This window comes from Streptomyces griseiscabiei (genome assembly GCF_020010925.1).
Lineage (GTDB): Bacteria > Actinomycetota > Actinomycetes > Streptomycetales > Streptomycetaceae > Streptomyces > Streptomyces griseiscabiei.
Genome location: NZ_JAGJBZ010000002.1, coordinates 689,400 through 804,742 on the forward strand (window position 1 = coordinate 689,400; position 115,343 = coordinate 804,742).

General features: G+C 71.2%; 101 protein-coding genes, 5 tRNA genes and 3 pseudogenes (2 of these 109 cut by a window edge). 80 read left to right on the forward strand and 29 right to left on the reverse strand.

Features of this window, described 5'->3' with window-relative positions:
- Positions 1–1,812: pseudogene (locus tag J8M51_RS20570) on the reverse strand (nitrate- and nitrite sensing domain-containing protein) (it extends 2,068 nt beyond the left edge of the window).
- Between the two features lie 521 nt (positions 1,813–2,333).
- Between J8M51_RS20570 and J8M51_RS20575 the strand changes: the two are divergent.
- From J8M51_RS20575 to J8M51_RS20615, 9 genes are all read left to right on the forward strand, one after another.
- Positions 2,334–2,594, forward strand: coding sequence for a hypothetical protein (locus tag J8M51_RS20575; RefSeq protein ID WP_267299721.1), 261 nt, complete (start codon positions 2,334–2,336; stop codon positions 2,592–2,594).
- Positions 2,595–2,810: 216 nt separating this feature from the next.
- Entirely contained in the window at positions 2,811–3,587 is a 777-nt protein-coding gene (locus J8M51_RS20580; RefSeq protein ID WP_086754755.1) for a fumarylacetoacetate hydrolase family protein, read from the forward strand.
- A complete protein-coding gene (gene gltX / locus J8M51_RS20585; RefSeq protein ID WP_086754754.1) occupies positions 3,580–5,055 on the forward strand; it encodes a glutamate--tRNA ligase in 1,476 nt (491 codons plus the stop codon). The genes J8M51_RS20580 and gltX overlap by 8 nt, the downstream gene beginning before the upstream one ends.
- Positions 5,056–5,190: 135 nt before the next feature.
- Positions 5,191–5,922 (forward strand): HAD family hydrolase, encoded by a 732-nt coding sequence (locus J8M51_RS20590; protein WP_086754753.1) that lies wholly within the window; start codon positions 5,191–5,193, stop codon positions 5,920–5,922.
- 90 nt (positions 5,923–6,012) lie between these two features.
- A tRNA-Gln gene (locus J8M51_RS20595) sits at positions 6,013–6,084 on the forward strand.
- 42 nt (positions 6,085–6,126) lie between these two features.
- Positions 6,127–6,199 (forward strand) — tRNA-Glu (locus J8M51_RS20600).
- A 63-nt stretch (positions 6,200–6,262) separates the two neighbouring features.
- Positions 6,263–6,335, forward strand: a tRNA-Glu gene (locus J8M51_RS20605).
- A 20-nt stretch (positions 6,336–6,355) separates the two neighbouring features.
- A tRNA-Gln gene (locus J8M51_RS20610) sits at positions 6,356–6,427 on the forward strand.
- A 46-nt stretch (positions 6,428–6,473) separates the two neighbouring features.
- Positions 6,474–6,546, forward strand: a tRNA-Glu gene (locus J8M51_RS20615).
- Positions 6,547–6,597: 51 nt separating this feature from the next.
- Here the strand turns inward: J8M51_RS20615 and J8M51_RS20620 are convergent.
- Positions 6,598–7,242, reverse strand: a complete 645-nt coding sequence (locus tag J8M51_RS20620) for a MerR family transcriptional regulator (protein ID WP_086754752.1) — start codon at positions 7,240–7,242, stop codon at positions 6,598–6,600.
- Positions 7,243–7,321: 79 nt separating this feature from the next.
- On the opposite strand from J8M51_RS20620, the gene J8M51_RS20625 reads away from it, so the two are divergent.
- The gene (locus J8M51_RS20625; RefSeq protein WP_086754751.1) at positions 7,322–7,831 is read left to right on the forward strand and encodes a DUF4188 domain-containing protein; all 510 of its coding nucleotides are present in this window, start codon (positions 7,322–7,324) and stop codon (positions 7,829–7,831) included.
- Positions 7,832–7,907: 76 nt separating this feature from the next.
- Here J8M51_RS20625 and ndgR read toward each other — a convergent pair whose 3' ends face one another.
- The gene (gene ndgR / locus J8M51_RS20630; protein ID WP_003993203.1) at positions 7,908–8,624 is read right to left on the reverse strand and encodes an IclR family transcriptional regulator NdgR; all 717 of its coding nucleotides are present in this window, start codon (positions 8,622–8,624) and stop codon (positions 7,908–7,910) included.
- A gap of 236 nt (positions 8,625–8,860) precedes the next feature.
- Here ndgR and leuC point away from each other — a divergent pair, with 236 nt between their 5' ends.
- From leuC to J8M51_RS20650, 4 genes are all read left to right on the forward strand, one after another.
- A complete protein-coding gene (gene leuC / locus J8M51_RS20635) occupies positions 8,861–10,291 on the forward strand; it encodes a 3-isopropylmalate dehydratase large subunit (RefSeq protein ID WP_086754750.1) in 1,431 nt (476 codons plus the stop codon).
- Between the two features lie 6 nt (positions 10,292–10,297).
- On the forward strand, positions 10,298–10,891 hold the full coding sequence (leuD, locus tag J8M51_RS20640) for a 3-isopropylmalate dehydratase small subunit (RefSeq protein ID WP_086754749.1): 594 nt from the start codon (positions 10,298–10,300) through the stop codon (positions 10,889–10,891).
- A 288-nt stretch (positions 10,892–11,179) separates the two neighbouring features.
- Entirely contained in the window at positions 11,180–11,410 is a 231-nt protein-coding gene (locus J8M51_RS20645; RefSeq protein WP_086754748.1) for an SCO5555 family protein, read from the forward strand.
- Between the two features lie 137 nt (positions 11,411–11,547).
- Positions 11,548–12,201: an HU family DNA-binding protein gene (locus J8M51_RS20650; protein ID WP_086754747.1), complete on the forward strand. Its 654-nt coding sequence runs from the start codon at positions 11,548–11,550 to the stop codon at positions 12,199–12,201.
- A 129-nt stretch (positions 12,202–12,330) separates the two neighbouring features.
- Here J8M51_RS20650 and J8M51_RS20655 read toward each other — a convergent pair whose 3' ends face one another.
- On the reverse strand, positions 12,331–12,534 hold the full coding sequence (locus tag J8M51_RS20655) for a hypothetical protein (protein WP_086754746.1): 204 nt from the start codon (positions 12,532–12,534) through the stop codon (positions 12,331–12,333).
- Positions 12,535–12,543: 9 nt separating this feature from the next.
- Positions 12,544–13,194 (reverse strand): 2-phospho-L-lactate guanylyltransferase, encoded by a 651-nt coding sequence (cofC, locus tag J8M51_RS20660; RefSeq protein WP_086754745.1) that lies wholly within the window; start codon positions 13,192–13,194, stop codon positions 12,544–12,546.
- 164 nt (positions 13,195–13,358) lie between these two features.
- On the opposite strand from cofC, the gene J8M51_RS20665 reads away from it, so the two are divergent.
- The 3 genes from J8M51_RS20665 to J8M51_RS20675 are packed head-to-tail and all read left to right on the forward strand — an operon-like array spanning position 13,359 to position 16,404.
- Positions 13,359–14,180 (forward strand): lysophospholipid acyltransferase family protein, encoded by an 822-nt coding sequence (locus tag J8M51_RS20665; protein WP_086754744.1) that lies wholly within the window; start codon positions 13,359–13,361, stop codon positions 14,178–14,180.
- Positions 14,177–15,187, forward strand: a complete 1,011-nt coding sequence (locus J8M51_RS20670) for an NAD(P)H-dependent glycerol-3-phosphate dehydrogenase (RefSeq protein ID WP_086754743.1) — start codon at positions 14,177–14,179, stop codon at positions 15,185–15,187. The genes J8M51_RS20665 and J8M51_RS20670 overlap by 4 nt, the downstream gene beginning before the upstream one ends.
- Positions 15,188–15,246: 59 nt before the next feature.
- Positions 15,247–16,404: a D-alanine--D-alanine ligase family protein gene (locus J8M51_RS20675; protein ID WP_086754742.1), complete on the forward strand. Its 1,158-nt coding sequence runs from the start codon at positions 15,247–15,249 to the stop codon at positions 16,402–16,404.
- Between the two features lie 102 nt (positions 16,405–16,506).
- Here the strand turns inward: J8M51_RS20675 and J8M51_RS20680 are convergent, their stop codons facing one another.
- Positions 16,507–17,028 carry a DUF3515 family protein gene (locus tag J8M51_RS20680; RefSeq protein ID WP_216589376.1) on the reverse strand — a complete coding sequence of 174 codons (522 nt, stop codon included), beginning with the start codon at positions 17,026–17,028 and terminating at the stop codon, positions 16,507–16,509.
- Between the two features lie 20 nt (positions 17,029–17,048).
- Positions 17,049–17,282 (reverse strand): Lrp/AsnC family transcriptional regulator, encoded by a 234-nt coding sequence (locus J8M51_RS20685; RefSeq protein ID WP_086761925.1) that lies wholly within the window; start codon positions 17,280–17,282, stop codon positions 17,049–17,051.
- A 227-nt stretch (positions 17,283–17,509) separates the two neighbouring features.
- Between J8M51_RS20685 and J8M51_RS20690 the strand changes: the two genes are divergently transcribed.
- Both J8M51_RS20690 and thiD read left to right on the forward strand, forming a co-directional pair.
- On the forward strand, positions 17,510–18,475 hold the full coding sequence (locus J8M51_RS20690) for a thiamine-phosphate kinase (RefSeq protein WP_086761927.1): 966 nt from the start codon (positions 17,510–17,512) through the stop codon (positions 18,473–18,475).
- A complete protein-coding gene (thiD, locus tag J8M51_RS20695; protein WP_086761929.1) occupies positions 18,472–19,281 on the forward strand; it encodes a bifunctional hydroxymethylpyrimidine kinase/phosphomethylpyrimidine kinase in 810 nt (269 codons plus the stop codon). The genes J8M51_RS20690 and thiD overlap by 4 nt, the downstream gene beginning before the upstream one ends.
- On the opposite strand, the gene J8M51_RS20700 is transcribed toward thiD, so the two are convergent.
- The 3 genes from J8M51_RS20700 to rpmB all read right to left on the reverse strand — a co-directional run bounded on the left by J8M51_RS20700 (position 19,256) and on the right by rpmB (position 24,033).
- Positions 19,256–20,572: an FAD-dependent monooxygenase gene (locus J8M51_RS20700; RefSeq protein ID WP_086761931.1), complete on the reverse strand. Its 1,317-nt coding sequence runs from the start codon at positions 20,570–20,572 to the stop codon at positions 19,256–19,258. The genes thiD and J8M51_RS20700 overlap by 26 nt on opposite strands.
- A gap of 35 nt (positions 20,573–20,607) precedes the next feature.
- Positions 20,608–23,736 (reverse strand): BTAD domain-containing putative transcriptional regulator, encoded by a 3,129-nt coding sequence (locus J8M51_RS20705; protein ID WP_086761933.1) that lies wholly within the window; start codon positions 23,734–23,736, stop codon positions 20,608–20,610.
- A 111-nt stretch (positions 23,737–23,847) separates the two neighbouring features.
- On the reverse strand, positions 23,848–24,033 hold the full coding sequence (gene rpmB, locus J8M51_RS20710) for a 50S ribosomal protein L28 (protein WP_003993230.1): 186 nt from the start codon (positions 24,031–24,033) through the stop codon (positions 23,848–23,850).
- Between the two features lie 326 nt (positions 24,034–24,359).
- Between rpmB and J8M51_RS20715 the strand changes: the two genes are divergently transcribed.
- The gene (locus J8M51_RS20715; protein WP_086761935.1) at positions 24,360–26,066 is read left to right on the forward strand and encodes a DAK2 domain-containing protein; all 1,707 of its coding nucleotides are present in this window, start codon (positions 24,360–24,362) and stop codon (positions 26,064–26,066) included.
- A 280-nt stretch (positions 26,067–26,346) separates the two neighbouring features.
- On the opposite strand, the gene J8M51_RS20720 is transcribed toward J8M51_RS20715, so the two are convergent.
- Entirely contained in the window at positions 26,347–29,304 is a 2,958-nt protein-coding gene (locus J8M51_RS20720; RefSeq protein WP_086763929.1) for a hypothetical protein, read from the reverse strand.
- Between the two features lie 35 nt (positions 29,305–29,339).
- Positions 29,340–31,193 (reverse strand): HSP90 family protein, encoded by a 1,854-nt coding sequence (locus tag J8M51_RS20725; protein ID WP_179203513.1) that lies wholly within the window; start codon positions 31,191–31,193, stop codon positions 29,340–29,342.
- Positions 31,194–31,389: 196 nt separating this feature from the next.
- On the opposite strand from J8M51_RS20725, the gene J8M51_RS20730 reads away from it, so the two are divergent.
- From J8M51_RS20730 to mutM, 8 genes are all read left to right on the forward strand, one after another.
- Positions 31,390–34,620, forward strand: a complete 3,231-nt coding sequence (locus tag J8M51_RS20730) for a helicase-related protein (RefSeq protein ID WP_216591182.1) — start codon at positions 31,390–31,392, stop codon at positions 34,618–34,620.
- 173 nt (positions 34,621–34,793) lie between these two features.
- Positions 34,794–35,381 carry a 16S rRNA (guanine(966)-N(2))-methyltransferase RsmD gene (gene rsmD, locus J8M51_RS20735; protein ID WP_086756043.1) on the forward strand — a complete coding sequence of 196 codons (588 nt, stop codon included), beginning with the start codon at positions 34,794–34,796 and terminating at the stop codon, positions 35,379–35,381.
- 26 nt (positions 35,382–35,407) lie between these two features.
- Entirely contained in the window at positions 35,408–35,887 is a 480-nt protein-coding gene (coaD, locus tag J8M51_RS20740) for a pantetheine-phosphate adenylyltransferase (protein ID WP_179203116.1), read from the forward strand.
- A gap of 122 nt (positions 35,888–36,009) precedes the next feature.
- The gene (locus J8M51_RS20745) at positions 36,010–37,095 is read left to right on the forward strand and encodes a cell division initiation protein (protein WP_179203115.1); all 1,086 of its coding nucleotides are present in this window, start codon (positions 36,010–36,012) and stop codon (positions 37,093–37,095) included.
- A 126-nt stretch (positions 37,096–37,221) separates the two neighbouring features.
- Positions 37,222–37,866, forward strand: coding sequence for a YceD family protein (locus J8M51_RS20750; RefSeq protein ID WP_086756037.1), 645 nt, complete (start codon positions 37,222–37,224; stop codon positions 37,864–37,866).
- A 2-nt stretch (positions 37,867–37,868) separates the two neighbouring features.
- A complete protein-coding gene (gene rpmF / locus J8M51_RS20755) occupies positions 37,869–38,042 on the forward strand; it encodes a 50S ribosomal protein L32 (RefSeq protein ID WP_007493396.1) in 174 nt (57 codons plus the stop codon).
- A gap of 19 nt (positions 38,043–38,061) precedes the next feature.
- Complete coding sequence (gene rnc / locus J8M51_RS20760) at positions 38,062–38,877, forward strand: ribonuclease III (protein WP_086756035.1); 816 nt, start codon at positions 38,062–38,064, stop codon at positions 38,875–38,877.
- Between the two features lie 265 nt (positions 38,878–39,142).
- Positions 39,143–40,003, forward strand: coding sequence for a bifunctional DNA-formamidopyrimidine glycosylase/DNA-(apurinic or apyrimidinic site) lyase (mutM, locus tag J8M51_RS20765; protein WP_216587804.1), 861 nt, complete (start codon positions 39,143–39,145; stop codon positions 40,001–40,003).
- Here mutM and J8M51_RS20770 read toward each other — a convergent pair.
- Together J8M51_RS20770 and J8M51_RS20775 are read right to left on the reverse strand one after the other, a co-directional pair.
- Positions 39,976–40,416, reverse strand: coding sequence for a winged helix-turn-helix transcriptional regulator (locus tag J8M51_RS20770; protein ID WP_236067455.1), 441 nt, complete (start codon positions 40,414–40,416; stop codon positions 39,976–39,978). The genes mutM and J8M51_RS20770 overlap by 28 nt on opposite strands.
- A gap of 114 nt (positions 40,417–40,530) precedes the next feature.
- On the reverse strand, positions 40,531–41,508 hold the full coding sequence (locus J8M51_RS20775; RefSeq protein ID WP_086758988.1) for a CAP domain-containing protein: 978 nt from the start codon (positions 41,506–41,508) through the stop codon (positions 40,531–40,533).
- A gap of 195 nt (positions 41,509–41,703) precedes the next feature.
- On the opposite strand from J8M51_RS20775, the gene J8M51_RS20780 reads away from it, so the two are divergent.
- The 4 genes from J8M51_RS20780 (at position 41,704) to J8M51_RS20795 (ending at position 47,981) form a co-directional block, all read left to right on the forward strand.
- The gene (locus tag J8M51_RS20780; RefSeq protein ID WP_086758985.1) at positions 41,704–41,985 is read left to right on the forward strand and encodes an acylphosphatase; all 282 of its coding nucleotides are present in this window, start codon (positions 41,704–41,706) and stop codon (positions 41,983–41,985) included.
- A gap of 401 nt (positions 41,986–42,386) precedes the next feature.
- Complete coding sequence (locus J8M51_RS20785) at positions 42,387–42,587, forward strand: hypothetical protein (RefSeq protein ID WP_005479841.1); 201 nt, start codon at positions 42,387–42,389, stop codon at positions 42,585–42,587.
- A gap of 265 nt (positions 42,588–42,852) precedes the next feature.
- Positions 42,853–46,473, forward strand: coding sequence for a chromosome segregation protein SMC (gene smc / locus J8M51_RS20790; protein ID WP_086758983.1), 3,621 nt, complete (start codon positions 42,853–42,855; stop codon positions 46,471–46,473).
- Positions 46,474–46,565: 92 nt separating this feature from the next.
- Entirely contained in the window at positions 46,566–47,981 is a 1,416-nt protein-coding gene (locus tag J8M51_RS20795; protein ID WP_086758982.1) for a sugar porter family MFS transporter, read from the forward strand.
- A 32-nt stretch (positions 47,982–48,013) separates the two neighbouring features.
- Here the strand turns inward: J8M51_RS20795 and J8M51_RS20800 are convergent, their stop codons facing one another.
- Positions 48,014–48,985 carry an LLM class flavin-dependent oxidoreductase gene (locus tag J8M51_RS20800; protein WP_086758980.1) on the reverse strand — a complete coding sequence of 324 codons (972 nt, stop codon included), beginning with the start codon at positions 48,983–48,985 and terminating at the stop codon, positions 48,014–48,016.
- A gap of 136 nt (positions 48,986–49,121) precedes the next feature.
- Here J8M51_RS20800 and ftsY point away from each other — a divergent pair, with 136 nt between their 5' ends.
- Positions 49,122–50,321 (forward strand): signal recognition particle-docking protein FtsY, encoded by a 1,200-nt coding sequence (gene ftsY / locus J8M51_RS20805; RefSeq protein WP_086758979.1) that lies wholly within the window; start codon positions 49,122–49,124, stop codon positions 50,319–50,321.
- A 101-nt stretch (positions 50,322–50,422) separates the two neighbouring features.
- Here ftsY and J8M51_RS20810 read toward each other — a convergent pair whose 3' ends face one another.
- A complete protein-coding gene (locus tag J8M51_RS20810) occupies positions 50,423–51,079 on the reverse strand; it encodes a bifunctional DNA primase/polymerase (RefSeq protein ID WP_267299372.1) in 657 nt (218 codons plus the stop codon).
- 426 nt (positions 51,080–51,505) lie between these two features.
- On the opposite strand from J8M51_RS20810, the gene nsdA reads away from it, so the two are divergent.
- From nsdA to ffh, 5 genes are all read left to right on the forward strand, one after another.
- Positions 51,506–52,981: a transcriptional repressor NsdA gene (nsdA, locus tag J8M51_RS20815; protein WP_086754502.1), complete on the forward strand. Its 1,476-nt coding sequence runs from the start codon at positions 51,506–51,508 to the stop codon at positions 52,979–52,981.
- A 421-nt stretch (positions 52,982–53,402) separates the two neighbouring features.
- A complete protein-coding gene (locus J8M51_RS20820; protein WP_086754504.1) occupies positions 53,403–54,698 on the forward strand; it encodes an ammonium transporter in 1,296 nt (431 codons plus the stop codon).
- Entirely contained in the window at positions 54,695–55,033 is a 339-nt protein-coding gene (locus J8M51_RS20825) for a P-II family nitrogen regulator (protein ID WP_003997576.1), read from the forward strand. The genes J8M51_RS20820 and J8M51_RS20825 overlap by 4 nt, the downstream gene beginning before the upstream one ends.
- A gap of 26 nt (positions 55,034–55,059) precedes the next feature.
- A complete protein-coding gene (locus J8M51_RS20830) occupies positions 55,060–57,510 on the forward strand; it encodes a [protein-PII] uridylyltransferase (RefSeq protein ID WP_086754506.1) in 2,451 nt (816 codons plus the stop codon).
- A 220-nt stretch (positions 57,511–57,730) separates the two neighbouring features.
- A complete protein-coding gene (gene ffh / locus J8M51_RS20835) occupies positions 57,731–59,281 on the forward strand; it encodes a signal recognition particle protein (protein ID WP_086754508.1) in 1,551 nt (516 codons plus the stop codon).
- Between the two features lie 308 nt (positions 59,282–59,589).
- On the opposite strand, the gene J8M51_RS20840 is transcribed toward ffh, so the two are convergent.
- Positions 59,590–60,357: an SAM-dependent methyltransferase gene (locus J8M51_RS20840; protein WP_086754511.1), complete on the reverse strand. Its 768-nt coding sequence runs from the start codon at positions 60,355–60,357 to the stop codon at positions 59,590–59,592.
- A 304-nt stretch (positions 60,358–60,661) separates the two neighbouring features.
- On the opposite strand from J8M51_RS20840, the gene proS reads away from it, so the two are divergent.
- The 18 genes from proS to J8M51_RS20930 all read left to right on the forward strand — a co-directional run bounded on the left by proS (position 60,662) and on the right by J8M51_RS20930 (position 75,732).
- Positions 60,662–62,077, forward strand: coding sequence for a proline--tRNA ligase (gene proS / locus J8M51_RS20845; protein WP_086754523.1), 1,416 nt, complete (start codon positions 60,662–60,664; stop codon positions 62,075–62,077).
- A 260-nt stretch (positions 62,078–62,337) separates the two neighbouring features.
- Positions 62,338–62,934, forward strand: coding sequence for a hypothetical protein (locus J8M51_RS20850; RefSeq protein ID WP_033526923.1), 597 nt, complete (start codon positions 62,338–62,340; stop codon positions 62,932–62,934).
- 333 nt (positions 62,935–63,267) lie between these two features.
- A complete protein-coding gene (gene rpsP / locus J8M51_RS20855; RefSeq protein ID WP_086754513.1) occupies positions 63,268–63,687 on the forward strand; it encodes a 30S ribosomal protein S16 in 420 nt (139 codons plus the stop codon).
- A 2-nt stretch (positions 63,688–63,689) separates the two neighbouring features.
- Positions 63,690–63,929 (forward strand): RNA-binding protein, encoded by a 240-nt coding sequence (locus J8M51_RS20860; protein WP_003973401.1) that lies wholly within the window; start codon positions 63,690–63,692, stop codon positions 63,927–63,929.
- A gap of 146 nt (positions 63,930–64,075) precedes the next feature.
- Complete coding sequence (rimM, locus tag J8M51_RS20865; protein ID WP_086754515.1) at positions 64,076–64,645, forward strand: ribosome maturation factor RimM; 570 nt, start codon at positions 64,076–64,078, stop codon at positions 64,643–64,645.
- Positions 64,645–65,478 (forward strand): tRNA (guanosine(37)-N1)-methyltransferase TrmD, encoded by an 834-nt coding sequence (gene trmD / locus J8M51_RS20870; protein ID WP_086754517.1) that lies wholly within the window; start codon positions 64,645–64,647, stop codon positions 65,476–65,478. Before rimM ends, trmD begins: the two co-directional genes overlap by 1 nt.
- A 133-nt stretch (positions 65,479–65,611) precedes the next feature.
- The gene (gene rplS, locus J8M51_RS20875) at positions 65,612–65,962 is read left to right on the forward strand and encodes a 50S ribosomal protein L19 (RefSeq protein WP_013000407.1); all 351 of its coding nucleotides are present in this window, start codon (positions 65,612–65,614) and stop codon (positions 65,960–65,962) included.
- 79 nt (positions 65,963–66,041) lie between these two features.
- Positions 66,042–66,770 carry a signal peptidase I gene (gene lepB / locus J8M51_RS20880; RefSeq protein WP_086754519.1) on the forward strand — a complete coding sequence of 243 codons (729 nt, stop codon included), beginning with the start codon at positions 66,042–66,044 and terminating at the stop codon, positions 66,768–66,770.
- Complete coding sequence (gene lepB, locus J8M51_RS20885) at positions 66,763–67,902, forward strand: signal peptidase I (RefSeq protein WP_179202981.1); 1,140 nt, start codon at positions 66,763–66,765, stop codon at positions 67,900–67,902. The genes lepB (J8M51_RS20880) and lepB (J8M51_RS20885) overlap by 8 nt, the downstream gene beginning before the upstream one ends.
- A complete protein-coding gene (gene lepB, locus J8M51_RS20890) occupies positions 67,847–68,767 on the forward strand; it encodes a signal peptidase I (protein WP_398856561.1) in 921 nt (306 codons plus the stop codon). The genes lepB (J8M51_RS20885) and lepB (J8M51_RS20890) overlap by 56 nt, the downstream gene beginning before the upstream one ends.
- 80 nt (positions 68,768–68,847) lie before the next feature.
- Positions 68,848–69,591: a signal peptidase I gene (gene lepB / locus J8M51_RS20895; protein ID WP_216587792.1), complete on the forward strand. Its 744-nt coding sequence runs from the start codon at positions 68,848–68,850 to the stop codon at positions 69,589–69,591.
- Between the two features lie 79 nt (positions 69,592–69,670).
- A complete protein-coding gene (locus J8M51_RS20900; protein ID WP_086755820.1) occupies positions 69,671–70,156 on the forward strand; it encodes an NUDIX hydrolase in 486 nt (161 codons plus the stop codon).
- Between the two features lie 56 nt (positions 70,157–70,212).
- Positions 70,213–70,521: a DUF2469 domain-containing protein gene (locus J8M51_RS20905; RefSeq protein ID WP_005311352.1), complete on the forward strand. Its 309-nt coding sequence runs from the start codon at positions 70,213–70,215 to the stop codon at positions 70,519–70,521.
- Between the two features lie 129 nt (positions 70,522–70,650).
- A complete protein-coding gene (locus tag J8M51_RS20910) occupies positions 70,651–71,016 on the forward strand; it encodes a YraN family protein (protein WP_086755818.1) in 366 nt (121 codons plus the stop codon).
- Entirely contained in the window at positions 71,016–72,638 is a 1,623-nt protein-coding gene (locus J8M51_RS20915) for a YifB family Mg chelatase-like AAA ATPase (RefSeq protein WP_086755819.1), read from the forward strand. Before J8M51_RS20910 ends, J8M51_RS20915 begins: the two co-directional genes overlap by 1 nt.
- Positions 72,639–72,672: 34 nt before the next feature.
- Entirely contained in the window at positions 72,673–73,833 is a 1,161-nt protein-coding gene (gene dprA, locus J8M51_RS20920) for a DNA-processing protein DprA (RefSeq protein WP_267299373.1), read from the forward strand.
- 272 nt (positions 73,834–74,105) lie between these two features.
- Positions 74,106–74,942, forward strand: a complete 837-nt coding sequence (gene whiG / locus J8M51_RS20925; RefSeq protein ID WP_086754953.1) for an RNA polymerase sigma factor WhiG — start codon at positions 74,106–74,108, stop codon at positions 74,940–74,942.
- 223 nt (positions 74,943–75,165) lie between these two features.
- The gene (locus J8M51_RS20930; protein ID WP_086754954.1) at positions 75,166–75,732 is read left to right on the forward strand and encodes a TetR/AcrR family transcriptional regulator; all 567 of its coding nucleotides are present in this window, start codon (positions 75,166–75,168) and stop codon (positions 75,730–75,732) included.
- Positions 75,733–76,139: 407 nt separating this feature from the next.
- Here J8M51_RS20930 and J8M51_RS20935 read toward each other — a convergent pair whose 3' ends face one another.
- Positions 76,140–76,817 carry a M23 family metallopeptidase gene (locus tag J8M51_RS20935; protein ID WP_267299374.1) on the reverse strand — a complete coding sequence of 226 codons (678 nt, stop codon included), beginning with the start codon at positions 76,815–76,817 and terminating at the stop codon, positions 76,140–76,142.
- Between the two features lie 272 nt (positions 76,818–77,089).
- On the opposite strand from J8M51_RS20935, the gene rpsB reads away from it, so the two are divergent.
- The 10 genes from rpsB (at position 77,090) to J8M51_RS20985 (ending at position 87,960) form a co-directional block, all read left to right on the forward strand.
- Positions 77,090–78,004, forward strand: a complete 915-nt coding sequence (rpsB, locus tag J8M51_RS20940; RefSeq protein WP_086763762.1) for a 30S ribosomal protein S2 — start codon at positions 77,090–77,092, stop codon at positions 78,002–78,004.
- A 160-nt stretch (positions 78,005–78,164) separates the two neighbouring features.
- On the forward strand, positions 78,165–79,001 hold the full coding sequence (gene tsf / locus J8M51_RS20945; protein ID WP_086763760.1) for a translation elongation factor Ts: 837 nt from the start codon (positions 78,165–78,167) through the stop codon (positions 78,999–79,001).
- Between the two features lie 195 nt (positions 79,002–79,196).
- Positions 79,197–79,958, forward strand: coding sequence for a UMP kinase (gene pyrH, locus J8M51_RS20950; protein ID WP_086763758.1), 762 nt, complete (start codon positions 79,197–79,199; stop codon positions 79,956–79,958).
- A gap of 155 nt (positions 79,959–80,113) precedes the next feature.
- Positions 80,114–80,671, forward strand: a complete 558-nt coding sequence (gene frr, locus J8M51_RS20955) for a ribosome recycling factor (RefSeq protein ID WP_045561444.1) — start codon at positions 80,114–80,116, stop codon at positions 80,669–80,671.
- Positions 80,671–81,789, forward strand: coding sequence for a phosphatidate cytidylyltransferase (locus tag J8M51_RS20960; RefSeq protein ID WP_086763756.1), 1,119 nt, complete (start codon positions 80,671–80,673; stop codon positions 81,787–81,789). The genes frr and J8M51_RS20960 overlap by 1 nt, the downstream gene beginning before the upstream one ends.
- A gap of 110 nt (positions 81,790–81,899) precedes the next feature.
- Complete coding sequence (gene rlmN / locus J8M51_RS20965; protein ID WP_086763754.1) at positions 81,900–83,006, forward strand: 23S rRNA (adenine(2503)-C(2))-methyltransferase RlmN; 1,107 nt, start codon at positions 81,900–81,902, stop codon at positions 83,004–83,006.
- 253 nt (positions 83,007–83,259) lie between these two features.
- Complete coding sequence (locus J8M51_RS20970; protein WP_086763752.1) at positions 83,260–84,360, forward strand: thiamine ABC transporter substrate-binding protein; 1,101 nt, start codon at positions 83,260–83,262, stop codon at positions 84,358–84,360.
- Positions 84,336–86,096 carry an ABC transporter permease gene (locus J8M51_RS20975; protein ID WP_398856566.1) on the forward strand — a complete coding sequence of 587 codons (1,761 nt, stop codon included), beginning with the start codon at positions 84,336–84,338 and terminating at the stop codon, positions 86,094–86,096. Before J8M51_RS20970 ends, J8M51_RS20975 begins: the two co-directional genes overlap by 25 nt.
- Complete coding sequence (locus J8M51_RS20980) at positions 86,096–87,133, forward strand: ABC transporter ATP-binding protein (protein WP_086763748.1); 1,038 nt, start codon at positions 86,096–86,098, stop codon at positions 87,131–87,133. Before J8M51_RS20975 ends, J8M51_RS20980 begins: the two co-directional genes overlap by 1 nt.
- Before the next feature lie 11 nt (positions 87,134–87,144).
- Positions 87,145–87,960, forward strand: coding sequence for a maleylpyruvate isomerase family mycothiol-dependent enzyme (locus J8M51_RS20985; RefSeq protein WP_256966302.1), 816 nt, complete (start codon positions 87,145–87,147; stop codon positions 87,958–87,960).
- An 85-nt stretch (positions 87,961–88,045) separates the two neighbouring features.
- Here the strand turns inward: J8M51_RS20985 and J8M51_RS20990 are convergent, their stop codons facing one another.
- The 7 genes and pseudogenes from J8M51_RS20990 to J8M51_RS21020 form a co-directional block, all read right to left on the reverse strand.
- The gene (locus J8M51_RS20990) at positions 88,046–88,786 is read right to left on the reverse strand and encodes an LAETG motif-containing sortase-dependent surface protein (protein ID WP_086763746.1); all 741 of its coding nucleotides are present in this window, start codon (positions 88,784–88,786) and stop codon (positions 88,046–88,048) included.
- A 106-nt stretch (positions 88,787–88,892) separates the two neighbouring features.
- The gene (locus J8M51_RS20995; protein WP_086763764.1) at positions 88,893–90,041 is read right to left on the reverse strand and encodes an LOG family protein; all 1,149 of its coding nucleotides are present in this window, start codon (positions 90,039–90,041) and stop codon (positions 88,893–88,895) included.
- 156 nt (positions 90,042–90,197) lie between these two features.
- Positions 90,198–90,605: a VOC family protein gene (locus tag J8M51_RS21000; protein WP_086763744.1), complete on the reverse strand. Its 408-nt coding sequence runs from the start codon at positions 90,603–90,605 to the stop codon at positions 90,198–90,200.
- Between the two features lie 110 nt (positions 90,606–90,715).
- Entirely contained in the window at positions 90,716–92,002 is a 1,287-nt protein-coding gene (locus tag J8M51_RS21005) for a hypothetical protein (RefSeq protein WP_216589191.1), read from the reverse strand.
- A 425-nt stretch (positions 92,003–92,427) separates the two neighbouring features.
- Positions 92,428–93,147: pseudogene (locus tag J8M51_RS21010) on the reverse strand (ABC transporter ATP-binding protein); the annotation flags it as partial.
- A 205-nt stretch (positions 93,148–93,352) separates the two neighbouring features.
- The gene (locus J8M51_RS21015; protein WP_086753608.1) at positions 93,353–94,717 is read right to left on the reverse strand and encodes an aspartate aminotransferase family protein; all 1,365 of its coding nucleotides are present in this window, start codon (positions 94,715–94,717) and stop codon (positions 93,353–93,355) included.
- Between the two features lie 19 nt (positions 94,718–94,736).
- Positions 94,737–95,252 carry an Lrp/AsnC family transcriptional regulator gene (locus J8M51_RS21020; RefSeq protein WP_086753610.1) on the reverse strand — a complete coding sequence of 172 codons (516 nt, stop codon included), beginning with the start codon at positions 95,250–95,252 and terminating at the stop codon, positions 94,737–94,739.
- Positions 95,253–95,416: 164 nt separating this feature from the next.
- Between J8M51_RS21020 and J8M51_RS21025 the strand changes: the two genes are divergently transcribed.
- On the forward strand, positions 95,417–96,853 hold the full coding sequence (locus tag J8M51_RS21025; protein ID WP_086753612.1) for a gamma-aminobutyraldehyde dehydrogenase: 1,437 nt from the start codon (positions 95,417–95,419) through the stop codon (positions 96,851–96,853).
- Positions 96,854–96,921: 68 nt separating this feature from the next.
- Here the strand turns inward: J8M51_RS21025 and J8M51_RS21030 are convergent, their stop codons facing one another.
- Entirely contained in the window at positions 96,922–97,884 is a 963-nt protein-coding gene (locus J8M51_RS21030; RefSeq protein WP_086753614.1) for a 5'-nucleotidase, read from the reverse strand.
- Positions 97,885–98,219: 335 nt separating this feature from the next.
- Here J8M51_RS21030 and J8M51_RS21035 point away from each other — a divergent pair, with 335 nt between their 5' ends.
- The 11 genes from J8M51_RS21035 to J8M51_RS21085 all read left to right on the forward strand — a co-directional run bounded on the left by J8M51_RS21035 (position 98,220) and on the right by J8M51_RS21085 (position 110,274).
- Positions 98,220–99,299, forward strand: coding sequence for an ABC transporter substrate-binding protein (locus J8M51_RS21035; protein WP_086753616.1), 1,080 nt, complete (start codon positions 98,220–98,222; stop codon positions 99,297–99,299).
- Between the two features lie 4 nt (positions 99,300–99,303).
- A complete protein-coding gene (locus tag J8M51_RS21040) occupies positions 99,304–100,926 on the forward strand; it encodes a sugar ABC transporter ATP-binding protein (RefSeq protein WP_179202936.1) in 1,623 nt (540 codons plus the stop codon).
- The gene (locus tag J8M51_RS21045; RefSeq protein WP_086753620.1) at positions 100,919–101,872 is read left to right on the forward strand and encodes an ABC transporter permease; all 954 of its coding nucleotides are present in this window, start codon (positions 100,919–100,921) and stop codon (positions 101,870–101,872) included. The genes J8M51_RS21040 and J8M51_RS21045 overlap by 8 nt, the downstream gene beginning before the upstream one ends.
- Positions 101,869–102,801: an ABC transporter permease gene (locus J8M51_RS21050; protein ID WP_086753622.1), complete on the forward strand. Its 933-nt coding sequence runs from the start codon at positions 101,869–101,871 to the stop codon at positions 102,799–102,801. Before J8M51_RS21045 ends, J8M51_RS21050 begins: the two co-directional genes overlap by 4 nt.
- Entirely contained in the window at positions 102,798–103,985 is a 1,188-nt protein-coding gene (locus J8M51_RS21055; RefSeq protein ID WP_086753624.1) for a M20/M25/M40 family metallo-hydrolase, read from the forward strand. The genes J8M51_RS21050 and J8M51_RS21055 overlap by 4 nt, the downstream gene beginning before the upstream one ends.
- A 130-nt stretch (positions 103,986–104,115) precedes the next feature.
- Positions 104,116–104,853 carry an MBL fold metallo-hydrolase gene (locus J8M51_RS21060; RefSeq protein WP_267299375.1) on the forward strand — a complete coding sequence of 246 codons (738 nt, stop codon included), beginning with the start codon at positions 104,116–104,118 and terminating at the stop codon, positions 104,851–104,853.
- The gene (locus J8M51_RS21065; RefSeq protein WP_216589196.1) at positions 104,850–105,662 is read left to right on the forward strand and encodes an IclR family transcriptional regulator; all 813 of its coding nucleotides are present in this window, start codon (positions 104,850–104,852) and stop codon (positions 105,660–105,662) included. Before J8M51_RS21060 ends, J8M51_RS21065 begins: the two co-directional genes overlap by 4 nt.
- A gap of 74 nt (positions 105,663–105,736) precedes the next feature.
- On the forward strand, positions 105,737–106,987 hold the full coding sequence (locus J8M51_RS21070) for a hypothetical protein (RefSeq protein WP_086763571.1): 1,251 nt from the start codon (positions 105,737–105,739) through the stop codon (positions 106,985–106,987).
- 186 nt (positions 106,988–107,173) lie between these two features.
- Positions 107,174–107,833, forward strand: coding sequence for a YceI family protein (locus tag J8M51_RS21075; RefSeq protein WP_086763569.1), 660 nt, complete (start codon positions 107,174–107,176; stop codon positions 107,831–107,833).
- A gap of 86 nt (positions 107,834–107,919) precedes the next feature.
- On the forward strand, positions 107,920–108,465 hold the full coding sequence (locus J8M51_RS21080; RefSeq protein ID WP_086763567.1) for a hypothetical protein: 546 nt from the start codon (positions 107,920–107,922) through the stop codon (positions 108,463–108,465).
- An 81-nt stretch (positions 108,466–108,546) separates the two neighbouring features.
- Positions 108,547–110,274, forward strand: coding sequence for a sigma-70 family RNA polymerase sigma factor (locus J8M51_RS21085; RefSeq protein ID WP_398856575.1), 1,728 nt, complete (start codon positions 108,547–108,549; stop codon positions 110,272–110,274).
- Positions 110,275–110,333: 59 nt separating this feature from the next.
- Here the strand turns inward: J8M51_RS21085 and J8M51_RS21090 are convergent, their stop codons facing one another.
- Both J8M51_RS21090 and J8M51_RS21095 read right to left on the reverse strand, forming a co-directional pair.
- Positions 110,334–111,020 (reverse strand): glycerophosphodiester phosphodiesterase, encoded by a 687-nt coding sequence (locus J8M51_RS21090; RefSeq protein WP_086763563.1) that lies wholly within the window; start codon positions 111,018–111,020, stop codon positions 110,334–110,336.
- Positions 111,021–111,063: 43 nt separating this feature from the next.
- Positions 111,064–112,276, reverse strand: a pseudogene (locus tag J8M51_RS21095) (adenosine deaminase).
- A 135-nt stretch (positions 112,277–112,411) separates the two neighbouring features.
- On the opposite strand from J8M51_RS21095, the gene J8M51_RS21100 reads away from it, so the two are divergent.
- A complete protein-coding gene (locus J8M51_RS21100) occupies positions 112,412–113,677 on the forward strand; it encodes a DUF4190 domain-containing protein (RefSeq protein WP_267299376.1) in 1,266 nt (421 codons plus the stop codon).
- Positions 113,678–113,795: 118 nt separating this feature from the next.
- Here J8M51_RS21100 and J8M51_RS21105 read toward each other — a convergent pair whose 3' ends face one another.
- Positions 113,796–114,398, reverse strand: a complete 603-nt coding sequence (locus J8M51_RS21105) for an NADAR family protein (protein ID WP_086760668.1) — start codon at positions 114,396–114,398, stop codon at positions 113,796–113,798.
- A 182-nt stretch (positions 114,399–114,580) separates the two neighbouring features.
- Between J8M51_RS21105 and J8M51_RS21110 the strand changes: the two genes are divergently transcribed.
- On the forward strand, positions 114,581–115,343 hold the 5' end (the start) of the coding sequence (locus J8M51_RS21110) for a gamma-aminobutyraldehyde dehydrogenase (RefSeq protein WP_086760670.1). It continues 773 nt past the right edge of the window; only the first 763 of its 1,536 coding nucleotides appear in the window; its start codon is at positions 114,581–114,583; its stop codon lies off the right edge, out of view.

Consider the following 115,343-nt stretch of genomic DNA (forward strand, 5'->3'; position numbering starts at 1 on the left):
GGTCGTTGACCACGCGGCCGGCGACCTCGGTCGTCGGCACGGAGGCCAGCTCGATGCGCTCGTACTGCTCCACCTCGGACGCGGCGGCGCGGAGCACGTCGACCAGCGGGACCGGACGGGTCCAGCGACGGCCGGGCTCCTCACCGGCGAGAACGAGGAGGTTCTCACCGTTACGGCGCATGCGGGTGGCGAGGTGGTCGAGCTTGAAGAGGGAGGACAGCTGGTCCGGGTCGGCCTCGCGGGACTCCAGTTCGGAGATGAGCGACAGCTGACGCTGGATGAGGCCCTGGGAGCGGCGCGAGAGGTTGGTGAACATCGCGTTGACGTTGCCCCGGAGGAGGGCCTGCTCGGCGGCGAGGCGGACGGCCTCGCGGTGCACGTCGTCGAAGGCCGCGCCACCTGGCCGATCTCGTCCCGGGAGTGCACACCGACCGACTCGACGGAGGTGTCGACGTCCTGCGGGTCCGACTCCGAGAGCTGCTTGACCAGCTCGGGCAGCCGGTCCTGGGCGACCTTGGTCGCGGTGTCCTGCAGGCGCCGCAGCGAGCGGATCATGGACCGGGCCACGACGAACGCGCCGACCAGCGAGACACCGAGGACGAGCAGGATGAGCGCACCGGAGATGATCGCCTCTTTGCTCCGCGTCGGCGCGGAGATTACGAGCGGTCTGCTCCATCTCCTCGAGGAGCGAGCCCTCGATCTTCTTCATGCGCTCGATCTTGGCCCCGGAGTCGTCGATCCAGTCCTTGTACGAGCGCTTGTCCTGCCCGCCCAGACCGCTCGAGCTGGCGAGGACACGGTCCGCGTAGACATCGGAGGCCTCGACGGTGGGGCTCGCGTCGTCGATCGGCTTGGTGACGTCCTCGGCACCGGCACCGTAGATGTCGGAGAAGGTGCTGCGGTCGGACTCCTCGTTGCCCAGCGCCGCGTTGGCGTACAGCCGGTCGTTCTCGGAGAGCTTGCCGGCCTTCTCGTTGGTCTCGGGCAGGGCCGCCGCGATGACCGCGCGCTGGACGGAGGCGTACTCCTTGGCGGAGGAGAACGCCGCCAGGGCACGGGTCCGCTTGATCATGTCCGGGTTGCTGGTGGCCTCGGCCATGTCCGTGGACAGTTCCAGCAGCCCCTCGATCAGGCGGTGGTAGGCCTCGACCGTCTGTGTGGAGTTCTGTTCGTCCACGTAGGCGTTCTTGCGGATGCTGCTCAGGCTGTAGAGGTCGCGCACGACCCGGACGAGGCTGTCGCGGACACCGGGCATCTTCGAGGTGGTGTTCGCGGTCTCGGCGGCCTGGGTCGCGTCGGTGAACTGGGTACGGGCCAGGTCCGTCTTCTCGCGGGCGCCCTTGATCGTGTAGTCGCTCGCGTTGACGCCGTGGGCGAGAGGACCGGCGGACTCGTCCCGCTCGTTCTGGAGAGCGGTGGCGAGTTCGGTCGCCTGCTTGGTCATGTCGGTGAGCAGCCGCATGTTGTCGAGCTGCTGGATGTCGTCCACGTTGTCGCCGATGCGCAGGGCACCGAGCGAGGTCGCCGCCACCACGGGGAGCGCGAGCAGCGAGACCAGACGGGTCGAGATGCGCCAGTTGCGCAGGGCTATTCGCGAGCCGCCGCTTGCGCCGCCGGCGTTGGGGCCGCCCTTGGGCTTCCCGGGCGGTACGGGAGCAACTGACGCGCCGGGGCGCCCGGAGCGCTCCCCGCCGTCGCCGATCTCCGCCGGACCCGGGTTCTGGGCGTGCTGGGGGAGGAACCGTTGCCGGCTCCGTTGTGTGGCTCCGGCTCCGCCGAAGCGCTGCCATCCCTCTTGAAACGTCCCTGCACTAGCGTCGCAACCTCTGGACCAGGCGTCCCACCGCGTGAACGGCGAGACGGTGTCGGCGTCTTCGGGGACGCCCTGAATACGTCCCCATAGGTGGTCGTGAGTGACCGGCGCTGGCTCCCCCTCCACCGCCGCCAGGCGCTGTTGTTCTGCGCCCCTGCGCGCCGGCACGATCCTGCGGCGGTCCGTGGAATTCCAGCACAGTGCCGGATCTCCAACAAGGCCAACGGGTAACGGTCTGTTCACTGTGACAGCATGTGAGGAGAACGTCACCGGGCGTGGAAGGTGTTTCCGTTTATTACGGACAAAGTGGTGCGATCCAGTGGCACCAACCGGGTGTCCCAGTCGCCATGATCAGGAGCGGAATGCGCGCTTCAGGTAACCAATGTCCGTTTCGTGGGGATGGGTTGATGGCCGGGAATACCCGTTTTGCCCATGACTGAGTGAGGAAACTCACACGCCGATCATGCCTTCTTCACGACTTGGCCCGGGAATCGGATGTTTAGCCTGACGCTTTACAGGGATGGCGAATCCGACAACCCGCGCCTGTGGGACGGCCCTTACGGCCCTCCCGGCGCCCGTACAGGACGAGGTCCAGGACAACAGTGAAGACGACGACGATGTTCCGCACGATAGCCAACCCCGGCGCACGACGCTGGCCCACCTCGCCGACGCCGAGGACCTGCGTACGCCGGAGCAGGAGCACTCCGTCGACCTCCCCTCCGTGACCGCCAACCCGCGCCGGACCGTCCTGATGACGGTCCCGGTCCAGCCGGCGGAGTAGTTGCACGCTCAAGTACGCGCGGAATCGGCCAACTGCTCAAGCCGGTTCCTGTGAAGAATCGGCGGATTCCCGTGAGGACTCCGTGGAAGGGCGCCCGGCACCAGCCGGGCGCCCTTCCGCACGCCTGCCGCGTTAATGCGCGAGGCGGCCACCCCGCCCCGCGTTAGCCTGGACCGTCAGACTCCAGCCAGCTCAGTTAAGGGGCGCAAGCATCCCGTGCGCATCGCCAGGTTCTCCATCGACGGGAACGTAGCCTTCGGCGCGGTCGAGGGCGACAAGCCGGACGAGCTCGTCCTCGACATCATCAAGGGCATCCCGTTCACGGACTTCGAGCTCTCCGGTACGAAGGTCCCGGTCAACAAGGTCAGGCTGTTGCCGCCGGTGCTCCCCAACAAGGTCGTCGCCTTCGGCCGCAACTACGCCGAACACGCCCGTGAACTGGGCAACGAGGTCCCGGACGCCCCCTTCGCCTTCTTCAAGCCGGCCACCTCGGTGATCGGCCCCGGCGACGAGATCCAGTACCCGGCGTTCTCGCAGGAGGTGCACCACGAGGCGGAGCTGGCGGTCGTCATCGGCCGGCTGTGCCGCGAGGTGCCGCGCGCACGCGTCAAGGACGTGATCTTCGGCTACACCTGCGCCAACGACATCACCGCCCGTGACGTCCAGAAGCGCGAGAAGCAGTGGGCCAGGGCCAAGGGCTTCGACACCTCCTGCCCGCTGGGCCCCTGGGTGGAGACCGACCTCGACCCGAGCGACCTGACCATCCAGCTCACCGTCAACGGCGGGCAACGCCAGCTCGGCCGGACGAGCGAGATGATCAACTCCATCGAGGACCTGATCGTCAACATCACCGAGGCCATGACGCTGCTCCCCGGCGACGTGATCCTCACGGGCACCCCGGCAGGGGTCGGCCCCCTCAACGTCGGCGACGAGGTCGCCGTCACCATCGAAGGCATCGGCACTCTCACCAACAAGGTGATCAAGCGTGGCTAACGGCTCCGTCCGCGTACGTTTCTGTCCGTCCCCGACCGGCAACCCCCATGTGGGCCTGGTCCGTACGGCCCTGTTCAACTGGGCGTTCGCCCGCCACACCGGCGGCACGTTCGTCTTCCGCATCGAGGACACCGACGCGGCCCGCGACTCCGAGGAGTCCTACGGCCAGCTCCTGGACTCCCTGCGCTGGCTGGGCTTCACCTGGGACGAGGGCCCCGAGATCGGCGGCCCGCACGCGCCGTACCGCCAGTCGCAGCGCATGGAGACCTACAAGGAGGTGGCCGAGAAGCTCAAGGACGCCGGCCACGCCTACGCCTGCTACTGCTCCGCCTCCGAGCTGGAGGAGCGCCGCGACGCCGCCCGCGCCGCCGGGAAGCCCTCCGGCTACGACGGCAAGTGCCGCGAGGTCACGCCCGAGCAGCTCGCCCGCTACGAGGCCGAGGGCCGCGAGCCGATCATCCGCTTCCGGATGCCCGACGAGACGATCACCTTCACGGACCTGGTCCGCGGCGAACTGACCTTCACCCCGGAGAACGTGCCGGACTACGGCATCGTCCGCGCCAACGGCGCCCCGCTCTACACGCTCGTCAACCCGGTCGACGACGCCCTCATGGAGATCACCCACGTCCTGCGCGGCGAGGACCTGCTCTCCTCCACGCCCCGCCAGATCGCCCTCTACAAGGCGCTGATCGAGCTGGGCATCGCCAAGGAGATCCCGTCCTTCGGCCACCTGCCGTACGTGATGGGCGAGGGCAACAAGAAGCTCTCCAAGCGCGACCCCGAGTCGAGCCTCAACCTCTACCGGGAGCGCGGCTTCCTCCCCGAGGGCCTGCTCAACTACCTCTCCCTGCTGGGCTGGTCGCTCTCCGCGGACCAGGACATCTTCACGATCGAGGAGATGGTCGCGGCCTTCGACATCACCGACGTGAACCCCAACCCGGCCCGCTTCGACCTGAAGAAGGCCGAGGCGATCAACGCCGACCACATCCGGCTGCTCGACGTGAAGGACTTCACCGAGCGCTGCGCCCCGTGGCTGAGAGCCCCGTTCGCCCCCTGGGCGCCCGAGGACTTCGACGAGGCCAAGTGGGAGGCCGTCGCCCCGCACGCGCAGACCCGTCTCAAGGTCCTCTCGGAGATCACGGACAACGTCGACTTCCTGTTCCTGCCGGAGCCGGTCGCGGACGAGGCCAGCTGGACCAAGGCCATGAAGGAGGGCTCCGACGCGCTCCTGCGCACGGCGAGGGAGAAGCTGGAGGCCGCCGACTGGACCTCGGCCGAGTCCCTCAAGGAGGCCGTCCTGGCCGCCGGCGAGGCCCACGGCCTCAAGCTCGGCAAGGCCCAGGCCCCCGTCCGCGTGGCCGTCACCGGCCGCACGGTCGGCCTCCCCCTCTTCGAGTCCCTGGAGATCCTGGGCAAGGAGAAGACGCTGGCCCGCGTCGACGCGGCGCTCGCGAAGCTGACCGCGTAACGCTCGGTCGCACCCGAGGGAGGGGCGGCACCCGGTGGCCCGGGCGCCGCCCCTCCTGCCGTCCCGACGTGGTCCGTCCTCCCGACGTGGTCGGTCCTCCGGACAGGACGACCGGCCGCGGGCTACCGTCGGATCATGGACATCAAGGCCGTGCTCTGGGACGTCGACGACACCCTTTTCGACTACACCGAGGCCGACCGGGCCGGTATGCGGGACCATCTCGCCGCCGAGGGGCTGCTGCCCGGCCACGACTCCGTCGAGGACGCGCTCACCCGCTGGCGCGAACTGACCAGCGTGCACTGGCGACGGTTCGCGGCGGGCGAGGGGGACTGGGAGTCCACCCGCCGCGACCGCGTACGGGACTTCCACGGCAGCCCCCTCACCGACGCGGAGGCCGACGCCTGGTTCGAGCGTTACGTCGCCCACTACGAGCGGGCCTGGTCGCTCTTCCCCGACGTCCTGCCCGTCCTGGACGCGCTCGCCGCCAGCCACCGGCACGCGGTGCTCTCCAACTCCAGCCTCCCCGTCCAGGAGCGCAAGCTGCGCGCCCTCGGCGTCCGGGACCGCTTCGAGACCGTCCTGTGCGCCGAGCAACTGGGCATCTACAAGCCGGCCGCCGAGGCCTTCCACGCCGCCTGCGAGGCCCTGGAACTGCCGCCGCACGAGGTCGCGTACGTCGGCGATCACCCGGAGATCGACGGCCGGGGCGCCGCCGACGCCGGTCTGCTGTCCGTGTGGATCGATCGCGGAAGTCTGCACGCGACCGTCGACCCGCCCGTGGGACCGCACCGGATCGCCACACTCGCCGAACTTCCCGCGATCCTCGGCTCGGATACCCGTTTTGGAGCGCCGTCCACCTTCGGGTAATGTTCTTCCTGCGCCGCCGGAGAGCGGGCCGAAAGGCCGGAACCGACGGAGCAAGCTAGAACAAGATCCCCACAGGGGCTTGCGTTCCAGTGGCCTATGGTGTAATTGGCAGCACGACTGATTCTGGTTCAGTTAGTCTTGGTTCGAGTCCAGGTAGGCCAGCTCGCAGAGCTCATCTGCGTATGCGGAGATCAGATCCGCGAAGCCCCCGTTGTGTAGCGGCCTAGCACGCTGCCCTCTCAAGGCAGTAGCGCCGGTTCGAATCCGGTCGGGGGTACAGATCCTTCCCGCGAAGGTGGACCAGGGTAGCTCCCACCACCATCGATGCAGGATCGCTAGGGCCCCCGTTGTGTAGCGGCCTAGCACGCCGCCCTCTCAAGGCGGTAGCGCCGGTTCGAATCCGGTCGGGGGTACGCAAAGCTCTCAACCATATTGGTCTATGGTGTAATTGGCAACACTACGGTTTCTGGTACCGTCATTCTTGGTTCGAGTCCAGGTAGACCAGCTCGGACCTGCGGCGTTGTAAATGGAACGCCTGCAGGATCGCTAGGGCCCCCGTTGTGTAGCGGCCTAGCACGCCGCCCTCTCAAGGCGGTAGCGCCGGTTCGAATCCGGTCGGGGGTACGTATCGGAAAGGCCCTCCACTTCGGTGGAGGGCCTTTCTCGTGCGCCCGGCTACTCGAAGCCGTACCGCCGGGCCGACTCCTCCTCCTGGGCCAGCCGGTGCAGGAAGCGCAGCACCGGCTCGAAGAGCACCGCCGCCGACACCGCCACCTCCGCCATCTCGGTGTCGGACGCGTAGCTCTCCATGTGATCCAGATCCCGGGCCGCCGCCTGGTGCATCAACTCCGCGTACGGGGCCATCTGTTCGGCGCCGCAGGGGAAGCCGAGCCGCAGCAGTGTCGCCACCAGCGCCACCAGCGAGCGGTGGGCGGGGGAGAGGGAGCCGGTCTCCCGCACCGACTCCCAGCCCAGCATCCGTAGCAGCCGGTCCACCTCGGCCGTCGCGGCGACGGTGACCGGGTCCTCCTCGTCCGGACCGGGGGCCTGGGGCAGCGCCCACAGGGCCGCGCCCAGCCGGATCGTGCGGCCCAGGGAGTCGTCGTCGACGTGCTTCAGCACCTCCCGCGCGTTCGCCACCGGCACCTTGCCCACCTGGATCAACGCCCGCACCAGCCGCAGCCGGCGCAGATGCTCCTCGTCGTACTCCGCCGTCGTCGCGTTGATCTGACGGCCGGGCGCCAACAGCCCTTCGCGCAGGTAGTACTTGATCGTCGCGGTGGACACCCCGCTGCGCTCACTCAGTTCCGCCAGCCGCATCTCTTGCGCCCCTCCTTGGTAAGTGTCACTATCCAAACATGGTTGTTCGGATAGTACCGCTCACCAAGTAGGGGGAGACATGTCAGGGAAGCGGGTCACCGCCGGCCGGACCACCGCCGCCGCCGAGGGCGACGTCGTGGTGCTGCTGATCGGGATGCGGATCAATCACTTCTGGGCCGTGCACCACTGGGGGCCCGTGTTCGCGGCGATGCCCCGGATGCTGCGGGAGCTGCGCCGGGACCCCGGCCGTGGGCTCCTCCACGCCGTGCTGCTGACGGCCTCCCCGCGGACGTACTACGTCGTCCAGTACTGGGAGTCCAAGGAGAAGCTCTACGCCTACGCGCACGCGCCCGACGCGTTCCACCGTGTGGCGTGGGCCGCGCTGAACCGCAAGGAGCGCAAGGGGAAGGGGCGGCAGCATGTGGGGCTCTGGCACGAGACGTATGTGGTGCCGGAGGGGTCCTACGAGTCGATCTACGCCGATATGCCGGCGTTCGGGCTCGCGGCGGCGACGGGGGTGCTGCCGCTGGCCGAGCGGGGGAGGTCGGCGAAGGAGCGGTTCGCTCACCGGCGGGGGGTCGGTGCCTAGGTCGTGATCATGGGAAAAGGCCTGCCGCGGCGTTGAGGCAGGCCTTTTCCCATGGTCGGACGGAGTGGTGTGCTGGTCAGCCGGTGCGGCGCAGGGCCTCCGAGAGGCGGCCCGCGGCGTCGATGACCGCCTGGGCGTGCATACGGCCGGGGTGGCGGGTCAGACGCTCGATGGGGCCGGAGACCGAGACGGCGGCCACCACGCGGTTCGACGGGCCGCGCACCGGGGCGGAGACCGAGGCGACGCCCGGCTCGCGCTCACCGATGGACTGGGCCCAGCCCCGGCGCCGTACGCCCGAGAGCGCGGTGGCCGTGAAACGGGCGCCCTGCAGACCGCGGTGCAGCCGCTCCGGCTCCTCCCAGGCCATGAGGATCTGGGCCGAGGAGCCGGCTTTCATCGTGAGGGTCGAGCCGACCGGCACCGTGTCCCGCAGGCCCGAGAGCCGCTCCGCGGCGGCGACACAGATACGCATGTCGCCCTGCCGGCGATAGAGCTGCGCGCTCTCGCCCGTGATGTCGCGGAGGTGGGTGAGCACCGGGCCCGCCGTGGCGAGGAGGCGGTCCTCGCCGGCGGCCGCGGCCAGCTCGGCCAGCCGTGGGCCGAGGATGAATCGCCCCTGCATGTCGCGTGCCACCATGCGGTGGTGTTCCAGAGCCACGGCCAGGCGGTGGGCCGTGGGTCGTGCGAGTCCGGTGGCGCCGACCAGACCCGCGAGGGTGGCCGGACCGGACTCCAGAGCGCTCAGGACAAGGGCCGCCTTGTCCAGAACGCCGACGCCGCTACTGTTGTCCATGCAACGATACTCGCGTCTCACTCTGTGAAACGCAAGTTCAATTTCGCGTGGACCTTGCCACTCTGGAAGCAGAACGAAGCACGACGAAGCACAACGACGAAGTGCGACGAAGTACGACAACGGCTCGCGGACCAACGAGCCCGGCGGCCGGCGCTCATACGAGGGGTACGTGCGCTCGCCACCTCCGATATCTCTAGTTGGGCCGGTGCTCGGACAAGCCGGCCGGAGGGAAAGCGATGGGTAGGACACTCGCGGAGAAGGTCTGGGACGACCATGTCGTCCGGCGCGCCGAGGGCGAGCCCGATCTCCTCTTCATCGATCTGCACCTGCTGCACGAGGTGACCAGCCCCCAGGCCTTCGACGGTCTCCGCAAGAGCGGGCGCAAGGTGCGCCGGCTCGATCTGACCATCGCGACCGAGGACCACAACACCCCGACCCTGGACATCGACAAGCCGATCGCGGACCCGGTGTCCCGGGTCCAGCTGGAGACGCTGCGGGCGAACGCCGCCGAGTTCGGTGTGCGGCTGCACCCGCTGGGTGATGTCGAGCAGGGTGTCGTGCACGTGGTGGGTCCGCAGCTGGGTCTGACCCAGCCGGGCATGACCGTCGTCTGCGGCGATTCCCACACCTCCACGCACGGCGCGTTCGGCGGTCTGGCGTTCGGTATCGGCACCTCCCAGGTGGAGCATGTGCTGGCCACGCAGACGCTGCCGCTGGTCCGGCCGAAGACCATGGCGATCACGGTCGAGGGCGAGCTGGCCGACGGGGTGACCGCCAAGGACCTGATCCTGGCGATCATCGCCCGGATCGGCACGGGCGGCGGCCAGGGCTATGTCCTGGAGTACCGGGGCCCGGCCATCGAGAAACTCTCGATGGAGGCCCGGATGACCATTTGCAACATGTCGATCGAGGCCGGTGCCCGCGCGGGCATGATCGCCCCGGACCAGACCACCTTCGACTACCTGGAGGGCCGTCCGCACGCTCCCGAGGGCGAGGACTGGGACGCGGCCGTCGCGTACTGGAAGACGCTCAGGACGGACGAGGACGCCGAGTTCGACGCCGAGGTGATCATCGACGGTACCGCCCTGGCACCGTTCGTGACCTGGGGCACCAACCCCGGCCAGGGCGCGCCGCTTTCGGCGTCCGTGCCCGACCCGGCCTCCTACGAGGACGCCTCCGAGCGTCTGGCCGCGGAAAAGGCCCTGGAGTACATGGGGTTGGAGGCTGGCCAGCCGCTGAAGTCCATCACCGTGGACACCGTCTTCGTGGGCTCGTGCACCAACGGCCGTATCGAGGACCTGCGCGCCGCCGCCGAACTCGTCAAGGGCCGCAAGGTCGCCGACGGCGTCCGCATGCTCGTCGTCCCCGGCTCCGCCCGGGTCGGCCTGCAGGCCGTCTCCGAGGGTCTGGACGTCGTCTTCAAGGAGGCCGGCGCCGAATGGCGGCACGCCGGCTGCTCGATGTGCCTGGGCATGAACCCCGACCAGCTGGCCCCCGGTGAGCGCTCCGCGTCCACCTCCAACCGCAACTTCGAGGGCCGGCAGGGCAAGGGCGGCCGCACCCACCTGGTCTCCCCCCAGGTCGCCGCCGCCACCGCCGTCCTGGGCCACCTGGCGTCCCCCGCCGACCTCGCCGACGCCACCGCCCCCGCGCCCGCTGGAGTCTGAACAGCCATGGAAGCATTCACCACCCACACCGGCCGCGCCGTCCCGCTGCGCCGTTCCAACGTCGACACCGACCAGATCATCCCGGCCCACTGGCTCAAGAAGGTGACCCGGGACGGCTTCGAGGACGGGCTGTTCGAGGCCTGGCGCAAGGACGAGACCTTCGTCCTCAACCAGCCCGAGCGCGAGGGTGCCAGCGTCCTGGTCGCCGGCCCCGACTTCGGTACCGGCTCCTCCCGCGAGCACGCCGTCTGGGCCCTGCAGAACTACGGCTTCAAGACCGTCATCTCCTCCCGCTTCGCCGACATCTTCCGCGGCAACTCGCTCAAGAACGGCCTGCTCACGGTCGTCCTGGACCAGAAGACCGTGGACGCGCTCCAGGAACTGGTCGAGAAGGACCCGCAGGCCGAGATCACCGTCGACCTCCAGACCCGCGAGGTACGCGCCGAGGGCATCACCGCCTCCTTCGAGCTGGACGAGAACTCCCGCTGGCGGCTGCTGAACGGCCTCGACGACATCTCCATCACCCTCCAGAACGAGGCCGACATCTCCGCCTACGAGGCCAAGCGGCCCTCGCACAAGCCGAGGACGCTGAAGGTCTGATCCGGCTGCGCGGACCCACCCCTCGGGAGGGCCGTGCAAGGCGGATTCCAGCCACCGCGACACCCCCAGGTACCCCCAATCGTGCACGGTTGGGGGTACCGCCATGTCCGGGTTCGGAGACCTTCGAAGTCATGTGCAGAAAGGTTTCAACTCCCCTAGTTACAAAGGCGATTGCCGGGGTACGCGCACCATGATGTGGCATCCGCCCGGGGCACCCGAAAGGCCCCCGGGAGACGGCAGTTGCCCCCTGCGCAGGCGACAACTCGCCCCAGATGGCACAATCTGTGCATGGAACACGACGGCCAACTCGAGCTCTATACGGCAGTCGCGGGCCAACTCAAGGAAGCGCACACAAGAGTGCGCGCACTGCAAGTCCCGGAGGGCGTACGCATGGCGCTGACCCGGAAGCTGCTGGTCATTACGGCCGTGGCCAAGCACGATCTCGCCGACGCGGCAAGGCGGCTGGAGAGCTTCACGACAGACCTCGACGAGGGGCGAATGCCCGCAGGGGAACGCTGAAGGAACTCCATGACCGCCGAGTTCGTTGCGGCACAAGGGTGATAAGCCCGTTTCGTGTTTGATTTGCGGTATATATCTGCCTAACGTGCGAAAAGCTTGAACACTTTCGTTCTGGCGATGTCTCCGAAGGGGAAGACGTGAACAAGGCGCAGCTCGTAGAAGCGATTGCGGACAAGGTCGGCGGGCGTCAGCAGGCCGCCGACGCGGTCGACGCCGTTCTGGACGCCATCGTCCGCGCGGTCGTCGCCGGGGACCGGGTGTCGGTCACCGGCTTCGGTTCGTTCGAGAAGGTCGACCGGCCGGCCCGTTACGCCCGCAACCCGCAGACGGGTGAGCGGGTTCGGGTCAAGAAGACCTCCGTGCCGCGTTTCCGCGCGGGCCAGGGCTTCAAGGACCTGGTGAGCGGTTCGAAGAAGCTTCCCCGCGGTGGCGAGGTCGCGGTCAAGAAGGCGCCCAAGGGCAGCCTGAGCGGTGGCGCTTCGGCGACCGTCAAGAAGGCCGCGGCGAAGAAGACCACCGCCAAGAAGGTGACCGCCCGCAAGACCACCGCCGCGGCCAAGAAGACGACGGCCGCCGCGAAGAAGACCACGGCGAAGAAGACGACCGCCAAGAAGGCCACCACCAAGACGGCCGCGGCGAAGAAGACGGCCGCCAAGAAGACCACGGCGGCGGCGAAGAAGACCGCGGCGAAGAAGGCGCCGGCCAAGAAGGCCACCGCCAAGAAGGCGCCGGCCAAGAAGTCGACGGCTCGCAAGACGACCGCGAAGAAGACGGCCGCGCGTCAGGCTTAGGGCGTCGGGTACTCACTCACACGCGCCGGGCCGGGCTCCTGTTGGGGAGCCCGGCCCGCGGCGTGTCCGGGGGCGGATCTCCCTGGTCCGTCCAGAGGGCCCGTGTCCGTCCGGAGGGTTCGCGTCCGTTCAGAAGGTCTGCAGGGTGATCAGCGTGATGCGCAGGGCCTCGCCCTCGCCCCGCGTCTCGATCCTCACCCGCTGGCCCGGCCGGAGCAGGCGCAGCGCGCCCGCGTCGAAGGCCGGGGCGTCGAAGGGCAGCGGGGTCCCGTCGTCCAGGAGGACCTGGCCGGTGCGGGTGGCGGGGTCGTAGGTGTACGCGGTGGCCTGCATGGCCGCAGCCTACTGGCCGGGGATCAGCAGGCGCGCGGCCGCGGCGGCCGTACGGGGGCCGACCCCGAGACCGAGTGCGGCCCGCAGGTCGTCGCCGGTGTCGACGTCCTGGCGTACGGAGTCGACGGCGGCGGGTGAGAGTTCCACGGCGCCGGAGCGGCGGTGGCGCAGCCGGGAGCCGGGGCCGAAGACGGGGGAGAGGTCATGGCCGGGTGTCGCGGCGAGCAGGGTGGTGCCGGTGCCGGCGGCGTCCGGGAGGAAAGAGCGGGGGAATTCGGCGGCCGTGTTCAGGACGCGGGTCAATTCCTCGGGGCGCAGAGCGGGCAGATCGGCGTTCAGGGCCGCTACGGGGCTTTGCGGGCGTATATCGCGCACCACCGCCGCCGCGTGCCGCAGAGCGGCGTTCAGGCCGTCAGGAGAGCCTTCGCGGCGATTCTCGGGGACGGTACGGGCGCCCAGGGCCGCCAGCTCGCGGGCGGCGAGCGGGTCGTCCGTGACCACGACCACACCGTGGACCGCCGTGGCGGCCAGGGCCGCGGCCACCGTGTCCTGGGCGAAGGCGAGGGCCAGGCCGGGACGCACCGCGTCGGCGGCGGTGTCCGAGAGCCTGCTCTTGGCCCGCGCCAAGGGTTTCACGGGTACGACCAGGGTCCACTGCACGCGGGTTCCGTCCCTCTCTTGTCGCCGCCATTGTCACCTGGGCGCAATGGCCCGCCGCAGGGCGGGGCGTACGGTGTTCTCGACAGACCGGCAGCCCGGGGCGACACTTGTGCGGCTCCGGGCCCGGAAGCTGGCCCTGGGAAGTCCTAGAGGAAGGTGTCCGCGTGCCCCGCCGGAGAATCGGCTTCTGGTACCGCCTCGCCGCGGTGATCGCCAAACCACCCCTGGTGGTGCTGATCAAGCGGGACTGGCGTGGAATGGAGAACATTCCGGCCGAGGGTGGATTTATCACCGCCGTGAACCACAATTCGCATGTCGATCCCTTTGCGTACGCCCATTATCAGTACAACAGCGGCCGGGTTCCGCGCTTTCTCGCGAAGAGCGGTCTCTTCGGCAAGGGATTCATCGGCGCCGTCATGCGCGGCACCGGACAGATCCCCGTCTATCGCGAGAGCACCGACGCGCTGAGCGCCTTCCGGGCCGCGATCGACGCCGTGGAACGCGGTGAATGCGTCGCCTTCTACCCCGAGGGCACCCTCACCCGCGACCCGGACGGCTGGCCGATGACCGGCAAGACCGGTGCCGCGCGGGTCGCCCTGCAGACCAGGTGCCCGGTGATCCCGGTCGCGCAGTGGGGCGCCAACGAACTGCTGCCGCCGTACGCCAAGAAGCCCAGCCTCCTGCCGCGCAAGACCCACCACGTGCTCGCGGGCCCGCCCGTCGACCTGTCCGCCTTCTACGGCCGGGAGATGAGCCCCGACCTGCTGAAGGACGCGACGGAGGTCATCATGGCCGCCGTCACCCGCCAGCTGGAGGAGATCCGCGGCGAGAAGGCGCCCGAGACGCCGTACGACCCGAGGCGGGAGCGGATCGAGCAGCGGCGCAGGAGTGCCCGAGCGGTCGAGCACCAGCGGCCCGAGCAGCACAATGGGGCGTTGCGGGGGCAGGAACGTCAGGAACGTCAGGAAGAGGGGCAGGGCAAGTGAGCAAGCCGGTCAAGGCGGCGGTGTTCAGCGCCGGTTCATGGGGTACGGCCTTCGGGACGGTGCTCGCCGACGCCGGGTGCGACGTCACCCTGTGGGCGCGCCGCGCGGAGGTCGCCGACGCGATCAACTCCACTCGGACCAACACCGACTACCTGCCGGGCCTGGAACTCCCGCAGAACGTGCGGGCCACCACGGACCCGGCCGAGGCCGCCGCCGACGCCGACTTCACGGTGCTCTCCGTACCGTCCCAGACCCTGCGCGCCAACCTCGCCGAGTGGGTGCCCCTGCTGGCCCCCGGCACCGTCCTCGTCTCCCTCATGAAAGGCGTCGAACTCGGTTCCGCCATGCGGATGAGCGAGGTCATCGAGGACGTCGCCAAGGTCGGGCAGGACCGTATCGCCGTCGTCACCGGGCCCAACCTGGCCCGGGAGATCGCCTCCCGGATGCCGGCCGCCTCGGTGGTCGCCTGCACCGACGAGGCCGTGGCCCAGCGGCTCCAGACCGCCTGCCACACCCCGTACTTCCGCCCGTACACCAACACCGACGTCGTCGGCTGTGAGCTGGGCGGCGCGGTGAAGAACGTGATCGGGCTCGCCGTCGGCATCGCGGACGGCATGGGGCTCGGCGACAACGCCAAGGGGTCGCTCATCACGCGCGGTCTCGCCGAGACGACCCGGCTCGGTCTCGCGATGGGGGCCGACCCGCTCACCTTCTCCGGACTCGCGGGCCTCGGCGACCTGGTGGCGACCTGCTCCTCGCCGCTCTCGCGGAACCACACCTTCGGCACCAACCTCGGCAGGGGCATGACCCTCCAGGAGACCATCGCGGTCACCAAGCAGACCGCCGAGGGCGTCAAGTCCTGTGAGTCCGTACTGGACTTGGGACGACGGCACGGCGTCGACATGCCCATCACGGAGACGGTCGTCGACATCGTGCACGACGGCAAGCCGCCGGTCGTCGCCCTCAAGGAGATGATGTCGCGCAGCGCCAAGCCGGAGCGACGCTGAGCGAAAGCGACCGTTCGGGCACTGACTGGCGTCCTACCAACGGGTACTCTCAACGCGATATGAGCACCGAGAACCTCCCCCAGAGCCCTGAGCAGCCGTCCCGCAAGCCGCGCGTGGCCGTCGTCTTCGGCGGCCGCAGCTCGGAACACGGGATCTCCGTGGTCACGGCCGGCGCCGTCCTGCGGGCCATCGACCGGACCAAGTACGACGTCCTGCCGATCGGTATCACCAGGGAGGGCCGCTGGTTCCTCACCGCCGACGAACCGGACCGCATGGCGATCACCGACCGCCGTACGCCGAGCGTCGAGGAGCTCGCGGAGTCACGGGAGGGCGGTGTGGTGCTCCCCGTCGACCCCGCCAACCGCGAAGTCGTCTACAGCGAGCCCGGATCGGTGCCCAAGGCGCTCGGCGAGGTCGACGTCGTCTTCCCCGTCCTGCACGGCCCGTACGGAGAGGACGGCACCCTCCAGGGCATGCTGGAGCTGTCCGGTGTCCCGTACGTCGGCTCGGGCGTCCTCGCCTCGGCCGTCGGCCAGGACAAGGAGTACATGAAGCGGGTGTTCACCTCCTTCGGGCTCAAGGTCGGCCCGTATGTGGTGATCCGGCCGCGCGAGTGGCAGCTCGACGAGTCCGCCGCCCGGAAGAAGATCATCGATCTCGCCGGTGAGCACGGCTGGCCCCTCTTCGTGAAGCCGGCCCGCGCGGGCTCCTCCATCGGCATCACCAAGGTCGACGACCTCGCCGGCCTGGACGACGCGATCGCCGAGGCCCAGCGGCACGACCCGAAGATCCTGGTCGAGGCCGCGCTGCGGGGCCGGGAGATCGAGTGCGGCGTCCTGGAGTTCGAGGACGGCCCGCGCGCCTCGGTCCCCGCCGAGATCCCGCCGCCCGAGGCCCATGCGTACTACGACTTCGACGCCAAGTACATCGACTCGACGCCCGGCATCGTCCCGGCGCCGCTCACCCCGGAGGAGACCGCCGAGGTCCAGCGGCTCGCGGTCGACGCCTTCGACGCGGCCTCCTGCGAGGGCCTGGTACGCGCGGACTTCTTCCTCACGGAGGACGGCGAGTTCGTGATCAACGAGATCAACACGCTCCCCGGCTTCACCCCGATCTCGATGTACCCGGCGATGTGGAAGGCGAGCGGTGTCGAGTACGGCGAGCTGGTGGACCGCCTGATCCAGGCGGCGCTGCACAGGTCGACGGGTCTGCGCTGAGCCGTGCCCTCGACGGGCCGAAGGCCCCAAAGGGGCGCGGGGAACTGCGCGACCGGCCGCAAACCGGCCCGCAGTCTCCCGACGGCCTCCCGAGGCATCCCCTTAGGAGGCCACCCCTACAGGAACCGCCTTCTTGATGGCGGGCGCCAGCCCCACCAGGATCGGCGACGTGTCCTCCGCAGCCCGCTCGGCCGTCACGGACACCTCCACATACACGGAGCGATTGGCCGTGGTGAAGCGGTAAGCGCCTCCGTCCCGCTTCTCCATCAGCCAGTCCACCCCGTCGACCGCCCCGGCCACCGCGTCGGCGTCCCGCCCCTCCGCCACCCCGGGGTCGATCATCTTGGGAGGCTGGGGCACACCACAGCGCAGTATGATCACCGCGTCGCCCCAGCCCGCCGTCAACGACGAGGCGGGCTGAGGGTCCCGGCGGCCAAGACCGTCCACCTTCCGAGGCAACTCCCCGTCCAGCTTTCGGCACAGTTTCGTGGCGGCAGCCCCCGCGCTGGGAACCGCCGCCGAGCCGCCGTCGTCTGCTGAGGAGCAGCCCGCGACGGCGATCAACGACATGACGAGGACGGACAGCCCGGGACGAGCGGGGCGCCGGCGACGGAACGAGTTCACCGGCCAAGGGTAGACGGGGGCTACAGATGCACGACCGGGCAGGTCAGGGTGCGGGTGATCCCGTCCACTTGCTGGACCTTCGCGACCACCAGCCGGCCGAGGTCGTCGACGGTGTCGGCCTGGGCGCGCACGATGACGTCGTACGGACCCGTCACGTCCTCGGCCTGGACGACACCGGGGAGTTTGCTGATCGTCTCGGCGACGGTCGACGCCTTGCCGACCTCCGTCTGGATCAGGATGTACGCCTGTACCACGGAACCTCCAGGGCGGCCACGAGGATCATGTGGATCATGTCGGGAAAAGGAACGCCACGGTATCGCGTCGCCGAGCGCCAGGGGGAGACCCCTGGAGGCCGCGCCGCTCGCACCGGGGTGCGGGGACGACGGAAGTTGACGGTCCACTCGACCGTACCGAGGACGGCAGCGACCCGCGACCGGGCGCCTGTGACACTGGAAGCGGCACAAGAAGGGGCGATACGACGATGAAGGGCACCGTGGGAGAGCTGGGGGAGTTCGGGCTCATCAGGGAGCTGACCTCCCGGCTCACCACCACCCCGGCGGTCCGGGTCGGCCCCGGCGACGACGCCGCCGTGGTGGCGGCGCCGGACCGCCGGGTGGTGGCGAGCACCGACCTGCTCCTGGAGGGACGGCACTTCCGGCGCGACTGGTCCACGGCGTACGACGTCGGGCGCAAGGCCGCCGCGCAGAACCTCGCCGACATCGCCGCCATGGGCGCCGTGCCCACCGCGCTGCTCCTCGGCCTCGTGGCGCCCGTCGAACTCCCGGTGACCTGGGCCACCGAGCTGATGGACGGCCTGCGCGACGAGTGCCAGGTGGCCGGCGCGGCCGTGGTCGGCGGGGACGTCGTCCGCGGGGACACCATCATGATCTCGATCACCGCGCTCGGTGATCTGCGCAACCACGAGCCCGTCACCAGGGCGGGCGCCCAGCCCGGCGACGTGGTGGCCGTCACCGGCTGGCTCGGCTGGTCCGCCGCCGGGCACGCGGTGCTCTCCCGGGGCTTCCGCTCGCCCCGCGCCTTCGTGGAGGCCCACCGGCGCCCCGAGCCGCCGTACCACGCGGGCCCGGCCGCCGCCTCGCTCGGCGCGACCGCCATGTGCGACGTCAGCGACGGGCTGATCGCGGACCTCGGACACATCGCCGAGGCGAGCAAGTGCCGGATCGACATCCGCTCCGGCGCCATCGACATCCCCACCCAGATGCACGACATCGGCCAGGCCGTCGGCGTCGACCCCCTCCAGTGGGTGCTCACCGGCGGCGAGGACCACGCCATAGTGGCGACCTTCCCGCAGGACGTGAAGCTGCCCGCGCGCTGGAAGGTGATCGGGGAGGTCCTCAACCCCTCCGCGCTGCCCCAGGTGACCGTGGACGGGGCGCCCTGGACCAGCAAGGGCGGCTGGGACCACTTCGGGGACATCGAGTCATGAGCCCGGCTCCCGTGCGGGTCCTGACGGTGGCCGGCTCCGACTCCGGTGGCGGCGCCGGCATCCAGGCCGACCTGAAGACGATGCTGGCGCTCGGCGTGCACGGCATGAGCGTCGTCACGGCCGTCACCGCGCAGAACTCCCTCGGTGTGCAGGGCGCTTGGGAGCTTCCGGTGGAGGCGGTACGGGCCCAGTACCGCAGCGTCGTCGACGACATCGGCGTACGGGCGGTGAAGACCGGCATGCTCGCCTCCGCCGAACTCGTCGAGGCCGTCGCCGAGTTGCTGGCCGCCACCGACGCGCCGGTCGTCGTCGACCCGGTCGGCGTCTCCAAGCACGGCGACCCCCTGCTCGCCGCCTCCGCGCTGGACTCCGTACGGCAGCGGCTGCTGCCGGTGGCGACCGTCGCGACGCCGAACCTCGACGAGGTCGCCCAACTCACCGGCGTACGGGTCGAGTCGGAGGCCGGGATGCGGGAGGCGGCCGAGGCCGTGCTGGCGTACGGGCCCCGGTGGGCGCTGATCAAGGGCGGCCATCTCGCGGGGGACGCCGTCGACCTGCTCACCGACGGCTCCGCGGAGCACTGGCTGCGGGCGCCCCGGCACGACAACCGGCACACCCACGGCACGGGGTGCACCCTCGCCTCCGCGATCGCCTCGCATCTCGCCCTGGGCCTGACCGTCCCCGAGGCCGTGGCGGCGGCCAAGAGCTATGTCACCGGGGCGATCGCCGCCGGGTTCGCGCTCGGCGGGGGGATCGGGCCCGTGGACCACGGCTGGGCCCTTACCCGGGGTACTCCGGCAGCCTGATGTTCGTCGCCGACTTCTCGGTGATCCGCTTGAAGAAGGCCGCCAGCGGGCGGGAGGCGAGCAGCCGGTACATACGGTCCCGGCTGCGGATCCGCCGCTCGGTGGGCGGCGCGAAGAACGGCCCGGCGTTGCCCGAGGTCTTCTGGCAGCCCTTGGCGAAGTCCCTGATCCGGGACTCGTACGCGGCGAACGCCGTGCGGTGGTCCCCGCCCGCCAGGGCGAGTTCACCGGCCAGGACGTAGGCGCCGACGACCGCGACACCGGTGCCCATGCCGCCCATCGTGGCGCCGTACCCCGCGTCCCCGAGGAGGGCCACCCGGCCCTCGGTGAGCCGGTCGACGTGGATCTGGGCGATCGCGTCGAAGTACAGGTCGTCGGCCGTCTCCAGGGCCTTGAGGACATGCGGCGCCTCCCAGCCCATGCCCGCGAACCGCTCGGCGAGGATCCGCTTCTGCGCGGCCACGTCCCGGCGGTCGAACGACAGCCGCTCGGACCGGAAGACCAGCAGGGCGTTGGCGCGGTCCGGGTCGCCGCCGTAGTTGCCGACGGCGATCGCGCGGCCCGGCTCGCTGTAGAGGCGGCCGGTGCGGTCCAGGCCCAGGTCGTTGGGGACGGCGAAGCCGGCCACGTAGTGGCCGAGGAACCGCAGGTGACGGGACTCGTCGCCGAAGACCAGCGAACGGGTGCGCGAGTGGAGGCCGTCGGCGCCGATCACCAGGTCGAAGCGGCGGGCCCGGCCCCGGTCGAAGGTGACATCGACGCCGTGGGGTGTGTCGGTGAGCGTGGCGATCGAGTCGCCGAACACGTACTCGACGTGGTCCCGGGTGCGCTCGTACATGATCCGTGCGAGGTCGCCGCGCAGGATCTCCACGTCGCCGCTCATCATCTCCGAGGGCAGATCCACCGTCGGGGAGCCGTCCGCGTCGACGACGATCTGCCGGCCCATGTGCGTCTGCCGGGCATGGATCTCGTCCCAGATGCCCATCGCCGTGAGCACCTCACGGTGGACACGCCCCCGGAAGTCGACGGCGAAGCCGCCCGCGCGCGGCTCCGGGGCCTTCTCGACGACGGTGACCCGGGCGCCGTACCGGGCGAGGTTCAGGGCGAAGGCGGGTCCGGCGACACTGGCACCGGAGATCAGGACGGTGAGGTGGCCGAGGAGGGTGTGTGTCTTGTGGGCGGTCCCGGCTTTCTCGGTGTTCCCGGTGTTCCCGGTGTTCCCGGTGGTGCCGGTTCTCGCCGTCTTCTTCGTGTTCGTCGTGTTCCTTGCGTTCCTCGTCGTGTTGGTCATGCACGGCAGCCTCGTCGGGGTCGCTGACCGTCCGCCTACCGTTCGCTGACCGTCGCCGGCCCGAGGCGTAGGCCCTGTTCGAAGCCCTGCTCGAAGGCCCGGTCGTACGCCTCGGGGGAGAGCCGCGCGCGGACGGCCCGCTCCGTGCGGACGACATCGGGGTCGCCCGCGACACGGGCGCCCCGCAGGGCCTCAGCCGCGCCCAGGAGTTCGGCGGCGCGCTCGGCGGTCGGGGCGACGGAGGCGAGGGCGTCGGCGAGTTCGGCCCGGGCGAGGGCGTCGGTGGAGTCCCGGGCGTGGGTTTCGGCCCGTGCGAACCAGTCGCGGGCCGCGTCGGTGTCCCCTTCGGCGTCGGCGTTCCGGCCGAGCCCGATGAGGATCCGGACGGTCTCGCCGACGCTGAACCAGTTCGCCGCGCACGCCTTCAGGGCGTTCTCGTAGTGCACGCGCGCGTGGGCCGTGTCTCCGGCGAGCCGGGCCAGGTCGCCGAGGCCCCGCCGGGCGCTCGCCACCTTGTCGTGCGCGCCGGCGGCACGGGCGAGCGCGGCGGACCGGGTGTAGTGGGCGGCGGCCTCCTCGGTGTCGCCCCGGTGCAGCAGCACGGTCGCCCGGGTGCGCAGCAGATCGGCGGTCTCCTCCGGCGCCTGCAGTTCCCGTACCTGTGCCAGGCCCTCGTCCAGGAGCTCCAGGGCGCGCTCGTGATCGCCGTGCCAGTCGGCCAGCGAGGCGAGCGGGTCCAGACAGTTGGCCATGCCCCAGCGGTCGCCGGTCGCGCGGAATCCGGTCAACGCGCGCGTGAAGGCCGCCTCCGCCCCGGCCGGACGCCCCGCGAACAGCGCCTGATAGGCGAGGCCCACGTCCAGCAGCGCCCGCCCCCACGGCTCGTCGCTGATGTGCACGGCCCGGATCTCCTCCTCCACGGAGAGCACCGGACCGCCGACGAGGGACCAGATGACGGTGGTGGCCGGCAGCCGCAACGGCCCCCGCAGAGTCCGCAGTACGGCCGCCACGCGCGCGAGGCGCTCGGGTTCGCCCGGGTCGTCACCGCGCCCGGCGACCGTGTTCATCACACACAGCGCGTACTCCTCGGCCAGCCCCGGGGGCGGCTCCTCGCCGACCGCCGCCAACAGCGCGCGGGCCATCGGCAGATGCTCGCCCTGCGGGCCGCGCAGCCGCCAGAACCACGACAGGGCGGCCATCAGCCGCAGCGCGGACCCGGTGTCCGTGCGCACCAGATGGCGCAGGGCCGCGTCGAGATTGCCGTGCTCGGCGGTCAGCCGCTCCAGCCAGGGCAACTGCCCGGCGCTCCGCAGAAAGGGTTCCGCCCGCTCGGCGAGCGCCAGGAAGCAACCGGCGTGCGCGTCCCGCAGCCGCCCTGGATCGTCCTCCTCCGCCAGCCGCTCGGCGGCGTACGCGCGGATGGTCTCCAGCATCCGGTACCGTCCGTCGGCGACCTCCACCAGCGACTTCTCCACCAGCGACGCGAGCACGTCCTCCGCGTACGGCACCCCGCAGACGGCCTCCACCGCCTCCGCCGTCGCACCTCCGGAGAACACCGCCAGCCGCCGCGCCGCCTCCCGCTCTTCGCCGTCCAGCAGCTCCCAGCTCCACTCGACCACGGCCCGCAGCGTCCGGTGCCGGGGGGCCTTGGTGCGGTCGCCCCGGGAGAGGAGACGGAACCGGTCGGGGGCGTGGGCGGTCTCCGGCACGGGCCCATGCGTGCCCAGCCTGGTGTCGAGGCGGTCGGCGAGTTCGTCGACGGTCAGGGTGCGCAGCCGGGCGGCTGCCAGCTCGATGGCGAGGGGGAGACCGTCGAGGGCGGCGCAGATGTCGGCCACGCGCGCGTGCGGCTCGTCGAAGGGACGCTCGGGGCCGGGGCGTACGGCCTGCGCGCGGTCCAGGAACAGCAGACCGGCGGAGTCCGGGGGCAGCGGCGGGACCGGTACGAGGATCTCCCCGGTGATACCGAGGGACTCCCGGCCGGTGGCGAGGACCCGGAGGCCGGGGCAGCCGCCGAGCAGCAGACCGACGAGCCGGGCGGCCTCCTCGACGAGATGCTCGCAGTTGTCGAGCACGAGAAGCAGCTCACGCTCCTCCAGGGCGGCCAGCAACCGTTCCACGGCTTCCGTGACGGGAGTCCCGGGCGCACGCGGTCCTTCCCGCACCCCGAGCGCCGCGAGGACGGCGTACGGGATCTGCGTGCCGTCCGTCAGGGGCGCCAGCTCGGTGACGCAGACGCGCGCGGAGGTGTCCGCGTGGACCCGCGCGGCCTCGAACGCGAGCCGGGTCTTGCCGACCCCGCCCGGACCGGTGAGCGTGATCAGACGGGGCGGTCGGGGAGCGGAGTCGGTCAGGAGGGCGGTGATGCGGGCGAGTTCGGCGCGGCGGCCGAAGAAGCGGGTGAGCTGGGCCGGTACCCGGGGGCGGCGCGGTGCCGGGGCCTCGCCCCGCAGCAGTTCCAGGTGGAGCGCGGCGAGGTCGGGCGACGGGTCGGCGCCGAGTTCGCGGGCGAGGGCGCTCCGGGCCTCCTCGTAGACGCCGAGCGCCTCGGCGGGGCGGCCGCTCGCGTGGAGGGCCCGCATCAGCTGGCCGTACAGCCGCTCGCTCAGCGGGTGCGCGGCGAGCAGCGCGCGTACCTCGGGGACGAGTTCGGGCCCGCCGCCGAGCACCAGATCCGCCTCGATCCGGTCCTGTACGGCGGCCAGTTGTAGTTCGTCGAGGCGCGCGACCTCGGCGTACGCGTCCGGGAGGTCGGGCAGCGCGGGCCCGCGCCACAGGGCGAGCGCCTCGCGCAGCCGGGCCGCCGCCTGCGGATGGTCCCCGGCGGCGAGGGCGGCCCGCCCGTCCCTGGACAGTTGTTCGAAGAGGTGGGCGTCGACCGCCTCGGGCGGGACGGCGATGCGGTAACCGGCGGAGGTGATCTCTATCTCGGTGTGCGGGCGCAGGCGTCCGCGCAGCCGGGAGATCTGGGACTGCAGGGCGTTGGCGGCCCCGGCGGGCGGTTCGGTGCCGTACAGGCCGTCGATGAGACGCCGGGCGGAGACCGTACGGCCCGCTTCGAGGAGCAGCAGGGTCAGCAGGGCGCGGGGACGGGGACCGCCCGGGTCCGGTGAGGTGCCGTCGTCGGCGCGTATGTCGAGGGGACCGAGGATGCCGAACCGCATTCACGGGATTCTGGCAGCAAGGCGCCGGGCGGGCACGGCAAAAAGCCGGCCCACCCTACGGTGGACCGGCTCTGTGCGGCGAACCGGCAGTGGCCGCGCGCTGGCTGAGCGTCAGCGCGAGACCTTGCCGGCCTTGATGCACGAGGTGCAGGCGTTCACGCGCTTCGGCGTCCCACCGACCACGGTACGCACGCGCTGGATGTTCGGGTTCCAGCGACGGGACGTACGGCGGTGCGAGTGCGAGATGTTGTTGCCGAAGCCCGGCCCCTTGCCGCAGACGTCGCAGTTGGCAGCCACGGGTCACTCCAAAGACTTCAGATGCACTTACGGTTGATCCCGGCATGCCGGGATCACGATCCCAGTGACTGGGGTCTGAGTGGCGCTGCCAGGGGGAGAGTCCGATCTGGATCGTCGAAGATCTTCGATCTGAATCGGACAACCGGAGCAGCATACAACGACTGCGTCCGTACAACGAAACTACCATGGCTGGTCCGGGCCTCGTCCCGGCCCTCTTACCGGCGGTCACCACCACGGGTCTACGCTGCGTGCGACGCGCGGCGTCCCCCCGGCCCCGCGTCCAGCAGCCAAGCATCCCCGCAGGCAAGCAGTTCAAGGAGGCGCAGGTGCCGCAGGTGCCGCAGACATTCTTCGATGCTCTCGCGGTGCGCACCTGGTGCGGTCTCGCGCTGGCGGCGCTGGGACGCGCGCGCGAGGAGATCGACGCCATCAACGTGTACCCGGTGGCCGACGGCGACACCGGCACCAACCTGTACCTGACGATGGAGTCGGCCGCGGCTGCCGTCGAGGCGGTGTTCGCGGGCCACGAGGCCGGCGGACCGCCGGCGGGAGGGGCGTCGGCCGGTGAGGGCAGGCCCACGCTCGCCGAGGCCGCGCGGGCGATGGCGCACGGCGCGCTGATCGGCGCCCGGGGGAACTCCGGGACGATCCTCGCCCAGCTCCTGAGGGGCATGGCCCAGGTCCTCTCCGACGACGGTGACGCGGCCCACACCGACGGCCGGGGCCTGCGGCTCGCCCTCCGCCGCGCCGCCGACTCCGCCCGTGACGCCGTCGCCCACCCCGTCGAGGGCACCGTCCTCACGGTCGCCACCGCGGCGGCCGACGCCGCCACCGGCACCGAGGGCGACTGCGGCACGGTCGCCCGCGCGGCCTACGAGGGCGCCGGTACGGCCCTGGCGGCGACCCCCGCCCAACTGGCGGCCCTGGCCCGCGCCGGCGTCGTGGACGCGGGCGGACGGGGCCTGGTGGCGGTGCTGGCGGCACTGGTGGAGACGTTCACGGGGGAGGCGCCGAGGGCCTTGGCCGTCCCGGCCGCGCACACGCGCGTGGCCGTCGCCGAAGCCGCGGCGGAGGTGTGCGACGGGGACGACCGGCCCGAGACGGGCGGACCGGCCTTCGAGGTGATCTACCTCCTGGAGGCCTCGGACGCGGCCGTGGCCCGGCTGCGGCGACGCCTGGACGAGCTGGGCGACTCGCTCGTGGTGGTCGGCGGGGACGGGCTGTGGAACGTCCATGTGCACGTCGACGACGCCGGGGCCGCCGTCGAGGCGGGCGTCGAGGCCGGGCGGCCGTACCGGATCCGGATCACGCACTTCGGGGCCGAGGACGCCCATATGACCGGTGAGGCCGGGCGGCAGCCGCGTGAGCGTGCCCAGCGGGCCGTCGTGGCCGTCGTCCCGGGGGAGGGGCTGGCCGGGCTGTACGCCGAGGCCGGCGCGACCACGGTGCTGGCCCGGCCCGGGGAGCCGCCCGCCAGCGGGGAGCTGGTGGAGGCCGTACGGCGGGCGCACGCGCGCGAGGTGGTGCTGCTGCCCAACGACGCGGATCTCCGGCACACGGCAGCCGCCGCCGCAGAGCAGGCGCGGGCCGAGGGCGTCCGGGTCGCCCTCATCCCCACCCGCTCGGCCGTCCAGGGCATCGCCGCGCTCGCCGTCCACGAGCCCGACCGGCGCTTCGACGAGGACGTCGTCTCGATGACCTCCGCGGCCGGTGCCACCCGCTACGCCGAGGTCGTCGTCGCCGAGCGGCAGTCCTGGACCATGGCCGGCATCTGCCAGGCCGGTGACGTCCTCGGCCTCATCGACGGCGATGTCGCCGTCATCGGCTCCGATGTCACCGTGACCGCGGCGGCGGTGGTGGACCGGATGCTCGCGGCGGGCGGGGAGATGGTCACCCTCGTCCTCGGCGACGAGGCCCCCGTCGGGGTCGTCGACCATGTGGAGACACGGGTGCGCGAGGGGCATCTGGCGGTGGACACGGTGGTGTACCGGGGCGGGCGGCAGGGGGCGTTGCTGCTGATCGGCGTGGAGTAGCCCGAGGGGTGCGTGGTCGGGTGCGGGTCCGATGGGGCTTCTCGCGCAGTTCCCCGCGCCCCTGAGAAGCAGGGGCTGCGCCCCGTGCTTTTCCCCTCGAAAGGGCCGCAGGCGTCTTTCAGGGGCGCGGGGAACTGCGCGAGAAGCCCCACCGAACCGCCACATACTCACCCACCCACCCCCGCGCGGAGCGCGGAAGGGGGGTCGAAGGGGCGCAGCCCCTGGGGGACGGGACGGGTAGGGGCGGCGGGGGCGAGGAAAGCCATGCGGCACCCCCCGCTCAGCCCGAACCCCGCGCCTCCGCCACCTCCGACAACCGCCCTGCTTCCTCCCGCAGGGCGACCGCCGACTCGTCGTCGCGATCGGCCACCGAGGCGAGCACCCCCCGAGCCCGCTCCCCGGCGGCAGCCGTCCGCCGAAGGTCCACCTCCAGCCACCCCGCGGCCAGTTCGGCGGAGCCACGCGCGTCCAGGAAGTCCGCCCCCAGCGACGCGTACACCGACACCGCCCGCTCGACCAACCCCAGCGCCTCCTCGAAGACCGGCCGGAACACGGCGAGTTCCGCGTCCTCGGCGACGGACCGGGCGAGCAGGTCCCCGAACTGGCGGCAGGTCTCGGCGAGTTCCGCGAGGATCCGGCGCCGGTTCTCCTCACCGGACACGTCGGACAGGGCCGCCTCGCAACCCAGCACCGCGTCACCCATCAGCTCCCGGGCGTCGTCCGGGGACGCGGCCCCGGCACCCTCACGGCTCTCACGCGCCACGTACCAGGCCCGCGCCCGCAGCGCCCGCACATACCCGTGGACGTTCCCCAGCTCACCCCAGAGATCGACGGCGCGCTCGTACGCGCGGTCCGCCTCGTCCGGCAGCCCCGCGCGCGCGAGCGCCTCCGCGGCGAGATGCGCGAGCATCGCGTGATCGCGCTGCTCGGGCCAGTGCCGGGCGATGTCGGCGGCCCGCAGCCACCGTCCGGCGGCCTCCCGGTGCTCACCCAGCTCTGTGTGGCAGTCACCGAGCCACCACAGGGTCTGGGCGACGGCCCCGTCCCCGTGTGTCTCGGCGGTGAGATCCGGCAGCGCCGACTCCAGTACCTCGGCAGCCTCCGCCCACCGCCCCAGCCGCAGCAGGAACCCGCCGAGCAGATGCCGGGCCCAGGCGCCCAGGGTCGGCCCCTCGCCCGCCTCGTCGGCCCAGTGCGCCGCCTCCAGGGCGTGTCCTGCGGCCTCCTCCGCCCGGTCGCCGGCACCGAGCAGCTCGGCCAGCTGCAGACGCAGCTGCGCCCGTCCCACCGGCTCCAGCTCCGCCCCGCCGTGCTCCAGCGCCGCCAGGGCCGCCCGCTCGGCGGTCTCCAGGTCCCCGAGGTGCTGCGCGACCCCGGCGAGCCGGGCCTCGTACTGCACCGCGAACCACGGCAGTCCGGCGGCCACATACCGCCGCGCGGCCTCCGCGAACAGCTCGGCGGCGGCCTCCGCGTCCCCGGCGCGCGCGGCCAGCTCCCCGAGCATCGCCCGCGCCTCCGCGGCCCGCGAGGCCAGCCGGACGTCCTCCGCGCGACGCGGCTCGACGAACTCCGCCAGCTCCCGAACGGCCGCCTCGGCGGGAGCCACCGCGTCGTCGGCCCCGTCGTCGGCCTCGGCCTCGTGCATCCGCTGCACGAGTATCCGGGCCCGCCCCACCAGTACGGCGGCCGTCTGCCGCGCCCCCGTGCCGCCGTCCGCCCAGAGCGCGCGAATCCCCTCGTACGGCTCGGCGATCAGTTCCAGGGCGGCATCCGTGTCCCCTGCCAGGGCATGGACGGTCGCCCCACGCGCGCGTGCCGCCAGCGCCTCGCCGGGGTCGCCGGCCTCCTCGTACAGCTCGGCCGCGCGCGAGAAGAGGGCGCGGCCCTCGGGCCCCAGCCCGATCGCCTCGTGGTCGACGATCTCCGCGCGGTCCCCGGCGTCCAGCTCCGCGCCCTCGGACTCGGCGGCCCGCGCGACGGCCGCCCAGGCCTCCACGGACCCCGGATGCAGCGTCTCGGACAGCCGCCGTGCCTCGGCCAGGAGACCGGGCAGGTCGTCCGGTGCGGGGATCGCCGAGGCCGCCACGCTCTCGACGGCGGCCGGCTGCCGGGGCGCCGGCACCGGAGCGACGGCCCCCGCCGAGCGCACCCCCAGCGGCAGCCGCTCCAGCAGTGGCGCCCGGTCCATCCGCTCCCGGACCTGCGTGCCGACGTACGCCGTGCCGTTGCGCCGGTCGAAGAGCGCGGCCAGGGAAAGTGCCTCCTCGCGCGCGTGGAAGGCCAGTTCGCGGGCGGTCCAGGTGCGGCCGGGCGGACCGGGGACCGTCTGGTCGGCGAACCCGCGGGCCGTGAGGCGGTCCATGAGGAGGGCCACCACACTCAGGAAGTCCAGCTTGCTGCGCGGGTCGCCGGAGCCGGTGAAGTACGCCGGGCGCTCGGCCAGCAGCTCCAGGCCGCGCGCCTCGTTGCCGGTCAGGGCGCAGAACTCCACATGGTCCGCGTAGGCGCCCCGCATGCTCTCCATGGACCGCACCAGCCGGAAACCCCGCAGATGGTGGGCCCGTGCCTCGTCCTCGCGCCCCAGGCGCAGCAGCGGCAGCAGGGAGGAGGCCAGCACGGTGTGCGGCTCGTGGGCGCATGTGTACTCGCCCTCCAGGACCGGCGCCCACAGCTCCAGCGCCGCCGTGTCCTCGTGCCGCCGGGTCCGCCACCAGCCCTGCCCGTGCAGCTCGCACGCGTGGCAGTCGGCCATCGAGTCCCGGTCGGCGGCCAGCCACGCCCCGTACGCCCGCTCGGCCCGCGCCAGGTCGCCGATGTGCGCGGCCACGCTGAACTCGGCGCTCCGCACGGCCCGTTCCGAGTGCCCGGCCAGCCGGTAGCGGTGCTCCATCTCGCCGAGCCACTTCTCGATGGAGGCGAGCGGGACGTGCGGCTGGTTGAGCATGCCGGCCGACATCCACTTGAACACCCAGTGCAGGGAGTGGATCTCGTACTCGTCGAAGTCCTCGGGCCGTTCGTCCCACATGCGCAGCAGCCGCGCGAAGGGGACGAACATCTTGTCCTTCTCGGAGCTGTAGTTGTAGACCTTCAGCTGATGCCCGAGCGCCTCGATCACGGCGAGCGGCACCTTCAGCTTCTCGGCCTCCACGAGCAGCCGCTCCGCGCGCGCGTTGCGCGTCGGGCCCTCCGGCTGCTCGTAGTTCTCCGCCATCGCCCGGCGCAGCTCGTCGAAGTCCATGGCGCCCGTCGCGCCCATGGCATCCATGGCGTCCGTCACGTGCGGCCGTCCCCCTCGGTGTGCGTGGCCCACTCCAGCAGGCCGATGAAGGCGCGGTTCAGCAGCGCCGAGTCTGCGGGCCGCAGCGGCCGTTGCGCCATCAGCAGGGCCTGCCCGTACAGGGACTCCGTGGCCGTGCCGATCAGCTCCCGGTCGGACAGGGAACTGATCCGCCGGATCAGGGGGTTGAGATGGTTGAGCACCAGCCGCGCGCGCGGGGCGCTGCCGCGCAGCGAGCCGAGGATGCCCGCCCACAGGTCGTCGGCCCGCTCCTCGGCCTCCGCGCGGGCCTGCTCGTGCCGCGAGGACCGGTCGTCCAGGTGCAGCGCGGGCACCGACAGCGGATGGAAGGCCCGCAGCACCACGTCGCAGCCCAGCGGATCGAGCTTGGCCCGCGCTGCGGACAGGAAGCCCGTGAGCGCCAGCTCCTCGTCGGGGTCCAGCACGTCCAGATGCGCGGTCACCGTGTCCGCGTCCAGCTCGGCGACGACCGTCCCCGGGCGCACCGACGGCAGCGCCTCGACCAGCTCGCTGTCGTACGTGTAGCCGCCGTTGACCACGCCGACGCCCTGCGCGGACGCGATCGGCGCGACCTGCCGGTACTCCTCGACCGTGCGCGTGAAGTGCACCACCGGGTGCCGCTGCGCGAACTCCTCCAGGGACAGCCGTCCGTCGGTCGTCTCGAAGGGCAGCCACGGCAGCATCGTGCGCAGCATCTCCCGGTCGTGCCGCGCCAGGGACTTCACACCCAGGTAGTGCACCGACAGGAAGGCCGCCAGCCGCTCCGGGTCACCCGCGGCGAGTCCGGTGAGCCAGCCCCGGATCCGCTCGCCGAGCGCCTCCCGTACGGCCGCCAGCGTCTCGTCCTCGTACAGCGACTCCCGGGACGCCGTGGGCCGCAGACTGTCCGTGTCGAGGACACAGCGCACGAAGAACGCCCAGTCCGGCAGCAGCTGTTCGGCCCGCTCGGTGAGCAGCATGCCCTTCAGATGCACCCGGTGGCTCGCCCGCTGGGCCGGGCTGACGGCGGCCGGCAGCACGTACGCCACACCCCTGATCCCGGCCAGCGGCACATCCAGCTCGATCGAGTCCAGCGGGGTGAACCCGAACAGGTCGTGACAGTGCCGGGCCAGGGCCACCCGCCGGGTCGCGGGGGAGGGGTACGCGCGGTCCCAGGGCGCGGGGAGGTCGGTGACCCGCTCGTCGCCCACCCGGACGTCGTACGGCAGCAGCGACCCGAAGTCCCGCGCCAGTGTCCGCACGCGCGCGGGGGAGAGCCATTCGGCCGCCCCGGGCCGCGCCACCAGGTGCACGGTCGTGCCCGGCTCGGGACGGGCCGCGTCGGGCAGCGTCCGCACGGTGTACGAGCCGTCGTCGGTCGCCGTCCACTCCACCGGCGGCGCGTCCGGTGTCCGGGCGCTGCGGCTGACCACCCGGATGCGTTCGGCGACCACGAAGCACGCCAGCAGCCCGATGCCGAACTGCCCGAGGAAGTCCGAGCGGACCTCCTGGAGGGAGCCGTCGTCCCGCTTGGAACTGCGGCCGATCGTGGCGAGCAGATCGTGCACATCGGCCTCGGTGAGCCCGATGCCCGAGTCCTCCACCCGCAGCGCGCCGCCCTCGGCGAACAGCCGCACCCGCGCGGGCGCGTCCGGCCACTCGGCTCTGCGCGCGGTGATCGCGTCCACGGCGTTCTGCAGCAGCTCGCGCAGATAGACCTTCGGACTGGAATAGAGATGGTGCGAGAGAAGATCCACCAGGCCACGCAGATCGACCTGGAAGGTATGAGGCGACTGAGGTGCCTGAGGAGTCTGGGGTGCCTGGGATGACTGTGAGGTCATTGAATCCATCGTCGCAGCGCCGGGGGGAGGGGATTCTGGCGACGGCGGCGGGGTCGGGCGGTCCCGCTGGACGGTGACCGCGGACGAAAGGCGGTACGGGCCCTGAGGTCGCCGGGCCCGGGAGTGCGCCATCCTAGGCGCGAACGACCCGCCTGACCAGCGGATTTCGAGTATGTATACGGCAATGTCAGTGCCGTGGTGTGCAATGGATCTCGTGCCCGCGCTCGAAGAACCTCTCAAGAACACGCTCGGCGCCGCCACCGCGAAGGTGATGGCCGAGCACCTCGGCCTGCACACGGTCGGGGACCTGCTGCACCACTACCCCCGCAGATACGAGGAGCGCGGCCAGCTCACCCACCTCGCCGACCTGCCGATGGACGAGCACGTCACGGTCGTCGCCCAGGTCGCCGACGCCCGTCTGCACAGCTTCGCCTCGGCCAAGGCCCCCCGGGGCAAGGGCCAGCGCCTCGAAGTCACCATCACCGACGGCAGCGGCCGCCTCCAGCTCGTCTTCTTCGGCAACGGCGTGCACAAACCCCACAAGGACCTCCTCCCCGGCACCCGCGCCCTCTTCTCCGGCAAGGTCTCCGTCTTCAACCGCCGCCTCCAACTCGCCCACCCGGCCTACGAACTGCTGCGCGGCGACGACGCCTCGGAGACCGCGGAGACCGTCGACACCTGGGCCGGCGCCCTCATCCCGATCTACCCGGCCACCGCCAAGCTGGAGTCCTGGAAGCTCGCCAAGGCGGTCCAGACGGTCCTGCCGCGCGCCCAGGAGGCGGTGGACCCGCTCCCGGACTCCCTGCGCGAGGGCCGGGGCCTGGCCGCGCTCCCCGAAGCCCTCCTGAAGATCCACCGCCCGCAGACCAAGGCCGACATCGAGTCCGCCCGCGACCGCCTCAAGTGGGACGAGGCCTTCGTCCTCCAGGTCGCCCTGGCCCGCCGCCGCCACGCCGACGCCCAACTGCCCGCCGTCGCCCGCCGCCCCGCCCCCGACGGCCTCCTCACCGCCTTCGACGCCCGCCTCCCCTTCACCCTCACCGACGGCCAGCGCAAGGTCTCCGAGGAGATCTTCGACGACCTCGCCACCGAGCATCCGATGCACCGGCTGCTGCAGGGGGAGGTGGGCTCGGGCAAGGCTCAGCCTCTCGACTCGCTGGTGCTCACGACGGCCGGTTTCCGCAGGATGGGCGATGTGCGTGTGGGGGACGAGGTTGTCGTGCCCGACGGTGAGATCGCGCTGGTCGACGGCGTTTTCCCGCAAGGAGAACGTGATGTCTGGCGGTTGGTGCTGTCCGACGGCAGCTCCGTCGAGTGCGACGACGAGCACCTCTGGATCGTCGGTACGAGCTGTGGGTGGCACCGAGGGCAGGAACCCAAGGTCATGACCACGCGGGAGATCCGTCTCGACACCCTCGAAGCGAACGGATCCTCGAAGTGGTACATCCCGGTCGCAACCCCCGTCGACCTCGGGGGCGATTCGGCGCTGCCGATGGATCCCTATCTGCTCGGCCTTCTCCTGGGCGACGGCTCGTTCCGTCACAATCTGCGTCTGTCCACCATCGACGAGGAGATCGTCGAGGCCGCGGCTGTCGCGGTGGCGCCCGAATGCCGACTGGTGCCGGTGAAGGGTTCAAGCCGCGACCACACGATCCAGCTGACGCGGCGTGCCGGCGGTGTTCGTAATCCCGTGATCCAGACACTGCGTGACCTGAATCTGTGGGGCCTCACGTCACATGCGAAGTTCGTCCCGGACGGCTTCAAGGTCACGTCGGTCAAGAACCGTCTGGCCTTGCTGCAAGGCATTCTGGACACACATGGCACCGTCCGGGCCGACGGTATGAGCATCTCGCTCTGTTCGGTCTCGCGCAGGCTGGCGGACGACGTCGCCTGGCTCGTGCGGTCGCTGGGTGGCCGTGCGCGGGTTCTGCCGAAGCAAGCCGCCTTCAGCGTCTCGGTTTCCCTGCCTGAGGAGCACGCGCCGTTCCGGCTGACCCGCAAGGCCGCCCGAGTACGGGTTCGACCGGAACACAACACGTTTCGACGAGGAATCCGGGCCGTTGAGCATGTGGGGCGCAAGCCGGTCCAGTGCATCAGCGTCGCTCATCCGAGCCATGCCTATGTCACCGACAACTTCACGGTCACCCACAACACCATGGTGGCCCTGCGCGCCATGCTCGCCGTCGTCGACGCGGGAGGCCAGGCGGCCATGCTCGCGCCCACCGAGGTGCTCGCCCAGCAGCACCACCGCTCGGTGACCGAGATGATGGGCGAGCTGGCCGAGGGCGGCATGCTGGGCGGCTCCGAGCACGCCACCAAGGTGGTGCTGCTCACCGGGTCGATGGGCGCCGCGGGCCGCCGGCAGGCCCTGCTGGACCTGGTCACCGGCGAGGCGGGCATCGTCATCGGCACCCACGCGCTGATCGAGGACAAGGTCCAGTTCCACGACCTGGGCCTGGTCGTCGTGGACGAACAGCACCGCTTCGGCGTGGAGCAGCGCGACGCCCTGCGCGGCAAGGGCAAACAGCCGCCCCACCTCCTCGTCATGACGGCCACCCCCATCCCGCGCACGGTCGCCATGACCGTCTTCGGCGACCTGGAGACCTCGGTCCTCGACCAGCTCCCGGCCGGCCGCTCGCCCATCGCCAGCCATGTCGTCCCGGCCGCGGACAAGCCGCACTTCCTCGCCCGTGCCTGGCAGCGCGTCCGCGAGGAGGTGGAGAACGGCCACCAGGCGTACGTCGTCTGCCCCCGCATCGGGGACGAGGAGGACGACCCGAAGAAGGCCGGGAAGAAGTCCCCCGAGGACGAGGCCGAGAAGCGCCCGCCGCTCGCCGTCCTCGACGTCGCCGACCAGCTCGCCAAGGGCCCCCTCCAGGGCCTGCGGGTCGAGGTCCTGCACGGCCGGATGCACCCCGACGACAAGGACGCGGTCATGCGCCGCTTCGCCGCCGGCGAGACCCATGTCCTGGTCGCCACCACGGTCATCGAGGTCGGTGTGAACGTCCCGAACGCCACCGCCATGGTGATCATGGACGCCGACCGCTTCGGCGTCTCCCAGCTCCACCAGCTCCGCGGCCGGGTGGGCCGTGGCTCCGCCGCCGGCCTCTGCCTCCTGGTCAGCGAGATGCCGGAGGCGAGCGCGGCCCGCCAGCGCCTGAACGCGGTGGCCGCCACCCTCGACGGCTTCGAACTCTCCCGCATCGACCTCGAACAACGCCGCGAGGGCGACGTCCTCGGCCAGGCCCAGTCCGGCGCCCGCACCAGCCTGCGCATGCTCACCGTCATCGACGACGAGGAGATCATCGCGGAGGCGAGGGAGGAAGCGGCGGCCGTGGTCGCCGCCGACCCCGACCTGGAGCACCTTCCGGCCCTACGGACCGCTCTGGACGCCCTGCTGGACGAGGAGAGGGAACAGTACTTGGACAAGGGCTGAGGCGCAGCCGCGCCCGCACGGGCAACAAGGGCCGAGGGCCCCGCGCCCGTCAGGGGCGCGGGGAACCGCGCGGGCGACCACGACGCCGCCGCGGTCGCCCACGGCCCTCACACACCCCTCACCTCCGACTGCCAGACTGGACCTGTGACCACGCCCTCGAACAAGGACCCAAGATGACCCGCGTGATCGCCGGCGCAGCCGGCGGACGCCGCCTCGCCGTCCCACCGGGCAACGGCACCCGCCCCACCTCCGACCGCGCACGCGAGGGCCTCTTCTCCACCTGGCAGTCCCTCCTCGGCGGCCCCCTGGACGGCGAACGGGTCCTCGACCTCTACGCCGGCTCCGGCGCCGTCGGCCTGGAGGCCCTCTCCCGGGGCGCGGCCCACACCCTGCTCGTGGAGGCCGACGCCCGCGCCGCGAGAACGGTCCGGGACAACGTCAGATCGCTCGGCCTGCCCGGCGCCGAGGTGAGGTCGGGCAAAGCGGAGCAGATCATCCAGGGCCCGGCACCGGCCGAGCCGTACGACCTCGTCTTCCTCGACCCTCCGTACGCCGTCACGGACGACGATCTTCGGGAGATCCTGCTCACACTCCGCACCGGGGGCTGGCTCGGCGAGGAAGCTCTCGTCACCGTGGAGCGCAGCACCAGAGGCGGTGAATTCGCCTGGCCGACCGGTTTCGAAGCCATCAGGGCCCGTCGCTACGGCGAGGGAACGTTTTGGTACGGTCGCGCCGCCTCTACGTGCGAAGACGCACGATGACCGGACCGGAGAGCGAGGGATCCCAAGTGCGCCGCGCCGTCTGTCCCGGGTCGTTCGACCCCATCACCAACGGACATCTCGACATCATTGGCCGCGCCTCCAAGTTGTACGACGAGGTCTATGTCGCGGTGATGATCAACAAGTCCAAGAAGGGCCTCTTCGAGGTCGACGAGCGGATGGAGCTGATCCGCCAGGTCACCGCCGAGTACGCGAACGTACGTGTGGAGGCCTTCCACGGACTGCTCGTCGACTTCTGCAAGCAGCGCGACATCCCGGCCATCGTCAAGGGCCTGCGCGCGGTCAGCGACTTCGACTACGAACTCCAGATGGCCCAGATGAACATCGGCCTGTCGGGCGTGGAGACCCTCTTCGTCCCCACCAACCCCACCTACAGCTTCCTGTCGTCGTCCCTCGTCAAGGAGGTCGCGACCTGGGGCGGCGACGTCTCCCACCTGGTGCCCCCGCTCGTCCTCGAAGCACTGAACGAGCGCCTGAAGCGGGACTGACACGGGACCGGCGCGGAACCGACGAGGGACTGGGCGGACGAACGTCCCCCGCTGGCCGTACAGTCGACCCGACCGTCTCCAACCCAGCTGTAGAGAGTGGCGAGCACACGGTGGACCACACGGTGGACGTGCAGAAGAAGCTCGACGAGATCGTCTCGGTGGTCTCCGGTGCCCGGGCCATGCCCATGTCGGCCTCGTGCGTGGTCAACCGCGCCGATCTGCTCTCGCTGCTCGACGAGTTGCGCGCCGCCCTGCCCGACTCCCTCGCCCAGGCCCGGGAACTGATCGGGGACCGCGACCACATGGTCGAGCGGGCCCGTCAGGAGGCCGAGCGGATCATCGAGACCGCGCACGCCGAGCGGGGCTCCCTGATCTCCGACACCGAGGTCGCCCGCCGCTCCCAGAACGAGGCCGACCGCATCCTGGGCGAGGCCCGCCAGGAGGCCGAGGACGTCCGCGCCGAGGCCGACGACTACGTCGACTCCAAGCTCGCCAACTTCGAGGTCGTCCTCACCAAGACCCTCGGCTCGGTCGGCCGGGGCCGCGAGAAGCTCCTCGGTACGGGCCCCGGGCTCGACGAGCGGGGCTACGAGGACGAGGACGCCCCCGAGCGCAGCCACGACCCCGAGACCCTGCGCCGCGACGCCGACGCCTATGTGGACTCCAAGCTCGGCGCCTTCGAGGCGGTCCTCGCCAAGACCCTGGAGGCCGTCGGCCGGGGCCGCCAGAAGCTGCACGGCCGGATCGCCACCGACGACCTCGGCGCCCTCGCCCTGAACGACGACGGCACCTCCCCGCGGCCCACCAGCGACGCCGACTACCTGGCCGAGCTGGCCGCCCTCTCGGACACCCCCGCCCAGCAGTCCCCGTCGCTGCCGGAGCAGCCGTCGTACGGACAGCAGCAGGACTCCTACGCGGCGACGGCGTACCAGCAGCAGGACCCCTACGGCGGCTATCAGCAGCAGTACGCCCAGCCCCAGCAGGCCGCCGACCCCTACGGCTACCAGCAGGCCGACCCGTACGCGGCGGGCTACCCGCAGCAGCCGGCGTACGACCCGAACCAGGGCCATCTGGACCAGACGCACCAGGAACAGCAGGGGCACCAGGGCTACGCGCAGCCGCAGGCGAACACGCTCGACGAGACCAGCCTCTTCGACACGACCATGATCACGGCGGAGCAGTTGCGCCGCTACGAGCAGGGTCGCTGACCGCGGATTGGGCCGAGAGCGAAAGGTCCAGTATCCTGGCTCTTCGGTCGCGTGTACATCCGCGATCAACGCTGCCCGGGAATCATCGAAGGGCGGCGTTCTCGAGTTTCAAGATCGAAAGCAGGAATGGCCCTGAACGCCCGCCTCGACCACCGCAACCCTCTCGTGTTCGACACACACGAGCTGGGGCGGCGTCCTGGCGCGCTGCAGCGCCTGACCCGCGAGATCGAAGCCCCCAAGGATCTCGGGATCCAGGGAGTGATCGGGGTGCCGGAAGGCGCCCCGATGGAGCTCGGACTCCGTCTGGAGTCGGTCATGGAAGGTGTGCTTGTCACAGGCACCGCCCGTGCACGGGCCAAGGGGGAGTGCGTAAGGTGTCTGGAGCCGCTGGAGCTGGAGCTCCGAGCGGACTTCCAGGAGATGTTCTCGTACCCTGACGCCGACGACCGGGGCCGCCCCAAGGCGGAGCCGGCCGACGACGCCGAGGAAGACGAGGACATGCTCTTCATCGAGGACGGCTTGTTCGACCTCGAACCCGTGCTGCGCGATGCGGTGGTGCTCGCACTGCCGATGCAGCCGGTGTGCCAGGACGACTGCCCCGGCCTGTGCTCCGAGTGCGGAGCGCGGCTGGCGGACGACCCGGACCACCACCACGACGCCGTCGACATCCGTTGGGCGGCACTGCAGGGACTCGCCGGTTCACTCGAAGACGGCGAGAAGGACGAGATGAGCGGCGCCGAATCCGGTGTCGACGAGAAGCAGGAGAAGTAGCCGTGGCTGTTCCGAAGCGGAAGATGTCGCGCAGCAACACGCGCCACCGCCGGTCGCAGTGGAAGGCTGCGGTCCCCACCCTGGTTGCGTGCGAGCGCTGCCACGAGCCCAAGCTGCAGCACATCGCGTGCCCGTCTTGCGGCACCTACAACAAGCGCCAGGTCCTCGAGGTCTGAGCGGCTGGTGAGAGGCTCTATGTCTGACGCCAAGGCGGAGACCCACGCCAAGAAAAAGGCGGAGAACACAGCCTCGTCCCACACGCTTCTGGAAGGGCGGCTCGGCTATCAGCTCGAGTCCGCCCTTCTGGTGCGTGCGCTGACCCACCGTTCGTACGCGTACGAGAACGGCGGTCTGCCGACCAACGAGCGCCTGGAGTTCCTCGGGGACTCCGTGCTCGGCCTCGTGGTCACGGACACGCTGTACCGCACCCACCCCGACCTGCCCGAAGGCCAACTGGCCAAGCTGCGGGCCGCGGTGGTCAACTCTCGTGCGCTGGCGGAGGTGGGCCGCGGGCTCGACCTCGGCTCCTTCATCCGGCTCGGCCGCGGTGAAGAGGGCACAGGTGGCCGGGACAAGGCTTCCATCCTCGCCGACACCCTCGAAGCGGTGATCGGTGCGGTCTATCTCGACCAGGGACTGGACTCGGCGGCGGAGCTGGTGCACCGGCTGTTCGACCCGCTGATCGAGAAGTCCTCGAACCTCGGAGCCGGCCTGGACTGGAAGACCAGTCTCCAGGAGCTCACCGCGACCGAGGGGCTCGGCGTGCCCGAGTACCTGGTCACGGAGACCGGCCCCGACCACGAGAAGACCTTCACCGCTGCCGCCCGCGTCGGAGGCGTCTCGTACGGCACCGGCACCGGCCGCAGCAAGAAGGAAGCGGAGCAGCAGGCGGCCGAGTCCGCCTGGCGTGCGATCCGCTCCGCGGCGGACGAGCGGGCGAAGGCGGCGGCCGAGGCCGCGGCTGCCGCCGACGACGCCACGGACACACCTTCGGACACCGCCCCGGCCTGACACCGAGGCAGCCGCCCCCGGGCCCCCGCGAGGGGATGCGGGGGCGGTTTCCGTGTGTTGCCGGGTGCGGGTGCGGGTGCGTGGGGCTTCTCGCGCAGTTCCCCGCGCCCCTGAAAAGCAGGGGCTGCGCCCCGTGCTTTTCGTCCCGAAAGGGCCGTAGGCCTCTTTCAGGGGCGCGGGGAACTGCGCGACCAGCCCCCACCGAACCCGCACCCACCCACGACCCGCACACCCCCCACCCCCCGCTCAACCTCCGGAGGACCCCGTGCCAGAACTGCCCGAGGTCGAGGTCGTCCGCCGTGGCCTGGCGCGCTGGGTGGCGCACCGCACCGTCGCCGACGTGGCGGTGCTGCACCCCCGGGCGATCCGCCGGCACCTGGCCGGCCCGGAGGACTTCGCGCACCGGCTCAAGGGCCGCCGTATCGGCGAGCCCAGCCGACGCGGCAAATACCTGTGGCTGCCCGTGGAGGACACCGGCATCGCCGTCCTCGCCCACCTGGGCATGAGCGGCCAGCTGCTCGTGCAGCCGCACGACGCGGTGGACGAGAAGCACCTCAGGATCCGCGTGCGCTTCGCGGACGACCTGCGCACCGAACTCCGCTTCGTCGACCAACGCACCTTCGGTGGACTGTCGTTGCACGACACCACCCCCGACGGTCTGCCGGATGTCATCGCGCACATCGCCCGCGACCCCCTCGACCCGCTGTTCGACGCCGAGGCCTTCCACCAGGCGCTGCGCCGGAAGCGTACGACCGTCAAACGGGCCCTGCTGGACCAGTCGTTGATCAGCGGGGTCGGCAACATCTACGCCGACGAGGCGCTGTGGCGCGCCCGTATCCACTACGAGCGCCCCACCGCCGGTTTCACGCGCCCGCGCACCACCGAACTCCTGGGCCACGTACGGGACGTGATGAACGCGGCCCTCGCGGTGGGCGGCACGAGCTTCGACAGCCTCTACGTCAACGTGAACGGGGAGTCGGGGTACTTCGACCGGTCGCTGGACGCGTACGGCCGCGAGGGGCTGCCCTGCCGCCGCTGTGCCACGCCGATGCGGCGGCGGCCGTGGATGAACCGGTCCAGCTACTTCTGCCCGACCTGTCAGCGGGCGCCGCGCGTCTCGTCGTAACGCGCGCGGGCCCGGAGCACGTCCTCCATGCGGTCCTCCACACAGGTGATGAGGGACAGCAGGCGCTCGGCGACCTCGCGGCCGAGCGGGGTGAGCGTGTAGTCGACGCGGGGCGGGTTGGTGGGCTGGGCCTCGCGGTGGACCAGGCCGTCGCGCTCCAGGGCGTGCAGGGTCTGGGAGAGCATCTTCTCGCTGACGCCGTCCACGCGGCGCCGCAGTTCGTTGAAGCGGAGCGACCCCTCGTGCAGCGCGCCCAGAGTGAGTCCACCCCAGCGGCCCGTGATGTGTTCCAGGGTGCCCCGCGACGGACAGTTCCTGGCGAAGACGTCGAAGGCCAGATCGTCCAGGTTCACCCCGGCCGCCTCCGCGGCGGCCGGCACCGGCGTCACGGCGGTCTGCGCGGCTGATTCCATACCCCGAGGATACTCCCGCACAGCGCTAACCAGAAGACGGCACTAACCCTCGGTTAGCGACTCGCCCGGCAGGGAGGCGGTGCCGGAGGGGCGGTGGCCGCTCCGGCGTGTGGGCTAGTAGCCGAAGTCCTGCGTCCACCACGGTCCGCCGTCGCCCAGGTGGACGCCGACGCCGAGGGTCTTGAAGTCGCAGTTCAGGATGTTCGCCTTGTGGCCGGGGCTGTTCATCCACGCTTCCATGACCGCCTCGGCGGTGGCCTGGCCGCGGGCGATGTTCTCGCCGCCGAGGCCGGTGATGCCGAGGGCGGCCGCGCGGTCCCACGGGTCGTCGCCGTCGGGGGTGGTGTGGTCGAAGAAGCCGCGCAGGGCCATGTCCGCGCTGAAGGTCTCGGCCAGCTTCGCCAGATCGCTGTTCGCCGCCACCGGGCTGCAGCCGGCCTTGGCCCGCTCCTCGTTGACCAGCAGGAGGACCGCCGCCTCGGCCTGGGTCTCCACGGAGACCTCGACCGGGGGAGTGGTCTTCTCCTTCTCCTTGTCCTCGGTGGGCTTCTCGGACGGCTTCTCGGTCTTCTGCGAGCCGGAGCCCTTGCCCGCCTTGTCGGAGGGCTTCTCGGCCGGCTTCTCCGAGGGGGACGGGGTGTTCGACGGGGAGGCCTCGCGCTCGGCGTCGCGGCTGGTGGACTCGTCCTCGCGCTGTTCCTGCGCGGCGCCGTCCGTACCGCCCTGCTGGGTGGCCGCGCCCGTCGGCGAGCCGGCCGGGACCACCGTCTCGTTGCTGCTGCCCCCGCTGACCGCGTACTTGTCGCCGCCCGGCAGCACACCGGTGGCCACCGCGACGGTGCCGAGGGCGACGGCGGCGGAGACACCGAGGAGACCAGTCTTCACCGGCGTCACGGTCCGCTTCTTGCGGCGACGCGAACCACCGCCGCGCGACGCGGACTGAGCGGCGTCGGCCTCCAGGAAGGCGGCGAACCCGTACAGGTTCTCCGGGCCGTAATGGGGCTCCTCGGTGGCGAAGCCCGTGTCCGTGACCCCGGCGGCGCGGCCCCCCCTGGCGGCGCGGCCGGCGGCGGAGCGTCGGTGGCGTCCCATGTTCTGGCCTTCCTCGTCCTTGCGTGTCCTGCGGTCAACGTCGAGATTGAGGATCTTGTCAACGTTGTGATCGTCGCCTTCACGAACCTCACACGAAGGAGTGAGTTTCATATGAGATTCATTGGGTCGGGACGGTACAGCATGGCGCCAGGGGAGGGAGAGACCCGAGAGACATTGGCCCGTTAGCGTGCAGCCATGAGCGAGGATGCACGGCTGGTCGTATGGGTGCGCGGACGGGTGCAAGGGGTGGGTTTCCGCTGGTTCACCCGGGCCAGAGCGCTGGAGATCGGGGGGCTGAGTGGTTTTGCTCTCAATTTGGCCGACGGACGGGTGCAGGTGGTCGCCGAAGGCCCCCGTGAGGCGTGCCAAGGGCTCCTGGAGTGGCTCCAGGGTGACGACACGCCCGGACGCGTGGACGGTGCCACCGAGATCTGGGACACACCGCGAGGGGGGTACGACGGCTTCGCCATCCGCTGACCGCCTGAGGAGGGCCGGGGTCGGCGGGGGTGAAAATGGCGCCACAGGCATATGCCAGGAGCATGCACAAAACAGAAATGTGCAGGTGATTGCCAAGACGGACTTGTCATGGCAGGCTCCGAAGAGAGGATGATCCCCCCGCTCCGCCGGCCAGGAGAGGTCCCCGAACCGCCGCAGCGCCGCCCGTCCGGGGCCGCGCCGCACCGGGGCGCCCGTCAATGCGGGGCGTGATCGTGTTGACCGTCAAACTTTTTGGTGAGACGCTGAAAGCAACCCCGCGCACCTTAGCTGTTTGGCATGGAGAACGGCAGCAAAACTCAACAGTGCCAAGCAATGCGGGTGCGATTCCCTCACGACCCACACCGCTTCGGTCGGTCACTCAGTGTGGAGGACCATCCATCATGGCAAAGGCGCTTCTCGGTTACGTCGGCGGCTCCGATCCGCGACTCCTCGCCGAGATGCGACGGCTCCAGCAGCGTGTCCAGGACCTGGAATCCGAGCTCGGACGTATCCAGGCGGAGAACGACGCGCTGACGGCTGCCGCTTCTCACGACTCGCTCATGGAGCTCGACGCACGCCAGGCGGAGCCTGCGCTCACCTGATCACTGCATCGACACATCGCACCACGACAGACAGCAGTGGTCGGGCTGCCCGTATCAGCCGCTAGTCAGCCGCTAAGTTGTCGGATCTGCAAGGGACGCCTTCACTCAAGGCGTCCCTTCTTTCTTTCCCCCGCGCCCCCGCGCCGACTCCCCCGTATCTCCGCGTCGCTCTTACCCTCTTCAACGTTTGATGTGCCCTGCACGTTCATATGTGAAACCGCGCGTTCATGGAGTGGGACAAGGCCGGAAGGTAGAGTCCAGCGCCGTGCACCTCAAGGCCCTGACCCTCCGCGGGTTCAAATCGTTCGCCTCGGCGACCACACTCCGGTTCGAGCCGGGCATCACGTGTGTCGTCGGACCGAACGGTTCGGGCAAGTCCAATGTCGTGGACGCCCTCAGCTGGGTCATGGGGGAGCAGGGCGCGAAGTCGCTGCGCGGCGGCAAGATGGAGGACGTCATCTTCGCCGGCACCACCGGGCGGCCGCCGCTCGGCCGCGCCGAGGTGTCCCTCACCATCGACAACTCCGACGGGGCCCTGCCCATCGAGTACGCCGAGGTCACGATCACGCGGATCATGTTCCGCAACGGCGGCAGCGAGTACCAGATCAACGGCGACACCTGCCGTCTCCTCGACATCCAGGACCTGCTCTCCGACTCCGGCATCGGCCGCGAGATGCACGTCATCGTCGGCCAGGGCCAGCTCGACTCCGTCCTGCACGCCGACCCCATGGGCCGCCGCGCCTTCATCGAGGAAGCCGCCGGAGTCCTCAAGCACCGCAAGCGCAAGGAGAAGGCGCTGCGGAAACTGGACGCCATGCAGGCCAACCTGGCCCGCGTCCAGGACCTCACCGACGAACTCCGCCGCCAGCTCAAGCCGCTGGGCCGGCAGGCCGCCGTCGCCCGCCGCGCCGCCGTCATCCAGGCCGACCTGCGCGACGCCCGGCTGCGCCTGCTCGCCGACGACCTCGTACGGCTCCAGGCGGCGCTGCGTACCGAGGTCGCCGACGAGGCCGCGCTGAAGCAGCGCAAGGAAGCCGCCGAGACCGAACTGAAGAAGGCCCTCCAGCGCGAAGCACACCTGGAGGGCGAGGTACGCCGACTGGCCCCGCGCCTCCAGCGGGCCCAGGAGACCTGGTACGAACTGTCCCAGCTCGCCGAGCGGGTGCGCGGCACCATCTCGCTGGCCGACGCCCGGGTCAAGAGCGCCACCTCCTCTCCCCCCGAGGAGCGGCGGGGCCGCGACCCGGAGGACATGGAGCGCGAGGCCGCCCGTGTCCGTGAACAGGAGGCCGAGCTGGAGGCGGCCTGCGAAGCCGCCGAGCGGGCGCTGGAGGACACGGTCGAGCACCGGGCCGAACTGGAACGCCAACTGGCCGTCGAGGAACGCCGGCTGAAGGACGTCGCCCGCTCCATCGCCGACCGCCGCGAGAGCCTCGCCCGGCTGGGCGGCCAGGTCAACGCCGCCCGCTCCCGCGCGGCCTCCGCCCAGGCCGAGATCGACCGCCTCGCCGCCGCCCGCGACGAGGCACGGGAGCGGGCCGTCGCCGCCCAGGAGGAGTACGAGGCGCTGAAGGCCGAGGTCGACGGCCTCGACGCCGACGACTCCGAACTCGCCGAGCTGCACGACACCGCCAAGCGCGCCCTGGCCGAGGCCGAGTCCACGCTCACCGCCGCCCGCGAGGCCACCACCACCGCCGAACGCCGCCGCGCCGCCACCCAGGCCCGCCACGAGGCCCTCGCCCTGGGCCTGCGCCGCAAGGACGGCACGGGCGCGCTGCTCACCGCGACGGACCGGCTCGGCGGAGTGCTCGGCCCGGCCGCCGAACTGCTGACCATCACCCCGGGCCACGAGGTCGCCCTCGCGGCGGCCTTCGGCGCGGCGGCCGACGCGATCGCGGTGACCAGCCCCGCCTCCGCCGCCGAGGCGATCCGCCTGCTGCGCAAGCAGGACGCCGGCCGCGCTGCCCTGCTGCTCGCCGGGGCACCCGAAGAGCCGACTCCAGCACCTCCGAGGGACGCGGGGAACCACGCGACCGGCCACGACGGATCCGCGGACGACAGAGGGCCCCTCCCGGCGTCCCCTGCCGCACACTTCGCCGCAGACCTGGTCCGCACCCCTTCCGACCTCACCCCCGCCGTCCGCCGCCTCCTCCACCGCATCGTCGTCGTGGACACCCTCGAAGACGCCGAGGCCCTCGTCTACGCCCGCCCCGACCTCACCGCCGTCACCGCCGAGGGTGACCTGCTCGGGGCCCACTTCGCCCACGGCGGCTCCGCCGGCGCGCCCAGCCTGCTGGAGGTGCAGGCCTCCGTCGACGAGGCCGCGGCCGAGCTGGAGGAACTGGCCGTACGGTGCGAGGAGTTGGCCGAGGCCCAGGAGAGCGCCGTCGAACTGCGCCGGGAACGGGCCGGGCTCGTCGAGGAGCTGGGGGAGCGGCGCCGGGCGGCCGAGCGGGAGAAGTCCGCCGTCGCCCAGCAGCTCGGACGGCTCGCCGGACAGGCCAGGGGCGCCGCCGGGGAGGCCGAGCGGTCCACGGCCGCCGCGGCCCGGGCGCAGGACGCGCTCGACCGGGCCGTGGAGGAGGCCGAGGAGCTGGCCGAACGGCTCGCGGTGGCCGAGGAGATGCCCGTCGAGGAGGAACCGGACACCTTCGTACGGGACCGGCTCGCGGCGGACGGGGCCAACGCGCGGCAGACCGAGATGGAGGCGCGGCTCCAGGTGCGGACGCACGAGGAGCGGGTGAAGGGGCTCGCGGGGCGTGCCGACTCCCTCGACCGGGCCGCGCGCGCCGAGCGCGAGGCGCGGGCGCGCGCCGAACAGCGCAGGGCGCGGCTGCGGCACGAGGCGGCCGTCGCGGAGGCCGTCGGCTCCGGCGCCCGGCAGCTGCTCCTGCACGTCGAGGTCTCCCTCGCCCGCGCGGAGGCAGAGCGCACCGCCGCGGACACCGCCAAGGCCCGCCGGGAGCGGGAACTCGCGCAGGCCCGTGGCGAGGGGCGCGATCTCAAGGCCGAGCTGGACAAACTGACCGACTCCGTCCACCGGGGCGAGGTGCTCGGTGCCGAGAAGCGGATGCGGATCGAGCAACTGGAGACCAAGGCGCTGGAGGAACTGGGCGTCGAGCCGGAGGGGCTGATCGCGGAGTACGGGCCCGACCAGCTCGTACCGCCGTCGCCCCCGGCGGACGGGGAGGAACTGCCGGACGATCCGGAGCATCCCCGCAACCAGCCGAAGACGTTCCACCGGGCCGAGCAGGAGAAGCGGCTGAGGGCCGCCGAGCGGGCGTACCAGCAGCTCGGCAAGGTCAATCCGCTGGCGCTGGAGGAGTTCGCCGCGCTGGAGGAGCGGCACAAGTTCCTCAGCGAGCAGCTGGAGGACCTGAAGAAGACCCGCGCCGATCTGCTGCAGGTGGTGAAGGAGGTCGACGAGCGGGTCGAGCAGGTCTTCACCGAGGCCTACTGGGACACCGCACGGGAGTTCGAGGGCGTCTTCAGCCGGCTGTTCCCCGGTGGCGAGGGACGGCTGATCCTCACTGACCCGGACAACATGCTCACCACCGGCGTCGACGTCGAGGCCCGGCCGCCGGGCAAGAAGGTCAAGCGGCTGTCGCTGCTCTCCGGTGGGGAGCGGTCGCTGACCGCCGTGGCCATGCTGGTGTCGATCTTCAAGGCGCGGCCCAGCCCGTTCTATGTGATGGACGAGGTCGAGGCGGCGCTCGACGACACCAACCTCCAGCGGCTGATCCGGATCATGCAGGAGCTGCAGGAGGCCTCGCAGCTGATCGTGATCACTCACCAGAAGCGGACCATGGAGGTCGCCGACGCGCTGTACGGCGTGTCCATGCAGGGCGACGGTGTCTCGAAGGTGATCAGCCAGCGGTTGCGTTAGGCGTTTCCGAGCGGGGGTAGGCGGGGCTGGTCCAGCAGATCACCAGGCCCGTTCCCCCTACATCGGCGACGTGCCCGCCGAGGAGTACAGACGTGACCAGCACAGCGCAGCCCGGGGCAGGAGCGCGCGGCGCCCACCCCGACCACCTCTCGCACGTGATCTTCATCGCGGCGGCGGCCGCGATGGGCGGCTTCCTCTTCGGCTACGACAGCGCCGTGATCAACGGCGCCGTGGAAGCGATCCGGCACCGCTACGACATCGGCTCCACGGCCCTGGCCCAGGTCATCGCCATCGCCCTGATCGGCTGTGCCGTCGGCGCGGCCACGGCCGGCCGGATCGCCGACCGCATCGGCCGCATCCGGTGCATGCAGATCGCCGCCGCCCTCTTCACGGTCAGCGCCGTGGGCTCCGCGCTCCCCTTCGCGCTCTGGGACCTCGCCTTCTGGCGGATCGTCGGCGGCTTCGCCATCGGCATGGCGTCGGTCATCGGCCCCGCCTACGTCGCCGAGGTCGCCCCGCCCGCCTACCGGGGACGGCTCGGCTCCTTCCAGCAGGCCGCGATCGTCGTCGGCATCGCCCTCTCCCAGCTGGTCAACTGGGGCATCCTCAACGCCGCCGACGGCGACCAGCGCGGTGAACTGCTCGGCCTGGAGGCCTGGCAGGTCATGCTCGGCGTCATGGTCGTCCCCGCGGTGCTCTACGGCCTGCTCTCCTTCGCCATCCCCGAGTCGCCGCGCTTCCTGATCTCCGTCGGCAAGCGCGAGCGCGCCCGTGAGGTGCTCGCCGAGGTCGAGGGCGGGGACACCGACCTGGACGCCCGGGTCGCCGAGATCGAGTCGGCCATGCACCGCGAGCACAAGTCGACCTTCAAGGACCTGCTCGGCGGGAGTTTCCTCTTCAGGCCGATCGTCTGGATCGGTATCGGCCTGTCGGTCTTCCAGCAGTTCGTCGGCATCAACGTCGCCTTCTACTACTCCGCGACGCTGTGGCAGTCCGTCGGCGTCGACCCGGCCGAGTCGTTCTTCTACTCCTTCACGACCTCGATCATCAACATCGTCGGCACCGTCATCGCGATGATCTTCGTCGACCGGATCGGCCGCAAGCCGCTCGCCCTCATCGGCTCCGTCGGCATGGTCCTCGCACTCGCCCTGGAGGCCTGGGCCTTCTCCTTCGACCTCGTGGACGGCAAGCTGCCCGCCGCCCAGGGCTGGGTCGCCCTGATCGCCGCCCATGCCTTCGTCCTCTTCTTCGCCCTCTCCTGGGGTGTCGTCGTCTGGGTCATGCTCGGCGAGATGTTCCCCAACCGGATCCGCGCCGCCGCCCTGGGCGTGGCCGCCTCCGCGCAGTGGATCGCCAACTGGGCCATCACCGCGAGCTTCCCGTCCCTGGCCGACTGGAACCTCTCGGTGACGTACCTGATCTACACGGTCTTCGCCGCGCTCTCCATCCCCTTCGTCCTCAAATTCGTCAAGGAGACCAAGGGCAAGTCGCTGGAGGAGATGGGCTAGCCCAGGGCCGGCCCCTCCCTCGGGGAGGGGCTTCAGGCGTCGAGGCGCGGCAGCACCCGCTCGGCGAACAGCCGCAGCCCGCGCCACCCCTCCTCGACCGGCACCCCGCCGGCCAGCGGATGCAGGACGTAGTTGTCCAGGCCCAGCGCCACGCACTCGTCCGGCGTCACGATCCGGTACACGCCCTCCGCCCGCAGCTCCGCCACCGTCGCCGCCCCGGACCGCACGGCCGAGCGGATGCCCGACGACTGCCACGAGGCGTAGGTCCGCGCCTCGTGCAGGAAATGCCCGCCGTACTCGGCCCACGCCCGGTCCGGATCCTCCGCCACGTGCAGCAACGGCGTCACGGCGGCGGGCATCATCGTCCAGCCGTCGGTGCCGTACTCGACGAGCCGCTCCTTGTAGTACGCCTCCAGTTCCGGCAGATGCGCGCTCGGGAAGAAGGGCAGCCCCAGACGCGCCGCCCGGCGGGCCGCCGCCTTCGAGGAACCGCCGACCAGCAGCAGCGGATGCGGCTCGCTGCCCGGACGAGGGGTGACCCGGACCGTGCGCCCCCGGTAGGCGAACGGCTCACCGGTCCACGCCCGCAGCAGCGTCTCCAGCACCTCGTCCTGGAGCTTCCCCCGGCTCTTCCAGTCCACGTCGAACTGCGCGTACTCCTCCGGCCGGTACCCGATCCCGGCCACGGTCACCAGCCGCCCACCGCTCACCAGGTCCAGTACGGCGATGTCCTCGGCCAGCCGCAGGGGATCGTGCAGCGGCCCGATCGCCGCCGACACCGTCACCGCGATCCGCCGCGTGGCGCCGAACACGGCCCCCGCGAAGACGAACGGCGACGGCAGCCAGTTGTTCTCGACCCCGTGGTGCTCCTCCGTCTGCACGGTGGAGATGCCCTGCTCATCGGCGTACGCGGCCATCTCGACGGCGGCCCGGTAGCGGGCCCGGAGCGAGGCGGGCGTGGCGCCGGGCTCGACCAGATTGAAACGGACGACCGTGACGGGCATGGGGGACCCCCTTCGGGCGGCTGTGGAGGGGGACGGTAGCTGACGGGTCATCAGGTATCCAGGGGTACGGAAGGCCCGTGTCGCCCCGTACGGCGATCGAACGCGGCGCCGGGCGGTCCCGCATACTGGTCGGGTTATGGAACTCATCCTTGCTGTAGTCATCGCCGTGGTCGTGCTCGGCGTGCTGGGCGGGCTCGTCGTAGGCAGCCGCAGGAAGAAGCCGCTGCCCCCGGCGCCCCCCACGACACCCGACATCACCGCACCCCCGGCCGAGCCGCATGTCGGCGACGAGGCCGAGACGCCGCGCGACGAACCGCGCCGCACGATCGAGGAGGTGGATCTTCCGGACGGCTCGGCGTCGGCGCCCGTGGCCGTCGAGGAACCGCCCGCCGCCCCCGAGATCGAGATCCCCGAGCCGACCGCCGGCCGTCTGGTACGGCTGCGGGCCCGTCTCTCGCGCTCACAGAACGCGCTCGGCAAGGGGCTGCTCACGCTGCTCTCGCGCGAGCACCTCGACGACGACACCTGGGAGGAGGTCGAGGACACCCTCCTCACCGCCGACGTCGGTGTGCAGCCCACCCAGGAACTGGTCGAGCGGCTGCGCGAGCGCGTGAAGATCCTCGGCACCCGCACCCCGGCCGAGCTGCGCGCCCTGCTGCGCGAGGAACTCCTGACGATCCTCGTCCCCGAGTTCGACCGCGCGGTCAACACCGACTCGCCGCTGGACACCCCGGGCATCGTGATGGTCGTCGGCGTCAACGGCACCGGCAAGACCACCACCACGGGCAAGCTCGCCCGGGTCCTCGTCGCCGACGGCAAGAACGTCGTCCTCGGCGCCGCCGACACCTTCCGTGCCGCCGCCGCCGACCAGCTGCAGACCTGGGGCGAGCGGGTCGGCGCCCGTACCGTGCGCGGTCCCGAGGGCGGCGACCCGGCGTCCATCGCCTTCGACGCCGTCAAGGAGGGCATCGAGGAGGGCGCCGACGTCGTCCTGATCGACACCGCCGGGCGGCTGCACACCAAGACCGGTCTCATGGACGAGCTGGGCAAGGTCAAGCGGGTCGTGGAGAAGCACGCGCCGCTGGACGAGATCCTGCTCGTCCTGGACGCCACCACCGGGCAGAACGGTCTCGTCCAGGCCCGGGTCTTCGCCGAGGTCGTCGACATCACCGGCATCGTGCTCACCAAGCTCGACGGCACCGCGAAGGGCGGCATCGTCATCGCCGTCCAGCGCGAGCTGGGCGTACCCGTGAAGCTCATCGGTCTCGGAGAGGGCGCCGACGATCTGGCGCCGTTCGAGCCGGAGGCGTTCGTGGACGCGCTGATCGGCGACTGACCGGCATCACCTGCGGACATCCGTATGGGCCGCCACGGTCGATACAGAAAGCGCCCACCCCGCGGTCCAGTGGGGGTGGGCGCTTCGCCGTCTCTAACGCCCTACGCCCGCGACCGGTGGGCCACGTACGCGAGCGTCCCCAGCAGCAGCCGTGCCGCCGGTGGCCTGGTCGCCGAGTCCAGGGCGGGGGAGCGGAGCCAGCGGACCGGGCCGAGACCGCCGCGGTCGGAGGGCGGGGCGGTGACATGGCTGCCGGGGCCGAGGCCGCGCAGGTCGAGGGCGGACGGGTCGTCCCAGCCCATGCGGTAGAGCAGGGTGGACAACTCGGCGGCGGAGCCCGGGGCGACGAGGAAGTGGGCGCGGCCCTCGGGGGTGGCGATGACGGGTCCGACGGGGAGGCCCATGCGTTCGAGACGGACCAGCGCGTGCCGGGCGGCCGACTCGGCGACCTCGATCACGTCGAAGGAGCGGCCCACCGGCAGCATCACGGAGGCGCCGGGGAACTCGGACCAGGCCTCGGTCACCTCGTCGAGCGTCGCTCCGGCGCGCACCGGAGGCGCGAAGTCGAGGGGATGCGCGCCGGGCGCGGAGCAGGTGCTACGGCCGCACGAGCACGCGCCCGAAGCCGCCCGCGCGCCGGGGACGACGTCCCACCCCCAGAGGCCGGTGAACTCGGCCACGGCCGTGCATTCCGAGGAACGGCCGCGCCGACGTGTGCCGGATCGCATCTCCCGGATGCCGCCGATCGTGAAGCCCATGCCCCCTCCAACGGGTCCAGCGCGCCGGTGGTTACGCGACGGAGTCGGAATGCGACGCTCTGCTTCCGCATGGGCGGCGCACTACGGCATCACGGGTGGCGTGGTCGGCGACGCGCGCCCCTGAATGCATCGCTCCGCCCACTCCCGGCCGTCATGTGTCAAGTGAATCGCGGACCAGGGACCGTTAGTTCATTCGAAGGGGTGGCGAATGGTGGCGTTTCTGGAATCGCCGTGGCCGGACGCGTGATCGTAGGATTACTTTGAGTGCACGGGGTCCGAGGACGTACGCGCTCGTGGGTATGCCGGAGGCAAGTCGTCTTTCCGTTCGATGGGTGACAAGGGTCGGACGTACGGCGTGGTAACCGGCATTCTGGTAGGGCTTGGCGCACACAGCGCACAGGTGGTTTCAGGGATGGGGGCGTTCCAGTGGGCGGCAACGGCGGAAGCGGCACGAACGCTGAGAAGCGCCCGAACGAACTGCTCGGTTCGTGGTTCGTCCGCAGCGGCTGGTCCAAGGGCGAGCTGGCCCGCCAGGTGAACCGCAGGGCCCGTCAGCTCGGCGCCAACCACATCTCCACCGACACCTCGCGCGTACGGCGCTGGCTCGACGGGGAGAACCCGCGCGAACCGATCCCGCGCATCCTGTCCGAGCTGTTCTCCGAGCGGTTCGGCTGTGTCGTGGCCGTGGAGGACCTGGGGCTGCGCGCGGCCCACCAGGCACCGTCCGTCTCCGGTGTCGACCTGCCCTGGACGGGCCCGCAGACCGTGGCGCTGATCAGCGAGTTCTCGCGCAGCGACCTGATGCTGGCGCGGCGCGGCTTCCTCGGGAGCTCGCTCGCGCTCTCCGCGGGCCCGGCCCTCATCGAGCCGATGCAGCGCTGGCTCGTCCCCACACCACCCGCCCCGCGCGCGGAGCCCGAGCCGTCGCCCGCCGCCCGCCGCGCCGGCCGGCTCTCCCAGCCGGAGCTGGACCTCCTCGAATCCACCACCATGATGTTCCGGGAGTGGGACGCCCAGTGCGGCGGCGGTCTGCGCCGCAAGGCGGTCGTCGGCCAGCTGCACGAGGTGACCGACCTCCTCCAGGAACCCCAGCCCGAGGCCACCACCCGGCGGCTGTTCAAGGTCGCCGCCGAACTGGCCGAGCTGGCGGGCTGGATGAGCTACGACATCGGCCTCCAGCCCACCGCCCAGAAGTACTTCGTCCTCGCCCTGCACGCGGCCAAGGAGGCGGGCGACAAACCCCTCGGCTCGTACGTCCTGTCGAGCATGAGCCGCCAGATGATCCACCTCGGCCGGCCCGACGACGCCCTCGAACTGATCCACCTCGCCCAGTACGGCAGCCGTGACTGCGCGAGCCCGCGCACCCAGTCGATGCTGTATGCGATGGAGGCCCGCGCCTACGCCAACATGGGCCAGCCCGGAAAGTGCAAACGGGCCGTGCGGATGGCCGAGGACGTCTTCGCCGACGCCGAGGAATGGGACGACCCGGACCCCGACTGGATCCGCTTCTTCAACGAGGCCGAGCTGCACGGCGAGAACTCCCACTCCTACCGCGACCTCGCCTATGTCGCCGGCCGCAGCCCCACCTACGCCTCCCTCGCCGAGCCCGTGATGCGCCGCGCCGTCGAGCTGTTCGCCACCGACACCGAGCACCAGCGGTCGTACGCGCTGAACCTCATCGGCATGGCCACCGTGCATCTGCTCCAGCGCGAGCCCGAGCAGGGGGCCGCCCTGGCCAAGAAGGCCATGGACGTCGCCGGAAAGGTCCGCTCCGAGCGCGTCAACACCCGCATCCGCAAGACCGTCGACACGGCCGTCCGTGACTTCGGCGGGCTCGCCGAGGTCGTCGACCTCACCGACCAGCTCGCCGTCCATCTCCCCGAGACCGCCGAGGCGGTCTGACCCGGGCCCTTCGTACCGCGGGCCCCTCGCACTCCGGCCGCGGCCGGCCATCCCGACTGCCCGACTCGGCTCCCCCATGCCAGGTCATCGGATGGTCTGCCGTGGTCGGTCCGTTCACGGCCACCGCACCGGACGCGCCTGCGGACGATCTCCCGGAATTTTCATCGGAAGTTCCATCGGATACGAAACCGTTATCCGCCGAGGGCCCCGCACGGGCTGGGCCCCACACGGGATGAATCCTCCGGGATTCACGTTTCACCTGTCTGTAACGTGATGAGTGCCTTCGTCACCTCCGGGAAACATTTCCAAACTTCCCGTGAAACGGTGCTGCGTCAGTCTCCTCAGCACAGTCGGCCCTCCCCGATAGCTCCCCAGCTTCCGCATCCGCACGGGCCGTTCCGACCACGAGGAGATACCGGCATTGAACGGCACAGATACCGGATTCGTATTGATCAGTGCGGCGCTCGTCATGGTGATGACGCCGGGCCTGGCGCTCTTCTACGGCGGCATGGTCCGTGCCAAGAGCGTGCTGAACATGCTGATGATGTCCTTCATCTCGCTGGGCATCGTCAGCATCCTGTGGGTGCTGTACGGCTACTCGCTCGCCTTCAGCGGTGACCAGGGCGGCTTCATCGGCAACCTGGACGCGATCGGCCTCAAGGGCATCGACGTCACCAGCACGGTCGACAGCTTCGTCGCCGGCGCCAACGGCGAGCCGCACAAGATCGCCGCGTTCGCCTTCATCCTCTTCCAGATGCTGTTCGCGGTCATCACCCCGGCCCTGATGAGCGGCGCCCTCGCCGACCGCGTCAAGTTCAGCGCCTGGATGATCTTCGTCGCGTTCTGGGTCACCCTGGTCTACTTCCCGGTCGCGCACTGGGTCTGGGCGCCGGGCGGCTGGCTCTTCGAACTGGGCGTCATCGACTTCGCCGGTGGTACAGCGGTCCACATCAACGCCGGTATCGGCGCGCTCGCCGCGGTCCTCGTCGTCGGCAAGCGGATCGGCTTCAAGAAGGACCCGATGCGGCCGCACAGCCTGCCGCTGGTCCTGATCGGCACCGCCCTGCTGTGGTTCGGCTGGTTCGGCTTCAACGCCGGCTCCTGGCTCGGTGTCGACGGCACGACCGCCCGTATGGCGATCAACACGCAGATCGCGACCGCCGCGGCCATCATCGGCTGGCTGATCTACGAGCGCATTCGCCACGGCGCGTTCACCACCCTCGGTGCCTGCTCCGGTGCCGTCGCCGGCCTCGTCGCGATCACCCCGTCCGGTGGTCACGTCAACGCCTTCGGCGCCATCCTGATCGGCATCGTCGCCGGCGCGGTCTGCTCCTGGGCCGTCAGCCTCAAGTACAAGCTCGGCTACGACGACTCCCTCGACGTCGTCGGCGTCCACCTGGTCGGCGGTGTCATCGGCACCCTGCTGGTCGGCTTCCTCGCCACCGACGGGATCGGCGGCCTGGAGCAGTTCGGCAAGCAGGCCACCGGCGCCTTCTCCGTCATGGGCTACACCTTCGTGGTCACCTGGATCATCGCCTTCGCCATCCAGAAGACGATCGGCTTCCGGGCGTCCGAGGAGGACGAGATCACCGGCGTCGACCAGGCCCTGCACGCCGAGACCGCGTACGACTTCAGCTCGGCCGCCGGTTCGCACATCTCCGCCAGCACCACGAGCAGCGTCGCTGCCGCCCCTCAGAGCAAGAAGGTCGAGGCATGAAGCTGATCACCGCCGTCGTCAAGCCGCACCGGCTCGACGAGATCAAGGAAGCCCTGCAGGCCTTCGGGGTGCACGGGCTTACGGTGACCGAGGCCAGTGGGTACGGTCGGCAGCGGGGACACACCGAGGTGTACCGCGGCGCCGAGTACACGGTGGATCTGGTTCCCAAGATCCGTATCGAGGTGCTCGCCGAGGACGACGACGCCGAGCAGTTGATCGACGTCATCGTCAAGGCCGCCCGCACCGGCAAGATCGGTGACGGCAAGGTCTGGTCCCTCCCGGTCGAGACGGCCGTTCGGGTCCGGACCGGCGAGCGCGGCCCGGACGCGCTCTGACCGAAGAGAAGAACAGGAGTCGCTGGGTGACGAGTACGGACGTACGTACGGATGCAGAGGACTCGGGACCCAGCGGCTATGCGGCGGCCCGGCTGCGCCTCCTCCAGGAGGGGGCGCAGTCCGGGCCGCCGCGCCGTACGGCCCTGGCCGAGCTGACCGACGACTGGCTGGCCGGCCTCTTCGGCGCGGGCGCCGCGGAATCACGGGGAGTGTCCCTCGTGGCCGTCGGGGGATACGGGCGCGGCGAGCTCTCGCCCCGCAGCGACCTCGATCTGCTGCTCCTGCACGACGGGTCCGACACGGAGGCGGTGGCCGCGCTGGCCGACCGTATCTGGTACCCCGTCTGGGACCTGGGGCTGGCCCTCGACCACTCGGTGCGGACCCCCGCCGAGGCCCGCAAGACCGCCGGCGAGGACCTCAAGGTCCAGCTGGGGCTGCTGGACGCCCGGCACATCGCCGGTGACCTGGGCCTGACCGCCTCACTGCGCACCGCCGTCCTCGCCGACTGGCGCAACCAGGCCCCCAAACGCCTCCCCGAACTCCAGGAACTGTGCGCCGAGCGGGCCGAGCGGCAGGGGGAGCTGCAGTACCTGCTGGAACCCGACCTCAAGGAGGCGCGCGGCGGGTTGCGCGACGCCACCGCCCTGCGCGCCGTCGCCGCCTCCTGGCTCGCGGACGCCCCGCGCGAGGGGCTCGCCGACGCCCGGCGCCGCCTCCTCGACGTCCGGGACGCGCTGCATCTCACCACCGGGCGCGCGACCGACCGGCTCGCGCTCCAGGAACAGGACCAGGTCGCCGCCGAACTGGGGCTGCTGGACGCCGACACCCTGCTGCGCCAGGTGTACGAGGCCGCCCGCGTCATCTCGTACGCCAGTGACGTGACCTGGCGTGAGGTGGGGCGCGTGCTGCGGTCGCGCGCCGTACGGCCACGGCTGCGCGCCATGCTCGGCGGGGGGAAGCCCGCCCCCGAGCGGTCGCCGCTGGCGGAGGGCGTGGTCGAGCAGGACGGCGAGGTCGTGCTCGCGCGCGCCGCCAAGCCCGACCGGGACCCCGTACTGCCCCTGCGCGCCGCCGCCGCTGCCGCCCAGGCCGGGCTGCCGCTCTCCCTGCACGCCGTACGACGGCTGGCCGCCGCCGCCCGGCCGCTGCCGACACCGTGGCCCGCCGAGGCCCGCGAGCAGCTCGTCACCCTGCTGGGGTCCGGGCGCCCGACCGTCGACGTCTGGGAGGCGCTGGAGGCCGAGGGCCTCATCACGCATCTGCTGCCCGACTGGGAGCGGGTGCGCTGCCGGCCGCAGCGCAACGCCGTGCACATCTGGACCGTCGACCGCCATCTCATCGAGACCGCGGTCCAGGCCTCCGAGATGACCCGCCGGGTCCACCGGCCCGACCTCCTGCTCGTCGCCGCGCTGCTGCACGACATCGGCAAGGGCTGGCCCGGCGACCACTCCGTCGCCGGCGAGATCATCGTCAAGGACGTCGCCGCCCGGATCGGCTTCGACCGGGAGGACGTGGCGGTCCTCTCCACCCTCGTACGCCACCATCTGCTGCTCGTCGACACGGCCACCCGGCGTGACCTGGAGGACCCGGCGACCGTGCGGTCCGTGGCCGACGCCGTCGGATCGCCGGGCACGCTCGAACTGCTGCACGCGCTGACCGAGTCGGACGCGCTGGCCACCGGGCCCGCCGCCTGGTCCTCGTGGCGGGCCTCGCTCGTGACCGAGCTGGTCCAGCGGGTCGAGGCGGTGTTCGCCGGGGACGCGCCCGAGGAGCCGGAGCCCGGGGAGACCAGCGCCGAGCAGGAGCGGCTCGCCATCGAGGCGTTCCGCACGGGCGGGCCGGTGCTGTCGCTGCGCGCGCAGACGGAGGCGGCCACCGAGGAGAAGGACGAGAAGGCCGACCCGGAGCCGCTCGGCGTGGAACTCCTCATCGCCGTACCCGACCAGGCGGGCGTCCTGCCCGCGGTCGCCGGTGTGCTCGCCATGCACCGGCTCACCGTGCGCACGGCCGAACTGCGGACCTTCGACCTCCCGGACGGCGTCGAGGGCTCGGTGCTGTTGCTGAACTGGCGGGTGGCCGCCGAGTACGGCTCGCTGCCCCAGGCGGCCCGGCTCCGCGCCGACCTCGTACGGGCCCTGGACGGCTCCCTCGACATCGCCGGGCGGCTCGCCGAGCGGGACGCGGCCTACCCCCGGCGGCGGGGCGTCGTCGCGCCCCCGCCGCGCGTCACCGTGGCCCCGGCGGCCTCCCGGCACGCCACGGTCATCGAGGTCCGCGCCCAGGACGCCCCCGGGTTGCTGCACCGGATCGGGCGGGCGCTGGAGGACGCGGCGGTGCGGGTGCGGAGTATGCATGTGTCGACGCTGGGCGCCAATGCCGTCGACGCGTTCTACGTGACCGGTGACAAGGGGCTGCCTTTGCCGGGTGACGAGGCTGTGGCGGTCGCGCGGAAGCTGGAGGAGACGCTGCGGCCGTGACCTGTCCGCCGCGCCGCGCGTTCGCCCGGTGTGGTCCCCGCTGACGCGGGGGTGGTCCGGGGCGGCTGTGCGAGGCCGACATGGACGCGGCACGCTCTCCGCCACTGTGGAGGTTTTGTCCCCGCCCGCTGTGCACAGTGGGCGGGGACCATTGTCTTGCCGGGCCGGATACCCTGGAGGGCAACCCATCCGCCCTCCGACTCCGAGGACCGACGCCACCGTGTTCGATACCCTCTCCGACCGCCTCAGCGCGACTTTCAAAAACCTACGCGGCAAGGGCAGGTTGTCCGAGGCGGACATCGACGCCACGGCGCGCGAGATCCGCATCGCGCTCCTCGAAGCCGACGTAGCCCTCCCTGTCGTCCGCACGTTCATCAAGAACGTCAAGGAGCGCGCGCTCGGCGCCGACGTCTCCAAGGCGCTCAACCCCGCCCAGCAGGTCCTCAAGATCGTCAACGAGGAGCTGGTCGGGATCCTCGGCGGTGAGACCCGCCGCCTGCGCTTCGCCAAGAACCCGCCGACCGTGATCATGCTCGCGGGTCTGCAGGGTGCCGGTAAGACCACCCTCGCGGGCAAGCTGGGCCGCTGGCTGAAGGAGCAGGGCCACTCGCCGCTCCTCGTCGCCTGTGACCTCCAGCGCCCCAACGCGGTGAACCAGCTCAGCGTCGTCGCCGAGCGCGCGGGCGTCGCGGTCTACGCCCCGGAACCGGGCAACGGCGTGGGCGACCCGGTCAAGGTCGCCAAGGACTCCATCGAGTTCGCCAAGTCGAAGGTCCACGACATCGTGGTCGTCGACACCGCCGGCCGACTCGGTATCGACCAGGAGATGATGCGGCAGGCGGCAGACATCCGGGACGCCGTCAGCCCCGACGAGATCCTCTTCGTCGTCGACGCGATGATCGGTCAGGACGCGGTCAACACGGCCGAGGCCTTCCGGGACGGCGTCGGCTTCGACGGCGTGGTCCTCTCCAAGCTCGACGGTGACGCCCGCGGTGGTGCCGCCCTGTCGATCGCCTCGGTCACCGGCAAGCCGATCATGTTCGCGTCGAACGGCGAGAAGCTCGACGAGTTCGACGCGTTCCACCCCGACCGGATGGCCTCCCGCATCCTCGACATGGGTGACCTGCTCACCCTGATCGAGCAGGCGGAGAAGACCTTCAGCCAGGAAGAGGCCGCCAAGATGGCCTCCAAGCTGGCGTCCAAGAAGGGGCAGGACTTCACGCTCGACGACTTCCTGGCCCAGATGGAGCAGGTCAGGAAGATGGGCAGCATCAGCAAGCTGCTCGGCATGCTGCCCGGCATGGGGCAGATCAAGGACCAGATCAACAACATCGACGAGCGCGACGTCGACCGCACGGCCGCGATCATCAAGTCGATGACCCCGGCCGAGCGCCAGGACGCGACGATCATCAACGGCTCGCGCCGCGCCCGTATCGCCAAGGGCTCCGGTGTCGAGGTCAGCGCGGTGAAGAACCTGGTCGAGCGGTTCTTCGAGGCCCGCAAGATGATGTCCCGGATGGCCCAGGGCGGCGGCATGCCCGGGATGCCGGGGATGCCGGGCATGGGTGGCGGCCCGGGCCGCAGCAAGAAGCAGCCCAAGCAGGCCAAGGGCAAGCAGCGCTCCGGCAACCCGATGAAGCGCAAGCAGCAGGAGCAGGAGGAGGCCGCCCGCCGCGCGGCCGCCGCTCAGGGCGGTGCCCTCGGACTGCCGGGGCAGCAGGGCGCTCAGGACTTCGAGCTGCCGGACGAGTTCAAGAAGTTCATGGGCTGAGTCGCGGGCCGAGGCCCGACACGACGGACGCCGCGTGACCGGCCGGGGGGTGTGGCCGGGCGCGCGGCGCCGGTTTGCCGTGTGCGTGGACGGCATCGGTGTGGTGTCGCTCGTGGTGCTCCTGCTGGCAACCCCCGTACGCGGATGTGTTGTTCCCCTGGACGATGCGTCACGTTAGGCGGGCGGCACGGCACTTGGCCCAGAGAAAGCGTTACCAACCCGCTTTCTTCACACCATTCGCCCCAGCATTCACATCACCGGTCACCACACCGGCCACACCCGCGTCGGAAGACGTCGCGAAGACCGTCTCAGGGTGTCCGCGCGATCAGGTAGCGGAACACGTTCGGCATCCACACCGTGCCGTCCCGGCGGCGATGCGGGTGCAGGGCCTCGGTCAGTTCCTTGTCCACCTGGTCCTGGTCGGTGGCCCGGATCGCCGCGTCGAACAGTCCGGTCGACAGCAGCCCCCGTACCGCGTTGTCCACATTGGCGTATCCGAAGGGGCAGGCCACGCGTCCCGAGCCGTCCGGCCTCAGACCGGCCCGCTGGGCCACCTCCTCCAGGTCGTCCCGCAGCGCCGGACGCCAACTGCCCGTGCTGTGCAGGGGATCGGCGAGTTTCGTGGCCACGCGGAGCACGGCGGAGGTCGCACAGCGCTCCGGCGGTCCCCAGCCGGCCAGGACCACGGGAGTGCCGCGCTCCGCGAGCGGCGTCGCCGAGGCGAGCAGTTCGCCGAGGCCCTCGGGGTCCCCGGCCGGTGAGCCGACCGGCTCGAAGGCGGTCACCAGGTTGTACAGCCCCTCCCCGGGGGCGCGTGCGGCGTCCTCGGGTGCGCCTTCCACGACCCGTGTGGCGGCGCGCGCACGCGAGCCCCACGCCTCCGGTCGCAGCCGCTCCCGCGCGAGCGCCGTGAGCGCCGTTCTGTCGGGCGCCCCCGCGTCGACGCCGGTGACCGCCGCGCCCCGCGACGCGGCCATCAGCAGCGCGAGCCCCGAGCCGCAGCCGAGGCCGAGCAGCCGGGTGCCGGTGCCGACGTCGAGCCGCCGGTGGACGGCCTCGTACAGCGGTACCAGCATCCGTTCCTGGATCTCGGCCCAGTCACGCGCGCGTGCACACCGGTCCACGCGGGGTGCGGTCCCCGCGCGAGGCAGTTGCTGCCGCACGAGCGTAGGTGTCATATCGAAAGCGCCCCAATCCGCCGTGAGTTGCCGTTGCCGGATTTCCTGGCCCCCGTGGCAGTGCGCGCTCGCACTCCCCCCGTATGCCAGGAAACTCCGCGTCCGGCGCGTAGTCCAGGGGTCTCGGACACCGGCTTGCGGACTGTCCAGGGACGGGAAAAAGAATTCACATCGCCGCAATATGCCCCCGTACCATTCCGTCATGGCAAAGGCACCCGTACTCACGCCCAGGGCGGACGACTTCCCGCGCTGGTACCAGGATCTGATCTCCAAGGCCGAACTGGCCGACAACGGTCCGGTGCGCGGCACCATGGTCATCCGACCGTACGGGTACGGGCTGTGGGAGCGGATGCAGCAGGAGATGGACGCCCGGATCAAGGAGACGGGCACGCAGAACGCGTACTTCCCGCTGCTGATCCCGCAGTCGTACCTCACCCGTGAGGCCGAGCACGTCGAGGGTTTCGCACCCGAGTTGGCCGTGGTGACGCACGGCGGCGGCAAGGACCTCGAAGAGCCCGCCGTGGTCCGCCCCACCTCCGAGATGATCATCAACGACTACTTCTCGAAGTGGATCCAGAGCTACCGGGACCTGCCGCTGCTGATCAACCAGTGGGCGAACGTGGTCCGTTGGGAGCTGCGCCCCCGGCTCTTCCTGCGCACGAGTGAATTCCTCTGGCAGGAGGGCCACACGGCGCACGCGACGTACGAGGAGGCGCGCGACTTCGCCGCGCACATCCATCGGAACGTCTACGAGGACTTCATGGTGAACGTGCTCGCGATGGACGTGGTCCCCGGCCGCAAGACCGTCAAGGAGCGGTTCGCGGGCGCCGTCAACACCCTCACGCTCGAAGGCATGATGGGCGACGGCAAGGCCCTCCAGATGGCCACCAGCCACGAACTGGGCCAGAACTTCGCCAAGGCCTTCAACACCCGGTACCTGTCCAGGGACGGCGCGCAGGAACTCGTCTGGCAGACCTCCTGGGGCTCCACCACCCGCATGATCGGCGCCCTGGTGATGATGCACGGCGACGACCACGGGCTGCGGGTGCCGCCCCGGCTGGCCCAGGTGCAGGCAGTCGTCCTCGCGATCAAGGGCGACGACGCGGTTCTGGCCAAGGTCCGCGAGCTCGGTGACCAGCTGAGGGCGTCGGGTGTCCGGGTCCAGGTGGACGACCGCACGGACGTCCCGTTCGGCCGCCGGGCCGTCGACTGGGAGCTCAAGGGCGTCCCCGTACGCATCGAGGTCGGCCCCCGTGACCTGGAGAACGGCACGGCGATGCTGGTCCGTCGCATCCCGGGCGGCAAGGAGGCCGTCGCCCTCGACTCCCTCGTCCACCTGCTGCCCACGATGCTCGAAGAGGACCAGGCGCTCCTGTTGAGGCAGTCGCGCGAGCGCCGCGAGTCCCGGACGGCCGAGGTGTCCACCCTGGACGAGGCCGTCGAGGCGGCCGTGGCCGGCGGCTGGGCGCGTATCCCCTGGTCGACGCTGGGCGAGGAGGGCGAGGCCAGGCTCGGGGAGCACGCCGTGACCGTACGGTGTCTGGTCGCCGAGGACGGGTCGGTGCCCGACTCCTACGACGCACCCGGTAACGTCGCCGTCGTGGCGCGCGCTTACTAGCGCACTCCGTTCCGCGGGGGGAGCGACCGAAACGCCCCTTGCGCATCTGCCGAGCACAGGTGCCCCGGCGCGAGGACTTCGTCTACGCGCCGGGGCGTACGCGTTGCTACGTACCGGCTTGTGGTGAGCTGCGAGGCTTCTCCGCAGATCAGCGCACCCGCCCTCGTCAGGACGCACTAGTGGCAACTGACGGGTACGTGCAAATTATTTGGGATGGCCCGGAATCGGAACACAGGGGCACTCCGGCTCGTTGTCATTACGTGAGCACGACACAGACACCACCTGTTCTCGCCGCAGAACTGGCACAGGCGTGGGCCGACATTCAACGGCACCACCCCGAGCTGCCGGATCTTGCCGCTCCCGAGTCCCTGATCGGAGAGTCGTCGTCCGCTTGCGGGCACGAACTCTCCTTCGAGCGACTGCTCCATGAGGCAGTCCATGGCATCGCCGCCGCGCGTGGGGTCCGCGACACCTCCCGGGCCGGCCGCTACCACAACCGCAGATTCCTCGCGATCGCCGAGGAACTCGGCCTCGACCACCCCGAGGAGCCGCACCCCAGCAGCGGCTTCTCACTGGTCACGCTCAACCCCGAGGCCAAGCGTCGCTACCGCCCGACCATCGACAGACTCCAGCGCGCCCTGAAGGCCCACACCGCGGCGACGTCCGCGGACACGGCCCGCAGCTTCCGGGGCCCGGCCGCCCGTCACGGTTCCTCCGGTGGCGGCGTCCGGGTCAAGGCCGTCTGCGACTGCGGCCGCAACGTCCGGGTCGTCCCGTCCGTACTCGCCCAGGCGCCCATCGTCTGCGGCGGCTGCGGCAAGCCCTTCCGGATCCCGGAGGTCGTGGGCGCGGCGTGACACGACGAGCTGAACAGACGGCCGCTCGTGGCAGCCGTACCAGCGAATCGTGCGAGGAGTGGGGGGTGTCACCGACGGTGGCACCCCGCACGCGCCGGTGAGCGAGCCGGTCACCGGGAAGCACCCTGTCGCGGGGCGCCGCTCCGCCATGGCCGCACACGGCCCCGGTCAGAGGCGATGCGCGGTGTGTGGCACAATGGCCAGCTGTACTCGACAGTCGCACAGGACCCCTCTCTCCTCCGGCTGACGCGTCCATCGGGCACTCGGGTACCGCAACCCCACGCGGCCCATCCGCCGTGCCCATCCACGTCAAAACCAGGAGAACCCACTCCCGTGGCAGTCAAGATCAAGCTGAAGCGTCTGGGCAAGATCCGTTCGCCTCACTACCGCATCGTCGTCGCCGACTCCCGCACCCGTCGTGACGGCCGTGCGATCGAGGAGATCGGCAAGTACCACCCGACGTACCACCCGTCGGTCATCGAGGTCGACGAGGAGCGCGTCGCGTACTGGCTGGGTGTCGGCGCGCAGCCGACCGAGCCCGTGCTCGCCATCCTGAAGAAGACCGGCGACTGGCAGAAGTTCAAGGGCGAGCCCGCTCCGGCGCCGCTCCTCGTGGCTCAGCCGAAGTCCGCGCGCCCGTCGTTCGAGGCCCTGGGCGGCGACGACGAGGGCAAGGGTGAGGCGATCACCCAGAAGAAGAAGGCCGAGAAGAAGGACGAGGCTGCCGCCGAGTCCGAGTCGACCGAGGCCTGAGCATGCTCGAGGAGGCTCTCGAGCACCTCGTCAAGGGCATCGTCGACAACCCCGACGATGTGCAGGTCGCTTCCCGCAACCTGCGCCGCGGGCGCGTACTCGAGGTCCGGGTCCACCCCGACGACCTCGGCAAGGTGATCGGTCGCAACGGCCGGACCGCGCGCGCCCTGCGTACCGTCGTGGGCGCCATCGGCGGTCGCGGAGTCCGTGTCGACCTCGTCGACGTGGATCACGTCCGCTGACGAAGATTCGCAGCACCGGCTCGGGCCGGGGAGGGCCACACGGCCGTCCCCGGCCCGTAGTCGTATCAGCTGCACGGGCCGTATCAGTCGCCTGAGTCAGTTGCGTATATGAGTCAGTTGAGTTGTATGACAGGAGATCGAGCACAGTGCAGCTCGTAGTCGCACGGATCGGCCGCGCCCACGGCATCAAGGGCGAGGTCACCGTCGAGGTCCGCACCGACGAGCCGGAACTCCGGCTCGGCCCCGGCGCCGTCCTGCTCACGGACCCCGCCTCGACGGGCCCGCTCACCATCGAGACCGGCCGGGTCCACAGCGGCCGGCTGCTCCTGCGCTTCGAGGGCGTCCGCGACCGCAACGCCGCCGAGGCCCTCCGCAACACCCTGCTGATCGCGGAGGTGGACCCGGAGGAGCTGCCGGAGGAGGAGGACGAGTACTACGACCACCAGCTGATGGACCTGGACGTGGTCACCAAGGACGGCACCGAGGTCGGCCGGATCACCGAGATCTCGCACCTGCCCTCCCAGGACCTCTTCATCGTCGAGCGGCCCGACGGCAGCGAGGTGATGATCCCGTTCGTCGGGGAGATCGTCATCGAGATCGACCTGGAGGAGCAGAAGGCGGTCATCGACCCGCCGCCCGGTCTGATCGACGACCGGGCCGAGATCGCCTCCCCGCGGGACGCCGAGGAGCCGGCGGACTCGGAGGACCAGGCCTGATGCGGCTCGACGTCGTCACGATCTTCCCCGAGTACCTCGACCCGCTGAACGTCTCCCTCGTCGGCAAGGCACGCGCGCGTGGACAGCTCCAGGTGCACGTCCACGACCTGCGGGAATGGACGTACGACCGGCACAACACGGTCGACGACACCCCCTACGGCGGCGGCCCCGGCATGGTCATGAAGACCGACCCCTGGGGCGAGGCGCTCGACGACGTGCTGGCCCGGGGCTACGAGGGCGGAGCCGCCCGGCCCGCGCTCGTCGTCCCCACCCCCAGCGGCCGCCCCTTCACCCAGACGCTCGCCGTCGAACTCTCCGAGTGCCCCTGGCTGATCTTCACGCCGGCGCGTTACGAGGGCATCGACCGGCGCGTGATCGACGAGTACGCGACCCGGATGCCCGTCCACGAGGTCTCCATCGGCGACTACGTGCTCGCCGGCGGCGAGGCGGCCGTCCTGGTCGTCACCGAGGCCGTGGCACGGCTGCTGCCCGGTGTCCTCGGCAACGCCGAGTCCCATCGGGACGACTCCTTCGCACCCGGAGCCATGGCCAACCTCCTGGAGGGGCCGGTGTACACCAAGCCCCCCGAGTGGCGCGGCCGTGACATCCCCGACGTGCTGCTCAGCGGCCACCACGGGAAGATCGCACGCTGGCGCCGCGACGAGGCCCTGAAGCGTACGGCCGCCAACCGGCCCGACCTCATCGAGCGTTGCGACCCCAAGGCCTTCGACAAGAAGGACCGCGAGATGCTCTCCATCCTGGGCTGGGCCCCGGATCCGGAGGGGGCGGCACAGGGCCGATTTTGGCGGCGACCGGAGGACGTGGAAGAATAGGTCGCTGTTGTGCGTCGTCCGGCGCGCGCCCCTGCCGCAGGGGGACACGACGCCCGCCCCGACACGGACAGCATCCTCCGATACACCTAGCTCCCGCCTATGACCTGTGGCATGGGTGAAGAAAGCAGACGAAATGTCTCACCTGCTCGACTCCGTCGACTCCGCGTCGCTGCGCAGCGACATCCCGGCCTTCCGCCCGGGTGACACCGTCAACGTCCACGTCCGCGTCATCGAGGGCAACCGCTCCCGTGTGCAGCAGTTCAAGGGCGTAGTCATCCGTCGCCAGGGCGCCGGTGTCCGCGAGACCTTCACGGTCCGCAAGGTCTCGTTCTCCGTCGGCGTCGAGCGCACCTTCCCGGTGCACACCCCGATCGTCGAGAAGATCGAGCTCGTCACCCGCGGTGACGTCCGTCGCGCGAAGCTGTACTACCTGCGCGAGCTGCGCGGCAAGGCGGCGAAGATCAAGGAGAAGCGCGACAACTGATCGCGCTCGGGTCGCGGCCCGTGCCGCGACCCGCGTCGCACAAGGTCGTCACAGTGGGGCCGGATACGATTTGGCCCCGATGGACTCCGAAGCACAGCAGCACATGGAGCGCGACCGTTCCCCCCGCCCTTCCGGCGACGAGGTCTCCGAGGAGATCTCCGACACAGGAGGGCCCAGGGAGCGGTCGCGTTTCGCATGGGTGGACCGGACCACCGCATGGGTACCGGGCGGGTATTACACCCTGACCGTGCTGATCTGCCTGCTTTTTCTGGCGCTCTTCAGCAACTTCGTGATGCAGCCGTTCCAGATTCCCAGCAGCTCCATGGCCGACTCATTGAGGATCGGGGACCGCGTTCTCGTAAATAAGTTGGCGTACCGTTTCGGATCTGAGCCGCAGCGCGGTGACGTCGTCGTCTTCGACGGCACCGGCTACTTCGGGAACGCCGACTACGTCAAGCGCGTTGTCGGCGTGGGGGGAGACCGGGTGGTCTGCTGCGACCAGGAGGGGAGGCTTGAGGTGAACGGCCGGTGGGTCGACGAGTCGTCGTTTCTGTACCCGGGCGACAGCCCGTCGAACGTACCCTTCGACGTGGTCGTCCCCGAGGGCAGGCTGTTCCTCCTCGGCGACCACCGCAGTGACTCCAGCGATTCCCGCGACCATCTGGGATCGCCCGGCGGCGGCATGGTCCCCGTCGACTCCGTGATCGGCAGAGCCGACTGGATCGCCTGGCCCGCCGACCACTGGACGCGGCTGGAGCGTCCGGACGCCTACGCGCGTGTGCCCGCCGCCGGCGGTGCGCATGGGTAACCGTGGCAAACCCCGCGGTGCCCCTCCCGCCACCGCGGCAGCCAACCTGCTGCCCACCGGTTCGCGGCGGTCCGGCGGTGCCGCCCGGCCGAGCCGGGTCGAGCGGCGCAAGCTCGCCCGGAAGATCAAGCGGCGCAGACGTCGCTCCGCGGTCAAGGAGATCCCGCTCCTCGTCGGGGTCGCCGTCCTCATAGCCCTGGTCCTGAAGACCTTCCTCGTCCAGGCGTTCGTGATCCCGTCGGGCTCCATGGAGCAGACGATCCAGATCGGTGACCGGGTCCTGGTCGACAAGCTCACCCCCTGGTTCGGTTCCGAACCCACCCGCGGGGACGTCGTCGTCTTCAAGGACCCCGGCGGCTGGCTGGAGGACGAGCAGACGACCGCGGCGGCCGAGGACCCGATCGTCATCAAACAGATAAAGGAAGGCCTGCAGTTCATCGGCCTCCTCCCGTCCGACGACGAGCAGGACCTGATCAAGCGGGTCGTCGCGGTCGGCGGCGACACCGTCAAGTGCTGCGACACCCAGGGCCGCGTCACCGTCAACGGCATGCCGCTGGACGAGACGGCGTACATCCACCCGGGCAACCAGCCCTCGACGCAGCAGTTCCAGGTGACCGTGCCCCAGGGCCGTCTGTGGGTGATGGGCGACCACCGGGAGAACTCCGCGGACTCGCGCGCCCACCAGTCCGACGATTCGAAAACGGCTCAGTTCGGCGGTACGGTCCCGCAGGATGCCGTCGTCGGCCGGGCCGTGGTCATCGCCTGGCCGGTGGGCCACTGGGGGCAGTTGGAGGAGCCGGACACGTTCTCCGCCGTGCCGAGCGGGTCGGCCACCGCCCTCGGCGCTTCGCATAGGGTGGCCTCCGCGGATCGAAATGGATTGATCCCCCTCCCGACCCCTGCGGAACTCCCGCTCGTTATGGGAGTGGTGGGCCTGCACCGGCTGTGGCGCGGGCGGCGGTACGGAGTGAGGAGTGGATGTGGGGGATTTGGCGGTCGGCGCACGGTCCGGGCACGGTGGTTCCGAAGAACGTCCCGAGCGGTCCGACGAGGCGGCTTCCCCGGCCGCGGAGAACATGGAGAACGTGGAGAGCACCGTGAATTCCGAGGGTTCCGCCGACTCCGGGAGTGACTCCCCGGACGGAACGAACGGAGCGGAGACCGGCGACGCCACCCCGGCCGCGGCCGACGGCGACGGTCAGAACGAGCGGCCCAGGAAGAAGCAGCGTTCCTTCTGGAAGGAACTGCCGATCCTGATCGGTATCGCGCTGGTGCTCGCGCTGCTCATCAAGACCTTCCTGGTCCAGGCGTTCTCCATCCCGTCCGACTCGATGCAGAACACCCTGCAGGAGGGCGACCGGGTCCTGGTCGACAAGCTCACCCCGTGGTTCGGCTCCGAGCCCGAGCGCGGCGAGGTCGTCGTCTTCCACGACCCGGACGGCTGGCTGCGCGGCGAACCCACCCTGGAGCCCAACGCCGTACAGCGCGTCCTCGGCTGGATCGGCCTGATGCCGTCCGCCGAGGAGAAGGACCTCATCAAGCGCGTCATCGGCGTCGCCGGCGACACCGTCGAGTGCAACGGCACGGGCCCGCTCAAGGTCAACGGCAAGGCGCTGAACGAGCCGTACGTGTACCCGGGCAACACCCCCTGCACCGTCGACGACACCGGCGGCCAGTTCAAGGTGAAGGTACCCGAGGGCAAAATCTGGGTCATGGGTGACCACCGGCAGAACTCGCTGGACTCCCGCTACCACCAGAACGACAGCAACAAGGGCATGGTCCCCGTCGACCAGGTCGTGGGCCGCGCCATCGTGGTCGCCTGGCCGCCCACCCGCTGGTCCACGCTGCCGGTTCCCGACACCTTCGACCAGAACCTGAACGCCGCCGCCCCCGGCGCGCTCGGCCTCGCCGGCGCGGTGCCGCTGGTGCTGTGGCGTCGGCGCCGCCTTCTGGCCACCGCGAGCCCGAGGGTTTCTGGCACGCGTACCGCCGGGTAGGGTGCCGTCCCAGATCGCCGATCTTCCGCGGCCCGTACGGGGCCGGGACGGTCGATTCTCCGACCTGGGGGAGCACTGGGATGAGCGGGACGACACGTCGTACGGACGAGGGCCTCGGACGGCTCGGCAGCACGCTGTCGGGACTGGCCGTGGCCCTCGGCTGTGTGCTCTTCCTGGGCGGCTTCGTCTGGGGTGCCATCGTCTACGCGCCCTACACCGTGCCCACCGACTCCATGGCCCCCACCATCACCTCCGGGGACCGCATACTCGCCCAGCGGATCGACGGCGCCGAGATCGAGCGCGGTGACGTCGTGGTCTTCCGGGAGGAGACCTGGGGCAACTCGCCCATGGTCAAGCGGGTCGTCGCGGTCGGCGGGGACACGGTCGCCTGCTGCACCGACGGCAAACTGACCGTCAACGGCAAGCAGATCGACGAGGCCTATCTGCACGGTGAGGACGCCGAGCTGACCGGCATACCCGAGATCACCGTCCCCAAGGGCCGGCTGTTCCTCCTCGGTGACGAGCGCAGCGGCTCCCTGGACTCCACCGCGCACCTCACGGAGGCCGGCCGGGGCACGGTGCCCCGGGCCAACGTGGACGCGCGCGTGGACGCCGTCGTCTGGCCCATGGACGGCATGCTGGCCCGCCCCACGGGCTTCGAGAAGCTCGGCGCGCTCTCCTCTCCCGGCCCGCTGCGGCTGATCACCGCCGCCCTGGTCGTGGGCATGGTGCTGGTGCTGGGCGGCGCGGCCTACGGACCCGTCGCCAAGCGCCTCGGGGGACGCGGCCGTACGACGCAGCCGGAGCCGGCCGGTGTCGGCTGAGGACACGCACGGGGGCGCCGCCGGGGACGTCTCCGGGGGTACGTACGCGGCCGCGCAGGGGGACACGTACGAGGGCGGGCTGCGCCGGGTGGCGCGGGTGATCCTGCTGGACCCGGCGGAGCGCGTCCTGCTGCTGCACGGGCACGAGCCGGACGATCCGGCCGACGACTGGTGGTTCACGCCCGGCGGCGGTGTGGAGGGCGCGGAGACCCGTGAGGAGGCCGCCCTGCGGGAACTCACGGAGGAGACCGGGATCACGGACGTCGAGCTGGGCCCCGTGCTCTGGCGGCGGATGTGCTCCTTCCCCTTCGCCGGACGCCGCTGGGACCAGGACGAGTGGTACTACCTCGCCCGCACCCCCGAGACGCACCAGGTGGTGCCCGCCGCGGCGGGTCTGACGGAGCTGGAACGACGCAGTGTGGCCGGAGCACGCTGGTGGACGTGCGGGGAACTGGCCCGCACGCATGAGACGGTGTACCCGACCAGACTCGCCGAACTGCTGCGCACGCTGCTCGACGAGGGTCCCCCGGCCAGACCCGTGGTCCTCGACACCGAAATTGTCTAGAGGCTCGCGGGACTGGCGCACAATGGTGGGATCGCACGGCTGAAGGGGAACATGCCATGAGCGCCGAGGACCTCGAGAAGTACGAGACCGAGATGGAGCTGAAGCTCTACCGGGAGTACCGCGATGTCGTCGGTCTGTTCAAATACGTGATCGAGACCGAGCGGCGTTTCTACCTCACCAATGACTACGAGATGCAGGTGCACTCGGTCCAGGGCGAGGTGTTCTTCGAGGTGTCGATGGCGGATGCCTGGGTGTGGGACATGTACCGGCCGGCTCGGTTCGTGAAGCAGGTGCGGGTGCTCACGTTCAAGGACGTGAACATCGAGGAGCTGAACAAGAGCGATCTGGAGCTGCCGGGCAGCTGAGACGGGTTCCGGGGGCGGTGGGCCGTCCTTCGTGCGGGTGACGAAGTTGTCCACAATCGGCTGCTTGTCCACCAAGATCCAATAGTCGGCCGAGCCGCCCCCAATGTTGGCGCCGGAGGTGGTGCCGACATGAACAAGGCACGAGGCGCACTCGGGAAGTACGGCGAGGAACTGGCCGCGCGGCGGCTGACCGACGCCGGGATGACGGTCCTGGAGCGGAACTGGCGCGGTGGCCGGTCCGGTGAGATCGACATCGTGGCCCGTGACGGGGACGCGCTGGTCGTCTGCGAGGTGAAGACCCGCAGGGCCGGGCCCTTCGAGCATCCGATGGCGGCCATTACGCCCACGAAGGCGGAACGCCTGCGCGGCCTCGCCGAACGCTGGCTCCAGGAACACGGAGGGAGCCCACCGGGCGGCGTCCGCATCGACGTCGTCGGTGTCGTCCTCCCCGACCGTGGCGCCCCCGTCGTGGAGCATGTGCGGGGGGCGGCCTGATGGGGTTCGCCCGTACGTGCTCCGTGGCCCTCGTCGGTGTCGAGGGCGTCGTCGTGGAGGTCCAGGCCGACCTGGAACCGGGCGTCGCGGCCTTCACCCTGGTGGGGCTCCCGGACAAGAGCCTGACGGAGAGCAAGGACCGGGTCAGGGCGGCGGTGGTCAACTCGGGCGCCGAGTGGCCGCAGAAGAAGCTGACGGTGGGGCTCAGCCCCGCCTCGGTGCCGAAGGCCGGCAGCGGGTTCGACCTCGCGATCGCGTGCGCGATCCTGGGGGCCTCCGAGCGGATCGATCCACGAGTGCTCTCCGACATCGTGATGATCGGGGAGCTGGGACTCGACGGGCGGGTCCGTCCGGTCCGGGGCATCCTGCCCGCCGTGCTGGCCGCCGCCGAGGCCGGATACGAACAGGTGGTGGTACCGGAGTGCGCCGCCGCGGAGGCCGCACTGGTGCCCGGCGTCTCGGTACTGGGCGTGCGCACCCTGCGGCAGCTGATCGCCGTGCTCGCGGACGAGCCCGTGCCGGACGAGGAACCCGACGAGGGCCGCCCGGACCCGCTCCTGGCGGGCCTGCGGCTGCCGGGCACGGGCGCGGCGACCGGGATGCACACCACGGGCGCCGCGCAGCAGGACCTGGGCCACGACCTGGCCGATGTCGTCGGACAGCTCGCCGCCCGGACCGCGGTGGAGGTCGCTGCGGCCGGCGGGCACCATCTCTTCCTGGAGGGGCCGCCGGGCGCGGGCAAGACGATGCTCGCCGAGCGGCTGCCCGCCATCCTGCCGAAGCTGGCCAGGGAGGAGTCGCTGGAGGTCACGGCGGTCCACTCGATCGCCGGTCTGTTGCCGGTGGGGAAACCGCTGGTCGACGTGGCGCCCTACTGCGCCCCGCACCACTCGGCCACGATGCAGGCCCTGGTCGGCGGTGGTCAGGGCATCGCCCGGCCCGGCGCGGTCTCCCTCGCCCACCGCGGGGTGCTCTTCCTCGACGAGACCCCCGAGTTCAGCGGCCAGGCCCTGGACGCGCTGCGGCAGCCGCTGGAGGCGGGGCACGTCGTGATCGCGCGCAGCGCCGGAGTGGTGCGGTTCCCGGCGAAATTCCTGATGGTGCTCGCCGCGAATCCCTGTCCCTGCGGGCGCTTCTCGCGGACGGACGACTTCTGTGAATGCCCGCCCGCGGTGATCCGCCGCTATCAGGCCCGGCTCTCCGGGCCCCTGCTGGACCGGGTGGACCTGCGGGTCGAGGTCGACCGGGTCACCCGCTCCGAACTTACACAGCCCGGCGCCCGGGGCGAGTCCACCGCGACGGTGGCCGACCGGGTGCGCGCGGCCAGGGACCGGGCGGCCGCACGGCTGCTCGGCACACCATGGCGCACGAACAGCGAGCTGCCGGGACGGGAACTGCGCAGCCGCTGGCACGCCGCCCCGGGCGCGATGGACGAGGCCGAGCGCTGTCTGGAGCGGGGCGTGCTCACCGCGCGCGGCCTGGACCGGGTCCTGCGGGTCGCCTGGACCGTGGCCGACCTCGTCGGCCACGACCGCCCGGACGCGACCGACGTCAACCTGGCTCTGCAACTGCGCACCGGAGTTCCCCGAGGGGTGCCGATGGCGATCGGGGCGCTCACATGAGGGCCACGGCCTGCGATCCGTCGGCAGGTGGCCCGTGACCTGCGGCGGAGGATCGGAGGACGAGCGGCTCGACCGAGCCTTCCTGGCCCGTGTCGTCGAGCCCGGAGACGAACTCGCCGGGCGATGGCTTCGGGAGCTCGGCGCCCGGGACGTGGTGCGGAGGCTCTCCGGGGGCGGGCGACCGCTTCCGGGGGCCTCGGAGAAGCGGTGGGCGGGACTGTGCGCCCGCGCCGACCGCGCCGATCCCGAGGGCGACCTGCGCCGGGCGCGAGAGGCCGGGGTCCGTTTTCTCGTGCCCGGGGACGGCGAGTGGCCCGGGCAGCTCGATGATCTCGGGGACGGGCGGCCGGTGGGTCTGTGGGTGCGGGGGACGGCGAATGTCCGGATGTGGGCGCTGCGGTCCGTGGCCGTGGTGGGAGCGCGGGCCTGCACGGAGTACGGGGCCCACATGGCGGCCTCGCTGGGGGCGGGGCTCGCCGAACGGGGGTGGGTGGTGGTGTCCGGCGGCGCGTACGGGGTGGACGGCGCCGTGCACCGGGGCGCGCTCGGGGCCGGCGGGGCGACCGTCGCCGTGCTGGCCTGCGGGGTGGACCGGCCGTATCCCCGGGGGCACACGCAGTTGATCGGCAGGATCGCCGAACAGGGGCTGGTGGTGGGGGAGTTGCCGCCGGGGGAGCATCCGACGCCGAGCCGGTTCATCCTGCGGAACCGAGTGATCGCCGCGCTCACCCGGGGCACCGTGGTCGTGGAGGCGGCCTACCGCAGCGGCGCGCTGGTCACGGCACGGGCGGCGCAGCGCCTGGGCAGATTCGCCATGGGGGTGCCGGGGCCGGCGACCTCGGCCCTCTCGTCCGGGGTGCACGAACTGCTGCGGGGCGACGCCGTGCTCGTCTCCGACGCCGCCGAAGTCGTCGAGCTGGTGGGTGACATGGGCGAGCTGGCGCCGGACCGGAGGGGGCCCGTGCTCCCCCGTGACCTGTTGGAACCCGGTGCGCGGCAGGTGCTCGCCGCGCTGCCGGGGCGGGGCGCCGCGGACGCCCACGAGATCGCCCGTGGCGCGGGCACCGCGGTGGACGAGGCGGTCGGGAGACTGTACGAACTCCGCGCACTTGGATACGTCGAACGACACGGCGACAGCTGGAAGTTGACACGCCAGGCGATGATCTCCGTCTCGCCGGATCGGAGGCCGGGTTGACCGAGCGTGTTCGGCCGTCCGGGGGAACGCCGACAGCCGTGCGGTTTCCGGCAGTTGGCGTCCCGGCCAGGTCACACAGCGCGATCGCCACGACCCCGTGGGGCGTCCAGCGGAACGTATCTGCGCACCGGCGATCCCCCGCCCTTCGCGCACTGCGACTCCTCAGTCACGCTACGCTCACGAGGATTCCCCCTCAGGACAGGCAACTCGACATCAGACCGACAGCTCACCCAGGCACCCCCAGTTCACGGCAGAACGGCACAAGGCGACGAATGCCCCAGCACACCTCCGGGTCTGACCGGGCGGCGGTACCCGCCGCCGCTCGCGGCACCGTGCGCCCGCCCGCCCCCTCGACACTCGACGAGCTGTGGCGGACGTACAAGACGACGGGCGACGAACGCCTGCGCGAGCAGTTGATCCTGCACTACTCACCGCTGGTGAAGTACGTCGCGGGACGGGTGAGCGTCGGCCTGCCGGCCAATGTCGAGCAGGCCGACTTCGTCTCCTCCGGGGTCTTCGGGCTCATCGACGCGATCGAGAAGTTCGACATCGACCGGGAGATCAAGTTCGAGACGTACGCGATCACCCGGATCCGGGGCGCGATGATCGACGAGCTGCGCGCGCTGGACTGGATCCCCCGGTCGGTGCGGCAGAAGGCGCGCAATGTGGAGCGGGCCTACGCCACGCTGGAGTCACGGCTCAGACGCACCCCGAGCGAGGGTGAGGTGGCCACCGAGATGGGGATCGCGGTCGACGAACTCCACGCGGTCTTCAGCCAGTTGTCGCTGGCCAATGTGGTGGCGCTGGAGGAGCTGCTGCATGTCGGGGGCGAGGGCGGCGACCGGCTGAGCCTGATGGACACGCTGGAGGACACCGCCGCGGACAACCCGGTCGAGATCGCCGAGGACCGGGAGCTGCGCCGCTACCTGGCGCGGGCCATCAACACACTGCCCGAGCGGGAGAAGACCGTCGTCACGCTCTACTACTACGAGGGGCTCACGCTCGCGGAGATCGGGAACGTGCTGGGGGTCACCGAGAGCCGGGTGAGCCAGATCCATACGAAGTCGGTGCTGCAGCTGAGGGCGAAGCTGGCGAGCTTCGGCCGTTGATACGGGTCGGCCTGGGGCTGGGTGACGACAGGGCTTCGGGTAGGGCTCGGCGCGGCGTCGATGCGGATTCGGTGTGGCTCCGGCCAGGGGCGGTCGAGGGTTCGGTCGCGGCTGGGTGTTGGCTGGGTGGTGGCTCGCCGGGCGTTCCGTCGGGGGAAGGCACTCCCGTGGGTGGCGGTCCGTCCGTAAAGTGGATGGCGTGCCAAGGATTCGAGCGGCCTCCGTGGCCGAGCACCGGTCGATGCAGCGAGCCGCCCTGCTGGACGCGGCTCGGTCCCTGCTGTCCGAGGGCGGGACGGAGGCGTTGACGTTCCCCGCGCTCGCGGAGCGGACGGGGCTGGCGCGGTCGTCCGTGTACGAGTACTTCCGGTCGCGGGCCGCCGTGGTCGAGGAGCTGTGCGAGGTCGACTTCCCCGTCTGGGCGGCGGAGGTCGAGGCGGCGATGGCCTCGGCCGACCGGCCCGAGGGCAAGGTCGAGGCGTATGTACGCAAGCAGTTGGAGCTGGTCGGGGACCGGCGGCATCGGGCCGTGGTGGCGATCTCGGCGAGTGAGCTGGACGCCGGCGCGCGGGAGAAGATCCGGGCCGCGCACGGTGGGCTCGTCGCGATGATCGTGGAGGCGCTCGCGGGGCTCGGGCAGGCGGAGCCACGGTTGGGCGCGATGCTGCTGCAGGGGGTCGTGGACGCGGCTGCGCGGCGTATCGAGCTGGGGGCCGCCGAGGATCCCTCCGCGATCACGGAGGCGGCTGTGACCATGGCTCTGCGGGGTGTGCGGGGTGTGCGGGGCTGAGGGGCGGGGCCTTTCGGCTGGGCCGAGCCTTTGTGACCGGGCGTCCTGGGGATGGGGCCGAGCCTTCGCGTGGCCGGGCGCCCTCCGTCCGGGGCTCGACTCGGGGCGGGGTTTCGCTCACCGGCGCTTGCCGGGTGCCGCCCGCGCCCACCCGTGCCGCCGGCACGATTGCCCGCAGGTTGAGCGGACGGGTGAGGTGTATCGGGGCTCGGCTACCCGCAGGTTGGGTGAGCTGGCGGATGCTGTTCCGGGCTGCGGCCACCGCAGGTTGAGCGGGCGGGCCGGGGCTGCACCATGGCGAGGCTGCGTGTCAGTCGAGCGAGCGGGCCAGTGCTGCGTCGTGGCGTCGCTGCTCGCAGGTCGGCGGTTGCGTGGGTGGGGCCTCCTCGGTGTGGCTGGGCCGATGGTCAGGGCAGGGCGTGACCGTCTGGTTCTTGCGGGACCGGTAGCAGGCGGGACGGGCCCCGATGGAGGAGTCGAGGCGGTAGCAGGGTCAGGGGGTCGAGGTAGGTGTCGCCTCTGCGCAGGCCCCAGTGGAGGCAGGCCGTCGGGCAGTGGGAGGGGGCTGCTTCCAGAGTGCCGAGGACGGTGCCCGCGGTCACCTCGTCGCCCTTCTCCACGGATGTCCGGACCGGTTCGTAGGTCGTGCGCAGGGGTGGATCGCCCGTGTCGGAGAAGGTGATCGTGACGACTCCCCGGCCTGCCACGCGGCCCGCGAAGGAGACGTGGCCCGGGGCCACCGCGCGGACCGGGGAGCCGGCCGGGGCGGACAGGTCGACGCCCCGGTGCCCCCGGGCGTAGGGGGTCGGCGGGGGTTCCCAGAGGCGGGCGACCAGGGGGCGGAGGCCCACCGGCCAGGTGCGGGCCAGGGCCGGGACGCGCTCGTCGGGGCCCGGTGGTCCCGGCGCTGCGCGTGGGCCCGGTGCCGCGCGCGGTGCCGGTGCCCAGGCCGTGACCAGGAGGGCCGTCGTCAGGCACGGGAGCAGGGACAGCCACGCGGCGGCACGTCGGCGTGCGGTCGTCGGCCGGAGAGGCGTCGCCCGGGGCGGCCGGTGAGTCGTCTTGTGAGGCATCTCGTGGGACATGGGCGAAGCGTCCCGCACGTGGCGCGGTCATGGCCGGGAACTGTGGAGTACTCGTCGGTTGTGGATATCGGCGTCACCCGGGGCCTCCCGGGTCCCGTACACTTCTGGTGGCGATCCGGGTCACCGGGTCGACTTCGCACGCCCCGGTACGAGGCCTTTCCAGGCCTGTATCAGCGCCCCTCGGTCCTTAGTGGCAACGGCGCATCGCGGGCGTCAGGCGCGGGAGCCGTCCGGTTCTCGCGGCACAACCGAGAAATTCAAGGAGAACGGCCATGGCCGTCGTCACGATGCGGGAGCTGCTGGAAAGCGGCGTCCACTTCGGTCACCAGACCCGTCGTTGGAACCCGAAGATGAAGCGCTTCATCTTCACGGAGCGCAACGGCATCTACATCATCGACCTGCTCCAGTCGCTGTCGTACATCGACCGCGCCTACGAGTTCGTCAAGGAGACCGTCGCCCACGGCGGCACGGTCATGTTCGTCGGCACGAAGAAGCAGGCGCAGGAGGCGATCGCCGAGCAGGCGACCCGCGTCGGCATGCCCTACGTCAACCAGCGCTGGCTGGGCGGCATGCTCACCAACTTCTCGACCGTCTACAAGCGTCTGCAGCGCCTCAAGGAGCTCGAGCAGATCGACTTCGAGGACGTCGCCGCGTCGGGTCTGACCAAGAAGGAGCTTCTCGTGCTCTCGCGCGAGAAGGCCAAGCTGGAGAAGACCCTCGGCGGTATCCGCGAGATGCAGAAGGTGCCCAGCGCCGTCTGGATCGTGGACACCAAGAAGGAGCACATCGCGGTCGGCGAGGCCCGGAAGCTCAACATCCCGGTCGTCGCCATCCTCGACACCAACTGCGACCCCGACGAGGTCGACTACAAGATCCCCGGCAACGACGACGCGATCCGCTCCGTCACGCTGCTCACCCGTGTGATCGCGGACGCGGTCGCCGAGGGCCTCATCTCCCGCTCGCGTGTCGCGACCGAGGGCAAGGGCGACAAGGCCGCCGGCGAGCCGCTGGCCGCCTGGGAGCGCGACCTGCTCGAGGGCGAGAAGAAGGCGGACGAGGCTCCGGCCGCCGCTGAGGCTCCGGCTGCCGCCGAGGCCCCCGCTGAGGCTCCGGCCGAGGCCGCTGCCGAGGCTCCCGCCGCCGAGGCTCCGGCTGAGGCCCCCGCCGCGGACGCCGAGCAGGCCTGACCTTCACGGTCGTAGGGCTGTCGACATGACGGCGGGTGGCGCCGAGCGCGCCACCCGCCGTTCACCCACAGCCCGTAGATCTTTCGGCGGGCGCCCGCCCTACGAGCGGCGGCGGACGCCGACTTCGAGACTTCGAACTCCGAGAAGAGATTCACAGATCATGGCGAACTACACCGCCGCGGACGTCAAGAAGCTCCGTGAGCTCACCGGCGCCGGCATGATGGACTGCAAGAAGGCCCTGGACGAGGCCGACGGCAGCGTGGACAAGGCCGTCGAGGCCCTGCGCATCAAGGGCCAGAAGGGCGTCGCCAAGCGCGAGGGCCGCTCCGCCGAGAACGGCGCCGTGGTCTCCCTCATCGCCGACGACAACACCTCCGGTGTCCTGGTCGAGCTGAAGTGCGAGACGGACTTCGTCGCCAAGGGCGAGAAGTTCCAGGCCGCGGCCAACGCGATCGCCGAGCACGTCGCCAAGACCTCCCCGGCCGACCTGGAGGCCCTGCTCGCCTCCGAGATCGAGGCCGGCAAGACCGTCCAGGCGTACGTCGACGAGGCCAACGCCAACCTCGGCGAGAAGATCGTCCTCGACCGCTTCGCGCAGTACGCGGACGGCTTCGTCTTCTCCTACATGCACCGCACCATGCCCGACCTGCCCCCGCAGATCGGTGTCCTGGTCGAGCTGGACAAGGCCGACGCCGACGTGGCCAAGGGCATCGCCCAGCACATCGCCGCCTTCGCGCCGAAGTACCTGGCCAAGGAGGACGTGCCGGCCGAGGTCGTCGAGTCCGAGCGCCGCGTCGCCGAGGAGACCACCCGCGCCGAGGGCAAGCCCGAGGCCGCCCTGCCGAAGATCGTCGAGGGTCGCCTCAACGGCTTCTTCAAGGACGCCACGCTGCTCGGCCAGCCGTACGCGCTGGACAACAAGAAGTCCGTCCAGAAGGTCCTGGACGAGGCCGGTGTCACCCTGAAGCGCTTCACGCGCATCAAGGTCGGCATCTGAGTCCGTTACGCGACGGGCGCCCGGCCCCGATAGGGTCGGGTGCAGTCGTTCGCGTACGCCGCCACGCGCGCGCGTGACGCGCGACGGACGACAGCAGATCTGACGAGGAGGCCATTGCCGCGCATGGGATGCGAACACCACCCCACCGGCAGTGGCCTTCTTCGTATGTGCGACACGTAAAGAGGCGAAATCTTCATGACCACCAAGCCCGAGAAGAGCGACGCGAGCAAAGCGGAACGCGGCCGGTTCATGCTGAAGCTGTCCGGAGAGGCGTTCTCCGGGGGCGGTGGCCTCGGCGTCGACCCCGACGTGGTGCACGCCATCGCCCGGGAGATCGCGGCCGTCGTACGCGACGGCGCCCAGATCGCGGTCGTCATCGGCGGCGGCAACTTCTTCCGCGGCGCCGAACTCCAGCAGCGCGGCATGGACCGGGCCCGCTCCGACTACATGGGCATGCTCGGCACGGTCATGAACTGCCTCGCCCTCCAGGACTTCCTGGAGAAGGAGGGCATCGACAGCCGCGTCCAGACCGCCATCACCATGGGCCAGGTCGCCGAGCCGTACATCCCGCTGCGCGCCGTGCGCCACCTGGAGAAGGGCCGAGTGGTCATCTTCGGCGCCGGTATGGGCATGCCGTACTTCTCCACCGACACCACCGCCGCCCAGCGCGCCCTGGAGATCGACGCCGAGGCGCTGCTGATGGGCAAGAACGGCGTGGACGGGGTCTACGACTCCGACCCCAAGACCAACCCGGACGCGGTCCGTTTCGACTCCCTCGGCTACGGCGAGGTCATCACCCGCGAACTGAAGGTCGCCGACGCCACCGCGATCACGCTCTGCCGTGACAACAAGCTCCCGATCCTCGTGTTCGAGCTTCTCAAGGAGGGCAATATCGCGCGGGCCGTCAAGGGTGAGAAGATCGGCACTCTCGTGGGTGATCAGGGAAGCCGGGCCTGACCGGGTCCTTCCCCTGCCCGGGGGACGGAGCCTGACCGAGGGATGGACAATGTCCTACCGGTCGGGAACCGTGCAGGAACAAGACGCGACGCAGCCGGCCGCCGACCAGACCAAGTACAGCTGCCGGGCCCACTCAAGACACGCAGGAGCAAGTGGTGATCGAAGAGACCCTCCTCGAGGCCGAGGAGAAGATGGAGAAGGCCGTCGTGGTCGCCAAGGACGACTTCGCCGCGATCCGCACCGGTCGTGCGCACCCGGCGATGTTCAACAAGATCGTGGCCGACTACTACGGCGCGCTGACGCCGATCAACCAGCTGGCCTCGTTCTCGGTGCCGGAGCCGCGCATGGCCGTGGTGACCCCGTTCGACAAGACCGCCCTGCGCAACATCGAGCAGGCGATCCGTGACTCGGACCTCGGCGTCAACCCGAGCAACGACGGCAACATCATCCGAGTGGTGTTCCCCGAGCTGACCGAGGAGCGTCGCCGCGACTACATCAAGGTCGCCAAGAGCAAGGCGGAGGACTCCAAGGTGTCCATCCGCTCGGTCCGTCGCAAGGCCAAGGACGCGATCGACAAGCTCGTCAAGGACGGCGAGGTCGGCGAGGACGAGGGCCGCCGTGCGGAGAAGGAGCTCGACGACACCACCGCGAAGTACGTCGCACAGGTGGACGAGCTGCTCAAGCACAAGGAAGCGGAGCTCCTCGAGGTCTGATGAACGACTCTTCCTGGGGGGCGCCGTCACAAGCCGGGTACTGGGCGCCGACCGACCGGGGACCTGTCCAGGGGCATGCCCCGGCGGGTCCCACGTACGATGCGCCTGAGGCCCAGCAGACTCGCCCCATGCCCATCGTGCCCGACGTACCCGCGCATGGCGGGAACCAGGACGACGACCGGGGGGCCGCTCGGCAGGCCGGTCCCCTGTTCCGCGACGAGACGCCGTCGGCGCACCCCTACGGGGAGGCGCCGCAGAAGCCGGAGCCCATGCCCGACGCCCCGCAGCCCGCCCCGCAGAAGAAGAGCGCGGGCCGTGACCTGGGCTCCGCCATAGGGGTGGGCCTCGCGCTCGGCGCGGTCATCATCGCGTCGCTGTTCATCGTCAAGGCGGCCTTCGTCGGCGTGATAGCGGTGGCCGTGGTGGTGGGGCTGTGGGAGCTCACCTCACGTCTGCAGGAACGCAAGGGCATCAAGGCGCCCCTCGTACCGCTCGCGGTCGGCGGGGCCGCCATGGTCGTCGCCGGGTACGTCCGCGGACCCGAGGGCGCCTGGGTGGCCATGGCGCTCACCGCGCTCGCCGTCCTGGTCTGGCGGATGACGGAACCGCCGGAGAACTACCTCAAGGACGTCACGGCGGGGGTCTTCGCGGCCTTCTACGTGCCGTTCCTGGCCACGTTCGTCGCGCTCATGCTGACCGCCGACGACGGGGCGCAGCGGGTCATGGTGTTCCTGCTGCTGACCGTGGTCAGCGACACGGGCGCGTACGCGGTGGGCTGGCGGTTCGGCACGCACAAGCTCGCGCCGCGCATCAGCCCCGGCAAGACCCGCGAGGGGCTGCTCGGCGCGATCGCCTTCGCCATGGTGGCGGGCGCGCTGCTCATGGAGTTCGTCATCGACGACGGTGCCTGGTGGCAGGGTCTGCTGCTCGGTCTCGCCGTCGCGGCCAGCGCCACGCTGGGCGACCTCGGCGAGTCCATGATCAAGCGGGACCTCGGCATCAAGGACATGGGCACGCTCCTGCCGGGCCACGGCGGCATCATGGACCGCCTGGACTCCCTCCTGCCGACCGCTCCGGTGGTTTGGCTCCTGCTGGTGCTGTTCGTGGGCTCCGGCTGACGGTCGGAGCCGTCGCTCGTGCCTGAGGGCCCTCGTCCTGGTTCGCCGGGGCGGGGGCCCCTGCCATGGCCGCAGGTACACCTCAAACGATCTGCGACACTGGTACGGCTATGCCTAAGCCCGGAGAACTCACATTCGTCGCCCCCCGCGGAGCCAAGAAGCCGCCGCGGCATCTTGCTGATCTTTCGCCTGTGGAGCGGAAGGAGGCTGTTGCCGCGATCGGGGAGAAGCCCTTTCGTGCCAAGCAGCTGTCGCAGCACTACTTCGCGCGGTACGCGCACGACCCGGAGCAGTGGACCGACATCCCCGCGGGTGCGCGTACGAAGCTTCAGGAGGCGCTGCTTCCGGAGCTGATGACCGTCGTACGGCATCTGTCGACCGACCAGGAGACCACGCGGAAGACGCTGTGGCGGCTGTTCGACGGGACGCTCGTCGAGTCGGTGCTGATGCGGTACCCGGACCGGGTGACCATGTGCATCAGTTCGCAGGCCGGGTGCGGGATGAACTGCCCGTTCTGTGCGACCGGGCAGGCCGGGCTGGACCGGAATCTGTCCACCGCCGAGATCGTCCACCAGATCGTCGACGGGATGCGGGCGCTCCGGGACGGGGAGATTCCCGGGGGCCCCGCGCGGCTGTCCAACATCGTCTTCATGGGGATGGGCGAGCCGCTCGCCAACTACAACCGCGTCGTCGGGGCGATCAGGCGGCTGACCGACCCCGAGCCGGACGGGCTGGGGCTGTCGCAGCGCGGGATCACCGTGTCCACGGTCGGGCTGGTGCCCGCCATCCACCGGTTCTCCGACGAGGGCTTCAAGTGCCGGCTCGCGATCTCCCTGCACGCGCCGGACGACGAGCTGCGCGACACCCTCGTGCCCGTCAACACGCGCTGGAAGGTGCGGGAGGTCCTCGACGCCGGGTGGGAGTACGCGGCGAAGTCCGGGCGGCGGCTGTCCATCGAGTACGCGCTGATCCGGGACATCAACGACCAGGCGTGGCGCGGTGACCGGCTGGGCCGGCTGCTCAGGGGCAAGCCCGTGCATGTGAACCTGATCCCGCTGAACCCGACTCCGGGGTCGAAGTGGACCGCCTCCCGGCCCGAGGACGAGAAGGCGTTCGTCGAGGCCATCGCCGCGCACGGGGTGCCGGTGACGGTCCGGGACACCCGGGGGCAGGAGATCGACGGGGCGTGCGGTCAGCTCGCGGCGACCGAGAGATAGCGACAGACAGACCGAGAGGTAGTCTGAGACCCGTAGCACCCGTACGTACATATTCATATTCCGACAGGGGAGCGCCACAGCGCTGAGAGTGCGGCAACCAGGCCGCAGACCCTCTGAACCTCGCCCAGGTCATTCTGGGTAGGAAGTTCGGTCTTCACTCGAGCTGTTGCGCCCTGCCCGGGAGCCTTCGGACGGTCCGACGTCCGACGGTCCCGGGCAGGGCCGCGTCTCTTCCTGGTCACCTCCAGGAGGAATGAATCCAGTGGGCAACACCATCACCAGAAGAGCGACGGTTCTCGCCGTCGGCCTCGGGCTCGTCACGCTGTCGGCGTGTGGCTCGTCGGCCTCCGACGACAGCGGGTCGGCCGGTGGCTCCAAGACCGTCACCCTCGTCAGCCACGGCTCCTTCGCCTACTCCAAGGACGTGCTGAAGGCGTTCGAGAAGGAGTCCGGCTACAAGGTCAAGGTCCTCAAGAGCGGGGACGCGGGGCAGGCCGTCAACCAGGCGATCCTGACCAAGGACAACCCGCAGGGCGACGTCTTCTTCGGCGTCGACAACACGCTGCTGTCCCGGGCGCTCGACAACGGCCTCTTCCAGCCGTACGAGGCGAAGGGGCTCGACAAGGTCGGCGCGCAGTACCAGCTGGACAAGGACGAGCACCGGGTCACGCCCATCGACTCCGGTGACATCTGCGTCAACTACGACAAGGCGTACTTCGAGGAGAAGGGCATCGAGCCGCCGCGGTCGTTCGATGATCTCGTCAAGCCCGCGTACAAGGATCTCCTCGTCACCGAGAACGCCTCCACCTCCTCGCCGGGGCTCGGGTTCGTCCTCGGTACGGCCGCGAAGTACGGCGACGAGGGGTGGGAAGGGTACTGGGAGAAGCTCAAGGCCAATGGTGTGAAGGTCGTCGACGGGTGGGAGCAGGCCTACTACCAGGAGTTCTCCGGGTCGACCGACGGCAAGAAGGCCGGTGGCGACCGGCCGCTCGTCGTGTCGTACGCGTCCTCGCCGCCCGCCGAGGTCGTCTTCGCGGACCCGCGTCCGAAGACCGCGCCGACCGGGGTCGCGGAGGGCACCTGCTTCCGGCAGATCGAGTTCGCGGGGCTGCTGAGCAACGCGAAGAACGCCGAGGGCGGCAAGGCGCTGATCGACTTCCTGATCTCGAAGCGGTTCCAGGAGGACATGCCGCTCAACATGTTCGTGTACCCGGTGGTCGAGGGGGCTGCCGTGCCCGCCGAGTTCACCGAGTACGGGCCCGCGGCGAAGGACCCCGAGACCATGGCGCCCGCGAAGATCGCCGACAACCGTGACCAGTGGGTCAAGTCGTGGACCTCGCTCGTACTGAAGTAGCCAAGGCCCCGGGGGAGACCGGGCCCGCGCCGCGTGCGCCCCGTCCCCGCCGGTCGGACGGTGCGTCCGGCCGGTCGGGGAACGTGGCGCGGCTCGGGCTGATGGCGGTGCCCGTCGCCTTCTTCGGGCTGTTCTTCGCCTACCCCGTCGCCGCGATCGTCGTCCGTGGGCTGAAGGTGGACGGCGGTTGGCGGTTCGGGCGGATCGGGGAGGTGCTGGGGGACTCCGGGATCCGGCACGTGCTGTGGTTCACCACCTGGCAGGCGCTCGTCTCGACGGTGCTCACGCTGCTGATCGCGCTCCCCGGCGCCTATGTGTTCGCGCGCTTCGATTTCAGGGGCAAGAACATGCTCCGGGCGGTCGTGACCGTGCCGTTCGTGCTGCCGACCGTGGTCGTCGGCACGGCGTTCCTGGCGCTGGTCGGGCGCGGCGGGCTCTTCGACGAGCTGTGGGGCGTACGGCTGGACACGACCGTGTGGGCGATCCTGCTCGCGCATGTGTTCTTCAACTACGCGGTGGTCGTACGGACCGTCGGCGGGCTGTGGTCGCAGCTCGACCCGCGGCAGGAGGAGGCCGCGCGGATGCTCGGGGCGTCGCCCTTCGCGGCCTGGCGGAGGGTGACGCTGCCCGCGCTCGCGCCCGCCGTGGCCGCCGCCGCGCTGATGGTCTTCCTCTTCACCTTCACCTCCTTCGGGGTGGTGCAGATCCTCGGCGGTCCCACCTTCTCCACACTCGAGGTGGAGATCTACCGGCAGACCTCGGAGATCTTCGACCTGGGCGCCGCCGCCGTGCTGACGCTCGTGCAGTTCGCGGCCGTCGGGCTCATCCTCGCCGTGCACGCCTGGACCGTACGGCGACGGGAGACCGCGCTGCGGCTGGTGGACGCGTCGCTCACCGCCCGGCGGCCCCGCGGGGCGGGCCAGTGGGCACTGCTGGGCGGGGTCCTGGCCACCGTCGTGGTGCTGATCCTGCTGCCGCTGGGCGTGCTGGTGGAACGGTCGTTCGACACGTCGTCCGGGTCGGCGTTCGGCTACTACAAGGCGCTGACCGGTGAGGACAGCGGGATCTTCCTGGTGGCGCCGATCGAGGCGGTCGGGAACTCGCTCCGGTACGCGGCGGTCGCGACCGCGATCGCCCTGCTGGTCGGCGGGCTGGCCGCCGCCGCGCTCACCCGGCGGGCCGGACGGCTGGTCCGGGGCTTCGACGCGCTGCTGATGCTGCCGCTCGGGGTGTCCGCGGTGACCGTCGGCTTCGGGTTCCTGATCGCGCTGGACGAACCGCCCCTCGATCTGCGGTCGTCCTGGATCCTGGTGCCCCTCGCCCAGGCCCTGGTCGGCGTCCCCTTCGTCGTACGGACCATGCTGCCCGTGCTGCGCGCGGTGGACGATCGGCTGCGGGAGGCGGCGGCCGTGCTCGGGGCGTCGCCGTGGCGGGTGTGGCGCGAGGTCGATCTGCCGCTGGTGCGGCGGGCCCTGCTGATCGCGGCCGGGTTCGCCTTCGCCGTGTCCCTCGGGGAGTTCGGGGCGACCGTGTTCATCGCGCGCGCCGACAACCCGACGCTCCCGGTCGCCGTGGCCCGGCTGCTCGGGCGGCCCGGAGAAATCAACTACGGCCAGGCGATGGCCCTTTCGACGATTCTGATGGTGGTGTGCGCGGTGGCCCTGCTGGTGCTGGAACGTCTCCGTACGGAACCCGGCCGTCGCGGCGACCGCACCGACCGTATGGGGGAGTTCTGATGGCGCTGCTCAGGCTCGACAACGCGACCGTACGGTTCGACGGGCGGCCCGTGCTCGACGCGGTCGGGCTGGAGGTCGCCGAGCACGAGATCGTGTGCGTGCTGGGGCCGAGCGGGAGCGGCAAGTCGACGCTGCTGCGGGTGGTCGCGGGGCTACAGCCGCTGGACGGGGGGCGCGTGCTGCTCGACGGACGCGACCAGCGGGACGTGCCCGCGCACAAGCGTGGTGTCGGCCTGATGTTCCAGGACCACCAGCTCTTCCCGCAGCGGGACGTGGCCGGGAACGTCGCCTTCGGGCCCCGGATGCATGGCGCGGCGAAGGACGAACGGGCCGTACGGGTGGCGGAGTTGCTGGAGCTGGTCGGACTGCCCGGGGCCGCGGGCCGGCGCGTCGGGGAGCTGTCCGGTGGTGAGCAGCAGCGGGTCGCGCTGGCGCGTGCGCTCGCCCCGCGTCCCCGGCTGCTGATGCTCGACGAGCCCCTGGGGCAGCTGGACCGGTCGCTGCGGGAGCGGCTGGTCGTCGAACTCCGTGAGGTGTTCGGGGAGTTGGGGACGACCGTGTTGGCGGTCACGCACGACCAGGGCGAGGCGTTCGCGCTGGCCGACCGGGTCGTGGTGATGCGGGACGGGCGGATCGCCCAGTCCGGTACGCCTCTCGAGGTGTGGCAGCGGCCGGTGGACGAGTTCGTGGCCCGCTTCCTCGGCTTCGACAATGTGGTCGAGGCGACGGTGACCGGGGCGGTCGCGGACACGGCGTGGGGCAAGGTGCCGGTGCCGGAGGGCTCACCGCAGGGGGCGTGCGCGCTGCTGGTGCGGCCCGCCGGGGTACGCCTGGTGGGGGCGGCCGACGGGCTGCGCTGCACCGTGGCCGCGCGCACCTTCCGGGGCACCCATGTCGCCGTGCACCTCCAGCCGGAGGGCGCTCCGCGACTGGAGGCGGCGTGCGCGCTGCGGGACGCGCCGGAGCCCGGGGAGCAGGTCGGCGTGGGCTTCGACGCGGCGGAAATCGTCGTGCTGGGAGGGGGTCCGGCCGCATAGGGTGCCGCACCATGGCCATGCTTGCGCGAGAACCCCAGGTCCGGCATGAGCGCTACTGCGCCGAGATCGAGCTCCAGGTACGGAGGTTGAGGGACATCGTGACCTCCGGCGCCGATCTGTCGGCGACCGTGCCGACCTGCCCCGACTGGTCGCTGGAGCAACTGCTGCGGCACACCGGCGGTGCCATGCGCTGGGTCGAGCTGAACGTACGGACCCGGGCGAAGGACGAGGTGACCGAGGCCGACGTCCCGCTGTACGAGGGTCCGGAGCGGCAGGGCGACCCTGCCGCACTGGACGCGTGGCTCGCGGAGACCGGCGAGATGACCGTGGCCACGCTGCGCGAAGCCGGGCCCGAGGCGCCCGTGTGGTCCTGGGGCTGGGAGCACAGCGCCGGGTTCTGGGCCCGCCGGATGGCCCATGAGCAGGTGATCCACGGCGCCGACGCCGCGCTCACCGTAGGGCGGCCGGTCGAGGTGGCACCGGAGATCGCCGCCGACGCCATCGACGAATGGCTGGAGATCGTCGCGTTCGTGCAGCGGACCATGCCGCACGACGAGGCGGCCGAACTGCGCGGTCCCGGACGCAGCATCCATCTCCACGCCACGGACACGTCCGCCGAGGTCGATGCCGAGTGGCTGGTCGAGCTGACCGAGGACGTCGTGTGCTGGCGGCGCGGCCATGAGAAGGCGACCGTCGCGCTGCGCGGACCCCTGACCGAGGTGCTCCTCGCGTTCTACCGGCGGCTGCCGCCGGACGGTGGCGAGTTGGAGGTGCTGGGCGACCGGGGGCTGCTGGACTTCTGGCTGCGGCGGGCGACGTTCGGCTGACGGTGACGGGGGAGCCGGGGCGGACGGGCGAGTGGCCCGTACCCCGTGGTGAAGGGGTACGGGCCACGGCCCTGACCGGCGGTGATCAGCGTGTGGAGGCCCCACGCCGCCGCATGCTGTAGTACACGGCACCGGCGCCGAGGGCCACCAGCGCCAGCGCGGCGCCGGCGATCGTGCCGGTGTTGGAGTCGCCACCGGTCTCGGCGAGGTTGGAGTCACCCTCGGGGGACGGGGCGTTGTCGCCGTTGGAGCCCACGGGGGTGGTGCTGCCCTCGGACGCGGACGGCGCGGGGGAGTTCTTGGTCTCGGACGGCTCGTCCTCGTCCTCGCCCTTGCCGTTGCCCGTGCCCTTGCCTTCGTCCTTGCCCTTGTCGTCCGCGGGCTTCTCCGGGTCCTTCGCGTCGGACGGCGGGGTCACCGCGTCCTCGGCGCAGGCCTCCGCGGGGGCGATCAGGTTGGGGGCGATGTCCTCGTCGACATAGTCCGCCGCCGTGACGTGGATCCGGTACTCGGCCTCCGGCTCCCAGTCCTCCTCGAAGGTGACGGTGACACCGTCGGCGGTGGAGTTCTCGATGGTCCTGCTGCCGACCTGGCGCAGGTCTGCCCCGTTGTTCTCCAGATAGACGGTGATCTCGGCCTTGACGCCCTCGGGGTCCACGTCGGTCACCCGGATGACGCCCTTGCCGCCGTCGCACTCGGCGACGGCGGAGAAGTCCTTGATGCTGCAGGCCATGGCGTTGCCCGCGGCGCCGAACACGAGTGCGGCGGATGCGACGGCAACACCGACATAACGCGAAGTCCGCGCGGTACGGGGGATTATGGACACTTTTGCCCTTCACGGGAAGCACAGGGGGAGTGGGGGTGACGGAGGGCCGCCGGAGGGACGGCCTCCCCATGTGCCTCACAGGTTTATAAGCGCGCCATAAGCACTGTCAATCCGAAGAAGTGTTTGGGCTGTCGGCGTGGAGACGCGCCAGGGCCTCCGGGGCCTCCTCGATCCGGTCCACGAGGGCGATCCGGGCCTCCATCGAACGGTCCCGGGCCAGTGACCGCAGCAGCGGCCAGGCCGGCAGCCTCTCCGTCCAGTGGGCGCGGTCGACGAGGACCATGGGCGTCGGTTCGCCGCGCGACTCGTAGTAGTTGGGGGTCGCGTTGTCGAAGATCTCCTGGACGGTTCCGGCCGCGCCCGGCAGGAACACGACGCCCGTGTTGGAGCGGGCGAGCAGCCCGTCCTCGCGGGTGGCGTTGGCGAAGTACTTGGCGATGTGCGAGGCGAACGGGTTCGGCGGCTCGTGGCCGTAGAACCAGGTGGGGATGCCGACGGACGTGCCGCCCTTCGGCCAGCGGGTGCGCACCTCGAAGGCGGCGGCCGCCCACTCGGTGATCGACGGCGTGAACTTCGGTGCCCCCGCGAGGAGTCGGAGCGACTCGGCGAGCATCTCGTCGTCGTACGGGGCCGCGTGGGCGCCCAGGTTCGCGGCCTCCATCGCCCCCGGACCGCCGCCGGTCGCGACGGTGAGACCCGAGCGGGCCAGGGCGCGGCCGAGGCGGGCGGCGTCCTCGTACGCCCGCGTACCGCGCGCCATCGCGTGGCCGCCCATCACGCCCACCACGCGGGCGCCGGAGAGGAGTTCGTCGAGGGCGTCGGAGACGGAGTCGTCGTGGACGGCGCGCAGCGTCGAGGCGTAGACGTCCCGGTCGGCCTTGGTCCGCTGGAACCAGGCGTACGCGAGAGCGTCCGGGGTCGCCTCGTAGCCGCCCTCCGACAGGGACGCGAAGAGTTCGTCGGGGGAGTAGAGCAGGCCCCGGTACGGATCGAACGGCAGGCCGGGGACGGGCGGGAAGACCAGGGCGCCGTCCGCGCGTATCTTCGCGGCGGCCTCGTCGCGCATCCGGCAGCCGAGGAAGACGGCGCCGGCGGTGCCGGTGGTGAGCAGTTCGCGCGTACGGTCCGTCAGGTCGACGGCCTGGACCCGGAAGCCGGAGAGGGTGCCACGGGACGAGACGACGGCGTCGAACTCCTCGATCGTCTCTATCTCGTGGTCGTCGTGGTGGGCCGCGTGGGCGGGCATCGTCTGCACCCGCCCCATGCTAGGGCGCTCCGCTGGTCGGGCCGGGCGCCCATGGGGTGGGGGGTGCCTGTGGGTGTGCGGCCGTCAGTGGGTGGGTGGTCGCTCGCGCCGTTCCCCGCGCCCCTTGCGGGGCGCGGTGGCACGGAGCAGTGATGTCGCGGGGTCTCAGCCCTCGATGGCGGACGGGTCCATCCAGACGACCTCCCACGTGTGGCCGTCGAGGTCGTCGAAGGCGCGGCCGTACATGAAGTCCATGTCCTGGACCTTCTCCGAGGCCGTGCCGCCGGCGGCGACCGCCTTGTCGACCAGCTCGTCCACCTTCGCGCGGCTCTCGGCGCTCAGACAGAGGATCACCTGGCTGGTCTTCGTGGCGTCCGCGATCTCCTTCTTCGTGAAGGACGCGTAGAACGGCTTGGTGAGCAGCATCGCCACGATGGTGTCGCTGATCACGACCGAGGCCGCGTTCTCGTCGCTGAACTGGGGGTTGAGCGCGTACCCCAGCTCCGTGAAGAACTTCTTCGAGGCGTCGAGGTCGTTCACGGGCAGGTTCACGAAGATCATCTGCTGGTACATGGTGAGGTCTCTCCCGGTGGATGGCCGATCGGTTTCGGTCCGTTCGAAGGGGTAGACCGAGGGCCCCCGCGGAACTCATCGGCCCGCGCGAATTTTTTTCGTACGAGTTTTCAGGCGGCCAGCGGGAGTGCCGCCAGCTGCGCGACCGTCCAGGTCAGAGGGCCGAACACGGCCAGCAGGGCGCCCGCGCGGAGCAGGGCCGCCTGCCGGGGCAGTGCGCTGGGCGCCCCCAGCCGCAGCAGTGCGGCCGTGGTGTCCGCGTGCGCCCGCCGGGCCTCGACGGCGGCCGTCGCAAGGGTGAGGACGGCACAGCCGGCCACCACGAACGCGCCCAGCAGGGTGAGCGGACCGACCGTGGGGCGCACACCGGAGGAGAGCGTCACCATGGCGTACGCCCCGGAGGCCACGGCGCACACCACCCCGAGCGGACGGCCGATGCGCCGGGCCTCCTCCTGGAGCACGCGCCCGGCGAGCAGGCGCCGCGCGCCGGGCCGTACGGACTGCAGCAGGAGCCCGGTGAGATGGGTGAGGCCGGGGCCGACGAGGATCAGGCCCAGCGCGGTGAGCAGCCAGCCGCCGAGGACACCGGCGGGGCTGTCCGCGAAGCCGCCGGGGAGGGTGAGGCCGGGGGCGTGGTCGGACTGTCCGGCGTACGTCTCGACGGCGAGGCCCACGGCGAGTACGGCGATGCCCCAGGGGAGGCCGCCGGGGGCGGGGCGCGGAGCCGGTGGGTCCGCCGGCTCCCGGGAGTCCGTGGGGGCGGCGGCCTCCTCGTCCGGTTCCTCCTCGTACCGGGTGGCGCCCGCCGGGGACGCGGCGCGCCGGCCGAGGGCGAAGCTGTCGTACGCCATGAAGCGGGTGCGCAGTCCGGCGGGCCGGGCGGCGGTGTCCTTGGGGCGCAGGACGAGCGCGGTCGCCACGGAGGCCGCGGCCGGTACCAGGGCGAGGAGGGTGAGGGCCGCCGGGAGGGGCAGGGGGCGGTCGGCGGCGAGGACGTCGGCGGCGGCGCCGTCGAAGGGCATGCCCGTGAGGTCGCCGCGCAGATGGAGGAAGAAGAGCAGGGCGAGGAGGGAGCCGAGGACGGTGGACAGGGCCGTCGTGACCGCCGAGACGGCCATCAGCCGGGCGGGGCCGAGGCCGATCGCGGACAGGCCGGGGCGGGGACGGGTGCCGGGGTCGGTGCGGGCCACGGTCACCGCGAAGTGGACGGTGGCGGCGGCGGGCACCACGCACCAGGCCAGGCGCAGCACCGAGCCGGCCGGGGCGTGCGGGTGGGTCAGGGCGTGGCCGAGGGCGCAGAGCAGCAGGAAGCCGGTGCCGCCGGCGGCCGCGGCGACCAGGAGACGGCGCATCTGCACCACGGGGTGCGCCCGGCGCGCTAGACGGAGAGCGAGCACGCGGCCCGGCCTTCCCCTTCGACGGCGGTGCGATCGTCTCCGCCGGCGACGGCGCGATCGTCCCTGTCGGCACCGGCGGTGCGCTCCCCTTCGGCGTCCGCGGTGCCCTCCCCTTCGGAGCCGGCGGCGACACGCTCCGCCTCGGCGTCGACCGTTCCTTCGGCCTCGGTGCCGGTGCCGGTGCCGCCCGCCTGCTCGGCGATGGGGCGGCTGTTCTGCTTCGCGGGGGGCCGGTTCGGGCCACCTTCGGCGGGCCGCTCCGCGCCTGCGCCGCTCGGCCGGTCCGAACCCGTGTCGGCGGGCGGGCCCACGCGCCGGTCGCAGGGCGCGCTCCCCGCTCCGGCCGGGCGGTGGCCCGAGGCCCCCGCGGCGGTGCGGTCGGGCTCGGCCTCCGGTGGGGCGGTGGTGCCGCGGTCCGCCTCGGTCGCGGCGCGGTGCTCCCCTCCCGGGGGCGTCGGCAGGTGGACCGTCCTGATGCGGCGGCCGTCCAGAAGGGACACCGTGCGGTCGGCGAGGGCCGCGGTCTCGGGGTCGTGGGTGGCGAGGACGACGGTGATGGCGTGGGAGCGGGCCGCCGTGGTGAGGGTGCGCAGGACGTGGGTGTGTTCGGCGCGGTGGAGGGGGGCGGTCGGCTCGTCCGCGAAGAGGACGGTGGGCGCGGACACCAGTGCGCGCGCCACCACCACGCGCTGGCGCTCGGACTGCAGGAGGGCGTGCGGACGCTTGCGGGCCGCGTCGCGGATGTCGAGGCGCTCCAGCCACTCCAGGGCCGCCGCCTTGGCGGCCCGGCGGCCCGTCCCGCGCAGCATCAGCGGCAGGGCCGTGTTCTCCCAGGCGTTCAGCTCGGGGACGAGGACCGGCTCGGGGTCGATCCAGCCGAACCGGTCGAGGCGCAGCCGCTCCCGGGCGAGCGGGCCCATCGTGTGCACGGGGACGCTGTTGAACCAGACCTCGCCCTGCCGCACCCGCAGCTGTCCGGACAGGCACCGCAGGAGCGTGGTCTTGCCGCTGCCGCGTGGGCCGGTGACGGCGAGGATCTCGCCCTCCCGGACACCCATCGACACGCCTTGCAGAGCGGGCGAGCCGTCGTGCGCGTAGGTCAGACCACGTGCCCAGAGCACGTCGTTGTCCGGCGGGGCCACCATGGGCGTACACCTCGGTTCGGATCAGGATTTGCCGGGGGAGTCCCCCGTCCGGGGGAACGAAGGCAGGGCCGATCGGTTACAGGGGCACGCTAGGGAGTCAGGGCGGCGGGGGTCGGACAGCACACGGCCCGGGAGGCTCCCATCTCACTCGGATGGGGGCCTCCCGGGCCGTTTCGAGCACCGGATCGCCCGTTCGGGGCGCGGGTTACAGCAGGGTCCACGCCTCCGAGAGCGTCGCGCGCAGGATCTGTTCGATCTCGTCGAAGGTCGACTGGTCGGAGATCAGCGGCGGCGCGAGCTGGACGACCGGGTCGCCGCGGTCGTCGGCACGGCAGTAGAGGCCGTTCTCGAACAGCTTCTTCGACAGGAAGCCGTAGAGGATGCGCTCGGTCTCGTCGTCGTCGAAGCTCTCCTTCGTCGCCTTGTCCTTGACCAGCTCGATCCCGTAGAAGAAGCCGTTGCCGCGGACGTCGCCGACGATCGGCAGGTCGTGGAGCTTCTCCAGCGTGGAGCGGAACGCCGTCTCGTTGTCGAGGACGTGCTGGTTGAGCTTCTCGCGCTCGAACAGGTCGAGGTTGGCGAGACCGACGGCCGCGGAGACCGGGTGGCCGCCGAAGGTGTAGCCGTGCAGGAAGGTGTTGTCGCCCTTGTAGAAGGGCTCGGCGACACGGTCCGAGACGACACAGGCGCCGATCGGGGAGTAGCCCGAGGTCATGCCCTTGGCGCAGGTGATCATGTCCGGTACGTAGCCGAACTTGTCGCAGGCGAACATCGTGCCGAGCCGGCCGAAGGCGCAGATGACCTCGTCCGACACCAGCAGCACGTCGTACTGGTCGCAGATCTCGCGGACCCGCTGGAAGTAGCCGGGCGGCGGCGGGAAGCAGCCGCCCGCGTTCTGCACCGGCTCCAGGAAGACCGCCGCGACCGTCTCGGGGCCCTCGAAGAGGATCTGCTGCTCGATCTGGTCGGCGGCCCAGCGGCCGAAGGCCTCCGGGTCGTCGCCGAAGATCGGGGCGCGGTAGATGTTGGTGTTCGGGACCTTGTGCGCGCCCGGGACGAGCGGCTCGAAGGGGGCCTTGAGGGCGGGCAGGCCGGTGATGGACAGGGCGCCCTGCGGGGTGCCGTGGTAGGCGACCGCGCGGGAGATCACCTTGTACTTGGTGGGCTTGCCCTGGAGCTTGAAGTACTGCTTGGCGAGCTTCCAGGCGGTCTCGACCGCCTCGCCGCCGCCGGTGGTGAAGAAGACCTTGTTCAGGTCGCCGGGCGCATGGGAGGCGATACGTTCCGCCAGCTCGACGGCCTTCGGGTGGGCGTACGACCACACGGGGAAGAAGGCCAGTTCCTGCGCCTGCTTGAAGGCGGTCTCCGCCAGCTCCACGCGGCCGTGGCCGGCCTGGACCACGAAGAGACCGGCGAGACCGTCGAGGTACCGCTTGCCCTTGTCGTCGTAGATGTACGTGCCCTCGCCCCGGACGATCGTGGGGACCGGGGAGTTCTCGTACGAGGACATGCGGGTGAAATGCATCCACAGGTGGTCGTACGCGGTCTGGCTGAGGTCCTTGGGGCTCACGGGTATCGCGTCCTCACGGTTATCGGGTTCCCCACATATAGGTCTGCTTCTTGAGCTTGAGGTAGACGAAGCTCTCCGTCGACCGCACCCCGGGCAGGGTCCGGATGCGCTTGTTGATGACCTCCAGGAGGTGGTCGTCGTCCTCGCAGACGATCTCCGCCATCAGGTCGAAGGAGCCGGCGGTGATCACGATGTACTCGACCTCCGGCATGGCCGTCAGCGCGTCCGCCACCGGGTCCAGATCGCCGTCGACGTTGATGCCGAGCATCGCCTGCCGTCGGAAGCCCACGGTGAGCGGGTCGGTGACGGCGACGATCTGCATCACGCCCTGGTCGAGCAGCTTCTGGACGCGCTGGCGCACGGCCGCCTCGGAGAGGCCCACGGCCTTGCCGATCGCGGCGTACGGCCGTCTGCCGTCCTCCTGCAGCTGCTCGACGATGGCGAGGGAGACGGCGTCCAGCTGCGGAGTGCCGTTCCTGGGCTCCCTGGAGTCCTTCTGGTCTGAGCTTCGACTGGCCACGGGGTCACTGTGCACGACGTCTCGACAGTTCCGCAAGGCTGGATCGATGAAATTCGTTGTTTACGAGCCATCAGCTTGCGGATTTCGCAGCAAGTGGGGTGTCAGGGGTGTTGAAAACGTGGGGCTGCCGATTAGGGTGGTGTCTCAAGGAATGGACACCCACATCTGGAGGGTCGGCAGTGAGCACCGAGCTGCGTCGTCTGCGCAATTACATCGACGGGGAATTCCGCGACGCCGTCGACGGACGGACCACCGAGGTGGTCAACCCCGCGACGGGCGAGGCCTATGCGACCGCGCCCCTGTCCGGCCAGGCCGATGTCGACGCGGCCATGGCCGCCGCCGCGGCCGCGTTCCCGGCCTGGCGCGACACCACCCCGGCCGAGCGCCAGAAGGCCCTGCTGAAGATCGCCGACGCGTTCGAGGAGCGGGCCGAGGAACTCATCGCGGCGGAGGTGGAGAACACGGGCAAGCCGATCGGGCTGACCCGCTCCGAGGAGATCCCGCCGATGGTGGACCAGATCCGCTTCTTCGCGGGTGCCGCCCGGATGCTGGAGGGCCGGTCGGCCGGTGAGTACATGGAGGGGATGACGTCGATCGTCCGCCGTGAGCCGGTCGGTGTCTGCGCCCAGGTCGCGCCGTGGAACTACCCGATGATGATGGCCGTGTGGAAGTTCGCGCCGGCGATCGCCGCGGGCAACACGGTCGTGCTGAAGCCGTCGGACACGACGCCGGCCTCGACCGTCCTCTTCGCCGAGATCATCGGGGCGATCCTCCCGAAGGGCGTCTTCAACGTGATCACCGGTGACCGTGACACCGGGCGGCTGATGGTCGAGCACCCGACTCCGGCGATGGCGTCCATCACCGGTTCGGTACGTGCGGGCATGTCCGTCGCCGAGTCCGCGGCCAAGGACGTCAAGCGCGTCCACCTGGAGCTGGGCGGCAAGGCGCCGGTCGTCGTCTTCTCCGACACCGACATCGCCAAGGCCGTCGAGGACATCTCCGTGGCCGGCTTCTTCAACGCCGGGCAGGACTGTACGGCCGCCACCCGCGTGCTCGTGCAGGAGTCGATCCACGACGAGTTCGTGGCCGCGCTGGCGAAGGCCGCCTCCGAGACGAAGACCGGGCAGCCGGACGACGAGGACGTGCTGTACGGCCCGCTCAACAACCCCAACCAGCTCAAGCAGGTCTCCGGGTTCATCGAGCGGCTGCCGGCCCACGCCAAGGTCGAGGCCGGGGGGCACCAGGTCGGCGAGAAGGGGTACTTCTACGCGCCGACCGTCGTCTCCGGGCTGAAGCAGGACGACGAGATCATCCAGAACGAGGTCTTCGGGCCGGTCATCACGGTCCAGTCGTTCACCGACGAGGAGCAGGCCGTGGGCTGGGCGAACGGGGTCGAGTACGCGCTTGCCTCGTCGGTGTGGACGAAGGACCACGCGCGGGCGATGCGGATGTCGAAGGCGCTGGACTTCGGGTGCGTGTGGATCAACACGCACATCCCGCTGGTCGCGGAGATGCCGCACGGCGGGTTCAAGAAGTCCGGGTACGGCAAGGACCTGTCGGGCTACGGGTTCGACGACTACACGCGGATCAAGCACGTGATGACGTCGCTGGGCTGACGGTTCGCGGGCGGCGGACGGTTCGGCGGTGGCCTGATGCGGCCCCGGGACCGTCCGCCGCCCTGTGTCTACGTCCGCTCGGGCGACGGCCGCGCGCTCTCGCCCTGGTTGACGACCCCGAAGGGGATGTGGACGCTCGGGGTCGTCCGGGAGGTCCCCCTCAGATGGGCCTCCTGGTCGTCGAAGAAGATGTGCGGCCGTAGCACATCCATGATCGAACTCTTGTCGATGCCGCCCAGGAAGAAAGCGTCGTTGACGGTCACACCCCAGTTGTTCAGACTCGTCATCGCGCGCTCGTGCGTCGGCGCATTGCGTGCCGTGACGACGGACACGTGAACGCGGATCGTGTAGTCCCCGTTCTCCCGGCGGCGTTCCTCCTCCCGCCGCTGCAGTTTGTTGATTTCGCGCAGGAAATCCCTCAGCGGGCCCGCGTCGTGCGGAGTCGCCACGTTCATGGTCTCGTGGGCACGGAATTCGGCGAGCCCGTTCCGCTGGAAGACACGCTCCGACTCGTCGTCGGCGAGGACGCCGTCGAAGTCGAAGGCGATGCGTAGTTCCCTGTCCTCGGGGTCGTCGGCGACCGCGGAACCGAGGACCCGGCCGGCGGGCAGACCTGCGGCCACGGCCTCCCGGACGTCGTTCCCGTCCGCGGACAGGAACAGCGACATGTGCAGGGCGGGCATGAACCTGTAGGGGGCCCGGCCCTGCGTGAAGACCGCGCGGCTTATGGGCAGACCGTGCGTCTTTATGGACCGCATGACCCGTAGTCCCGTGTCGGGGTCGTTACGGGAAAGAATGATCACTTCGACCAGTGGGTCGTCCTCCGGATTCAGGTCGTTCAGCGAGAGAAGCCGGCGAATGAAGGAGAAGGCGACGCCGGGTCGCAGGGTGTTGTCGAGGTTCGCCCGCTGGTAGACGCGATAGCCGTCCTCGCCCTTCTCCCGGAACACACCGTCGGACTCGTCGAGGTCGAAAAGGGCGCTCGACGCTATTCCGACGACCAGTCGGTTGTCGAGCCGGTAGGGCGGCATGGCGGATTCCCCCTGTGTTCGTCACCTCTGATCCGGATCAGGTCATACCGGACCCGCGCCCCGGACCGCAACGTCCCAGGGCCATCGACGTATGCCCCGGAGCGGGTGCGTTGTGCAATGCGAAATTTTGTGTTGCAGACGTGGTGCGCGCAGTCGCGCACCTCCTACCTTCCCGTCTCAACAGACCGGTCCTCACCGGGCGAACCGCCCCCCACGGCCGGAACAGCGATGTTCCTGTGCGCGGATCCCGGAGCGAGAAGCCCCTTCCCCAACTCACCTGTCATCCGGGTCGTCTCGGCGACCCGGGCACCTTTCGAGGGATTTGAGGAACTTCGATGAACGCACGTTCCGTACGTGGCGCGCTGGCCGTGGCCGCCTCTCTCTGCGCACTGGCCGGGATCACCGCCTGCAACGTGGAGTCCGGCAGCACGAGCGCCGGCGCCGACAAGGCCGACAGGAGCGCGTCGTCCGCGCCGCGGGCCAAGGACCTCAAGGTCGGCTGGTCGACGATCTATCTGACCCCGTCGTGGATGCAGCAGACCCTGAAGATGCTGCAGACGGACGTCGACAAGCTGAAGTCGGCGGGCAAGGTGTCGTCGTTCAAGACCTTCAACGCCAACGGCGACACCTCGCAGCAGATCGCGCAGATCAGGGCGATGATCCAGCAGAAGTACGACGTGATCCTCGTCGACGCGGGCTCCTCCACCGCGCTGAACCCGGCGCTGGAGCAGGCCGTCGCCGCCGGGATCACCGTCGTCGCCTTCGACTCGCTGCCGACCAGTACGAAGGTCATCCGGGTCGGCACGGACCAGAAGGCCTGGGGCTCGATGATGGCCGAGTGGCTGGCGAAGAAGCTGGACGGCAAGGGCAGCATCATCGCCATGAACGGGCCGGCCGGCGTCGCGGTGAGCGAGGACCGCTGGTCGGGGGCCGAGACGGTCTTCAAGAAGTACCCGGACATCAAGATCGTCAGCAATGTGCACAGCGAGTACAACCTCGCCCCGGCCGCCCAGGCCTTCGCCTCCGCCTACTCCGCCCACCCGGACATCGACGGCGTCTTCTCGCAGGGCGGCGCGCTCTCGGCCGCCGCGCTGCAGACGCTGGTCAAGCAGGACAAGAAGCTCGTCCCGATCACGGGCGAGAACTACAACGGCTTCCTGAAGCTCTGGCAGAGCAAGCAGAAGGAAGGATTCTCCTCCTTGGCCACCGCCCAGCCCAACTACCTCTCCGTGATCGCCCTGGAGGCGGCCGTGGCCAAGCTGGAGGGCGTGGACGTCCCCCAGGACATCGACGTACCGCTGCCGGAGATCACCGACGACAACCTCGGTGACTACGCCGAGCCCGACCAGGCCGACGACTCCTACCCGATCAAGGACCTGCCGCAGGCCGACATCGACAAGCTCATCGGCAAGTGAGCGGGTGACCACCGTGCCGCTGCTGAGCGTGGAGAAGGTGTCGAAGTCGTTCGCGGGCAACCGGGTGCTCACCGAGGTGAGCCTCGACGTCGAACCGGGGGAGGTGCTGGCCCTGGTCGGGGAGAACGGGGCCGGCAAGTCCACCGTCCTCTCCCTCGTCACCGGGCTCCTGACCCCCGACTCCGGCCGGGTCGTCTACGACGGCACCCCCGTCCCCCGGGCGTGGTCTCCCCACCGCGCCCGGGCCGCCGGGGTCGGCTCCGTCCACCAGGAGCTGAGCCTCAACCCGCACCAGAGCGTCGCGGAGAACGTGTTCCTGGGCGCCTGGCCCAGCCGCCGGGGCCTGGTCCGGGGCCGTGATCTCGTGGCCCGGGCCCGGCCGTTGCTCGCGCGGGTCGGCCTCGACGTCGACCCGCGCACCCCGGCCGGACGGCTGCCGCTGGGCGCCCAGCAACTGCTGGAGCTGGCCAAGGCCCTGGCCGGCGAGCCCCGGCTGCTCATCCTCGACGAGGCCACCTCGGCGCTGGACGAGGACCAGGTGGGGGCCGTGTTCCGGGTGGTGCGCGAACTGCGCGACCAGGGCGGCTCGGTGATCCTGGTGAGCCACCGGATGGGCGAACTCTTCGCCATCGGCGACCGGCTGACCGTACTGAAAGACGGCGCCGTGACGGCGACCCGGGAACGGGCCGACACCGATCACGACGACATCGTGCGGCTGATGGTGGGGCGGGAGCTGTCGGACCTCTTCCCGGCGAAGGCGGCGGAGGCGGCGAAGGCGGCGGAGGCGGAGGCGGCGAAAGGGCCGCAGGCCTCTGTCCGGGGCGCGGGGAACGCCGCGGCGGACGAGGGCGCCGAACCCCTCCTGCGCGTCCGCGGACTCACCGTCCCCCGCGCCTGCTCCGGGGTCGACCTCGATCTCGTCCCCGGGCGGATCCTCGGACTCGGCGGGCTGCAGGGGCAGGGGCAACGCGAGGTGCTGCGGGCGCTGTTCGGCCTGGTCAGGCACACCGGGGACATCGGCTTCGAGGGGCGGCCGGTACGGCTCGCATCGCCCCGGGACGCGATCCGGCACCGTATCGCCTATGTGCCCGAGGACCGCAAGACCGAGGGCGTGCACACCGTACGCAGCGTGCGCGCCAACCTCGCGCTCCCCAACATGCGCTCCCTCGCCCCCGCGAGCCGTCTCACCACCGTCTCGCGCGGTGCCGAGACCGCGCTCGTCGACGACCTGATCGAGCGGCTGCGGATCAAGACGGCCTCCCCGGCGCAGGAGGCCCGGCGGCTCTCCGGCGGCAACCAGCAGAAGGTCGCGCTCGCCAAATGGCTGCCGACCGCCCCCCGGGTGCTGCTGCTCGCCGAACCGACCCGGGGCATCGACATCGGCACCAAGCGCGAGATCTACCACCTGCTGCGCCGCCTGGCCGACGAAGGCCTCGCGGTGCTCGTCACCTCCGGAGACACCATGGAACTGGTCGGCCTGTGCGACGAGGTCGCCGTCCTGTACGAGGGGACGGTCGTCGACCGTCTCACCGGACCCGAACTGACTGAGGAGAACCTGGTCAGGGCCTCGGTCATGGGGACCCCGGCCATGGACGCCCCCGGCTCCGGGAGCGTGGTCCATGCGTGAACGCCTCGCCGTCGCCGCGCGCGGCAACACCGATCTGCTCGCCCTCGCGGCGCTGCTGCTGGTGGTGCTGGTCGCGTACCAGCACTACGACCCCAGTCTGCTCACCCCCGCCTCGATCACCATCCTGTCCGCCCAGTTCCTGCCGCTGATCCTGGCGGCGGCCGGGCAGACGACGGTGATGCTGCTCGGCGGCATCGACCTCTCGCTCGGGGCGGTGCTCGCGCTCGCGATGGCCGTCTTCGCGACGTACGACGCCCAGGGCGCGGGCGGTGTGCTCGCCGCGGCCGGGCTCGCCCTGTGCGTGGCGGTCGCGGCCGGCGCGGTCAACGGCGCGCTCGTCGCGTACGCCGGCCTCCCGCCGATCGTGGTGACCCTCGCCGCCTCGTTCCTGTGGGGCGGGGTCACCCTGGTGGTGCTGCCGCAGCCCGGGGGAGCGGTGCCCGCCGGGCTGGTGGACGCGTACAACAACGGCTGGTACGGCATCGCCCTGCCCGCCGTCACCGTCGCGGTCGTCCTCGGCCTGTGGAAGCTGCTGCGCACCACCCGGCACGGGCTCGCCCTCTACGCCGTCGGCGGCAACGAACACGGCGCCTACGCGAGCGGGTTGCACACCCGGGGCGTGAAGATCGCCGGATACGCGCTGGCGGGCGCCTTCACCGGGCTCGCCGGGATCGGGCTCGCCGTGCAGACCGGCTCGGCGGACCCGACCATCGGGGCGCCGTACACGCTCAACTCGATCGCCGCGTGCGTGCTCGGCGGCATCAGCTTCTTCGGCGGGATCGGCCGGATGCGCGGCACCGTCCTCGGCGCGCTCGTCATCGGACTGCTGACCAACCTGCTGCTGTTCACCGGGATCTCGCCCTTCTACCAGCTCATCGTGCAGGGCGTGATCCTCGTGGTGGCGCTCGCGCTGAAGACGTACCTCACGAGGGAGGCGGCCGTATGAGCAGCCTGGCGCTACCCACCTCCAGAGCGACCTGGGCGTTCGGTGTCCTGGCCGTCACCTGGATCGCCGCGATCCTCTTCGCGGACGGCTTCGACAGCGTCTCCAACTTCCGCTACCTGGTGCAGACCGCGTCGTTCCTCGGCATCGTCGCGGTCGGCCAGACCCTCGTCGTCATGATGAGCGGCATCGACCTGTCCGTCTCCGGAGTGGTCGCCCTGTCGGCCGTGGTGTGCGCCAAGGTCGCCTCCGGCACGGGCGGCACCACGGCCGTCCTGGTCGCACTGCTGCTGAGCGCGCTCGTGGGCGCCGTGAACGCGGCCGGAGTGGTGTGGCTGCGGGTGCCGCCGATGGTGATGACCCTGGCCACCGGCACGATCCTGGCCGGCGCCCTGCTCGTCTACACCGACGGGTCGCCCAGCTCCGCGCAGGTCCCGCTGCTCGACACCCTCGCCAACGGCCGCCTGCTGGGCGTCCCCTGGGCCTTCGTGCTGTGGCTCGTCGTCACGGCCGTCGCCTTCTGGCTGCTGCACCTCTCCCGCACCGGCCGGTACGCGTTCGCGCTGGGCGCCGGTGAGGACGCGGCCCGCGCCTCCGGCGTACCGCTCGTCTCCACGGCCTTCGTCGCGTACGTCTCCTGCGCCCTGCTCGCCGGGATCGCGGGCCTGGTGCTGCTCGGCTTCACCGGCACCAGCTCGCTGACCATGGGAAACCCGTACCAGCTGTTGTCCATCGCCTCCGTCGTCCTCGGCGGCACCTCCATCCTCGGCGGCCGGGGCCACCTCCTCGGCACGGTCGGCGGCGCGCTCCTGCTCACGCTTCTCACCGCGCTGCTGACCTCCTGGAACCTCTCGGAGGGCGTACGGCAGGTCGTGCTCGGCGTGCTGATCATCGGACTGCTGCTGGTCTATGCGAGGGAGCGCCGGGCATGACGGCCGCGACGAACCAGGTGGAGGAGCTGCTGCGGGACCTCGTCCGCATCCCGAGCGTCAACCCCCGCGACGGGGCGGGCGACGGGGGCGAGACGGCGGTCGCCGCGTACGTACGCGACTGGCTGGCGGAGCGGGGGGTGCCGGCCGAGCTGCACGAGGTGCTGCCGGGGCGGTGCAATGTCGTCGCCGTCGTACCGGGGCGGTCCGAGGAGGCGGTCCTGCTGGAAACGCACCTCGACACCGTCGAGACGGACGGGATGACCGTCGGCCCGTACGACGGCGAGGTCGGGGACGGGCGGTTGTACGGGCGGGGCGCCTGTGACGCGAAGGGGCCGCTGGCCGCGTTCCTGCTGGCCGTCGCCGAACTCGCGGCCGGGGAACCGCCGCCGCGCACGGTCGTCCTGGCGGGCGTGTGCGACGAGGAGCACGCCTACCGGGGCGTGCTGGGGCTGCTGGACACGCTCCGGGGGCGCGTGGTGGTGGGGGCTGTGGTCGGGGAGCCCACGGCGCTCGTTCCGGCGGTCGCGCACAAAGGGGTGGTGCGCTACACCGTGCGCACCACCGGGCGTGCCGGGCACAGTTCGCGGCCCGAGGAGGCCGTCAACGCGATCACGCTGATGGGGCCGGTCCTCGCCCACCTCGCGGACCGTCCCCCGGCCGTCCCGCCGCACCCGCTGCTCGGGCCCGCCACCCGCTCGGTCACCCGGATCCGGGGCGGCACCGGCCCCAACACCATCGCCGGCAGCTGCGAGGCGGACGTCGACCGCCGGACGCTTCCCGGCGAGGACCCCGACACCGTCTGGCGCGACGACCGCGCCGAACTCGCCGTGCTGGGGGCGGAGGTGGACCCGCCGTTCACCGTCGACCCGGCGCTCGACACCCGGCCGGACGCCGAGATCGTCACCGCGCTGTGCCGGGCCCTCGCCGGTCACGGCCGGCCCGCCGAGGCACGGGGCATGCCGTTCGGGACGGACGCCAGCAAGCTCGCCCGCGCCGGTGTCCCGTCCGTGGTCTTCGGCCCGGGGTCGGTCGCGGACGCCCACGCGGCGGCGGAGTCGGTGGCGCTCGCCGATGTGGAGCTGGCCGCGCGGATCGTGGTGGCGGCGGTGCGGGGGATGGAGACGGGGGCCGAGGAACGAGCGGTGGCTTCGGCGCCGGGTGAAGGAGGGCCGTCGTGCGGCTGAAGGGTCACCTCGTGCCCGGCGCCGGCGTTGGGGAGGGCGGGGGAGAGGTGTCGCGCGGCCGGCCGGCCGTCCCGTCCTCGCCTCCGCCCCCGGCCTCGTCCCCCTCAGCAACGGAAGCAGGAGGTCCGTCATGCGGCTGACCAGCCATGTCACGCTCGTCGCCAGCGGTGCGTACGGGTTCGATCTCACCGACCCGCTGGACTGCCATGTCTATCTGGTGCGGGGCGCACGGCACAGCGCGCTCGTGGACGCGGGGGCCGGCCGGTCCGCCGACACCATCGTGCGCGCCGTCCGTGCCACCGGCGCCGACCCCGCCCATCTCCTCCTCACCCACGGCCACGCCGATCACGCGGGCGGAGCCGCCGCGCTCGCCGAGCGGCTGCCCTGTCTGCGGGTACGGGCCGGTGCCGAGGCGGTGGCCTGGATCGCGGCGGGCGACGAACCGGGCGTCAGCCTGGACCGGGGAAAGGCCGCCGGCTACTACCCGGACGACTACACCCTCACCCCCTGCCCCCAGGTCGAGCCCATGGCCGACGGTGAGGAGATCGACCTCGGCGGCGGTGTGGTCCTGAAGGCCGTCGCGACCCCCGGCCACGCGGACGGCCACCTCTGCTACCACCTGCGCACCCCGGACCACCGGGCACTGTTCTCCGGGGACTGCGTCTTCACCGGGGGCCGCGTCTCCCTGCAGAATCTGCATGACTGCCGCGTCCCCGAGTACGCGGCGAGCCTGACCCTGCTGGCCGCGCTCGACGTCGACGCGCTGTTCCCCGGCCACCACGAGATCTCGCTCGCCCGTGCCGGGCGGCACCTTCAGGCCGCCGGCGACACCGTCGCCCGTGGACTGCTGCCGAGGAGTACGACATGACCACCACCCCCGGAGCCCCCGCCCGCCGCAACCAGGCGTCCTCGCTGCGCCGGGCGCTGACGGTCCTGGAGCACATCCGCGACCACGCCGGCAGCGGCCGGGGCATCTCGCTGACCCGGCTCGCCGAGGAACTCGGCATCAACAAGAGCACGGTGCTGCGGCTGGCCGCGCCGCTCCTGGAGGCCGATCTGCTGGTCCGCGACCGGGAGACGGGGTGGTTCCGGCTCGGGCACGGCACCCTGCGGCTCGGCCAGGCCTATCTGTCCTCGCTCGACCTGCGGACCGTGGCCACCGAGCCGCTGCGGCTGCTCCAGCACGCGGTGGGGGAGACCTGCCACCTCGTGGTGTACGAGGCGCCGGACATCGTCTACATCGACAAGGTCGAGAACGAGACCAACGTCCGGATGGCCTCCCGGGTCGGCAGCCGGGTCCCCGCCTACCGCACCGCCGTGGGCAAGGCCGTCCTCGCCTGGCTGGGCGAGGAGGAGTTCCGGGTCGTCGTCGCCGCCGGAATGCCGCAGGTCACCCCGCACACGACGACCGACCCGCAGCGGCTGCGCCTCGAACTGGACCGGGTCCGCCGACAGGGCTACGCCATCGACGACCGGGAGAACGAGCCCGAGGTGCGGTGCGTCGCCGCGCCCGTGTTCGACCACACCGACGCGGCCGTCGGCGCGGTCAGCGTCTCCGGGCTCACGACGCGGATGACTCCGGCGCGGGTGCGGGAGGTCGGGCCCATGGTGGTGCGTACGGGGCTGGAGATCTCGCATGTGCTGGGGTCGTCGCGGCTGCGGGACGGCAGCCGCTGACGGCGAGCCGCACATCGATTCAGGCCCGCGCTCCCTGGGGCGTCGGTCGCCCAACCTTGTTCGAACGGAGCCGCATGGCCACCTCCACCTCCACCGCCACCTCCACCGCCTCGGTCTACGTCTTCGTCGAAGACCTGCGTGCCGAAGGCGTCGACACCGTGCTCGGCCGGATCCTCGACGACCACGGCTGTGACACGGTCACCGTCGCCGCCGCCTACCACCAGGCGCGGGACGTCACCCCGCACGGTCCGGCCCGGGTCACCCTGCGCCGAGACGGGACCCACTTCGTGCCGCCCGCCGACCTGTTCGCGGGGCTGCGGCTGGTGCCTCCCGTGCAGGCGGGCGCCGAGGAGGAGCCGTTGCGCGGGCTGCGCCGGCGTACGTCCGAGCGGGGGGCGGCGCTGCACGGGTGGACCGTGTTCCTGCACAACACCACCCTGGGCCTCGCACACCCGGACGTCACCCAGCTGAACTGCTTCGGCGACCGGGCGGCCCCGGCCGACCTCTGCCCGGCCCACCCGGACGTGCGGGCGTACGCGGTGGCGCTGGCACGCTCGGTCGCACGCGCCGGGGTGGACGAGGTGGTCGCCGAGTCCCTGCACTACGGCACCTTCGGCCACGGGTACCACCACGAGCGCGACTTCGTGGCCCTGGGCCCGGTGGAGGAGTTCCTGCTCGGGCTCTGCTTCTGCCCGTACTGCGGGGAGCGGGCGGAGGCCGCCGGGGCGGACGCGGAAGCCGCGCGGACCGAGGCGGCCCGGCTGGTGGGCCGGGCGCTGGACGGAGCGGACCCGCGGGCCACGGCCGAGCCGCGAGCCATGACCGTGGCGGACCTGCCCGGGTCCGTAGCCGCCTACGTCCGCACCCGTACCGACACGGTCACCTCGCTCGCGGCGGACGTGGCCGACGCGGTGGCGGAGGAGGGATCGCGGCTCGTCTTCCTCGATCTGACCGGTGCGGTGAAGGGGTACGCGGACGGCCGGCCGACGGGCGCGCCCGCCGTCGACGAGGCCTGGCGGATCGGCGTCGACGCGGCGGCCGTGAGCGCCGTCGTCCCCGGCTACGCCGTGCTCGCGTACGCCCGGGACCCGGAGCGGATCGCGGCCGATGTCGCCGCCTACCGGGCCGCGCTGCGGGAGGGCTGTTCCCTGCGGGCCGTGCTGCGACCGGGAGTTCCGGACACGGACTCCGCCGAGTCGCTGGCGGCGAAGACCGCGGCGGCCACCGGGCCGGGCGGGGCCGACGCCGTGGACTTCTACCACTACGGACTCGTGCCGTTGCCGGTGCTGGACCGCATCCCGGTGGCGCTCAAGGCGCGGCGCTGAATCCGTAGACGTATTCCGGTCGTCCCGAGGCGAATTACGGCGGGAAATTCGTGGTGACCCTGTGGAGATCGTGCAACTGTCCGTGGCCCGGTGGCGCTTTATCGGCTTTTCGGTGTCGATTCGGACCTGGTGGATCGATGGCCGAAGGGTTGCGGCGGATTCCGTCGTGCCGTAGTTACGTGAATCATGAACCTGTTCACCCGTGCTGCGTCGCTGCGCCGCCCGGCAGCCCCCACAGCCTCACAACTCCCCCACGAGTCCCCGGCTTTCGCTTCCCATGGCTCGGCCGACCCCGCGCTGGCGATCCTGACCGGCGAATGGATGATCGACGCGGCGCACAGCCGTATCGGTTTCTCCGTCCGACATGCCCTGGTCACGACGGTGCGCGGGGCCTTCACCGAGTATCAGAGCCGGCTCTACTTCGACGGCCGTGATCCCGCTCGTTCACGCGCCGAAATAGTTCTGTCCACCGCTTCCGTGGAAACCGGAGTGGAACAGCGCGACGCCCATCTGATGGGCCGTGACTTCCTGGACGCCGCGAGCTATCCACGTATGCGCTTCGTCAGTACGGCGGTGCGCCTGGTCGGCAACGACGTCTACCGCATGGCCGGTGAACTCACCATCAAGAGCATCACCCGGCCCGTCGATCTGGAACTCACCTACATAGGGCATGTCATGGACCCCTTCGGATACGAGCGGGTCGGCTTCGACGGGACGACCACCATCAACCGTTCCGAATGGGGTCTCACCTACAACCAGCGGCTCGCGGAGGGCGGTGCCATGGTCAGCGAGAAGGTGCGCCTGCAGTTCGACATCGCCGCGATCCGCTCGATTCCCGGCGGCTGACGGCCCGTTCCGCCCGCTCCTGGGGGTCCGGCGGTCGCCGGACCCCCACTTTTGAACACGTTCAAGGAGGGGCGTACGCTCATGCCATGAGCGACAGAGCCGCCCTGTTGAAGGGCATCCGTGCGTGGCTGGTCTTCTTCGTCGTCTGTCTGGTGCTGAGCGGCGCCACCGCGTTCCCCCTGGTCCACGAGTTGCGCTGGACCGAGGAGTTGCTGCGGTCGCTGTCCGTGGGGGAGCACCTCCCGGCCCTCATGGAGTGGATCGAACGCGTCCGCGCGGGTCTCGACGAGGCCGACGCCGAGTACCCCTTCCTCCTCTACGGCACGGACTGGCTGGCCTTCGCCCACCTGGTGATCGCCGTGGCCTTCTACGGCCCCTACCGCGACCCGGTCCGCAACATCTGGATCATCGAGTTCGGCATGATCGCCTGCGCCGGCATCGTCCCGCTGGCCCTGATCTGCGGGCCGATCCGCGGCATCCCCTTCTGGTGGACGGTGATCGACATGTCGTTCGGGGTCTTCGGGGTGATCCCGCTGTACGTCGTCCGGCGGCGGATCAAGCGGCTGGAGGCGCTCACCGGCGGCTGGGACGAAAAAACTGTTATCCCGGCCGCGTCCGTCCCGTCTCCGTAGGCAGCGCGAGCGCGGTGTGATCTCCGCCTCGGAGGTTCCCCACGTCGCGGGGATGGCTGAGAAGGTACGGAACACGGCCGGGTGACCAGGGTGAGGCCGGCGGGACCGGAGGGAACGTACGTGGACGGGCGGCAGTGGCGCTCCACCATCGCGGCCGCGCAGGCGGGGGACCGGCGCGCCCTCGACGAACTGGTCGAGGGCTGGCTGCCGCTCGTCTACAACATCGTCGGCCGCGCCCTCAACGGCCACGCCGATGTCGACGACGTCGTGCAGGAGACCATGCTGCGTGCCGTCGACAACCTCGGCACGCTGCGTGATCCGGACAGTTTCCGCTCCTGGCTGGTCGCCATCGCCATGCGGCAGATCCGGGACCGGGCCCGCCGTCGCACCGCCGACCGGCTCGACGACTCCGCCGCCCACGACGCCGCCGACTTCGCGGAACTGACCGTGCTGCGGCTGCAGTTGGAGGGGCAGCGCAAGGAGGTCGCGGAAGCGGTCCGCTGGCTCGACGACGAGGACCGCCAGCTGCTGTCGCTGTGGTGGCTGGAGGTCGCGGGCGAACTCACCCGGCGGGAACTCGCCGCCGCCGTCGGCATCAGCAGGCAGCACGCCGCCGTACGGGTGCAGCGGATGAAGGCCCGACTGGAGACCGCGCGCGGCATCGTCCGCGCCCTCGACTCCTCCTGCCCCGACCTGGGCGGGGTCACCGCCCGCTGGAGCGGACGGCCCGACTCGGTGTGGCGCAAGCGCATCGCCCGGCACATCCGGGGCTGTGCGCGCTGCGACGGCCGCCCCGGTGAGGTCGTCGTCCCCGCCGAACGCCTCCTGGTCGGCCTCGCCCTGGTCCCCGTCCCCGTCGGCTTCACCCTGTCCCTGGCGCTCGGCGGCAAGACCGCCGCCGCGGCGACGGCCGCGACCGCCTCGGTGGGCTGGTCCGCCAAGATGCTCGGCGTCCTCACCAAGCCCGCCGTCGCGGTGACGGCGGGCGCGACCATCGTCGCCGGGGGCGCGTACGTCGTCACCAAGCCCTCGGAGGACCGGCCCGCGCAGGCCGCGCCCACCGCGCTGAGCACGGCCCGCGCGCCCGCGCCCGCCGTGCCCCGGAGCCCGTCGCCCTCCGTCTCCCCGTCCCCGTCGTCCTCTCCGTCGCCCTCCGCCTCGCCGTCGCCGACGAAGAAGCGGGACCTGTACGGCACCGTCGTGGACGCCCCGGACGAGGCACCGGACCGGAACACCCCGCCCGGCGCCCTCCCGCGCCGCCCCGGGTCAGGCGTGACCAGCAGCGGCGGCGCGCGGACCGTGATGAACCACCGCGGCGACCACGTGACGTTCACCGGCGAGGGCTACGTCCTGGTCCGCTGGCAGATCTCGCCCCAGTACCGGCCGGGCGGCCTGGTCATGCCGGCCTGGACAGGGCTCGACGGCAAGCTCTTCCACGTCGCCTCGGGCGGTGGCCGGCGCATGGACGACCCGACCTCGGCCGACGGGAAGACCTCCGGCATGGGCGGCCCCGACACCGGCTACACCGTCCTGCCCGACGGCACCCAGCAGATGTGGCAGAACGAGTACTTCTACCTCGACGGCACGGTCACCCTCACCCAGAACGAACGCGGCGCCGACTACGGCATCACCGTCGCCCCCTCCACCTGGGACGCCGTCACCGAGGACATCACCTACGGCCCCGACCGGGGCGCCCTCCGCTACGGCCTCGTGCGCGACGACGGCAAGGACTCGGCACCCGTACCGCAGTACGTCACCCGGGAGAAGCCGGCGGACGCGGCGACCGTGGCGCAGCGGTCGGAGGTGTAGGGGAGCCGGCGGTGAGCCCGACGCGGGACGCCGCCCGCTCGCCCGCGCGTCCGCTCGTCCTAGAGGTGGCGCCTCAGCGCGCACAGGGCGTCGACGCGGTTCGTCGTGATCGAGTCGACGCCCAGGTCGATCAGCCGCCGCATGGAGCGGCGGGTGTCCGGGGTCCAGACGGAGAGCAGGTGGCCGCCGCGGTGGATCCGGTCGGCCAGCGGGCGGGTGACCAGGCCGAAGCGGTAGTTGAGCCAGCGCGGGCGGATCGCGTCGAGGAGGGCCGGGCGGGGTGGGGCGAGGGTCTTCCAGGTGAGGGCGATCTCGGCGGTGGGCGCGGCGGCGCGGACGGCCAGCATGGCGGGCGGGTCGGCGCTGTAGTACACACGGTCCTCGGCGTCGCATTCCTGTACGACGCCGAGGATCTGCCGTACCGCCCGCGCGTTCACCGGGCCCGGCAGGTCCACCATCACCCGGCTGTCCTTGGTGGCGAGCAGCGCGTCGGCCAGCGTCGGCACCCCGTCGGCCGTCAGCCCGCGCAGCTCCGCGGCGGAGAGCGCGGCCAGCGGCCTATCCACCTCCCAGAGCCGCTCCAGTGTCGAGTCGTGCAGCAGGACGGGCACGCCGTCGCGGGTCGTCCGCACATCGAACTCGACGGCGTCCGCGCCCAGTTCGAGCCCGGCCCGCAGGGAGTCGAGCGTGTTCTCACGGTGGCGGTAGGGGGCGCCGCGATGGGCGACGGCGGTCACGGTGCGCATGGTGGTTTCCGGTGCCGATCGGGTCTGGTCTGGACGGGGCGGGTCAGGGGGTCAGCCAGGCCGAGGTGTAGGTGTCGATCTCGTCGGAGAGCCGGGCCTTGCCGGGCCCGTCGAGGAAGGACGCCTCCACGGCGTTCCTCGCGAGGGAGGCGAGTCCCTGCTCGTCGAGTTCGAGGAGGCGGGCGGCGACCGCGTACTCGGTGTTCAGGTCGGTACCGAACATCGGCGGGTCGTCGGAGTTGATCGTGACCAGCACCCCGGCCCGCGCGAACTCCTTGACGGGGTGCTCGTCGAGGGTGCGGACCGCGCGCGTGGCGATGTTCGAGGTCGGGCAGACCTCCAGCGCGATCCGGTGCTCGGCGAGGTGCTCCAGCAGCTTCGGGTCACCGGCCGCGCTCGTCCCGTGGCCGATGCGCTCCGCGCGCAGCACGGTCAGCGCGTCCCAGATCGTCTCGGGCCCCGTGGTCTCGCCGGCGTGCGGGACGGAGTGCAGCCCGGCCGCGATCGCCCGGTCGAAGTACGGCTTGAACTGCGGCCTGGGTACGCCGACCTCGGGCCCGCCGAGCCCGAACGACACCAGCCCCTCCGGCCGCAACCGGTCGTCGGTGGCGAGCCGGACGGTCTCCTCGGCGGCCTGGAGCCCCGCCTCGCCGGGGATGTCGAAGCACCACCGCAGTACGGTCCCGAACTCGGCCTCCGCCGACTTCCGCGCGTCCTCGATCGCCTCCATGAAGGCCCGCTCGTCGATGCCGCGCCGGGTGGAGGAGTAGGGCGTGACGGTCAGCTCGGCGTACCGGACCTGCTGCCGGGCCAGGTCCCGCGCCACCTCGAAGGTCAGCAGCCGGACGTCCTCCGGGGTGCGGATCAGGTCCACCACGGACAGATACACCTGGATGAAGTGGGCGAAGTCCGTGAAGGTGAAGTAGTCCGCGAGCGCCTCGGGGTCCGTGGGCACCTGGGAGTCGGGGTGGCGGGCGGCGAGTTCCGCGACGATACGGGGGGAGGCGGAGCCGACGTGGTGCACATGCAGTTCGGCCTTGGGCAGACCGGCGATGAAGCCGTGCGGGTCGCGGGTGCCGAAGGCGCCAGACACGGTGGACGCGGCGGAGACCGCGGGGGGCACGGGCACGCCCTGCGTGGTGCGGTGGTCGGTCAAGGTTCCTCCCCGGGAACGGCGTCCGCCCCGGAGCGTGGTCTGCGCCGGGGGACGCGGGTGATCGGCTGATCGATGACTCGGGATCATCGTAGGCGGCGATCCGCCCGCCGGGCCCCGGGCCTTAGCATGACCGAACGTACAGCCGATCGCGTATGACGGAAAAGGCGAAGCAGATCGTCGCAGATCTACGCGGAATGGCACGGAACGCTGCGGAACACTACAGGGGGACCCATTCATGCCGTCCGACGAGGCACCGATTCCCAGAACACCGGCCGACCCGCAGCCGGACCCATGGGCACCGCCCCAGACCGACACCGGGCTGCCGCCGACGGTGGTCGACGGCGCGACGCTCCCGACCGTGACCGATGACGCGGTCCCGCTGACGGTGGTCGACGGGGCCGCCCTGCCGACCGTGGTCGACGACGCCGTCCCGACCACGGTGGTCGACGGCGCCACGCTGCCGACGATGACCGACGACGCCGTACCGCCACGGGTGGCGGGCGGTGCCGAGCTGCCGACGGTGGCCGACGGGGTGACCCTGTCGACCGCGCCGGCCTTGGCGACCCCGCCGGGCGCCGTCCAGCCGCCCGAGGACGCGATACCCACCCCGACGATCGCCCTGGACAAGCCGATCGCTCCGGCGATGGGCGGCGACTCCGGCGCGACCGGGGACTCCGGCGCGTCCGCCGGGGCCGTCGCCCCCGCCGGGCCCGGGCCGCACGCACCGGCCCCGCCGCCCTGGTCGGCCCCGTCCGCCGCCGGCGCCGCTCCGGCCGCCCGCGACCCCTGGGCCCCTCCGGCCGACACCCCGGCGCAGGGAAACCCGGCGCCCGCTCCTGTGCCCTCGGTGCACGACCAGCGGACGGTCATGGCCATGCCGGGGGTGGACCCGGCCGGCCCCAACCCGTTCGCCCCGCCCGCACCGGGCGCCTCCCCCATGCCCGGCGCACCCCACGCGTCCTATCCGTCGCCCGCGCCCGGCGCCGCCTACGCCACGCCCCCCGTCGGCGGCGCCGTACCGCCCCCGCCCATCGGTCCCGAGGGGCCCGGCCAGGTCCCGTACGGCTACCCGCAGTACCCGGGGTACCCGGGCGCCCATGCCCATCCCGGTGCCGGCTACCCCGCCCCCGGCGGCGGCTACGCGTGGGCCCCGATGGCGCCCCCGCCCAGCAACGGGATGGGGATCGCGGCGATGGTGCTCGGGATCTGCGCCGCCGTGCTGTTCTGTCTGTGGCCGCTGGCGATCCTGCTCGGGATCATGGCCATGATCTTCGGCTTCATCGGCCGGGCCAAGGTCCGCCGGGGCGAGGCGACGAACCCGGGGCACGCCCTCGCCGGGATCATCTGCGGTGTCGTCGGCATCCTGCTCGGCATCGGCTTCATCGTCCTCATCGTCCTGGCGTCCAACAGCGACGGCTACGACTCGGACACCGACCCCTTCGACGACGGCTACTCCACGTCACTGTCCTTGGCGCTGCAGAGGGGAGAGGGCGGCGTGTAGCGCGCCGTCGGAGGGGCGGGGCTGACATCGCGGGCGCCCACCGCGCGGGCGCGACCAGCCGCACGCGACCAGCCACAGCGGACCCGCGGTCGCCCACGCTCCCTCGCCTCACTCACACTCAACCTTCGGAGTCGCCGGCCCCCGCGAGGCGGTCGCGCGCCGCCATCAGCGCGAAGCCCAGCAGGTTCGGACCCCGCCACCGCGCGGGGTCCGACGCGCGCTCGTCGTCCGCCGCGAGGCCGATCCCCCACACCCGGTCCAGAGGGCTGGCCTCGACGAGGACGCGGTCGCCCGTGCCCAGCAGGAACGCCCGCAGATCCGCGTCGGCCGCGAACTTGTGGAAGCTGCCCTCGGCGACGACGGCGAAGCGCTCCCGCTCCCACACGGCGTCGTCGAAGCCGCGCACCAGTCTGCCGATCTTCTTGGCCTGCGCGGGTCCCGCCGCGGCGACCGCCTTGCGCTCCGCCTCGGTGTCCCCGAACAGCCGGGCCTTCGACGCCATCATCCAGTGCTCGGCCGTCGCGTACTCCACGCCGTCGACCGTGAACGGCGACGGCCACCACTGGCTCAGACAGCTCGCGCCGATCCGGCCGTCGGGCAGCGGGCGGTGTCCCCAGAAGTGCAGGTACTTGATCCTCGCCCCCGAGCGGACCGCCTCCGTCAGCGTGTCCCAAGAATCGATCTTCGTCATGTCGAAGAGTCTGGCAGCCACCACTGACATTCCGTCCTCGATTTCCTGTCCCGACTGGACACCTGGTCGACAGATTCCGTCGCGTAACCAAAAGGCAACAACGGAATCACTTGTTGGTGCCGCATGCCTCTGTCAGGATCGGCACTCAAATCGAGCTGGAGCTACGCCACCCGCCCCCGGGGACAGAGGGGGCGCCGGCGGAGGAGAGCGACATGCAGAACCCGGGCACCGCGACCCCGGACCGATTCCCCGCACAGGACCGCTTCGCGGTCGGCGCGCAGTACATCGCCGGCCGCCTGACGAAGGGCACATCGGGCCGCACCCACACGGTCGTCGATCCCGCGACGGGCGACGAGGTCCTCACTTACGAACTGGCCGGCACCGACGACGTGGACGCGGCCGTAGCCGCCGCCCGCGCGGCGTTCCCCGGCTGGGCCGCCACCACCCCCGGTGAGCGGTCGGACGCGCTGCACCGCTTCGCCGCGGTCCTGGCCGACCGGGCGGAGGAGTTCGCACGGGCCGAGTCCCTGCAGTGCGGGAAGCCGCTCAAGCTGACCCGTGAGTTCGACGTGCCCGGCACCATCGACAACACCGCGTTCTTCGCGGGCGCCGCCCGGCACCTCCAGGGCCAGTCGGCGGGCGAGTACTCCGGCGACCACACCTCGTACGTGCGCCGGGAGCCCATCGGCGTCGTCGGCTCCATCGCGCCCTGGAACTACCCGCTGCAGATGGCCGCCTGGAAGATCCTCCCGGCGGTCGCCGCGGGCAACACGATCGTCCTGAAGCCCGCCGAGCCGACCCCGCTGACCTCGCTGCTCTTCGCACAGGCAGCCACCGACGCCGGAATCCCCGACGGTGTGATCAACATCGTCACCGGGACCGGCAAGGTGGCCGGTGAGCACCTCGTCGGCCATCCCGACGTGGTCATGACCTCCTTCACCGGCTCCACGGCCGTCGGCAAGCGGGTCGCCGAGA

Bases quoted from the DNA above. Each gene is read 5' to 3' on its own strand.
- J8M51_RS20575 (WP_267299721.1), top strand. From the start codon at position 2,334: ATGGCGAATCCGACAACCCGCGCCTGTGGGACGGCCCTTACGGCCCTC.
- J8M51_RS20590 (WP_086754753.1), top strand. From the start codon at position 5,191: ATGGACATCAAGGCCGTGCTCTGGGACGTCGACGACACCCTTTTCGAC.
- J8M51_RS20620 (WP_086754752.1), bottom strand. From the start codon at position 7,242: ATGCGGCTGGCGGAACTGAGTGAGCGCAGCGGGGTGTCCACCGCGACG.
- J8M51_RS20625 (WP_086754751.1), top strand. From the start codon at position 7,322: ATGTCAGGGAAGCGGGTCACCGCCGGCCGGACCACCGCCGCCGCCGAG.
- ndgR (WP_003993203.1), bottom strand. From the start codon at position 8,624: ATGGACAACAGTAGCGGCGTCGGCGTTCTGGACAAGGCGGCCCTTGTC.
- leuC (WP_086754750.1), top strand. From the start codon at position 8,861: ATGGGTAGGACACTCGCGGAGAAGGTCTGGGACGACCATGTCGTCCGG.
- leuD (WP_086754749.1), top strand. From the start codon at position 10,298: ATGGAAGCATTCACCACCCACACCGGCCGCGCCGTCCCGCTGCGCCGT.
- J8M51_RS20645 (WP_086754748.1), top strand. From the start codon at position 11,180: ATGGAACACGACGGCCAACTCGAGCTCTATACGGCAGTCGCGGGCCAA.
- J8M51_RS20655 (WP_086754746.1), bottom strand. From the start codon at position 12,534: ATGCAGGCCACCGCGTACACCTACGACCCCGCCACCCGCACCGGCCAG.
- J8M51_RS20675 (WP_086754742.1), top strand. From the start codon at position 15,247: ATGAGCACCGAGAACCTCCCCCAGAGCCCTGAGCAGCCGTCCCGCAAG.
- J8M51_RS20690 (WP_086761927.1), top strand. From the start codon at position 17,510: ATGAAGGGCACCGTGGGAGAGCTGGGGGAGTTCGGGCTCATCAGGGAG.
- thiD (WP_086761929.1), top strand. From the start codon at position 18,472: ATGAGCCCGGCTCCCGTGCGGGTCCTGACGGTGGCCGGCTCCGACTCC.
- J8M51_RS20700 (WP_086761931.1), bottom strand. From the start codon at position 20,572: ATGACCAACACGACGAGGAACGCAAGGAACACGACGAACACGAAGAAG.
- J8M51_RS20705 (WP_086761933.1), bottom strand. From the start codon at position 23,736: ATGCGGTTCGGCATCCTCGGTCCCCTCGACATACGCGCCGACGACGGC.
- J8M51_RS20720 (WP_086763929.1), bottom strand. From the start codon at position 29,304: ATGGACTTCGACGAGCTGCGCCGGGCGATGGCGGAGAACTACGAGCAG.
- J8M51_RS20725 (WP_179203513.1), bottom strand. From the start codon at position 31,193: ATGGATTCAATGACCTCACAGTCATCCCAGGCACCCCAGACTCCTCAG.
- J8M51_RS20730 (WP_216591182.1), top strand. From the start codon at position 31,390: ATGGATCTCGTGCCCGCGCTCGAAGAACCTCTCAAGAACACGCTCGGC.
- rsmD (WP_086756043.1), top strand. From the start codon at position 34,794: ATGACCCGCGTGATCGCCGGCGCAGCCGGCGGACGCCGCCTCGCCGTC.
- J8M51_RS20750 (WP_086756037.1), top strand. From the start codon at position 37,222: ATGGCCCTGAACGCCCGCCTCGACCACCGCAACCCTCTCGTGTTCGAC.
- rnc (WP_086756035.1), top strand. From the start codon at position 38,062: ATGTCTGACGCCAAGGCGGAGACCCACGCCAAGAAAAAGGCGGAGAAC.
- J8M51_RS20770 (WP_236067455.1), bottom strand. From the start codon at position 40,416: ATGGAATCAGCCGCGCAGACCGCCGTGACGCCGGTGCCGGCCGCCGCG.
- J8M51_RS20775 (WP_086758988.1), bottom strand. From the start codon at position 41,508: ATGGGACGCCACCGACGCTCCGCCGCCGGCCGCGCCGCCAGGGGGGGC.
- J8M51_RS20780 (WP_086758985.1), top strand. From the start codon at position 41,704: ATGAGCGAGGATGCACGGCTGGTCGTATGGGTGCGCGGACGGGTGCAA.
- J8M51_RS20785 (WP_005479841.1), top strand. From the start codon at position 42,387: ATGGCAAAGGCGCTTCTCGGTTACGTCGGCGGCTCCGATCCGCGACTC.
- J8M51_RS20800 (WP_086758980.1), bottom strand. From the start codon at position 48,985: ATGCCCGTCACGGTCGTCCGTTTCAATCTGGTCGAGCCCGGCGCCACG.
- ftsY (WP_086758979.1), top strand. From the start codon at position 49,122: ATGGAACTCATCCTTGCTGTAGTCATCGCCGTGGTCGTGCTCGGCGTG.
- J8M51_RS20810 (WP_267299372.1), bottom strand. From the start codon at position 51,079: ATGGGCTTCACGATCGGCGGCATCCGGGAGATGCGATCCGGCACACGT.
- J8M51_RS20825 (WP_003997576.1), top strand. From the start codon at position 54,695: ATGAAGCTGATCACCGCCGTCGTCAAGCCGCACCGGCTCGACGAGATC.
- J8M51_RS20840 (WP_086754511.1), bottom strand. From the start codon at position 60,357: ATGCTGGTACCGCTGTACGAGGCCGTCCACCGGCGGCTCGACGTCGGC.
- proS (WP_086754523.1), top strand. From the start codon at position 60,662: ATGGCAAAGGCACCCGTACTCACGCCCAGGGCGGACGACTTCCCGCGC.
- J8M51_RS20860 (WP_003973401.1), top strand. From the start codon at position 63,690: ATGCTCGAGGAGGCTCTCGAGCACCTCGTCAAGGGCATCGTCGACAAC.
- trmD (WP_086754517.1), top strand. From the start codon at position 64,645: ATGCGGCTCGACGTCGTCACGATCTTCCCCGAGTACCTCGACCCGCTG.
- rplS (WP_013000407.1), top strand. From the start codon at position 65,612: ATGTCTCACCTGCTCGACTCCGTCGACTCCGCGTCGCTGCGCAGCGAC.
- lepB (WP_086754519.1), top strand. From the start codon at position 66,042: ATGGACTCCGAAGCACAGCAGCACATGGAGCGCGACCGTTCCCCCCGC.
- lepB (WP_179202981.1), top strand. From the start codon at position 66,763: ATGGGTAACCGTGGCAAACCCCGCGGTGCCCCTCCCGCCACCGCGGCA.
- lepB (WP_398856561.1), top strand. From the start codon at position 67,847: ATGGAGAACGTGGAGAGCACCGTGAATTCCGAGGGTTCCGCCGACTCC.
- lepB (WP_216587792.1), top strand. From the start codon at position 68,848: ATGAGCGGGACGACACGTCGTACGGACGAGGGCCTCGGACGGCTCGGC.
- J8M51_RS20905 (WP_005311352.1), top strand. From the start codon at position 70,213: ATGAGCGCCGAGGACCTCGAGAAGTACGAGACCGAGATGGAGCTGAAG.
- J8M51_RS20910 (WP_086755818.1), top strand. From the start codon at position 70,651: ATGAACAAGGCACGAGGCGCACTCGGGAAGTACGGCGAGGAACTGGCC.
- J8M51_RS20915 (WP_086755819.1), top strand. From the start codon at position 71,016: ATGGGGTTCGCCCGTACGTGCTCCGTGGCCCTCGTCGGTGTCGAGGGC.
- whiG (WP_086754953.1), top strand. From the start codon at position 74,106: ATGCCCCAGCACACCTCCGGGTCTGACCGGGCGGCGGTACCCGCCGCC.
- J8M51_RS20935 (WP_267299374.1), bottom strand. From the start codon at position 76,817: ATGTCCCACGAGATGCCTCACAAGACGACTCACCGGCCGCCCCGGGCG.
- rpsB (WP_086763762.1), top strand. From the start codon at position 77,090: ATGGCCGTCGTCACGATGCGGGAGCTGCTGGAAAGCGGCGTCCACTTC.
- tsf (WP_086763760.1), top strand. From the start codon at position 78,165: ATGGCGAACTACACCGCCGCGGACGTCAAGAAGCTCCGTGAGCTCACC.
- pyrH (WP_086763758.1), top strand. From the start codon at position 79,197: ATGACCACCAAGCCCGAGAAGAGCGACGCGAGCAAAGCGGAACGCGGC.
- J8M51_RS20960 (WP_086763756.1), top strand. From the start codon at position 80,671: ATGAACGACTCTTCCTGGGGGGCGCCGTCACAAGCCGGGTACTGGGCG.
- rlmN (WP_086763754.1), top strand. From the start codon at position 81,900: ATGCCTAAGCCCGGAGAACTCACATTCGTCGCCCCCCGCGGAGCCAAG.
- J8M51_RS20970 (WP_086763752.1), top strand. From the start codon at position 83,260: ATGAATCCAGTGGGCAACACCATCACCAGAAGAGCGACGGTTCTCGCC.
- J8M51_RS20980 (WP_086763748.1), top strand. From the start codon at position 86,096: ATGGCGCTGCTCAGGCTCGACAACGCGACCGTACGGTTCGACGGGCGG.
- J8M51_RS20985 (WP_256966302.1), top strand. From the start codon at position 87,145: ATGGCCATGCTTGCGCGAGAACCCCAGGTCCGGCATGAGCGCTACTGC.
- J8M51_RS21000 (WP_086763744.1), bottom strand. From the start codon at position 90,605: ATGTACCAGCAGATGATCTTCGTGAACCTGCCCGTGAACGACCTCGAC.
- J8M51_RS21030 (WP_086753614.1), bottom strand. From the start codon at position 97,884: ATGCCGCCCTACCGGCTCGACAACCGACTGGTCGTCGGAATAGCGTCG.
- J8M51_RS21035 (WP_086753616.1), top strand. From the start codon at position 98,220: ATGAACGCACGTTCCGTACGTGGCGCGCTGGCCGTGGCCGCCTCTCTC.
- J8M51_RS21045 (WP_086753620.1), top strand. From the start codon at position 100,919: ATGCGTGAACGCCTCGCCGTCGCCGCGCGCGGCAACACCGATCTGCTC.
- J8M51_RS21050 (WP_086753622.1), top strand. From the start codon at position 101,869: ATGAGCAGCCTGGCGCTACCCACCTCCAGAGCGACCTGGGCGTTCGGT.
- J8M51_RS21055 (WP_086753624.1), top strand. From the start codon at position 102,798: ATGACGGCCGCGACGAACCAGGTGGAGGAGCTGCTGCGGGACCTCGTC.
- J8M51_RS21060 (WP_267299375.1), top strand. From the start codon at position 104,116: ATGCGGCTGACCAGCCATGTCACGCTCGTCGCCAGCGGTGCGTACGGG.
- J8M51_RS21065 (WP_216589196.1), top strand. From the start codon at position 104,850: ATGACCACCACCCCCGGAGCCCCCGCCCGCCGCAACCAGGCGTCCTCG.
- J8M51_RS21070 (WP_086763571.1), top strand. From the start codon at position 105,737: ATGGCCACCTCCACCTCCACCGCCACCTCCACCGCCTCGGTCTACGTC.
- J8M51_RS21075 (WP_086763569.1), top strand. From the start codon at position 107,174: ATGAACCTGTTCACCCGTGCTGCGTCGCTGCGCCGCCCGGCAGCCCCC.
- J8M51_RS21080 (WP_086763567.1), top strand. From the start codon at position 107,920: ATGAGCGACAGAGCCGCCCTGTTGAAGGGCATCCGTGCGTGGCTGGTC.
- J8M51_RS21090 (WP_086763563.1), bottom strand. From the start codon at position 111,020: ATGCGCACCGTGACCGCCGTCGCCCATCGCGGCGCCCCCTACCGCCAC.
- J8M51_RS21100 (WP_267299376.1), top strand. From the start codon at position 112,412: ATGCCGTCCGACGAGGCACCGATTCCCAGAACACCGGCCGACCCGCAG.
- J8M51_RS21105 (WP_086760668.1), bottom strand. From the start codon at position 114,398: ATGTCAGTGGTGGCTGCCAGACTCTTCGACATGACGAAGATCGATTCT.